Consider the following 113,418-nt stretch of genomic DNA (forward strand, 5'->3'; position numbering starts at 1 on the left):
CCGCCCGCGCCCGCACCGCCCGCGCCCGCACCGTTCGCGCCCGCGCCGCTCGCGCCCGCCTCTTCGCGCGCCGCCAACGTCTCGAGCGCCGCCCGCTCCAGCGCCGCGCGGTCTCCGCCCAGCCGGGTCACTTCGGCCTGGAGCTGCTCGCCCGACCAGAACGCGCCCTGCAGCACGAAGCGGTCCGGCAGCGCGTGGCGGCCGACGGTGAAGCCGTCGGCGACGGCGCGCCGGACCGTGTCGGGGTCCAATGGCGCGGTCGCGCGCAGGATCGCCTCGGCGGTGCCGCACGAGTCGAGCACGTCGCCCTCGCCGGCCGCGCCCGCTCCCACCGCGGCGGCCGCGTGGTCGTGGCCGCCGACGGCCAGCACCGCGCCGGAGAGCAGCGAAAGCAGGGTTTCTCGCGCTGTGCTCGCGAAAGTCGACGCTCGTTGCACGCGGCCCAGCGGCGTGCCCGCCGGGACGTGGGGCGGTGCCAAAGAGGGCGGTGCGCCGGCCCAGCACAGCGCCGGCGCCCACGCGCGGCCCGTGTGGAGGTCGTAGAAGCCGGTGCGCGAGGCCAGCGACGCCTCCGGGCGCACGTCGCCGCCGAGGCCGAGCACGATCCACTCGGCGACGTTGAACCAGCGCGTGCCGCGGGCCGCGTCGGGCCAGTTCCGGCGCATCCAGGCGTACTTGGCGAGCGTGCACATCGCGCTCGGCGGCTGGCCGGTGCGCGCCGAGAAATCCGGCAGCTCGGCAGCGATCTCCGCCGCTTCCTCCTCGCCGCGGGTGTCGTGCCAGGCGATCGACGGGACGACCGGCCGGAGCGCGTCGTCGGTCAGCACGCCGGTCTCGGCCATGCTCGCCACGCCGACGCCGACGACCCGCAGGTCCCCGAGCGCCGCCAGAGCCGCCGAGATCGCGGCGGCGAGCAGCTCGTCGGGGTCGAGCTCGGTGCCGCGCCAGGGCGTCGCCGCCCGGCCATGCGAGACCTCGGAACCCGTTGCGTCGACGACCGCCGCCTTGATGGCGGTGGTGCCGACGTCCAATCCGAGTAGCAACCTGTCGATTTCGCCGGCTCCCGTTTGTCGTAAGGGTATGAGCAAGCCATTCGAATTGCGCTGGGAGGGGGATCTGCCCGGCTCGCCGCTGCAGATCTGGGACGGGATCACCAAGCACGGGGCCGCGTGGATCTGGGACATCGACTACGAGCCGCGGGTCGGCGGGGCGGAGCGGGGACTGACCTCCAAAGGCGGCACCGTGACCGCCTGGGAGCCGCAGCGTCACTTCCGCACCGAGGCCCGCCGCGACGACGGCTGGCACAACGCCCTCGACTACACGCTGGACTGGACCCACCTCAGCTACGTCCACTCGACAGTGTTCGAGCCGCACGAATACGCGGTCCAGGCCGACGCGTGCATCCAGCACACCCGCTTCTACTACCACTCGCTCGGCGAGTATCTGCGGCACTTCGCGGGCCGCGCGCCGCACTATCTCGGGCTCGACGAGGTGCCCGGCTCGACCGCCGACGTCCTGCAGCGCCTCGGCGTCCCCGAGACCGCCGGACCCGGCGACCGGATCGCGCTCGGCACCATCGACTACCGCGACGGGACGATGGTGGGCATCCGCACCGAGACCGAGCTCGTGCGCGTCTACGGACGCGAGCCCTGGGGCTGGCCGGTCGGCGTCGGCGTGCACGCCTTCGACGGCGCGCCCGACGAGCGCGCCTGGCGTGAGAAGGTGGCGGCCTGATGCCTCAGTACGCGATCCTCATCTTCGAAGCCACGCCGGCGGCCGAGCTGCCGCCGGAGATCCTCGAGGCCCACGGCGCCGTGGACCGCGAGATGGTCGCCCGCGGCGGGAAGCTCCTCGCCGGCATGGCGCTGGACACCGACGACACGGCGACGTCGATCCGCGGCGACCTGCTGACCGACGGCCCATTCATCGAGACCAAGGAGGGCCTCGCGGGCGTGACGGTCATCGAAGCCCGCGACCTCGACCACGCCCTCGAGCTGGCGAAGCTCGTCCCGATCGTCGTGGGCGGGGTGGAGGTGCGACCGCTGATCGGCTTCCAGGTGCTCGACTGACCGCGATCGAACAAGCGGTCGCCGACGCGCATCGTCGCGAGTGGGCCTACGTGCTCGCGGCGACGGTGCGCGTCACGCGCGACCTCGACGCCGCCGAGGACGCGGTCCAGGACGCCTACGTGTCGGCGCTGCGCGCGTGGACGCGCGAGGGCGTGCCGGACAATCCCGGCGCGTGGCTGACGACCACCGCCCGCCGGACCGCGCTCAACGCCCTGACCCGCCGCCGCACGCTCCAGGCCAAGCTCCCACTACTGCTCGAGCCGGACGTGCCGCCGCCCGCGGAGAACGCCACGATCGGTGACGACCGCCTGCGGCTGATCTTCACGTGCTGTCACCCGGCGCTCGCCCGCGAGGCGCAGGTGGCGCTCACGCTGCGGCTCGTCTGCGGCGTCACGACGGCCGAGATCGCCCACGCGTTCCTGGTCGGCGAGCCGACGATGGCGGCGCGACTCACCCGCGCCAAGAAGAAGATCGCCGCGGCGGGAATCCCGTACGTCGTGCCGGACGACCTCGCGCCGCGGCTGGACACGGTCCTCGCCGTCGTGCACCTGCTCGCCACGACGGGCCACACCGCACCGTCGGGGGAGCACCTCGCCCGCACGGACCTCGCCGAGCGCGCGCTCGACCTCGCTCGGATGCTCCACGCGCTGCTGCCGAACGAGCGCGAGGCGGCGGGTCTGCTCGCGCTGCTCCTGCTGGTGCGGGCACGCGCGGCGACCCGCGGCGACGTCCTGGAGGACCAGGACCGCTCGCGCTGGGACCCGGCGCTGATCGCCGAGGCGGACGCGCTGATCGTCGCCGCGCTGAAGGCCGGCCCGCCCGGGCGCTTCACGCTCCAGGCCGCGATCGCGGGCGTGCACGCCGCGGCGCCGGCCTACGAGGACACCGACTGGCCGCAGCTCCTGACGCTCTACGACGTGCTCCTGCGCGTGTGGCCGTCCCCCGTGGTCGCCCTCAACCGCGCGGTCGTGCTCGCCGAGACCGACGGTCCCGAACCCGCGCTGGCCGCGCTCGACGCGATCGACGGCCTCAGCAGCTACCGCTACCTCTGGTCGACCAAGGCCGACCTCCTCCGCCGGCTCGGCCGCCACGAGGAAGCCGCCGACGCCTACCGCGAGGCCCTGCGCCTCACCGACAACGCCGCCGAGCGCGCCTTCCTCGAAGCCCGACTCGGCTGACTCAGCGCAGCAGCGCGCGCATGCGGGCCGGGTCGAAGCGACCCGCGACCGGGTGCTCGACGGCCGCCGACGCCGCGGCCACGCCCTCGCGGACCGCTTCCACGAGGGCGACGCCGCGTTCCAGCGCCGCCGCCAGGGCCGCGGTCAGCACGTCGCCCGCGCCGATCGGGTTGACGACGTGCACGCGGGGCGCTTCGATCCACACCGGCTCGCCGTCCCACGCCACCGCGGCACCCGCCGCCGCGGCGGTCACCACGGCCGCTTCGGCGCCGCGGCGCACGAGCTCAAGCGCCGCCCGCTCCGCCCGCGGCCGCGCGTCGGGGGCGGCGTCGACCGCCTCGTCCACCCGCCCGAACAGCACGCCCTCCGCCTCGCCGAGGTTCGGGACGACGACGTCGGGATATGCGCTCAAGCAGGCCGCCAACGCGCCGCCCGCGGCATCGACGACCGAGCGCCGGCCCGCATCGCGCGCCCGCGCGACCAACAGGCCGTAGCCGTCCTCCGGCGCGCCGGGCGGGAGCGAGCCTGAGCAGACCAGGACGCCGTGGTCGGCGAGGTCGTCGTCGACCACGGCCTCCAAAGCGACCCACCCGTCGCGCTCCAGGAACGGCCCGGGCTCGTTCAACACGGTCGCGCGCCCACCCGGCTCGAGCACGATCGCGGTCGAACGGATCTCGCCCGCCACGTCGATCCCCTGCAGCGTGATGCCTTCCTCGGCGATCATCGCCGCCGCCGCGCGGCCCGTGTAGCCCGGGATGAACCCGACGAGCGAGGCCGGCGCGCGCAGCAGCAGCGCCGCCCGCGCGACGTTCAACCCCTTCCCGCCCGGCGTGACGGCGACGTCCGAGACCCGCAACACCTCACCCGGGCGCAGCTCAGCGATCCGCGAGGTGCGGTCGATCGTCAGGTTTGGCCCGGCGATGATCACCCAGTCGACGCGTGCGGCAGATCGCCGCTGAGGATGACCTTGCCCGGCTCCTTGGCGTTCTTGCCGTCGAGCGTGACCACGATCGTGTCGTAGTCCGCGAACCACTGCGGGAACTTGTCGACGTCGGCGTTGCTCGGGCCGGCGGACGTCAGCTCGCCCTTCGTACCCACCGGATCCTTGACGTCGCCCAGCAGCTGCGCCCCGCCCGCGTTCTTGCGGAACCACAGCGAGTACGTCTCGCCGGCCGCGTTCGGGGCGACGTTGGTGGCCGCGATCGCGAAGCGCACCGTGCCGTCATTGGCCTCGAAGAGCCGCATCAGCCCGACGGCCTGCGAGCCGGCGGGCCCCTTGAGCAGGATGTCGTTGGCCGAGGAGGCGGTGGCGGTGGGCGGCGCGGTGGCGGTGGCGGTCGCGACGGGCTCGTCGGAGACCGCCGGCGGGTTGTCATCGTCGCGGGTGAAGACGAAGACCAGCACCGCGGCGATGAGCACGACGGCGGCGCCGATCAGGATCGCCCCTCCGAGGCGAGAGGAGGACCCGCCCCCGTCCGCAACCGGCTCGGCCGTGCGATCGGTCCCGTTGACCCGCGGCGGCTCCTCGTCGGGCGCGGTCGGCAACAACGGCACGTTCTCGCCGCCCGGGGCCGCGCGCAGTGGCTCGGCCACCGTCGCCGCCCACGTCTGCGCGGCCGGATCGGTCAGGAGCAGTGCGCGCGTGCGCGCCCCGTGCGCCTCAGACTGCTGCCCGAGCAACCAGTCGACGATCTCGCCCGCCCGCGCCGGCGCCGCCAGATCGGGGGCGAGGCCGCAGACGCCGGTGCGCGCGCGAGCGCGGATCGTCTCCTCGGGCATTCCGAGCAGCTCGGCCAGCTCGCCGTACGAGCGGCCCTGACGCAGGACCAGCTCCACGGCGGCGCGCTGGTCCGGCGCCAGCCGCTCGAATGCGGTTGCGCTGCTGCGCGACGACATCTTCCGGCCTAGGCTAGTGGAAGTGGCGGGATTGCTCGGCATACATCTGATCGCGGCGACCGAGGACGAGGTGCGCGCGAGCGTGCCCGTGACCGATTCGCTCTGCCAGCCGCTCGGGCTCGTCCACGGCGGCGTCTACGCGACGCTCGCCGACGCGCTCACCGCGAGCCACGGGCGCACCGTCTCCAACCAGACGAGCTTCCTGCGCCCGATCACGCAAGGGACCATCCACGCGACCGCCCGCCGTCGCCACAACGGCCGCACGACCGCGGTGTGGGAGGTCGACATCACCGACGACGAAGGCCGGCTCTGCGCCCTCGTGCGCACGACGGTCTACCCGGTGTCGTAGCCCGGGGCCTGACCCAGCCAGGCGTCCGCGAAGTCGCGCAGCTTTGGGTCGTCTGGCCCTGAGGCGATCAGGCGGCGCCGCCAGGCGAGTGCCTGGGTGCCCGCGCCCGGCCGCCGCGCGAGGATGACCGCCTGGCCCGCGCCGGACAGGAAGGGGTCGAACGGGCCGCCTTGCACGTCGCGCTGCAGCGCCACGAGCGCCGCCGGCGGCTTGGCCTCCTCGTACGTGATGATCACGTTGCCTGACTGCAGCGCGTCGAGAATCTGGTCGTCGCTGAGCTCAGTCTGGTCCTTGAGGACGTGCGCTTCGCGATGCTTGCCGGACGTCGGCGGCCGGTCGGCGGGCGAGGCGGGCGTTGCCGGCCCGGTGTTGACCCGCCCCGAGCCGTGGTCGGGCTCCAACGTACCGGGCCCGGCGGCCTCGTTGACCTGGCTGGAATCGCGCGAGGTGAGCACCGTGATCAGCCCGACGCACGCGGCGAGCGCGACGACCACGGTGCCGGCGACGATCAGGACGCGCTTCACGCGCGGGCCGGCGTCCGGCGCCGGCGGCGGGCGGGCGGGCCGAGGCCCGCCGCGCCGGCGAGCTCGGCGATCGCCGCGTCCACATCGGCGGCCAGCGCGTCGATGTCCGCCAGCGCGTCGTAGTCGCCGAGCAGCCCGAAGAAGATGTGCCCGTCGTAGGACATGATCGCGATCCCGAGCGCGGTGTTGAGGACCAGCGGGACCTTCGGGTAGAAGGCCTCCAGCCGGCGCCCCATCAGATACAGCGGCACCTGCGGACCCGGGACGTTGGTCACGGTGAGGTTGAAGAAGCGCTGGCGCGACTGCAGCCGCGCGGCCTGGTCGAGCACGGTGGGAGCGGCGGCGTCGGCGAGGCGGGTGATCGCCTGTGCGCCGACGGCCTGGCCGGACTCCTTCAACCCCTTCATCGCGCCGTGGACGAAGCGGAAGCGGTCCGCCGGGTTCTCGAGCCCCACGGGCAGCGGCGCGTACATCGCCGCGACCTGGTTGCCGAGCGCGCCGCGGTCGGCGTCGGCGCGAACCGAGATCGGCACCATCGCCTTCAGCTCAAGCCCCTCCGGGTCGCGCCCGTGGCGGAACAGATGCGCGCGCAGGGCGCCGGTGACGACCGTCAGGACGACGTCGTTGATCGTCCCGCCCAGCGCGTCCTTGATCGCCTTGAAGGTCGCCAGGTCGGCCGCGGCCCACGCGAACCGCCGGTGCGGGCCGATGCGCACGTTGAGCGGGCTCGGCGGCGCGCCGGAGAGCCCCGCGGCGGCCATCGCGGCCAGGCCGGCGACGGAGCGGCCCGCATCGACCCCCGCGCGGTCGGGATGCTCGAGGATCCCGCGCAGGAAGCCGAAGGGCGCTTTCGCGCGCTCCGCCACCGCGGACGCCAGCAGCTCGGCCCGCCCCGGGAGTGGCCGCGCGGCCCACGGCGGCGGCTCGTCCCGCTCCGGCGGGCTCGGATCGAGGTCGAAGAGCACCGTCATGATGTCCACGCCCGAGATCCCGTCCACCAGCGCGTGGTGGGTCTTGCAGATCAGCGCGAAGCGGTCGCCGGCGACCTCGTCGACGAGCCAGATCTCCCACAGCGGCTTCTCGCGGTCCAGTTGCTGCGAGAACACCCGCCCCGCCAGGGCCCGCAGCTCCTCCTCGCCCGCGGGCGCGGGGAGCGCGGTGTGGCGCACGTGGTAGCCCGCGTTGAAGTGCGGATCGTCCACCCACAGCGGCCGCGACGCACCGAGCGGTGGGAACGCGAGGCGCTGCCGGTAGCGCGGCACGAGGTGCAGGCCGCCGGCGATGCGGGCGACGAAGTCGTCGTAGTCCGGCGCGGGCCCTTCGAAGAGCAGGACGGAGCCCACGTGCATGTGTGCGCCGTCCTTCTCGAGGGCAAGGAAGGAGGCGTCCAGGCCGGTCAGCCGGTCGGGGTTCGACATCGGGCTCAGATTCTCTCACCTCGCCGATGTTTGAGAAACCTTCAACAGGGTGTATAACGCGGTTGTGGCTGTTGATCTGCGTGACCCTCAAACCTTCCGGTGCGCGTTCGATGAACACCACCGCGCCGTCTACACCGCGGCCTTCCGGATCGTCAATGACGCGTCGCAGGCCCAGGACATCGTCCAGGACGTGTTCCTGCGTCTCTGGCGCCGCCCCGGCTCGTTCGACGCCTCGCGCGGTGACCTCGGCACCTACCTGCGGCTGCTCGGGCGCTCGCGCGCGCTCGACGTATGGCGGGAGGGCCAGGTCCGCGGCCGCGCCGCGGACCGATTGAAGGTCGTGACCGGCTCCGAGGAGCCCCGGGTCGAGGATCACCCCGGCATCCTGGCCGAGCGCGACCACGACCGTGCCGAGGTCCGCGAGGCCCTCAGCAGGCTTCCTGAAGCGCAGCGCGAGGCGATCGTCCTCGCCTATTGGGGTGGTCTCACCGCTGATCAGATCGCCAGCCGCGCACACGTTCCGCTCGGAACTGCTAAGAGCCGGATCCGGCTCGGTTTGGCTCGCCTGCGGGAAGAATTCCCCGTCGCGGTGTAGAACCCGACGATCGTCGGGTCTTTGCGCTGACATCCGCGGGCGCTGGTAGCCTCGAACCTTCGTTCGGTCAAGCCGAGCCGCGAGTGCACGAGGTGCTCGCGGGTGGGGGATCCCTAGAAGTGCAAGCGCCCTCTGGAGAGAGGGGACGCGCGGGGATCGCTGTGACGCCCTGTAGGCAGACCTGGCCGGACGCGGAAATACAGGAGGATCGATGTCGCGATCCACGCTGCGCCGCGCTCTGCGCGCCGGCGCACTGTGCCTCACGGCTACGACCGCTGCGGCCGTCATCCCGGCCGCTGCCGACGCGAAGGTCGGCGTCAGCACCAAGCGCTTGAACATCCAGACCGGCAGCCGCGTGACCGTCAAGGGTCACGTCGATGCCCCGGGTGTAGCCAAACTGCAGGTCCAGCGGCGTGGCCGCTGGGTGACCCTCGACCGTGATCGCACCAACCGCTCCGGGCGTTTTGTCCTGCGCAAGCGGATCCGCGGCGCGATGAGCTCGCGTGCTCGTCTGCGCCTCAGCACCGGCGAGACCCGATTGCTCGGGCGCATGAACGTCTACCGCTCGGCGCTCGCGTCGTGGTACGGCCCAGGCCTGTTCGGCAACAAGCTGGGCTGCGGCGGAACGCTGCAGGCCGGCTCGGTGGGCGTGGCCAACAAGTCGCTGCCGTGCGGCACGAAGGTCACGTTCCGCCACAACGGGCGCGTCCTGCGCGTCCCGGTGATCGACCGCGGCCCCTATGTGGGTGGGCGCGAGTACGACCTCACCGCGGCGACCGCCCACAAGCTGGGCTTCAGTGGCCACGGGCCGATCCAGGTCACGAAGTAGCCCGATACGAACGTACGTGCGTCCGGAGCCACCCCTAATCTCAACGGGTGGCTCCGAAGCGCGTCATCGCCCACCTCGACTGCGACGCCTTCTACGCCACGGTCGAGCTGATCCGGCGCCCTGAGCTCAAGGGCAAGCCGGTGATCGTCGCCGGCTCCGGGCCGCGCTCGGTCGTCACCACCGCGTCCTACGAGGCGCGCAAGTTCGGCGTCGGCTCCGCGATGCCCGCCTCACAGGCGCGGCGGCTGTGCCCGACGGCGATCGTCATCCCGCCCGACTTCACCGCCTACCGCGAGAAGTCGCGCGAGGTGTGGGAGCTCGTGCGCGCCAAGCTCGACCGCCTGCAATCGATGGGGCTGGATGAGGCCTACGCGGACCTCACAGGCGTCGAGAAGCCCCTGCGCGTCCTGCGCGAGCTGATCGACGACGTCCACAAGCGCACCGGCATCCAGATCTCGGCCGGCGTCGGCCCCAACCGGCTGATCGCCAAGTGCTGCTCGGACCTCGGCAAGCCCGCCGGCTTCGTCGCGATGGGCCGCGAGGAGGCGTGCATCCGCTTCGCCACCGCACCCACGCGCCGTCTGCCCGGGATCGGGCCGAAGACCGCCGAGCGCCTGGCCGAGCTGGGCTACTCGACCGTCGCCCAGTTGCAAGAGGCCGACGAGAGCCAGCTCGCGGCCCGCTTCGGCGATCGAACCGCCCGCTACCTGAAGGCACGCGCGACCTTCCACGACGACTCGCCGGTCGAGACCGAGGGCGGCCCGGCCAAGTCCGTCTCCACCGAGCGCACCTTCGACGAGGACGTCGCCTCCACCGAGGAGCTCGAGACGATCCTGCGGACCTTGTCCAAGGAGCTCTGCGAGGGTCTGCAGGGCAAGTCCCGCCAGGGCCGCACCGTCGCGATCAAGGTTCGCCTCGCCGACTGGACGACGGTCACCCGCGCTCGCACGCTCCCGGACGCCACCAACGACACCGGGCTCGTCACCGAGACCGCGCTCGAGCTGCTGCGCGCCTACGCGCCCACCCAACCGGTGCGCCTGCTGGGCGTCCGGCTCGCGGCCTTCGACGACCTCGAGCCCGACAAACCACCGGCGCCCGCCGCGCCGGTGGGCCAACTGGCGTTCTCGCTCTAGTAGAGGGCTGAAGCGAGCTTCCGGCGCGCGTCACGCGCCAGGGGATCGGCCGGGCCGAGCTCGTCCAACACGCCCACGACGACCTTGCGCAACTCGTCCTTGCGCTCCGCGTCACCCGCGGCGATGGCCTCGATCAGCGCGTCGAGCGCCTTCTCGGTCTCACCCGCGTCGAGCGCGTCGAACGCCGCGAGCAGCGATGGGTCATCCGAGAGCCGCAGCCGTGTCGCGAGGCCGTCGGCCGCGAACGAGCTGGGCACGTTCGCCAGGAGCTCCAGCGCGCCTTCGCGGTCACCCGCGGCGGCGAGCGAGCGCGCCAGCGGGATCGCGGCGTCGGCGCGGCCCGGTTCGAGCTCCAGCGCGCGGCGCAGGTTGTCGTCCCCGCCCTCGGCGACGAGCGCGTCGGCCAGGGAGGGCACGATCCCGTCCAGGAACTGCTCGACCTGAGCCGGCGGCAGCGCGCCGATGAACTCGTCGACGACCTTGCCGTCCTTGAAGGCCTTCACGGCCGGGATCGACTGGATCGCGAAGGCCTGGGAAAGGCGCGGATTGGCGTCGGTGTCGACCTTGACGAGATCGACCTGGCCGTCGCGCTTGGCCACGGCCTTCTCGATCACGGGCCCGAGCGAGCGGCAGGGACCGCACCACTCGGCCCAGAAGTCGACGACCACGGGCTGCTCGAAGGAGCGCTGGATGACGTCGCGCTCAAAGGTCTCTTCAGTGGCGTCGATGGGCACAATGCGAGGATAGACCGCATGGAATTTCGGACCGATGCGGACGGTGTGACCCTCTCCGGCGAGGAGGCGGGGCAGGGAAGCCCGGTCGTGCTGCTGCACGGGCTGACCGCGACCCGGCGCTATGTGGTGATGGGCTCGCGGGCGCTGGAGCGCTCCGGCCACCGCGTCATCGCCTACGACGCCCGCGCCCACGGGCAGTCCGCTCCGGCCCGCGACCCCAAGGACTACGGCTACGAGCGTCTCGCCCAGGACCTCGAAGCGATCCTCGACGACCGCGGCATCGACCGCGCTGTGCTGGCCGGGGCCTCGATGGGCGCGCACACCCTGATCAAGTTCGCGCTCGACCACCCCGAGCGCGTCGCCGGCCTCGTCGTCATGACGCCCGCGTACGACCCCGAGGACCGCCGCCCCGACGCGATGGACCGCTGGGACCGCCTGTCCGACGGCCTGCGCAACGGCGGCGTCGAGGGCTTCGTCGCGGCCTACGGCACGCCGGACGTCCCCGAGAAGTGGCTGGAGACGATCGACCGCGTCCTGCACCAGCGGCTCGCCGCCCACGAGCACCCGGACGCGCTCGCCGACGCCCTGAAGGCGGTCCCGCGCTCGCGCCCCTTCGAGGACTGGAGCGAGCTGCACGCGATCGACGCCCCGACGGTGATCGTCGCCAGCCGCGACGAGGTCGATCCCGAGCACCCGTACGTCACCGGCGAGCGCTACGCGGCCGAGATCCCGGGCGCCACGCTGGTCTCCGAGGAGGAAGGCACCTCGCCGCTCGCGTGGCAGGGCGCCCAGGTGTCCAAGGTGATCAGCGAGGTGGCGGAAGCTGCGGCAACCGCGCCATGAGCAGCAGCGCGCACTCGACGACCAGCTCGCGGTCGTAGGACGTCGCGAACAGCCACTCGTCCGCTTCGCGCCGCGCCACGAAGCACACGCCGAAGCCGGGCCCGAGCGCGACCTCGGTCCACGTGTCCTCCAGGGCGCCCGGATCGAGCACGCCCACGAACCCCAGCGACTCGCGCAGCGCGTCGTAGCGCGTGGCCGTCGCGTGGACGGCGTCGGGCGCGGCGAGCAGCATCCCGGTCGGCCCGAGCGCGGACGCCTGGGCCGAGAGCATCGCGGCCGCCCGCTCGGCGAGGTCCAGCGGCCCGCGCGTCGGCCGTTTCCAGTTCGTCACCCGCTGGTACGGCAGCGGACCGGAGGGATCGCCGCCTGACCCGGCGAGCCGCAACGGACGCCCGGGCTTCGGCAGCGGGTTCGGGAGCGGGCCCGGCTCGCCGAGCATGAACCCCTGCCCGAGCGTCGCGCCCGCGGCGCGCGCCATCTCCAGCTGCGCCTCGGAGTCGATCCCCTCGGCGAGCACCGTCGCGTGGCGCCGCTCGGCCTCGGCGCCGACGGCGGTCACGACGCGCGCGACGTCCAGCGGGTCCCGCTCGCCCAGCAGCCGCAGGTCGAGCTTGATCACGTCGGGATAGAGGAGCGGCATCGTCGCCAGCGACCGTGAATCGCCGCCGACGTCGTCGAGCGAGACGCCCCAGCCGCGCGTCCGCAGCCGCGTCAAAGTGCGCAGGACCGCCTCCGGGCGCTCCGTCAAAGCACTCTCGGTGATCTCCATGATCAGCGTGGCGCCGCCGCTGGGGAGGTCCGGCAGGTCGATCTCCAGGGCGCCGGCATCGGCGTTGAGGAAGAGCGCGAACGGTGCTCCGAGGCCCGCGGCGCCCGCTTCGCGCAGCGCCGCCGAGCGGCACTCGCGGTCGACCTCGCTCAGCCGCCCCTCCTCGCGCGCGCGGGCGAACAACTCCTCCGGAGACGAGCCGTCGCGCGGGCGGGCGAGGGCCTCGTACCCGACGACGCATCCGTCCCTGAGATCGAAGATGGGCTGGAACGCTGCGACCACCGCTCCATCATCCACCTCGCGGACAGCCGAGCGAGACCCCGTCGGGCTGCTCACGTTGTGCATTCAAGCTCATCTGTGCCGAAAGATCGGGCAGACCTTTGGGCCAAGAACGACGAAGGCCCCCGCGGCGCGCCGCGGGGGCCTTTGCATATGGTCGGTGTCCGCGGCGCCAATCAGCGCGCCGCGGCGAACCTACTTGCCGACCTTGGCGACGACCACGCGGACGCGCTCGCCCGCGTCGACGGCGACCTTCAGCTTCGCCGTCTTGTGACCGAGCGTGACCGGCTTGGTGCACGGCTGCCAGTCGCTGCCGGCCGGAGCCGTCGGGCAGGCCCAGGCGCGGTAGCGGCCCGTCAGGCCCGCCGCCGGATTGACCGTGACCGTCGCCTGGCCGCCGTTCTTCGGCACGCTGGCCGTCGTCTTGGCCAGGACCTTGCCGCTGGCGTTCTTCAGCGACGTGGGGGAGGCGGCCGCCAGCACGGTGCCGGTGGTGGCCGACTTGACCGGGCCGAGGATGGCCGCGGCGTAGACCTGGGTGGTCCCGCCGGGGCCGACGCCCGTGACCGACGCCTTGATCTTGGCGCCCGCGTCACCCGTCACCAGGGTGTAGGTGCGGGTCGTGCCGCTCTGCAGCGAGGTGCAGGTGGTGGTGCAGCGCCAGAACGTCGTCGTGACCGTCTCCGACGTGCCGGCCCAGGTGCCGGTGGTGGCGGTGACCGTCTGGCCGACCGTCGCCGTGCCGCTGAGAACCGGGATCGGGCTGGCCGCCGGCGGCGCCGGCTTGACCTTGGCGGTGGCCGCGGACGTCGCCGTGACGGCGGCGTCCGGGTTGGTCGCGGTCACGCTGACCTTCAGCGTGGAGTCCACGTCGGCGGTGACCGGCTTGTACGTCGCCGCGACCGCACCCGCGATCGCCGCGCAGTTGTCGCTGGCGGCGTCGCAGCGCTGCCAGGCGTAGGCGTACGTCGTGTCGGCGGACGTCGTCCACGTGCCCTTGGTCGCCGTCATCGCGACGCCGACGACGCCGGTGCCCGTGATGGCGGGCAGGACGCTGTTGACCGGGTCGACGTTCTCGACGACGGCCGTCGCGGCCGACGTCGTGGAGCCGAGGCCCGTCGTGTTCGTGCCGTCCTGGCGGACCTTGATCGTGGAGCCCTCATCGGCCTTCACGAGCGTGTACGTGGCCGCCTTGGCGTTCGCGATGTCGACGCAGTTGTCGCCACCGGAGTCGCAGCGCTTCCACTGGTAGGCGAACGTCGTCGGGTAGTTGTTCCAGGTGCCCGGGACGGCCTTGAGCACCTGCTGGCGCTTGGTCGTGCCGGTGATGGTGAGCGCGGTCGCCGCGGAGGGCAGCGGCAGCGCGGCGATGGCGTCGGACGCCTCGGACTCGGCGGTCGCGGTCCGGCCCGGGGAGGTGGCGGCGACCGCGACGACGAGGGTCTTGCCGGTGTCGGCGACGACCGGGGTGTACGTCTTGGCGGTGGCGCCGGCGATGTTGACGCACGCGCTGCCGTCGGCCGCACAGCGCTTCCACTGATAACCGGTCTTGGTCAGCGGGACGCTCCATGTGCCCTCGCTGGCGGTCAGCACGTTCTTGACCATCGCGGTGCCGGTGATCGCCGGCACGGCCGAGTTGGTCAGCGCGCGGCCCGTGAGGACGTCGGTGACCGCGGAGGCCGCCGTGGTGGCGACCGCCTGGGTGTTGGTCGCGGTGACGCGCACGGCGATCCGCATGGCGACGTCGGCGGCGACCGTCGTGTACGTGGCGTTCGTGGCGGCGGCGATGGCGACGCAGCCGGCGGCGGCGGCGTTCGCCGCGGCGGCCGGGCAGCGGACCCACTGGTACTTGTAGGTGTGGGTCAGGTCGCCCGCCGAGGCCCAGGTGCCGGTGCTCGCCGAGAGCGACGAAGCGTCGGTCAGCGTGCCCGTGACCTCCGGGGCCACCGTGTTGGCGGGGGTGGAGAGGACCGGGCCGATCTCCTTGGAGTAGCCGGCGGCGGAGCCGTCCGTGTTGGTCGCGGTGACCTTGGAGCGGACCTTCGCGCCCGCGTCGGCGTTGGTGAGCGTGTAGGTGGCCGCGGTCGCGCCGGAGATGTCGGCGAAGCCGGAGCCGCTGTCGCGCTGCCACTGGTACGCGTACGTCGAGCCCGCGGGGGTCCACGTGCCCGTGGTGGTCGTGACGTTCAGGCCGGTCTTCAGCGTGCCGGAGGCGGCCGGGGCCGCGGTCTGGACCGGGAGGGCCGTGGTGACCGTCGCGGTCGCGGCCGAGTTGGCCGAGACGACGGCGTCGACGTTGGTCGCGGTGATCTTGACGCGGATGGTGGCGCCGAGATCGTCGCTGGTGAGCAGGTACGTGGCGGCCTTGGCGTTCGTGATGTCCTCGAAGCCGTCGCCCGTGTCGCGCTGCCACTGGTAGGCGTAGGTGTTGCCCGCGCCCGTCCACGTACCGACGCCCGCGGTCAGGGTCTTGGTGCGCTGCGTGACGCCTGCGACGGTCGGGAGGACCGTGTTGACCGGCTTGGCGTCGGCGACCTCGGCGGTCGCGACGGAGTTGGCGGAGGTGGCCCCGTCCGGGTTGGTCGCGGTGACCTTGACGCGCAGGGTGTTGCCCGTGTCGGCCGGGACGAGGAGGTAGCTGGACTTCGTGGCGCCGGTGATGTCGGCGAAGCCGGAGCCCTCGTCACGCTGCCACTGGTACGTGTAGGCGTTGCCCGGGCCGCTCCAGGTGCCGGCCGTGGTGGTCAGCGTGTTGGCGCGCTTGGCGACGCCGCCGATGACCGGCACGGCGGTGTTGGCCGGCATCGCCTTGGCGATCGGGCCGACTTCCTCCGACGGCGCCGTGGCGGTGCCGTCGACGTTGGTGGCCGTGACGTTGACGCGGATCTTCGCGCCCTCGTCGGCGAGCGCCAGCGTGTAGGTGACGGCGGTCGCGCCGGTGATGTTGGCGTAGCCCGAGCCGGCGTCCTTCTGCCACTGGTACTTATACGTGTTGCCGACGCCGGCCCACACGCCGGGGGCGGCCGTCAGCACGCTCGCGCGGGCCGCGGTGCCGGTCGGCGCCGGGACGGACGTGTTGACCGGCAGCGCCTTGGCGACGGTGTCCGTCGCGTCAGAGCTGGCGGTGGCGGTGCCGTCGACGTTGGTGGCGGTGACGTTGACGCGGAGCTTGGCGCCCTCGTCGGCGAGGGCCACGGCGTAGGTGGCGGCGGTCGCGCCCGTGATGTTGGCGAAGCCGGAGCCGGCGTCCTTCTGCCACTGGTACTTGTAGGTGTTGCCGGCGGCCGACCAGGTGCCGGTCGCGGCGGTCAGGATCGAGCCGCGGGCGGCCGTGCCCGTGACGGGCGGGGCGACGGAGTTCACCGGCGGGGCGGTGACGACCGTGTCGGTCGCGTTGGAGGCGGTGGCGACGCTGGAGCCGATGGCGTTCTTGGCCGTGACCATGACGCGCACCTTGCCGCCGACGTCGGCCGTGGCGACCGTGTAGGTCGCGGCCGTCGCGCCGGCGATGGCGACGTAGCCCGTGCCCTTGTCGCGCTGCCAGGCGTACGTGTAGGACGTGGGTGTATCGGTCCAGTTGCCCGTCGTGGTCGTCAGGACCTGGCCGCGGGCGGCCGTGCCGGTGACCGCGGGGGCCATCGTGGAGGTCGGGGCGACCGGCTTGATCGGCCCGACGGCGAGGGAGGTGCCGGTGACGGAGCCGTCCGCGTTGGACGCGGTGACCTTGACGCGCACCTTGAACGTGACGTCGGCCTGGGCCGCGACGTACGTGGAGTTCGTGGCGTCGTCGATGTCGGCGAAGCCCGAGCCCGTGTCGCGCTGCCACTGGTAGTCGAAGTCGGTCGGCGAGGCCGTGTAGCGGCCCGTGGACGCGGTCAGCGTCGCGCCACGGTTGACGACGCCGGTGATGGCCGGGTCGGCGAGCAGCTTCGGCTGCGGGTCGGGATCGACCATGGCGCCGACGGCGCGCGCTTCGACGACGTACTTGTTGACGAACGCCCAGCCGAGCGTCGCCCAACCGGCGTCGCCCCAGCCCGTGCCCCACTGGTTCTCGATGCGAAGGCCGGTCGCGTCATAGCCGAGGGCCGTGACGGCGTGGTAGCCCATGTTGGAGCCCGAGATGGCCGTGTAGAGGCCGTGGTTGGTCGTGTTGACGCTGTAGAAGTTCTGGTAGACCGGCATGGCGATGACGACGGGCTTGCCGTCGGCCAACGCCGCCTTGATCGAGTCCTGCGAGACCGTGCCCGAGTTGGGCGTGATCGTCAGGTTGTCGTAGCTCGTCAGCTTCCACTGCTGCGCGTTGGCCTTCTGCAGCGCGGTCGGCTGAGTCGCGAAGTTGTAGTTGCCCTGCGTGTAGTCCGACTGGACGTCCACGCCTTGGGTCTTGGCGATGTCCATGTGGGACGGCAGCGTCGTGCCGACGTTCTTGCCGCCCGTGGCCTGCGAGTAGGTGAACATCGGGGCGAGCGCGCCGCCGGCGATGCCCTGCTTGTTCATCCAGTAGCCCATCGCGCTGTAGTCGACGGCCCAGGCCGCGCAGGAGTTGACCTGGCCCTGGTCGCCCACCGGCATCGCGAAGGCTGTCAAGTCGACGCTGGCCGGAAGATCGACTGCACCCGCCTCGACGGCGTCCAGCGCCTTGGCCGAGGGGGCCGGCTGCGGAGTGACGATCAGACCAAGCCCATGCTCAGCATCCGCGCCCGCTGGGGTGACCGGAGCGACCGGCGAATCGAACGCCGGCGCGCTTGCCGGCAGGACGCCGACGACCAGCATCACGAGCAGGGCTAGGAGCCCTGTTCGTGCCTTCCCATTGGTTCGCCATCCATGGCGTGTCATCCGTGACCGATTCCTTTGTTTCGCGGAGTGCTTAGCTCACTCACTCATCGGCCGTGCAAACCCGTTCTTGTGTCGGCTAGACGCTTGTACGGGTCGGGCGGTCCGGGGCTCAACGGCAAACGACGTAGGATCGGCCCCGATGAGCGCCGGCTATAGCGGCACGCCGCTGCCCAAGAAGCTCGGGATCAAGCCCGAGAGCCGGGTCCTGCTGCTCAACGCGCCCGCGGATTTCGCGCTCGAGGGCGTCGCGGTCGTGCGCCGGGCGACCGGGCTCGCGGACGTGATCCTCTCCTTCCACACCGAGCGCCGCGACCTCGAGCGGCGGATCCCGGTGCTGCGGCAGCGGCTGGAGCAGAACGGGCGGCTCTGGATCGCGTGGCCGAAGAAGACCTCCAAGCTCCCCACCGACATCACCGAGAACGTCGTCCGCGAGATCGCCCTGGCCAACGCGCTGGTCGACAACAAGGTCGCGGCGATCTCGGAGATCTGGAGCGGGTTGCAATTGGTAATCAGGGTCAAGGACCGACTACCTTGACGTGATGGACCTGCCCGAAGACCAGCGCCTCAAGGACATTTCCCCCAAGGCGTACGAGCATCCCGCGGATCGTGCCGCGACCGCCGCGCTGCAACAGATCCCGATGATGGACACGGTCGTGCGCAGGTTGATCGAGTTCGGCGAGCGCTCGATCTTCCAGCAGCTGATGGCCGGCGCGGTCCGGCTCGGGGAGGACCAGATGCCGGACGTGTGGGCGTCGCACCGCGCGGCGCTGGCCCGGCTGGACATCGACTACATCCCGGATCTCTACATCTGGCAGATGCCGCTCACCAACGCGATGGCGATCGGCTCCAAGAAGCCGATCGTGGTGCTCAACTCGGGCACGGTGAACCTGATGGACGAGCACGAGCTGCGGACCGTGCTCGGCCACGAGGCGGGCCACATCCTGTCCGACCACGTGCTCTACCAGACCGCGCTCTACATCCTGCTGCAGCTCGGCGCCGGCCCGTTGTCGCGCCTGCCGTTCTTCGCCGGCCTGCCGCTGCTGGCGATCCGGCTCGCCCTGCTCGAGTGGTTCCGCGCGGCGGAGCTCAGCTGCGACCGCGCGGCGACGCTCGTCAACCGCAGCCCGATGACGACGTGCCAGACGATGATGGTCATCTCCGCCGGCGCCGCCTCGCGCAAGCTCAGCCTCGACGCGTTCGTCAAGCAGGCCAACGAGTACGTGGACTGGGAGCCCGGCTGGGACAAGCTGATGCGCTTCGGCCGCGAGCTCACGCTCACGCATCCCTACCCCGTGCGGCGCGTGCACGAGCTGATGACGTGGGTCCGCTCGGGCGACTACGACCGGATCATGGCCGGCGAGTACGTCAAGCGGGGCTCCAAGGCCGACGCCCGCCAGGAGGCCGGCGACGCCGCCGAGTTCTACGCCGACAAGTTCCGGACGATCTTCAAGGAGACCGGCGAAGGGTTCACCAAGGCCGGCGACAAGGCCGGCGACGCGGCCGACAAGCTGTCGGACTGGCTGAAGCAGAGGTAGTCGGCCGGGACCGGCTTGGAGAAGTGGTAGCCCTGCGCGACGTGGCAACCCAGGTCGCGCAGCGCGGCTGCCTGCTCGGCGCTCTCGACGCCCTCGCCCACGGCGATCACGCCCAGGGCGTGGGCCAGCTGGACGATCGCGGTGATGATCGCCCGCGCGTCGCGTGAGTCCAGCAGGCCGTCGACGAAGGACTTGTCGATCTTGATCACGTCGACGGGCAGCAGGTACTTCAGGTGCGAGAGCGAGGAGTAGCCGACGCCGAAGTCGTCGATCGCCAGCCGCACGCCGAGCGCCTTCAGGCCCTGGAGGATGCGGTGCGCGGCCTCGGGGTCCTCCATGATCGCGCTCTCGGTGATCTCCAGGCACAGCGCCGACGCCGGCAGGTCGTTGACGCGCAGCGCCCGCTCGACCACGCCCGCGAGCTCCGGGCTCGAGAGCTGGCGCGGCGACAGATTGACCGCCATCACGAAGTCGACCTGGCCTTCGGCGCGCCACTTCGCCGCCTGGCGGCAGGCCTCCTCGAGCACCCACTCGCCGATCGGGACGATCAGGCCGCTCTGCTCGGCGATCGGCACGAAGCGGGCGGGGGAGACCGCGCCGAGCTTCGGGTGCTGCCAGCGCAGCAAGGCCTCGACACCGAACATCTTGGTCGTGTCGGCGAGCATGACCTCCGGCTGGTAGGCGAGCGAGAGCTCGCCGCCGGCGAGCGCGTCGCGCAGCTCGGCCTCCATCTCGAGGCGCTCGACGGCGCGTGAGCGCACGCCGCGATCGAAGAACTCAAGCTGGGCCTTGCCGTGCTCCTTGGCCTGGTACATGGCCGCGTCGGCGTCGCGCAGCAGCTCCTCGGCGGTGACCTCGCCCTCGCCGCCGTCGGCGACGGCGATGCCGATGCTCGAGCTCAGGAACCGCTGGCGCCCGTCGAGCTCGAACGGGCGCTTGATCTCGGCGGCGACGCGGTCGGCGATCCGGCGCAGGTCGGAGAGGCTCATGATCCGCTCGAGCAGGATCACGAACTCGTCCCCGCCGAAGCGGGCGATCGTGTCGCCCGGCCGGACGGCTGACGTGAGCCGCTCGGCGGCGGCGACCAGCAGCTCGTCGCCGGCGCGGTGGCCGAGCGAGTCGTTGATGACCTTGAAGTCGTCGATGTCGGCGAACAGGACGGCCAGGCGGGTGTTGGACTCGCTGCGGCGCTCGAGCGCCTCGGCCAGCGTGCGGTCGAAGAGCGCGCGATTGGGCAGCCCGGTCAGCGGGTCGTGGTGCGCCTGATGATCGAGCCGTTCGGCGTCCTGCTTGCGGGCGGTGATGTCGACGCCCTGGGAGATGTAGTGGTCGGCGTTGGAGGCGACGTCGCGGATCAGCGAGTGGCGCCAGACGAACCAGCCGAGGCTGCCGTCCGCGCGGACGTAGCGCTGCTCCTGCTCCGGGCCGTCGGACTCGGGCGGCCAGCTCTCGCGCAGCGCCTGACGGTCGGCGACCGGCGCGTAGTCCCAGAAGGAGACCGCGCCGACGCCCGCGCGCTCGCGCAGCTCTTCGTTCGCCTGCAGGACCGTGCCGTCGGGCGCGACCAGCGCCATCGCCACCGGCGCGGCATCGAAGACGCGCCGGAAGCGCTCGTCGGAGTTCGCGGTCGCGGCGCGGGCGTTCTGGTTGGCCCGCCATGAGACGAGGTTGGTGGCCGCCAGCGCGGCGACGAACAGGCCGTGGATCGCCGCCCAGCGCCACGCGGCGCCGGACTGGTGGTCGAAGACGGCGCCGCTCTCCCAGAAGCTGATCACGCCGTGCTGCAGGACGACGAAGGCGATCGCCAGCAGGTACGCCCACCACTCCTCGTAGAGCGCCAGGGCGCCGACCATCACGAAGTAGTGGAAGTGCGCCTCGATCGTCCCGTGCGCGGACACGACGACCAGCGCCGAGCAGGAGAGCAGCGCCATCGCGCACATCGAGGACCGCCAGCCGCGCGACAGCCGGGGCGACAACGCGGCGAGGCCGAAGGCCGCCGGCCCGATGTCGAACGCCCAGGCCGCGGCGAGCGACCAGCCCTGGCTGACGGCGAACGCCGGCAGCACGACGAGATGCGCGGCGAGGACCAGCAGGAGCCCACGATGACGCGCCGCCCAGACCTCTGGAGGTAGGGCGCGGCCACGCGGTAGCCAGGCGGATATCCGGGACATCTCCCCCGGGTGTTCGGAGCCTGACCGAAAAACTTCAGTGCACCGCGCGAAGTGTGCGCCGCCGGGTGACGCCTTCGGCGATGATGCTGACGCGGTACAGCCCCGCCTTGGTGGGCCGGACCTTGGTCTCGAAGCGGCCGGCGCGCACCGCGATGCGCTTGCGCTGGACGGTCACCCAGCGGGTGCCAACTTGGCGCTCCAGGAGGCATTGCACCAGCGGTCCGGACGGGGCGACGGTGCCGCTGACGGCGAAGCTCGTGCCCGCCTTGGCGCGCCGCTTGTCGCTCGTCAGGGTCATGCTGGGCACGACCAGGACGCTGATCGGGGCGGACTCCAGCCGCCCCCGCGTCGCGTCGCCGGCGAACACCGCGCGGACCTTGCCGCTGGCGGGGAGTTGGGCGCTCGTCGCCCAGCTGCCGTCGAGCCCGCAGACGGTCGTCGTCACGGGTGACCACGCCGAGGCGCCAGTCAGATACTCGACGGTGAGCGTGGCGCCGGCGGGCGACGAGCCGTCGGCGAAGCGCAGCACGCCGGAGACGTTCGTCGGCTTGGCGCCCTTCTGGCTGGAGGCCTTGACGGTGATCGCCGAGACCGGGTGCGAGTACTTCGCGGCGCGGGCCCGCAGGTCCGGCAGCTGGGCGTAGAGCTGCTCGCCGGGGCAGGAGGTCTGGCAGCCGTCGCGGTGGCCGCTGACCCGGTCGAAGGCGACCAGCTGGCCGCTCGGGTAGCGGTTGCTCTCGCCGCCGCCGGACTCGAGCGTCACCTGCCCCGCGACGGGGACGCCGTGAAGCGAGAGCTTCCAGCCGATCAGCCGGGCGAGCGACTCCATCGCGGGCGCGTCGAGCGGGATGTTGGTGAACGTGCCGAGGCAGGCGATGCCGGTCGAGACGCTGTTCCAGCCCTGCGCCTGCGCGCCGATCACGGCGGCTTCGACACCGCCGGCACGGCCCTCGAAGACGACCCCGTAGCGGTCGACGAGGAAGTTGTAGCCGATGTCGTTCCAGCCGTTGGAATCGCGGTGATAGCGGGCGATTCCCAGGACGATCCCGGCCGATTCCTCCGGCGCGTAGTCGACCGCCGTGACCGTGTGATGGACGAACGCGGCCTGCACCGTGCCGTAGCTCGGAGCGGCGCGCGGCGGCACCTGATCCGCGCCCCAGTTCGCGCGCGGGACGATCGCGGGCGCACCGCCGGCCTGGGCGGCGCGGGCGTGCGCGGCGGGCGCGTGGGGGAGGGCGCGGACGAAGCGGACCTTCAGGCCCGCGACGCCTCCCCGGTGCCGGAGCTGCAGCTCGTCGGCGGTGCCGGTGAAGACGGGATCGGTGCCGTTGACGGTGCCGTGGCTGGCGGGCAGCGGCGTCCAGCGGGTCCAGCGGCCGCCGGCGGGGCGGGTGCGGATCTGGGCCTGGAAGTTCGCGGCTCTCGCCCAGCGCAAGCCGGCGAGATCGAAGCGGCGCGGGGCCTGCAGGACCGTCGTCGAGTGCCAGCGGGCGGTGCTCGCGTGGGCGAGCCCGTCGGGGAGCGCGAGCTCGAACACGGCGGAGTCGTGTGCGGCCGCGAGCGCGGGGGAGGGGACGCGCAGGGCTCCGAGTGCGGCGACGCCCGCGCCGAGACGAAGCGCCTGGCGGCGCGTGAGGCGATGAGGACCAACCATCAGCGTTCGGAACACAGCATGGCCGCGATCGGAGCGTCCGGGGTCGATGAAAGTGATCTTCCAGCCGGTAACAAAATGGGAATGAGTTTCAGTAAGCTTGCACGCCGATGTTTCGCCGCGCCGCCCTTTTCCTTGTCCTGCTGCCGATTGCCGCTGCCGGCTGCGGCGGTTCAGGCACCGGTGGCTCGGACGCGCCGACCGTCGTCGCGACGACCACCCAGCTCGCCGATTTCGCCCGCAACATCGCACCCGGGGTGAAGGTCACCTCGATCCTGTCGCCCAACACGGACCCGCACGAGTACGAGGTGCGCCCGGACGACGTCAAGGCGCTCGCGTCCGCGGACATCGTGCTGCGCTCCGGCGGCGAGGTCGACGCGTGGCTCGGCGGGGCGCTGGACGCCGCGGGCGTCAAGGAGCAGGACGTCGTCGACGTGGGTCGCGCCGCCGGTCTGGAGGGCGGTGATCCGCACTGGTGGCAGGACCCGGTGCGCGCCGAGCGGGCCGCGGTCGCGATCGGCCATGCCTTCGCCGCCGCGGGCTTGCCGGATCGCTCGGCGGCGTACGTCGCGCGGCTGCGGCGGCTCGACGCGGGCGTGCGCGCGTGCCTGGACCGCGTGCCGGCGGCGGAGCGCAAGCTCGTCACCTCCCACGACGCGCTCGGCTACTACGCCCGCCGCTACGGGATCACGGTCATCGGCGCGGTGATCCCGGCGCTGACGACGGCCGCGCAGCCCTCGGCGGGCGATGTGACGAAGCTCGTCGACACGATCAAGCGCGAGGGCGTCAAGACGATCTTCGCCGAGAGCTCGGTCAACCCGAAGGTCGAAGAGGCGATCGCCCGCGAGACCGGCGCGAAGCTCGGGCCGGCGCTGTGGGCGGACTCGCTCGGGCCGAAGGACTCCGACGGCGCGACGTACATCGCCTCGATCGCCGCCAACACCCGCGCGCTCGTGCAGGGCTTCACCGGCGGCGCGGTCGTCTGCCCTGTCGATGCCTGACTTCGCTGCGCCCTACATCCAGCGCGGGATCGCGGAGATCCTGCTGCTGGCCGTGATCGCCGGTGTCCTGGGGACGTGGGTGGTGCTCCGGCGGCTGCCGTTCTACACGCACGCGATCGGCACCGCGACCTTCCCGGGGCTGGTCGTGGCGGGGCCGTGGGGCGTTCCCGCGCAGCTGACCGCGCTGGTGTGCGCGGTGGGGTTCGGGGGCGTGCTCGAGCGCATTCAGCGGACGCGGCGGGTGGACCCGGACGCGGCGATCGGGCTGCTGCTGGTGGCGGCGCTCGCCATCGGCGTCGTCCTGGCGAGCGACGTCTACCACTCGGGCGCGGGCGTGGACCGGTTGCTCTTCGGCTCGCTGATCGCCTTGAGCCCGGCGGACCTCTGGCTGACCGCGGCGGCGGCCGTCGGCGTGCTGGCGTGTGACGCGGCGCTGCGCCGTTCCTGGCTGGCAAGCGGCTTCGACGCCGACGGCGCGCGGGCGGGAGGGGTGCGCGTGGCCACCGCCGATCGCGCCCTGCTGCTCGCCGTGGCGGTCGCGGTCGTCGTGGCCTTGGACGCCGTCGGCGCGCTGCTCGTGACGGTCGTGTTGACGGTTCCGGCGGCCACGATCCGGCTCTTCGAGCCCGCCTTGCGCACGCAGCAGCTGCTGACCTTCGCCCTGGCAGCCGTCGAAGGCCTCGCCGCGATCTGGGTCGCGGACGCGTTCAACGTCGGTCCTGGCCCGGCCATGGCCGTCCTCGGCGCGCTCGTCTACGCCCTCGCCGCGCTCACGCCACAACATAAATGGGGTCTGACCCCATTTAGGAAGGTCGAGGGTTGAAGTCGAGGGTTGTCACCCGCGAGCTGCGCGGTGGGTACGTGCGCGGCGCCGACGTGCTCGGCGGCGTGGATTTCTCGGTCGCCGCGGGGGAGATCGCCGCGGTGCTCGGGCCCAACGGCGGCGGCAAGACGACGCTGTTCCGCGCGCTGCTGGGCGAGCTGCCGTTCCGGACCGGCGAGGTCACGCTGGCCGGGCGGCCGGCGTACGTCCCGCAGACCGAGGGCGCGCGGCTGGACTTCCCGGTCAGCGCCCACGACGTGGCGCTGATGGGCGCCTACGGGCGCACGCCCTGGTTCAAGCGGGTGGGGCGCGACGACCGGGCGCGGGCGGACGCGGCGCTCGAGCGGGTCGGTCTCGCCGATCGCGCCCACGCGCGGTTCGGGACGCTCTCCGGTGGGCAGCGCCAGCGGGTGCTGATCGCGCGAGCCCTCGTGCAGGACGCGCCGGTCCTGCTGCTCGACGAGCCGCTGTCGGGCGTTGACCGGCCGAGCGCCGCGCAGATCGAGCGCGTCTTCGCCGAGCTGCGGGCGGAAGGGCGGGCGCTGCTGGTCGCCACCCACGACGTCGCGCAGGCACGCGCCTGGCCGCTCGTGCTCTGCCTCAACCACGGCCAGGTCGCGTTCGGCCCGCCTGAGGAGACGCTGACCACCGACGTCCTGCGCCGCACCTACGGCGACGAGCTCGTGATCCTCGACGGCGCCGGCCAGGCCGTCACGGTCGCGTGCCATCACCAGCACGAGCACTGATGCTCTCCAGCGGGATCATGCAGCGCGCGTTCCTCGAGGCGATCGTCCTCGGGCTGGCCTGCGGGCCGCTGGGCGTGTGGATCCTGCTGCTGCGGCGCGCGTACGCGGCCGAGTCGCTCTCGCACGCGATGCTGCCCGGGCTCGTGCTCGCGGCGCTCGCCGGGGTGCCGCTGATCCTCGGCGCGGCGGGCGGCGTGCTCGTCGCGGCGGGCGGGATCGCGCTCGTGGCGCGCGACGCGCGGGCCGGAGGAGACGTCGGCGTGGCGGTCGTCGTCTCCGGGCTGTTCGGCCTCGGCGGCATCCTCGCGCTCTCGCCCGAGACGCCGCCACGGCTCGGAGAGCTGCTCTTCGGCGACCTGCTCGGGATCACCAACGGCGACCTCGTCGCCGCCGCGGCGCTGTCGATCGGCGTCCTGATCGCGCTCGCGGCCGCTTACCGCGCGCTGACGGCGACCGCGTTCGCGCGTGGCAGCGCGCAGGCGCTCGGGATCCGGCCCGCGCGGGCCGACCTCGCGCTGCTCGCGGTGCTGGCCGTGACGACCGTCGCCGCCGTGCAGGGGCTCGGGAACCTGCTGCTGGTCGCGCTGGTGCTCGCGCCCGCCGCGGCGGCGCTGAACCTCGCGCAGCGGCTCCCCTCGATCCTCGCGCTCTCGGCCGCGCTGGCCGTGGTGGCGGGCATCGCCGGGTTGATCATCTCCTACGAGCTCGAGATCGCGGCGGGCGCAAGTATCGCTCTCTGCGCCGTGGCACTTTCTTCTCTCGGCCTCTTGAAACCAAAGTTAGGCGTGCCATAATTTGATCCGTGGCCACCCGTGAAACCGAATTCTCCAGCGCCGTAGAGGATTACGCGAAGGCGATCTACGCGCTGCAGGAAGGCGAAGAACCGGTTGGCATCACGGCGATCGCGCACCGCGTCAGCGTCACGCCCGCCTCGGCGAGCGGCATGGTGCGCAAGCTCGACGAGCTCGGCCTCGTCACCCACGAGCGCTACCGCGGCGTGCGCCTGACCGAGACCGGCACCCGCCTGGCGCTGCAGATGATCCGGCACCACCGGCTGCTGGAGCTCTACCTGGCCGAGTCGCTGGGCGTGCCGTGGGACCGCGTGCACCAGGAGGCGGAAGTGCTCGAGCACGTCCTCTCCAAGGAGCTCGAGGCGCTGATCGCCGCCAAGCTCGGCAACCCGACGCACGACCCGCACGGCGACCCGATTCCGGACGCCGACCTCGTCCTCCCGGTGGAGCGGACGGCCTGTCTCTCCACGCTGGAGCCGGGCGAGGAGGCGACGGTCGTGCGGATCTCCGACGCTGAGCCGGAGATGCTGCGCTATCTCGCGGCGCGCGAGATCGTCCCCGGCACCCACCTGCGCGTCATCGACAAGCAGCCGTTCGGCGGCCCGTTGTTCGTCGAGGTCGCGGGCGCCACGCACGCGCTCGGCGGCCAGCTCGCCACCTCGATGCGGGTGCGGACGTCGTGAACCCGCCCACGGTCCTCGAAGCCGCGGCCGCGGCGACGTCCGACGGCGCGCCGATCGCGATCTCGCCGCTGCGCGCGCTGCGCTCCCGCGGCAAGGTCCGCGGGGTCGTCGGCATGCTCGGCCCGGCGTTCGTCGCCGCCGTCGCCTACATCGACCCGGGCAACTTCGCGACGAACATCGCCGGCGGCGCCAAGTACGGCTACATGCTGCTGTGGGTCATCGTCGCCGCGAACCTGATGGCGATGCTCGTGCAGTACCTGTCGGCCAAGACCGGCATCGCCACGGGCAAGAACCTGCCGGAGCTCTGCCGCGAGCACTTCCCCAAGCCCGTCACCTTCGGGCTCTGGCTGCAGGCCGAGGCGATCGCCATCGCCACCGACCTCGCCGAGTTCGTCGGCGCCGCGATCGCCCTCAATCTCCTCTTCGGCGTCCCGCCGTTCGTCGCCGGCCTGATGACCGCGGTCGTCGCGTTCGCGATCCTCGAGCTGCAGACCCGCGGGCACCGCAAGTTCGAGATCGCGATCACGGGCTTCCTGGCGATCGTCTTCCTCGGCTTCATGTACGACCTGCTGCAGGTCGGCGTCGACACGCGCGAATTCGCCAAGGGGCTGATCCCCACCTTCCAGGGCACGGACAGCATCCTGCTGGCGGTCGGCATCCTCGGCGCGACCGTGATGCCCCACGTCGTCTACCTGCATTCGGCGCTGACCTCGCGCCGCATCAAGCCCGAGAGCACGTCCGAGAAGCGCGAGCTGCTGAATTTCGAGCGCCTGGACGTCTTCCTCGCGATGGGCCTCGCCGGGATCATCAACATCTCGATGCTGGTCGTCGCCGCGCAGCTCTTCCACAACTCCGGTCTGACCGACGTGGACTCGATCGAGGGCGCGCACCTCGGCTTCACCACGCTGCTCGGCGGCGGCGCGGCGCTGGCCTTCGCGGTCGCGCTGCTCGCCTCAGGGCTGAGCAGCTCAAGCGTCGGCACGTTCGCCGGCCAGGTCGTGATGCAGGGCTTCATCAACCGCCGCATCCCGCTCTTCGCCCGCCGCGCGGTCACGATGGCGCCGTCGCTGGTCATCCTCGCGATCGGCGTCAACCCGAGCACCACGCTGGTCATCTCGCAGGTCGTGCTCAGCTTCGGCATCCCGTTCGCGCTCGTGCCGATGGTGCTGCTCACGCGCCGGGTGGACATCATGGGCGCGCTGGTCAACCGCCGGCTCACGACCGTCGTCGCGGGCATCGTCGCGTTCTTGATCATCTGCCTCAACGGCTTCCTGCTCTACGACACGTTCCTCGGATAAGGCGTGTTTGGGTCCTAGGCCCTATTGACGGGCCGTGAGCGTTCGGCGATGCTCCGCGCGGGATGGACTCGAGTTCGCGCAGGGTGCAGGCGGAGCGCAATCGGAACCGGTTGCCGCCACGACGGAAGGCGTATCGCTGGACGCGCAGGATCGCGGGGCTGATCGCGACGCTCGCGTTCATCGGCGTCGGTGTGGCGATCGCGTCGATGGTGATGCCCGACAAGGACTCCACGTCCGCCGCCGCGGCCACCCCGACGGCGACGCCCGCCAAGCACGCGACCAAGAAGAAGGCCGCGGCCAAGAAGAAGCCGGCCAAGCCCAAGGGGCCGACCAAGGCGGAGCGCGAGGCGCTCAAGGCGGCCATCGCCGTCGTGCGCCAGAAGGGCTACACGACGCTCAAGCCGAGCGATTACCACTACAAGTCGACCTTCCGGGTCCTGATCGGGCGGCCGGTGGGCGACTCCGGTGGCGGTTCGCGCGCCTTCTTCTTCATCAAGGACCAGTTCCTGGGCAACGACGCGCTGAACCCGAGCACGAAGCTCAGCGTCAGCAAGGCGCAGAAGATGACCGTCACGCTCACCTACGGCGTGTACGCGCCCGGCGACACGCCCGGCTCCCCGAGCCAGAAGAAGCGCGTGCGCTTCCGGCTGGAGGGCACGGCGATCCACGCCCTCGACACGATCCCGCTCGACAGCGCACGATTCCAGCGCCCCAAGGGCTGACCTCCATTAGGCTCTCCCCGTAGGAGAGACCGAGGAGGACCCGCATGGAGCCGTCGTACGCATCCGGGACGTCGTCAACGCCGCTGTTGGGCGACACCATCGGTGACAACCTCGACCGCACGATCGCCCGGTTCCCGGAGCGCGAGGCGCTCGTCTCGGTCCACCAGGACCTCCGCTACACGTACTCGCAGTTCGGGGAAGCGGTCGATCGCACCGCGCGCGCGTTCCTCGCCGCGGGGATCGAGGCCGGCGACCGCGTCGGCATCTGGAGCCCCAACTGCGCCGAGTGGGCGCTCGTGCAGTACGCGACCGCCAAGGCCGGGATCATCCTCGTCAACATCAATCCGGCCTACCGGACGTCCGAGCTCGAGTACGTCCTGCGCCAGTCCGGGTGCCGGATGCTCGTCGCCGCGACCACGTTCAAGACATCTGATTACGTACAGATGGTCGGCGCGGTGCGCGACAACATCATCGGGCTCGAGCAGGTGGTGTTCATCGGGCGCGACTGGGAGGAGTTCATCGCCCGCGGCGAGCGCTCCTCGGCCGAGGAGCTGCGCGCGCGCCAGGCCGCGACCCAGTTCGACGACCCGATCAACATCCAGTACACGAGCGGCACCACGGGCTTCCCGAAGGGCGCGACGCTCAGCCACCACAACATCCTCAACAACGGCTACTTCGTCGGCCGCGGCTGCCGGTACTCCGAGGCGGACCGGGTCTGCATCCCGGTGCCCTACTACCACTGCTTCGGCATGGTCATGGGCAACCTCGCGTGCACGTCGCACGGCGCCTGCATGGTGATCCCGGCGGGGGCGTTCGACCCGGTCGCCACGCTGCAGGCCGTCCAGGACGAGCAGTGCACGAGCCTCTATGGCGTGCCGACGATGTTCATCGCCGAGCTCGAGCACCCCGAGTTCGGCGAGTTCGACCTCACCAGCCTGCGCACCGGGATCATGGCCGGCTCGCCGTGCCCGATCGAGACGATGCGCCGCGTGGTCTCTGAGATGCACATGGAGGAGGTCACGATCTGTTACGGCATGACCGAGACCTCGCCCGTGTCGACGCAGACGGCCGCCGACGACCCGCTGGACAAGCGGGTGGGGACGGTCGGCCGCGTGCACCCGCACCTCGAGTCCAAGGTCGTGGACCCCGAGACCGGCGCGATCGTGGCGCGCGGCGAGCCGGGTGAGCTGTGCACGCGCGGCTACAGCGTGATGCTCGGATACTGGGAGGAGCCGGAGAAGACCGCGGACGCGATCGACCGCGCCCGCTGGATGCACACCGGCGACCTCGCGCAGATGGACGAGGAGGGCTACCTGAAGATCGTCGGGCGCATCAAGGACATGGTCATCCGCGGCGGTGAGAACGTGTACCCGCGCGAGATCGAGGAGTTCCTGATGGGCCATCCGGACATCGCCGACGTGCAGGTCGTGGGCGTGCCGGATCCGCGCTACGGCGAAGAGCTGATGGCGTGGATCGTCACGCGCCGCGGCGCCGAGCTCGACCGCGACGCGGTCGCGGAGTTCTGCAAGGGCAAGATCGCCCACTACAAGGTCCCCCGCTACGTTGAAGTGGTGAGCGAGTTCCCGATGACCGTGACCGGCAAGGTCCAGAAGTACAAGCTGCGCGAGCTGGCGATCGAGGAACTGGGTCTCGCGGAAGTGGAGACGGCCTAGCTTGTGCGGCCGGTACACGCTGTCGACGGTCGACGGCCCCGAGATCGCGCAGCGCTTCGGCCTCATCTCACCGCCTGACGAAGAGACGCTCGGGCGCTTCAACGTGTGCCCGACGGAGACGATCGCCACCGTCCTGCAACCCAATGCGGCCGCCTCGGTGGCGTGGGGGCTGCGGCCGTTCCGCGGCCAGAAGTTCACGCCGATCAACGTGCGCTCGGAGACCGCCGCGCAGCGCTTCAAGTGGCTGATGACGGGCGGACGCTGCCTCGTGCTGGCCGACGGCTGGTACGAGTGGATGAAGCAGGAGCGCAAAGGCGCGCCGCGGCTGCCCTTCCGCTACACGGTCGACGGCGGCGTCCCGTTCGCCTTCGCCGGCCTGTATGACGGCACCGGCGCGGCGATCCTGACGACGACGGCGAACGAGATCTGCGCGCCCGTCCACGATCGGATGCCGGTCGTGCTCGAGGGGCCGGAGGCCGAGGCGGCGTGGCTGAGTTCCGACGTCGGCGCTGGAGAAGCGCTGGAGTTCCTCGTGCCGCTCGACAGTGCGCGGGTGTCGGTAGCACCCGCCAATCCCGCTGTCAATAAGGCGGGTGTCGAAGGCGCGGAGCTGCTGACACCCCCGGAAGCGCCTCTCACACCGCCTTCAGACTCGCTGTTCTGAAAGGGTCCATAGATGGACGTCGGGCTCGTCGCCCTCGCGGTCGGTGCATTGCTGACCGCGGGCATCGGTGCCTCGCTGCTCGCGGGGCGTCTTCGCCTGCCCGGCCTCGTCCTCGTGCTCATCCTCGGCATGGTCCTCGGGTCCGACGGCCTGCAGTGGATCAACTTCGGCGAGAAGCCCGAGGATTACGACGTCGCGCAGAACGCCGCGATCATGGCGCTCGCGCTGATCCTGTACGAGGGCGGCCTTTCCAGCGGCTGGGCGGAGATCAAGCCGGTCATCCGCGTCTCGGTCCTGCTCGCGACGGTCGGGACCGCTTTGACCGCCGGGATCACCGCCGTCGCCGCGGCGCTGCTCTTCACTGAGCTGAGCAACCTCGAGGCGCTGATCCTCGGCTCGACGGTGGCCGCGACCGACGCCGCCGCCGTGTTCGCCGTCCTGCGTGGCTCGACGCTGCGGCGCAAGCTCGCGCGCACGCTCGAGGGCGAATCGGGCGTCAACGACCCGATCGCCGTGTTGCTCGTGCTGGCGTCGATCGACGCCATCAACCACCCCGATTTCGGGCTGCTGGACGCGCTCTGGCTCGGCGTCAGCGAGCTCGCCGTGGGTGCGGCCGTGGGCCTGGCGATCGGCGGCTTTGGCGTGTGGGTGCTGCAGCGCGTGACGCTTCCGTCGGCCGGTCTGTATCCGGTCGCTTCCGTCGCCTTCGCGGCGATGGCGTACGGCGGCGCGGACACGCTGGGCGGCACGGGCTTTCTCGCCGTCTTTCTCGCGGGTCTCGTGATCGGCAGCGCGACCTCGCCCGCCCGGCGCACGATCATCACGTTCCACGAGGGCCTCGCGTGGGTCGCGCAGCTCGCGCTCTTCTTGCTGCTCGGGCTGCTCGTGAACCCGGGCGACCTGATCTCGATCATCCCCGAGGGCGCCGCGATCGCCATCGTCACCGCGGTCTTCGCGCGGCCGCTGGCGTCCGTGATCGTCGCCTACGGCTTCACGCTTCCCGAGCGGCTGATGCTCGGGTGGGCGGGGCTGCGGGGTGCGACCCCGATCGTGTTCGCGACGTTTCCCGTGACCGAGGACATCCCCCACGGCGAGTTGATCTTCCAGGTCGCCTTCTTCGTCGTGCTGTTCTCGACGATCCTCCAGGGTCTGACGATCGAGCCGGTCGCCCGCTGGCTCGGCGTGACCTCCGACGAGGCCGCGATCCCGGCGCCCCTGGTCGAGCCGGTGCTGCTGAACCGCTTGGGCGCCGAGACGATGCAGTTCCCGGTGCGCCCGGACGACGCGATCGCCGGTCACCCCGTCCGCGAGCTGGGCCTCCCGCGCGAAGCGCTGCTGAACGTGATCGTCCGCGGCGAGCGCGCGATCCCACCCCGCGGCTCGACGGTCATCCAGGTCGGCGATCAGCTGCACGTGCTCGTGCGCCAGGAGGTCGCGGTCGAGTTCCGGGAGCTGATGCGGCGCTGGCGCAAAGGCCCCATCGGCCTCGAGGAACGCCCGCGGCGCCGTCCGCGTTCGCGCCCTTCGGTCACGTCGATCCGGCCGTGGCAGCCCGACGACGGCGACCCCCAGCGCCCGAAGACGCTCGCCGGCAACGAGGTGGTCGAGCAGCTCCGCACACGCCGCGACGAGCCCGGCGCCCTCGTCCTGCTCGAGGACGGCCGCTACGGCGTCTCCGGCCCGCTGATGGCGGTCGGCCCGTCCGGCGAGCTGCAGGCCTTCGCCCGGCGGCGCCTGGCCAATGCGACGTCGCCGGGCGAGCGGGCGTGGTGGCAGGAGGTCGTGGGCGCGCTGGCGCGCTAGAAGGGCCTCGATCGTCAGCGCGTGTCGAGAACGGGCGGTCGGCTCCGACTTATGGGCACCGGCGGCCATCGGGGCCGCCAAACGCGAGAGGAAGCGCGAACGATGACCAAGGTGACCGCCCAGATGTCGGTGTCCCTCGACGGCTTCTACACCGGGCCGCGGGACACGCGGGACCCCAAGGACATGAGCGGCTGGATGGGGGGCCCCGAGGCGCCCGGCTTCTTCCGGGTCACCCGCTGGGCCGTCGACGCCATGGCGTGGCGCGAGCGGCAGGGCTTCGCCGGCGGCGAGCGGTCGATCGACTCGGAGATCATCGGGGAGACGTTCGCGGCGGCCGGTGCCTATGTCATGGGGCGGCGCATGTTCGACGCCGGCGAGGTCCCCTGGGGCGAGGAGCCGCCGTTCCGGGCCCCGGTGTTCGTCGTCACCCACCGCTCCCGGGCCCTGCTGGAACGCCGGGGTGGCACCTCCTTCACCTTTGTCACCGAAGGACTCGAGCGGGCCGTCGAGCTGGCCCGCGACGCCGCCGGTGGCAAGGACGTGGCGGTGTCCGGCGGCGGGGAGCTCCTGCGCCAGGTGCTGACCGCCGGGCTGCTCGACGAGCTCGAGGTGCACATCGCCCCGGTGCTGCTGGGCGACGGCCAGCGCCTGTTCGACCCCAGCCTCGGCCTCGGCGCCGACGACGGCATCGAGCTGGTCCCGACCCGGGTCGTCGAGGCGCCCGGGGTCACCCACATTCGCTACACCGTCACCGGGCGGTCGAAGCTGGTGCTGGACGATCGCGGCGCCGGCGGCGAGCTGGTCGGACCGGCGCAGTCAGAGCGGTGAGAGGAGCGAGCTGTGAAGTACATGCTGCTGATCTACGGCAACGAGGAAGCGTTCAGCTCGGTGGGTGAGGAGGCCTTCGCCGAGATCCTGCGCGCGACCGATGCCCTCAACCAGGAGCTGTTCGAGTCGGGTGAGCTGGTCGGCGCCTATGGCGTGGCCGACCAGGTGAACGCGAAGCTGGTCCGGGTCGCCGACGGGACGCCGGTGGTGACCGACGGCCCCTTCGCCGAGGCCAAGGAGTATCTGGGCAGCTTCACGATCCTCGATTGCGACAGCCTGGAACGGGCCCTGGAGATCGCGGCTCGCAACCCGTCGGCGCGCTACTGGGGTGTCGAGGTCCGGCCACTCATGCACGAGGCCGACGTCGCGCCGTGAGCGACTGGCGGGCCGTCCGGCGCCTGGTCCCGGAGGTGCGCCGAGCGGCGGCCCGGCGCACCACCAGTGAACCCGAGCGGCGCCACCTCCTGACCCGTGCCGCGCGGCTAGGCGACGGCGAGCGTGCGCGCGACCGGGCGCGAGCCGTAACACGTGAGCGCGGCCGTGAGGCCGACGAAGAGGAGGCCCGCGATCAGGGTCGCGTAGCCGATCGTCGCGATCAGCGGGACCTTGGCGCCGGCGCTGACGGCGGCGGAGACGCCGCGTGAGCCGTCGGCGTTCATCACCACGATCGACCACTGGCCGGATTGGACGTTCCAGTGCAGGGCGTGGGCGCCGGTCGCGGCCCAGAAGCTCTGGAGCGCGGGCGGGCCGGGCTTGCGGGTGCCGTGGTACTGGGCGTAGGTGGCCTCAAACGGCGCGTAGTCGATGTCGGAGACCTCGCTGAAGGAGGTGCCGCTCAGCCAGGCCTTCACGTCGGACGTGGGGGCGATGCCGACGAACAGCGGCTTGCCGCCCTTGGCCATGGTCTGGAGGCGCAGCTCGCCGTAGCGGTCGGCCTCCAGGAGGAAGCCGGGTGAGCCCGCGCCGACTTCGAGGTTCGGCGTCGTGATGGCGTACTCGGCGGAGTCGAAGCGCTGGCTGCCGGTGGAGAGGTAGCCGTCGGCGTCCTTGTAGTGGCCGTTGGCCCACAGCAGCAGGCCGCCGGCGAGGAAGAGCGCGAACGCGATGAGACCGGTTACAGCCGCGCCCACAAGGGCGGCGGCTCCGGTGCGGTCGCGTCCGTTGATCATGCCTCCAGCGTCGCGTGGCGGCGGGCGAGCAAGTAGGGAGGCAACCGGTCAGGCAAAGGTAGGGTTGCCCGCCCATCGGGCCTAACCCCTCAGGTGAGTTCGACCACGCGCGCGCCGTTGACGTAGACGACCCGCGTCTCGCCGATGCGGTGCAGGAGGCTGCCGGGCGTGGGGTGGACGTGCCCGTGCAGGAGCCAGCGCGGCTGGTGCTTGAGCACCCACGGGCGCAGCGCCTCGAAGCCGATGTGGGCCGGATCGTCCGGGTCGTCGTTGACGCCCCGGGGCGGGCAATGGCACAGCAGCACGTCCGCCGCGGGTAGTTTGCGCATCAGCTTCTTGGCTTCGCGCTGCGTGTAGGACGGCCCGACCTTCGAGGTGCCGGAGCGGCGATAGGACACGCAGCCCTCGAACCCGCTGAACGACACCCCGTTGTCGAGATCGATCCGGTTGATGTGCACGTTGTCGATCCCGAACCAGGTCATGTACGGCTCGTCGTCGTGATTGCCGTAGACGCCGAGCTTGGGCAACGCGACCTTGTCGAGCGTCTCCAGCCAGCTCGGCTGGAGGTCGCCGAGGCAGACGACCGCCTCCACATCACATTGGGAGGCGAGCTTCGCGACATCGGCATGGAAGGGCCGATCCGCCAGGGCCAGGACCCGCATCAGAGCAATGTCTACCCGATCCTCGCGGCAGAATGTTCTGATGGACCCCTACGCCGTGCTCGGAGTGCGCCCCGGCGCCGCGGAGCAGGAGATCACCGCGGCCTACCGCGAGGCGGCCAAGCGCTGGCATCCGGACCGCTCGCCCGGGGAGGACGCGGCCGCGCGGATGGCGGAGATCAACGCCGCCTACGACCTCGTACGCGCCACGGCGCAGCACGGGCTCCAAGGCCCATGGAACCCCGGCGCGCCCACACCGCGGACCCGCGCCGCCACGCGCTCCGCCGGCAAGGGCGGGTGGCTGATCCCGCCGCTGCGGCTCGCGCTCGGCCCGGAGCTGCTGGACACGCTCAACCCCGACGAGGACGTCAAGCTCGTCACGCCGACCTCGACCTGGGCCAGCCCGCGGGCGATCCTCGCCGTCACCGAGCGCCGGCTGCTGTGGCTGCTCGACGACGCGCCGGTGGCGCGCGTGCACTCGCTGCCCTTTCGCAACGTGGCCGAGATCTCGCACAAGGTCCGCCGCAAGCACGCCACGCTGATGGTCCGCACGATCGCGGGGCGGCGCCATGTCTTCCACGATCTCCGCCCGCATACAGCGGCCAGTATCGAACGGCACGTTCAGCAACGACCGTTGAGCTAGCTACCGTTGGAGGGTGCGCGCAGTCGATCCCGTGGCCAACGTCGAGCTCCGCAAGAACTCGCAGGGCCACGACATCGTGGTGTTCGCCTTCCCGTACCGGGCCGACATCGTGGACGCCGTCCGCTCGATTCCCGGCCGCAAGTTCGACTGGCAGGCGAAGGAGTGGTCCGCCCCGCGTGCGGACGCCACCGCCGCCTACGTCCAGGGCGTCATCGAACGCTTCCCCGAGCTCGAGGTCGCCCTGGAGGTCGAGGAGTGGCTCTCGCGCGCGGTCAAGGGCTGGGTCGGGCGCGTCACCGCCGCACGGCGCGACGGTGCGGGCTGGTTCGTGCTCGACGGCATCGCGGGTGACCTGCCGGAGGAGCTCGCGAGCGTCGCCGAGCAGCGCGGGGAGCGGCGCTGGCTGCCGTTCACCGAGGAGGTCGCCAACACGCTGCTCGACATGGCGGGCGCCCGGATGGACCCGCGCGCGCTGCGCTGCGCCACTCGCCTGCAGGTCGGCCTCACGCCCGCCCCGGCGACGCTGACGCTGGTCGAGAGCTACGGCGAGGCGCGCTTCAAGCTCGAGGTCAACTGGGACCCGGACACCGCCGGCGCCTTCGTCGAGCTGCCCGCCGCCGAGGCGCACGGCCGGACGCTCCCGATCGACCCGTACCTGCTGGAGCCGCTGGAGCACTTCATCCGCGTCCACCAGATCGACGTCGGCAACAACGCGCAGGAGGCGCTGGACCGGCTGCGGATCGAGCACGACAAGGCGATCGGCGCGGTCCGGAGCTCGCGCTCCGCCGACGCGGACCGGCTGGAGTGCGAGGACCGGCTCGGCGGAGAGCTGCGCCCGTTCCAGCGCGCGGGCGTGGCGTACGCGCTGAAGTCGCGGCGGCTGTTCATCGCCGACGAGCAGGGCCTGGGCAAGACCATCGAGGCGCTCGCCACGCTGGAGGAGGACGACGCCTACCCGGCGGTCGTCATCTGCCCGGCCAGCCTCAAGCTCAACTGGCAGCGCGAGATCCAGCACTGGCTGCCGCACCGCACGCAGCACGTCGTCGTCGGCACCGGCAAGGCGATCCCGCGCGCGGACATCACGGTGCTCAACTACGAGATCGTCCACGCCCACCGCGAGCGCCTGGCGATCTCCAAGCCCAAGGCGCTGATCCTCGACGAGTCCCACTACGTCAAGAACCCGCAGGCCAAGCGCACCCGGGCGGTCCGGCGGCTCGCCGAGCAGCTCCCCGAGGGCGCGCTGAAGATCTGCCTGACCGGCACGCCGGTGATGAACCACCCGGATGAGCTGATCGCCCAGCTGCGCATCCTCGGCCGCCTGGAGGAGTTCGGCTCCGGGGCGCGCTTCAAGCGCCGCTTCCAGGGCGCCGGCGCGGAGGAGCGCATCCACTGGCACCTGCGCCGCACCTGCTTCGTGCGGCGCCTGAAGAAGGACGTGCTGCCGCAGCTGCCCGAGAAGCGCCAGGTCGTCGTCCCGGTCGCGCTGGAGAACGAGAAGGAATACCGGCTCGCCGAGCGCGACGTCATCGCCTGGCTGCAGGAGCAGCCGCTCGAGCTCTCAGAGCTCGAAGGGAAGGTCCAGGCGACGCTGCGGGCGGAACGGCTCGCGCAGCTCAACGTGCTGCGCCGTCTCGCCGCCCGCGGCAAGCTCGGCGCGATGCTCGGCTGGATCGACGACTTCCTCGCCTCCGAGGAGCCGCTCGTGGTCTTCGCCGGCCACCGCGAGATCCAGGAGCTGGTCGTGCAGCGGTTCCCGGAGGCCGTCCACGTCGTCGGCGCCGACAAGGCCGAGGAGCGCGACCGCGCGGTTCAGGCCTTCCAGGAGCCCGACGGTCCGCAGCTGATCGTCTGCTCCACCCGCGTCGCCGGCCAGGGGATCACGCTCACCCGCGCGTCCAACGTCGCGTTCCTGGACCTCGAGTGGAGCCCGGCGATGCACGACCAGGCCGAGGACCGCACACACCGGATCGGCCAGCGCGACGCCGTGACCGCGTGGTACCTGCTCGCCGCCGGCTCGATCGACGAACAGATGGCCGAGGTGCTCGCCCGCAAGCGCGGCATCATCGGCGCCGTCACCGACGGCCGCAGCGACGAGTCCGAGGCCGTCCTGCAGTCGGTCGTGAAGGCCCTGCGCGGCAAGCCGCTGCGCCGCCTGCGCGCCGTGGCCTAGTAACGGGAGACGCGCAGGCCGGTCACGGTCGCGTCGTGGCCGGCGATCTCCACCCGCACGTGCCGGCCGGCGAAGCGGCTGAGGCTCGCGGTCGCGCCCTTTGGCCCGTTCGTCCGGCCCGAGAACCGCGCCACGGTCTTGCCCCCGACGAGGACCCGCAGCGACGCGTCGCGCTTCACCCCCCGATACTTGAAGGAGAGGCTGAAGTTGGTCGCGCCGGTCAGGGCGATCGCCGGCGAGCGCTTCGGCGGCCGGGCGGCGGCGTAGATCGTGGTCAGCGGCGCGTTGCCGCAGTACTGCAGGAGCTTGCCGATCGCCGCGTACGGGCAGGCGGCGTCCTCCAGCAGCATCAGCGCGGCCTCGCGGTTGCGCGCGGTCTCGCGGTGGATCACCTCGTCCGGGGGATAGAAGCCGGGAGAGCGGCCGTCGACCGGGTACATCTCGAACGTGAAGGCGAAGACGCCGTTGGCGCCCCAGAGCCAGTCGTCGATCGCGCCGTCGGTGATGTAGAGGTCGCTCGACTGCTCGGCCGTGTAGCCGTTGGTGCGCGCCATGCTGGTGCCGAGCGCCTCGAACGTGTCGTGCTGGTCGCGCGTCATCCCCTTGGTGACGTCGGCGCGGGTGTGGCCGAACGGCCAGAGGATCAGCTCGCTGAAGGAGTGCCAGTCGATCGAGGCGCGGATCTGCTGTACGCCGTCGACGACGCGGCTGAGGACGAAGTCGCGCACCGCCTGCGTCTCGGGCGCCGAGAACGCGGACGGGCCGCGGTAGGTCTCGAGCGAGGCGATCCCGCTCGACCCGCCGCAGCAGCCCCACTTGAAGCCGTAGTTGCGGTTGAGGTCGGTGCCGACGGCGTCGGTGCCGGCGTTGGGCTGGCGGTTCTTGCGCCAGGAGCGGTAGGTGCCGGTGGCGATGTCGTACTCGCTGCCGTCGGGGTTGACATCGGGGATGATCCAGATCTCGCGCGAGTCGACGATGCCCTTGATCCGCGGGTCCGTCGCGTACTTGCCGGTCAGCTCGTCGATCAGGTACAGCGCCATCTCGACCGTGATGTGCTCGCGGGCGTGCTGGCCGGCGGTGAACAGGACCTCGGGCTCGCCCTCGTCGACGGCGACGTTGTCGGAGATCTTGATCGCCCACAGCTCGCGGCCCTCGTAGCTCGTGCCGATCGTCGTGCGCGAGATCAGGTCCGGGTGCGCGGCGATCGTCGCGTCGATCTGGGCGCGCGTCTCGGCGTCGTTGTGGTAGCCGGAGTCGGCGGCGGGGAAGTCGGCCGCCGCGGGCGCCGCGCTCACGAGGAGCGCGGCACAGGCCGCGGCGACGGCGAGTGAGCGGATCAGTTGCGGGTCACTTTGAGATCGTCGACAGCGGCTTCGACGAGGCTAGCGGTCGCCGCGTCGGCAGCTTCCACTCGAATGCGGATCGTCTGCCCAGCCCACCCATTCAGGCTTGCCGTGGCGGCCGCCCACGCGCCGTTGCGGTTCACCGCGGAGCCGAGCTGCTGGAAGACGGTCGACGTCGTCGCGCCGACGACGCTGACCCGCAGGTAGTCGGCGGAGGTCGCATTGGAGCCGTGCGCGAGATACCAGTTGAAGCCCAGCGTGTAGTTGGACCCGCCCGTGAGGGTGATCGGCGGCGAGAGCGCGGTCGTGGTGCCGCCGTCGACGTCGTTGGCACCGGCGTCGGCTCCCGCGCTCGCCCCGGTCACCAGGTCACGCGTGCCGCTGGTGGTCGTGCCGAGCTGCTTCGCGCCGCTTGAGGTCGTCGCCGCCGGGTCGCCGATCTCGAAGCGGCCGGTCGTGGCGGCGTGGGTGAACGTCCAGCCGGTGGCGCTCTCGAAGGTGTCGTCGAAGAGCGTGACCGGCGCGGGGCCGCCGCAGTGCTGCGCCTGCTTGCCGATCACCTCGTACGGGCAGTCGGACGCGTCGAGCAGTTGCAGGACCGCGTCACGGTTGCGGGTCGTCTGGGCGACGATCGACTCGTCGGGCGGGTAGAAGCCCGGGCTCGAGGTGCGCGGGTACATCTCGAACGTGTAGCTGAAGATGTGGTGCTGGGCCCAGAGCCAGTCGTCGATCGAGCCGTCCGTGATGTAGAGGTCGCTCGCCTGCTCGGGCGTGTAGCCGTTGGAGGCGGCCATGCTGCGGCCGAGCGTGGCGAACGTCGCCTGGTCGTCGACGGTCAGCCCGGGCGCGGTGTCGGCGGTCGTGTAGCCGTAGGGCCACAGCACCAGCTCGGAATACGTGTGGAAGTCGATGTTGGTCTTGATCTGCTGGACGCCGCCGACGACGCGGGAGTTGACGAAGTCGCGCACCCGCACGGTCTCGGGCGCGCTGAACGGCGCGGCGCCGCGGTAGGTCTCGGAGGAGAACGTGCCGCTGGAGCCGCCGCAGCAGCCCCAGTTGAATCCCCAGTTGCGGTTGAGGTCGGTGCCGACGGCGGTCGAGCCCGCGTTGGGCTGGCGGTTCTTGCGCCACGAGCGGTAGCTGCCGCTCGCCACGTCGTACTCGCTGCCGTCCGGGTTCATGTTCGGCACGATCCAGATCTCGCGCGTGTTGACCAAGGTGCGCACGCGGGAGTCCGGGTCCTCCGCGAGCAGGTGGGTGAGGTAGAGCGCCATCTCGATCGTCAGGTGCTCGCGGGCGTGCTGGCCGGCGGTGAACAGGACCTCGGGCTCGTTCTCGTCGGTGCCGACGTTGTCGGAGATCTTGATCGCGGTCAGGGCGCGGCCCTGGTAGGAGTTCCCGATCGGCTGGACGCTCACGAGGTCCGGGTGGGCGGCGGCGATCGAGCTGATCTCCGCGGTCATCTCCGCGTAGTTGTGGTAGCCGGCGTCGGCGCTCGGGAAGTCGGAGGCACGGGCGCCCGCGGTCACCTTGAACCCCGCGCGGCGCAGCGCCCGCAGGTCCGACCGGGAGGCGGTGACCGTCACCGACGTCCGGTCGACCTGGACGATCGCCGCGCCTGTCCGCGCGACCGCCGAGCGCTGGCCCTGCGTACGCACATTCTCGACGCGGTAGCTCGATCCTGCGGCGGCGGCGGGCGCCGCGGCGATCAGGGAGACGAGGGTTGCGGCGACGGCGACGCGACGTGAGAGGCGCATGATTCCCGAGCCTCCCGCGACCGGCGGGGCGCTGTCAACCCCACGGTCAGCGCCAGGCCGCTGAGCACGACGGCGGCGCCGATCAGCTCCGCTCCGGACGGCACTTCGTTCAGCGCGATCCAGGCCGCGGCGATCCCGACCACCGGCACGAGCAGCGTGAACGGCGCGACGGTGCTCGCCGGGTGCTTGCCCAGCAGCCACGCCCAGGCGCCGAAGCCCACCAGCGTCGACAGGACGACGACGTAGAGCAGCGCGAGGATGCCGGTGGCGTTGATCGAGACGGGGTCGCCGCGCTCGGTCAGCAGCGACAGTGACAGCAGAGGGAGCGGCGGGACGAGGCTCGACCACACCAGCAGGCCGAGCGGGTTCGGCGACTGCGCCTTGCGCGTCGCGACGTTGCCGAAGCCCCACGATGCCGCGGCGCCGATCGTCAGCGCGAGCGCGCCGAGCGGGACCGCCGACGCGCGGCCCGCGGCGATGATGCCGATCCCGGCCAGCGCGAGCGCCCCGCCCGCGAGCTGCGCCTTCTTCGGCCGCTCCTTCAGCAGCAGGACGGCGAGCCCGACCGTGAAGGCGGCCTGCAGCTGGAGCACGAGGCTGGCGAGCCCGGCCGGCATGCCCTTCTCGATCCCGAGGAAGAGCAGCCCGAACTGGCCGGCGGAGAGGAAGACGCCGACGGCGATCACGTACCTGACCGGCACGCCGGGGCGCGGCGCGAAGGGGAGGGCGAGCGCGACGAGGCAGAAGCGCAGGGCGGCGAACAGCAGCGGCGGGAAGTGATCGAGGCCGACGTGGATGACCACGAAGTTGACGCCCCACACGACGGCGACGGCGAGAGCGAGGAGGACATGGCGGCGGGGCATGCCGCCAACGGTGACGGCGATGACTCCCAAGAGCGATTGGACTTTGTGGATGTAACCCGTAAGATCGACTACATGGTCGACCTGCGGAGATTGCGAGCGCTGCGGGCCGTCGCCGACCACGGCACGCTGGCCGCGGCCGCGGACACGCTCCATCTGACGCCTTCCGCGGTGTCGCAGCAGCTGTCCGCGCTGGAGCGCGACATCGGGCACGCGCTGCTGGAGCCTTCGGGTCGCAGCGTGCGGTTGACGCCCGCCGCGTATGTGCTGCTCGGCCACGCCGACGCGCTGTTCGCGCAGCTGGAGAAGCTCGAAGGTGACCTGGCCGCCCAGGACTCGGCGCCACGGGGCGAGGTGCGGATCGGCGGGTTCCCGACGGCGCTGGCGGGCCTGCTCGCCCCGGCCGCGCGGCCGCTGCGCGCCGTCGCGCCCGCCGTCACGCTGCGGATTCGCGAGGCCGAGACCCCCGAGGCGGTCGCGCTGCTGGTCGCCCGTGACGTCGACATGATCCTCGGCATGGAGTGCTCGTCGGCGCCGGGTCGCGACGACACCCGCTTCCACCGCGAGGACCTGCTCGGCGACATCCTCGACGCGGTGGTCGCGACCGATCACCCGCTCGCGGGTCGAGCCCGTATCGACCTCGCCGATCTCGCGGGGGAGTGGTGGGTGGCGCCGCCGGTCGGCTGGTCGTGCGACGAGGTCTTCCAGGCCGGCTGCCGGGCCGCGGGCTTCAGCCCGAAGGTCGCCCACCGGGCGGGTGACTGGCAGGCGGTGATGGGGCTCGTCGCCGGCGGTCTCGGCATCTCCCTCGTACCGCGGCTCGCCCATACCGCGCCGCCTGCGGGCGTCGTGATCGTCCCGCTCGTGGGCGTGCCGCCGAAGCGCCACGTCTTCATGGCCTGCCGCGCCGGAGCGGAGTCCTCGCCCGCCATTCGCGCGGTGCTCGACGCGATCGCCAACAGCGCCCGCCGGCAATCCCCGCTAGTAAGAGCCGCTTGAACGCGATTATTTTCGATCTCGACGGGGTCCTGGTGGACTCCGAGCAGGCGTGGGACCAGGCTCGCAAGGACGTCGTCGACGCCCACGGCGGCGCGTGGAAGGACTCCGCCACCCGCGACATGCTGGGCATGAGCTCCAAGGAGTGGCCCGTCTACGTCGTCGAGCAGCTCGGCGCCCAGCTCACGCCCGACGAGGTCAACGCGGCCGTGGTCGAGGCGATGCTGGCGGGCTACAAGGAGCACCTGCCGCTGCTCCCCGGCGCCAAGGAGGCCGTCGAGCGGCTCGCGCAGACCCACACGCTCGGCCTCGCGTCGTCGTCGAATCGTCCCGTGATCGATGTCGTCCTGCAGACCATGGGCGTGACGCACCGCTTCGCCGCGACGGTCTCCTCCGAGGAGGTCGGCCGCGGCAAACCCGCTCCCGACGTCTACCTGGAGGCGATGCGCCGGCTCGGGATCACCGAAGGCGCCGCGATCGAGGACTCCGAGAACGGCATCAAGTCCGCCCACGCCGCGGGGCTGCGCGTCATCGCGATCCCCAACCCGCACTTCCCGCCCGCCGAGGACGCCCTCGCGCTGGCCGACGAGATCCTCCCGAACCTCGACGCGCTGCGGTTCGAGGACGCCTAAGCGGCCGCGAACGCGCTGTCGCGCGTGGTGTGCAGCGAGAAGCGCGAAGCGGTGCCGGTGATCTCCAGCAGGCGCCGGACGGGACCTTCGGGCGCGACGACGTGCAGGCGCTTGCCCGAGACCTCGAGCTGCTGGGCGGCGCGCAGGATCGTGCCGAGGGCTGAGGAGTCGATGAAGTCCACCCCCATCAGGTCGAGAACGACCGCATCCTGCGGGCCGGCGGCGGACATCGCGAAGATCGCGCTCATTTCAGAGGTGGCGGCGAGATCGAGCTCACCGCCGGCGACGATCAGGTGACTGCCGTCGACGGGGTCGTGGTCGAGGGTGAACATGAGGCGCACGCTACCTCAGCTTCGGGCCTTCATGCCGCGGATAAGTCGCGGCGCGTGCAGAACGAACAGCGGAAGTTCCCGCCGCGAGCGGTTGAGGGCGTCCAGGAGCGCGGCGGCCGCGTCGCCGCCGTGGATCGGCTTGCCGTGGCCGACGAGCAGGTGCTCCGGCAGGAAGGGCTTCAGGCGCGTGGGCGGGAGCAGGCGGCGCAGGAAGTGGGTGCCCGCCGGGCCGTTGCCGACCGCGTAGTGGGTGGCGGTGCCGATCGACTCGGCGACGACCAGCCCGTTCGTCTCCGGCCACCACAGCGCGCGTTCCTTCCACGGCCCGAGATCGAGGTCGATCACGCTGAACGGCGTGTCCGGCAGCACGTCCGGGAGGACGTGGTGCGGGATGTTCAGCCGCTGCGCGATCGCGGCGCCGTCGCGCGGGTGGGCCACGAACAGCTGCAGGACGCCCGCGGGCTCGCCCAGCGCCGCGGCGCGCTCCATCGCCTCCGGCGCGTCGACGGGATCCACGAACCAGACGCGGCCGTCGTGCACCAGTGCGTGCGAGGCGCGCAGCAGCGGATCGTCGACCACCCACGTGAGGCCGAGCGGGTGTTCGGCTAGCTCCCCTAGACGCATAAGTCGTCCGCTCTACCCTTCTTCGTGCGTGAAGTAGCCAGCCACCGCACCTGATTGAACCATCCGGCAATTCGGCCGGGCGTGCGGTGGCGTGGTGTTGCTCGTCTTGCGACCCGCTTCTGCACGCCCGCGCGCCCGGTTCTCCACCACGAGAGGACCACCATGTTGAAGGGCACCGATCTCACCAAGGCCCACGACGGGGCGCCGTTGTTCGGCGGCATCTCGCTCACCCTCGAGGACGGCGCGCGCGCCGCGCTCGTCGGCGTCAATGGCGTCGGCAAGACCACGCTCATCCGCCTGCTGGCGGGTGCCGATCGTCCTGATCGCGGCGCGGTCATCCTCGGCGCCGGCGACCGCGTCGGCTACCTGCCGCAGGACGTGCTCGACCCGCAGGCCACGATCGACGACCTGCTCAAACGCGCGCTCGGCGAAGTCTGGGAGGTGAGGCTGCGACTCGACGCGCTCGAGCGCGATCTGACCGACCTCGACGCGTACGGCGAGGCGCAGGCGCGCTTCGAGGCGCTCGGCGGGTGGGCGCTGGAGGCGCGGCTGGACGAGGCGCGCCGCCGGCTGGGCATCGAGCACCTCGACCGCGGCTCGCTCCTGGGCCACGTCTCCGGCGGCGAGGCCGCCCGCTGCCTGCTGGCCGCGGTCCTGCTCGGCGAGCCGACGGTGCTCCTGCTCGACGAGCCGACCAACCACCTCGACGCCGACGGCCGCGCCTGGCTGGCCGAGTGGCTGGCCGGCTTCACCGGCACGCTGCTGACCGTCAGCCACGATCGTGCCTTCCTCGACGCCACCGTCGATCGCGTGCTCGAGCTCTCGGCGAACGGGCTCGAGACCTATGAGGGCGGCTACACCACCTACAAGGAGGAGCGCGAGCGGCGTCGCGAGCGGCTCGCGCTGCAGGTCGAGGCGCAGGACAAGCGCCGCCGGCGCCTCCAGGACGACATCGCGATGACCTCGCGCCAGGCGGGGTACGCGGAGCGTCAGGCCGACGGCATGGGCGCGGCGAAGCCACATCTGAAGCGGATGGCGGCCAAGGTGGCGAAGAAGTCCAAGGTCCGTGAGGGGCGGCTGCGGCGCGAGATGGCCTCCGAGGACTGGCTGCGGATGCCGCGCGACCCGTCGGCGTTCAAGGTCGCGCTCCCGGAGGCGGAGACCGGGCGCCGGCTCGTCGCCGCGGTGCGCGACGTGGCGGTCGACGGCGTTTTCAGCGGCGCCGACTTCACGCTGCACGGCGGGGAGCGGGTGGCGCTGATCGGCCCTAACGGCGCCGGCAAGAGCACGCTGCTGCACCTGCTCAGCGGCGCGCTGGCGCCCGATCGCGGCGAGGTCGACGTCCGCGGCACGGTTCGCCTGCTGCCGCAGACCCCGGCGCGGCTGGACGGCTCACGCCCGCTCCTGGAGTGGTTTCGCGAGCAGACCCGGCTGCCCGAGGACGAGGCGCGCACGCTGCTCGCCCACTACCGGCTCGGCGCGGAGGCGATCGCCCGCCCGCTCGGCCGCCTCTCGCCGGGGGAGCGCGCCCGTGTGCACGTCGCCGGGATGGTCGCCGCCGGTGCGGACCTGATCCTCCTGGACGAGCCGACCAACCACCTCGACTTCGAGACGCTCGAGATCATCGAGGCGGCGCTGCGCGCCTATCGCGGGACGCTCGTGGTGGCATCGCACGACCGCGCGCTGCACGAAGCGATCGACTGCGATCGGGTGATCGAGATCAAGGACGGGGGTATCGCGGCCTGATCGCGGGGTGGGTCGGGCGCAATACCGGCGCGCTCGGGATCGAGGCGGCGCCCGCCCAATGCGTGGGCGTTACGTGTCGGTCCGCAGACCGGCCTGGGCGAGGTCACCCGCCGCGAGACCGAACGCCTCCGCGATCAACTCGTAGGAGCGGCGACGGGCATCGTGGTCATAGGTGATCGTGACCACGATCACCTCCTCCGCGCCGTACTCGGCGGCCGCCTCCTCGATGCCTGAACGGACCTGAGCCGCGGTCCCGACGATCGTTCGCCGCCGCATCGCGACGCCGGCCTCCTCGGACGCGAGGAAGCGCTGCGCGGTCTCGGGCGGCGGCACCGCGATCAGGCGGCCCCGGCGCAGCATCGTGAACGCCATCCGGCTGCTCGTGGCGAGCTTGACGGCCTCTTCCTCGGTGTCCGCGGCGAGCGCCCAGACGGCGACCACGGTCTTCGGCGCGTCGAGGCGGACGCCGTCCGCGAAGCCGCGCCGGTAGAGGTCGGCGATCTCGGCGCCGCCGGAGTTGATGAAGTCGGCGAACGCGTACGGCAGGCCGAGCTCGCCCGCCCAGACGGCGCTCTGCGGCGAGGAGCCGAGCAGCCACGGCTCCGGGGTCTCCGGCCGGCCGGGGAGGACCTTGGCCAGCCGCGCGAGCGGGCTCGAGATCGGGATCTTGCCCTCGTAGTAGGCGAGCAGCTCCGCGAGCTGCTCGGGGAAGTCGTCGGGCATCGCCTTGGTGCGGTCGCGCTGGAGCGCGTGGGTGGTCATCGGGTCGGTGCCGGCCGCGCGCCCGAGGCCGAGGTCGATCCGGCCGGGATAGAGGCCGGCGAGCACGCTGAAGGTCTCGGCGACCTTGAAGGGCGAGTAGTGCGGGAGCATCACGCCGCCGCTGCCGACGCGGATCCGCTCGGTCGCGGACGCGATCGGCCCGATCAGCGCCTCTGGGCTCGGGCCGGCGAGCATCGGCCCGCCGTGGTGCTCGGCCACCCAGTAGCGGTGATAGCCGAGGGCGTCGGTCAACTGCGCCAGGTCGATCGTGTTGCGCAGCGCCTGCGACCCGGTCATCCCCTCCGAGATCGGCGACTGGTCCAGCACACTGAGTCTGAGCGCCATCCTTCGAGGATAGGCTCCGGCCATGGGAGCGAGAGAGCTGCGCACGCTGTGCGAGGGCGGGTCCTACTTCGAAGGTCCCCGCTGGCACGACGGTCGCTGGTGGGTGTCGGACTTCTACCGGCACGGCGTGTTCGCGTTGGATCCGGACGGTCGCGAGGAGCTGGTGCTCGAGGTCGCGGGCCAGCCGTCCGGCCTCGGCTGGATGCCCGACGGGTCGCTGCTGGTGGTGTCGATGCTCGACCACACGCTGCTGCGGCGCGCGCCGGACGGGACGGTGACCGTCCACGCCGACCTGACCGAGCACTGCGGCGGGCATTTGAACGACATGACCGTCGACGAGCTCGGCCGGGCATACGTGGGCAACTTCGGGTTCGACCTGATGACGTTCGCCGACCCGGCGGGGACGGGTCTGGTGCGGGTCGATCCGGACGGCTCCGCCCACGTCGTCGCGGACGACCTCTGGTTTCCCAACGGCACGGTCCTCGACGGCGACACGCTGATCGTGGCCGAGACCTTCGCCGGCCGCCTGACCGCGTTCTCGATCGCCGCCGACGGCGCTTTGGGTGACCGCCGCGTGTGGGGCCAGATCGCGCCGACGGTCACCCCGGGCACGATCGAGGAGATGCTGCCCAACCTCGGCTTCGCCCCGGACGGCTGCTGCATGGACGCCGAGGGCCACATCTGGGCGGCGGACGGGCTCGGCGGGCCGCCATGCCGGATCGCTCCCGGCGGCGAGATCGTCGACGAGCTCCCGCTGCCCGACGGCCTCGGCGCGTTTGCCTGCATGCTCGGCGGGGAGGATGGGCGCACGTTGCTGCTCTGCGCCGCACCCGACTTCATCGAGGCCAACCGCAAGGACACGCGCGAGGCCGTCCTGTTGACCACCACCGTCGACGTCCCTCACGGAGGCCGCCCATGATCACGCTCGTGCGCGCACTGGAACTGATCGCCGCCGGGTGCGAGGAAGCGGCGCGGCAGGACCTGGCGATGGCGTTCGCCGTGGTCGACGACGGCGGCCATCTCGTCGCGCTGCAGCGGATGGACGGCGCGCCGTGGATCGCGCCCGAGGTCGCGCTGGGCAAGGCCTGGACGGCCGCCGCCTACCGCGCACCGAGCGCCGCGCAGGGCGAGAAGATGCAGTCGCTGCACGCGTTCAGCGCCGCGATCTCCGCCGCGACGAACGGGCGCTACACGCCGCAGATCGGCGGGCTGCCGGTGGTGGACGAGAGCGGCGCGGTCATCGGCGCGATGGGCGCGAGCGGTGGAACGGGCCAGCAGGACGAGGACGCGGTGCGGGTGGCTTTGGGCGGCTAGGTGCCTGAACGTCAACTGCGCCGGATGGGGGAGGGGGAGTGGCGCACGCTCCGGGACTGACTCGCGCCGTCCGCCGCTCGGCTCGGCTCTGTTGCCTCGAAGTGCCGTGCCGGGATACCGACAGTTACGGGCCACGGAGAGAGAAAGTGTGCGTCGAGCGCCCGTCTCTCGGTCGCCGTGGTCGACCGTGCGCGTTCGCGGGTCAGTGCGCGGGTTTCGATCAGGTTCGCACTGTTCGAGTTGGCGCGTTGGTGGGGGTGCGGCACGAGAGCGTCCTGACAGGAAGCTCTCGTTACACACCCCCCGGTCGCAAGCCGGTCCGGCGGGGTGATCGGCGTGCGTGAGAACGCACCCGGCGCAGTTGACTTTCGGCCCTCTAGACGCCCTTCTGGCGAGCCGCGAACAGCCGCGCCTTGATCAGGTAACGCTGCCCGGCCTTCAGGGTCTTCGTGCGCTTGCCGGCCTTCACGGAGACCTTGCCCTTCTTGACCTGTGTGAGCGTTCCGGAACAGGTGTCGCTGACGACCCACGTGGCCTTCTGCCCCTTGATCGCGCCCTTCGCGGCGACCGTCCGGAAAACGCCCTTGGTCGTGGTCACGGACAGCGTGCGCACGACGCCCTTCTTCGGCGGCGTGCGTCCGGGCGCGCACGCGCGGGCGGCGCCGGCGGGCGTCTGCAGCAGCAGGTCGGTGGCGGCCGCGGCCCGGTCCTGCCGGATCTTGAAGATGCCGGCGGCGAGCTTCGCGCTGCCGGTGCTCGTGCCGCGCGCATTGGCCGCGGCGGCGACGGTCAAGGAGCCCGCGCGGGCATCGACCACGCTTCCGACCGGCAGTGACGCGGCGCCCTTGAGCGCGACGAACCCGTTCGCGCCGGGCAGCTTCACCAGCAGCTCGCCGGAGGCCGCGGCCGCCTGCACGCGCTTGCCGGCGATCGGCGGGAGGTTCCCGGCGGGCAGCGTGTCTTCGGAGTCGGGGATCCCGTCGCCGTCGCTGTCGAGCACCGGCGTGGCGGTGGGAACCGGCGGAGGCTCGGGCGTCGGCGTGGGCGTCGGCGGTGGCGTGGGGATCGCCGGCAACGCGGCGACCTCCGCGGCGCTGAGCGAGCTGGTGAAGACCATGACCTGATCGATGTCACGCGGAAACGCCGTGTTCTCGATGCACTCGCCGCCGAAGAGCTTGCCGGCGTAGTTGCCGATCGCGAAGTTGTTCGTGCCGGGAAGGTCGTAGACGATCGGACCGGAAGCGGGTGTGCCGTCGCCGACCTGCACGCCGTCGACATAGAGGCGGACCTTCGCCTGGTCGTACGTGCCGGCGACCATGTGCCACGCGCCGTCCCAGATCGTCTGGGGTCCGGGCGGGGACACGACCGCCGCGGTTCCGTTCCAGATGTAGAAGCGCACCCCGGGAGCGTCGGCCGAACCGCCCGTGTAGAGCGCGTACGACGAGTAGCTGCAGTTGCCCGCGCCGCCCTGGGAGAGGATCGTCTTGACCGTGCCGACCGGTGTCGGCGAACGGACCCACGCGGCGACGGAGATCGTCGGCGGCTGCAGCATCGAGCTGGAGTTGACGATGAATCCGTCGGTCACGTCGCCGAACCGGAAGGCGGAACCGAACTTCCCGTCGGGAATGCCCTCCGGCGAGCCGAACGGCCTCGCGTCGTTGCCGAAGCCGGAGCTGTCGGCGCCGGAGCCGTCGAGCTCATAGCGCGCCGCGAGCCGTTGCGCCTGCGCCGCGGGCGTCGCGGCGAGCATGGCGAGCGCGACGAGGGCGGCGGCCGTCCAACGGAACATCCGGACGCGAGTATCTCCGCGCCACCCGCGCACCGCAACCGCGAGGGGTGCCGCCGGCGCGGCACCCCTCGGGCGAGCGCTTATGCCCCGATGGGGCGGCTCACGCGGTCCTCGCTCGCGACGACCCTGAGCTCGTGGACGACACGCTCGGTCGTGGCCTCATGAAGGATGAGGCCGACGGTCGCGAGCAGGGCGGCCGCGGCGGCGGTCGCGAACGCGACCCACTCGAGGGTGGAGCCGTCGAAGACGATCGCTTGGACGATGCTCCAGACGCCGAGGATCGCGAGGATCAGGTCCAGTGTCCGCTGCGGCCCGGCGGGCTGCGACAGCGAGGCGGCGGCCAGGGCGATCATCCCGATCCCGCCGACGATGAACAGCCACTCCACGGTTCCCATCGCCCACACCTGGGTGGAGATGAGCAGGAAGCCCGCGAGGATCAACAGGGCCAGCCGCGAGATGAAGTCAGTGCGCATTGCCGCGCTCCTTCCATCGAGTCCCGCCCCGGGGCCGGCGTGAGAGGCGTCGCTGCGGAGCGGGCGTTGTGATTGCCTGTGCAAACAACAACGTAGCCCGATTCTATGAGCTGGGGATGGACGGGCTTCTACGCTGAACTGACCATGGACGGCATCGACCCCGACCGCCTGGCCGAGGCGCTACGCGTCCTGGCCGAGGCCGAGCAGCTTCCCTTCGACCACCCCGACAACGTGGCGGTCCGGCGGGCGACTGGCAAGGTGTTCAAGGCGGTCAAGAAGCAGCGGCGGCACGAGCGGCGCCAGTTCGTCAAGGCCAACGACGAAGCGGTGGACGCCGCGACGGCGACCGCGGCGCCGGGGCGCATCGACGACGAGACGCGCGGGATCCATCTTCGTCCGAGCGTCAACGGCGAGCGCGCCGGCACGCTGCTGCGCCCGCGCGCGTGTTACATCTGCAAGCAGCGCTACGTCGAGGTCGACGCCTTCTACCACCAGCTCTGCCCCGCCTGTGCGGAGCTCAACCACTCGCGGCGCGACGCGCGCACCGACCTGACCGGCAAGCGCGCGCTGCTGACGGGCGGGCGGGCGAAGATCGGCATGTACATCGCGCTGCGGCTGCTGCGCGACGGCGCACACACCACGATCACGACGCGCTTCCCCAATGACGCCGCCCGTCGCTTCAGCGCGATGGAGGACAGCGCGGACTGGCTGCACCGGCTGCGGATCGTCGGCATCGACCTGCGCGACCCCGGCCAGGTGATCGCCCTGACCGACGAGGTCGCCGGGCAGGGCCCGCTCGACATCCTGATCAACAACGCGGCCCAGACCGTGCGCCGGTCGCCCGAGTCCTACGCGCACCTGGTCGCCAACGACCGCATCCCCTTGCCGGCCGGGCCGCTGCCCGAGGTGATCACCCTCGCGCGCGCCAACGGCCACGGGAACCTGCTGCCGACCGGCAACGCCCACTGGGCGCCCACGCCGCAGGCGCTCAGCGCATTGGCGCAGACCGCCGGCTCGGCCTCGCCGGAGCGGATCGCCGCCGGCATGGCGATCGACGCCGGCGGCCTGGTGCCCGACCTGCACCCGCACAACAGCTGGAGCCAGTTCGTCAACGAGGTCGACCCGGTCGAGCTGCTCGAGGTCCAGCTCTGCAACCAGACCGCGCCGTTCATCCTCATCAGCCGCCTGCGGGCGGCGCTGGCGGCGTCGAGCGCGCGCCGCAAGTACATCGTCAACGTGTCGGCGATGGAGGGCCAGTTCGGCCGCGCCTACAAGGGTCCGGGCCACCCGCACACGAACATGTCCAAGGCCGCGCTGAACATGCTGACCAAGACCAGCGCGACCGAGCTGCTCGCCGCCGACCGCATCCTGATGACCGCCGTCGACACGGGCTGGATCACCGACGAGCGCCCGCACCCGCAGAAGATGCGGCTCGCCGAGGAAGGCTTCCACGCGCCGCTGGACCTCGTCGACGGCGCCGCGCGCGTGTATGACCCGATCGTGCGCGGCGAAGCGGGCGAGGACGTCCTCGGGGTGTTCCTGAAGGACTACTCACCCGCACCCTGGTGAAGCTCAGGCGCTGCGGCGGCGCAACGTGACGGCGCCGAGCGCGAGGGCGGCGGCGGCGCAAGCGGCCACCACGAGCAGGTCGAGGCCGGCGGAGTGCTCGGTCATGGCCTCGACGGCGTAGGTCATCGGGAGCGCGTTCGAGATCGCCCGCAGTGCGCCGGCCATCTCGTCGCGGGGCGCGATCAGGCCGCACAGCAGGATCTGCGGCAGCACGAACGCGGGGAGGAACTGGACCGCCTGGAACTCGGTCTTGGCGAAGGCGGAGACGAGCAGGCCGAGCGCCATGCCGAGCACGGCGTCGGCGATCGCCAGCAGCAGCACGAGGGCGACGGAGCCGCCGGGGTCGAGCCCGAGGACGCCGAGCGCGAGCCCGCTGGCCAGCGCGGCCTGCGCCAACGCGGCGACGCCGAACGCCAGCGCGTAGCCGACCAGCAGGTCGCCCTTGCCGACCGGCGTGGTGAGCAGGCGCTCGAGCGTCCCGCTCGTGCGCTCGCGCAGCATCGCCACCGAGGTGACGAGGAACATCGTGATGAACGGGAAGATCCCGAGCAGCTGCAGGCCGATGCGGTCGAACGTCTCCGGCTGCTTCGCGAACACCCAGTACAGGAGCGTCATCAGCAGGCAGGGGACGAACAGCAGCAGCGCGATCGTGCGCGGGTCGCCGCGCAGCTGGCCGAGGACGCGGCGCGCCGTCGCGAGGGTGGCCGTGGCGGTCATGCCGCCACCGCGAGCGGCTCGATCATCCGCAGAAAGGCGGTCTCGAGGTCGCGGGCGCGCGTGCGCGCGAGGAGGTTTGACGGCGTGTCGTCGGCGAGCAGCCCGCCGTCGCGCATCAGCAGCAGCCGGTCGCAGCGCTCGGCCTCGTCCATGACGTGGCTGGAGACGAGCAGGGTGGTGCCCGCGGCGGCGAGGTCGTGGAAGAGGTTCCAGAGATCGCGGCGCAGCACGGGGTCGAGGCCGACCGTCGGTTCGTCGAGCACCAGCAGCTCGGGCTCCGAGAGCAGCGCGCAGGCGAGCGAGACGCGGCCGCGCTGGCCGCCGGAGAGGGTGCCGACGACGTCGCGGCGGCGGTCGGCGAGGCCCACGGCCTCGAGCGCATCGTCCTCGCGCCACGCGGGCACGCCCAGCACGGCGGCGAAGTAGCGCAGGTTGGCGGCGACGCTCAGGTCGCTGTAGACCGACGGCGCCTGGGTGACGTAGGCGACGCGCGAGCGCAGGCCCGGGGAGCCGGCGGGCTCGCCGAGGACCGTGACGCTTCCCGCGGCGAGCCGCTGGACGCCGACGATCGAGCGGATCAGCGTCGTCTTGCCGCACCCGCTGGAGCCGAGCAGGCCGCAGATGGTGCCGCGTTCAATGGAGAAGTCGAAGCCGTCGAGGACGGCCCGGCCTCCGCGCTGGACGCGGAGGCCGGTGACGTGGATGGCGGGGGAGAGCATGTGACGAGTCTCCCGTCACGCGGGCACCCCGACTTCAGGGCGATGCCCCTAGCTCGCACCCTCAATCGACACCGGCTCGATCCCGCCGGCGGGCGCGAAGCCGAGGACCTGGCCGTAGAAGGCGAGCTCGGCCTCGGCGGCGCGCTTGAGCGTCGACGCCTTGCGGAAGCCGTGCTGCTCGCCCTCGAACGCGATGTAGGTGAACGGCACGTGGTTGGCGCGCAGTGCGGCGACGATGACGTCGGACTGCGAGGGCGGGACGACGGCGTCCTCGAGGCCCTGGAGGATGATCACCGGCGCGCGGATCCGGTCGGCGAAGTTCACGGGTGAGCGCTCGCGCCACAGCGCCTCGGCCTCCGGCCACGGGCCGACCAGCCAGTCGTTGTAGCGGGACTCGAACTTGTGCGTGCTGTCGACGAAGCCGAGCAGGTCGGACACGCCGTAGTAGTCGGCGCCCGCGGCGAACACGTCGGGGTGAAACGCCAGCGCGCACAGGACGGTCCACCCGCCCGCGCTGCCGCCGGTGATCGTCATTCGCGCGCGATCGACCTCGCCCGCGTCGGCCAGGGCGAGCGCGGCGTTGACCGCGTCGTCGACGTCGACGACGCCCCACTGCCCGTGCAGCCGGTCGCGGTACTCGCGCCCGTAGCCGGTGCTGCCGCCGTAGTTGACGTCCACGACCGCGAACCCGCGCGAGGTGAAGAACTGCAGCTCGCGCGAGAGGCGGGCGGTGACGTGGGCGGTCGGACCGCCGTGGATGCGCACCATCAGCGGCGGCAGCTCCCCCGCCGGCGCCCTGTGGTCCGGGTTGTGCGGCGGGAAGTAGAGCGCGTGCGCGGTCTTGCCGCCCGTCGTCGGGTACTCGAGCGGGCGCGGGACCGACACGTAGCGCGGGTCGACACCCGCGTCCGTCTCGCCGGCGAGGATCTCGGTCTCGCCGGTCGCCAGGTCGGCGGCCACGACGCAGGCCTCGCGGGTGGGTGAGGCGCCGGCGAAGATCGCGCGCGTCCCGTCGGTGGTCAGGTCGACGATCCGGGTGAACTCGAGGTCGAGGTACCGGAGCGCTCCGGGCGCGTCGATCACCGCGAGCCTGTCGCTGCCGTCGCTGAACACCGTGCAGACGATCCGGCCGTCCGGCAGGAACGCGTACCAGGACTCGTCGAAGACCCACAATGGGCCGCCGACCTCCGCCTCGACCGCGGTGACGGGCTCGTAGTCGCCGCGGTAGAGGTTCCACCAGCCGGTGCGATCCGAGCTGAAGTGCAGGACGCCGTCCGGCGACCACTCGGGCTGGACGATCGCCTCCGCCGGGCCGCCGGCGACCAGGCGCTCGCCCGTGAGCGCACCGTCTCGGAAGTGCGCGGTCCACAGCTCCGAGCCCTCCCACGGCATCCGCGGGTGGTCCCAGGTCAGCCACGCCAATTGGGCTCCGGACGGGGAGATGCGCGGCGCCGCGTAGAAGTCGTGCCCCGCCGCGATCACCCGCGGTTGCACCCTGCCGTCCGTGGGAAAGGTGACGAGCTCGTTGACGTGCTCGGGCCTGGCGACCCGCTCGCGCACGCAGATGACGGACTCGCCGACGATCGTGAGGTCCGCGTAACGCAGCCCGAACGGCACATCCGGCTCGGGGGTGATCGGCTGCGGGATGCCGCCCGGGTCGACGCGATAGACGCGCTGGTCGGCGTCGTTGCAGAAGTACACGGTGTCGCCGTCGACGGTGTACGCGCCGCCGCCGTACTCGTGCACGCGGGTGCGGGCCGAGAAGCCCGCGGGGATGACGTCGACCGGCGCGGCGGCGCCCCGGCGCCGGACGAGCGCGTCGCGTCCATCCTCGGCCGGGCGCGACTCCGACCAGTAGACGTCATCGCCCACCACCTTCACCAGCGAGTACGTCCAGCCGCTGTCCTCGGCCACCGCGCGGCCGTCGATCGGAGAGCTCCAGGTCCCGTAAGGCGCTTCCATAGGGACGCACCGTAAGGGGTCGCGACCGGGGTTGTAGGCATCGTTGCCCACGCAACCGGCTCCATTCGCCCGATGTAAGGGGGTCGTGCGGAGGCCAGAGTGAGTGGCGTGTCCCCGCCCCTCGCCGGCGCCGCCGGAAAGCTCTCCCCGCGTTCCGGCGGCGCGCGGCGCGATACTGCTCGTATGGCTTCACGGGTGACGAGCGCGACCTTCGTCGGACGGACCGAGGAGCTCGGTGAGCTCCGCGGCGCCCTGAGCGAGGCCGTCGGCGGCCGTCCGTCGCTGGCCTTCGTGGCCGGCGAGTCGGGCGTCGGCAAGACCCGGCTGCTGTCGGAGCTCGAGCGCTCGGCCCGGGCGGACGGCATCCGCGTGATCGGCGGAGACTGCGTCGAGCTGGGGGAGGGCGAACTGCCCTACGCGCCGATCGTCGGCGCGCTGCGCCCGCTCGCGCGCTCCGGCCACCCGGCGTTCAAGGAGCTCTCCGACGCCGCCCGCTGCGCGCTGGCCCAGATCCTCCCCGGCCTGGGCGAGACCCGCGGCGACGACGAGGCAACCGCGCAGGCGCGGCTGTTCGACGGCCTGCTCGAGCTGCTGGAGCTGCTCGCCGGCGAGGACGGCCTGATGATCACGATCGAGGACCTGCACTGGGCCGACCGCTCGACCCGCGCGTTCCTCGTCTACCTCGCGAGCTCGTTGTGCCGCGAGCGGGTGCTCGTCGTCACGACCTACCGCCCGGACGAGCTGCACCGCCGCCACCCGCTGCGCCCGCTGCTGGCCGAGCTCGAGCGCGATGCCCGCCACCGCCGCGTCGAGCTGCTCCCGCTCACGCGCGACGAGCTCAGCCTCCAGCTCAATGACATCCTCGGCGCCGCGCCCACCGACGATCTGCTCTCGCGCCTGTTCGCCCGCAGCGAGGGCAACCCGCTGTTCGCCGAGGAGCTGCTGGCCGCGGGCACCGACGGCCGCGGGTCGCTCCCGCCGACCTTGCGCGACGCGCTGATGCTGCGGATCGAGCGGCTCTCCGCCGACTCGCAGGAGACGCTGCGAGTCCTCGCCGCCGGTCGCCGGCTGACCCACGACATCCTCTCCGACGCCTCCGGGATCGACTCGCGGGCGCTGCGCGACGCGTTGCGGGAAGCCGTCGCCGCGCAGCTCGTCGTCACCGACGAGGAAGGCCGCTACATGTTCCGCCACGCGCTGCTGCGCGAGGTGGTCGTCGACGACCTGCTGCCCGGTGAGCGGGCGGACATGCACCTGGCGCTCGCGCGGGCGCTGGAGCGGCGGGCCGAGGGCCTGCCCGCCCACGGCGGCGCGCACCTGGCGGCAGGCATCGCCCACCACTACTTCGCCTCCGGCGATCAACCCAAGGCGCTGCTGGCGTCCGTCCGCGCCGCCGAGGCCGCCGAGGCCGTCCACGCCAACGGCGAGGCCGCCGCGCTCTATTCACGCGCGCTGCAGCTGTGGGACCGCGTGGCGGGCGCCGAGGAGCTGGCCGGGCGCGACCATGTCAGCCTGCTGCGCGCCGCCGCGCACGCCACCAGCAAGGAGCACGAGCCCGCTCGCGCCGAGTCCTACCTGCGCGCCGCGCTGCACGAGCTCGGGGACTCCGACCCCGTGCGCACCGCCGACCTGCTCGAGCACATGGCCCGCAACCAGTTCAACCAAGGCCGCTCCGCCGACGCCGCCGAGACGCGCCGCGAGGCGCTCGAGCTGCTCAGCGAGGAGCCGAGCAAGGTCCGCGCGGTGCTGCTCGCCAGCGTCGCCAAGGAGCTCATGCTCGAGTCCCGCCACGACGAGGCGGTCGAGGCCGCGCAGGAGGCCATGGCCGTGGCCCGCGCCGTGGGCGACGAGGTCGCCGAGCTGCGGGCGATGGACGGCATGGGCGTGTCGCTGTTCGGCCTCGCACGCTACGAGGAGGGCGAGAAGGTGCTGCGCGAGGCGCTCTCGCGCATGCCCGAGCGCGGCCTCGTCCACCACCTGTACTCGCACGTCAACCTCGCCGACGCGCTGTTCAGCTCCGGCCGCTTGGCCGAGGCGCGCGAGGTGGTCGAAGAGGGCGACCGGCTCGCCGCCGAGAAGGGCGCGCCGCGGCGCTGGCTGATGATGCTGCGCTCCGAGCTCGCGTTCGAGGCGGGGGACTGGTGCGCGGCCGAGGAGGCGCTCCCGTCACCCGGCCGGCCCGCGATGGGCACGACCTTCATCAACGACGCGCTGCGGCGGATCGAGCTGGCGCTCGGGCGCGGCGACCATGACGAGGCGCGCCGGCTGCTCGACGAGGCGCGCGACGTGGCCGCCGACACGCGCGAGCCGCAGTGGATCGGTCCGCTCGGCTCGTTGCGCGCGGAGCTCGAACGCCGGGCCGGCGACCTCGAAGCGGCTCGCGGAGCGATCGACGACGCGCTCGACCGGCTCGACTTCTGCTCGCAGGACGTCGCGCGGATGGCGCGCGTGGCCGCCACGGGCGTGCGCGTCGAGGCCGACGCCGCGGTGCGTGCACGCGATCTGGGTGAGGACCCGTCCTTCGCCGTCGGCAGCGCCGCCGCGCTGATCGCGCGCGTCGAGGCGTGCGCGGAGGGCGACCGGCCGGTCGAAGCCGCGTTTCTCACGAGCGCGCGAGCCGAAGAGGCGCGCGCGCAGGGCGCCGACGACCCGGACCTGTGGTCCGCCGCGGTCGGCGCGTGGCAGGCGCTCGGCCGTCCCTACCGCGCGGCGCAGGCGCTGCGCCGCAAGGCCGAGGCGCAGCTCGCTCGGGGCGATCGCGAGATCGCCGCCGCCAGTGCCGCGCAAGCGCTCAGCGCCGCGCAGGCGATCGGCGCGGAGTGGCTGGCGTCGGAGATCGAGGGGTTCGCCCTGCGAGCGCGGTTGCGGTTGGAGCCCGACGAGTCTTCGCCGGCACCCGCGCTACCCGCCACGGATGCCGGCGAAGACCCGTTCGGGCTCACACCGCGTGAACGCCAGGTCCTCTCCCTCCTCGCGGATGGGCGAACCAACCGGGAAATCGGCCAGGCGCTCTATATGGCGGAGAAGACCGCGAGCGTCCATGTCTCGCGGATCCTCTCCAAGCTGGACGTGCGCTCACGGACCGAGGCCGCGGCGCTGGCCCATCGAGTGGGCCTGGTCTAGACGTACAGGCGCTGGATCGCGCCCAGGGCCTTCGCCGTTCCCCTCGTCCCCACGAAGATCGAGAACAGCGTGGCGGTGATGAGTGGTTCCCTCATGCTGCGCAGTATGCGGGGTGTGGAGGTTCCTCCACAGTGGCCCGCGGTCCAGGATTCCTGGAACCCATTCGACACCGGGTATAGGGAATATCGTGCCGCCCATGGCGAGCACGCACTACTGCCCCACGGACCGCGTGCACTACACGTGGGACACCGGCAATGAACCGCTTCTGACCGTCGCGGACGGCGACACCGTGGTCTTCGAGACCCGCGACGTGTTCGACGACCAGCTCGGCCCGGACTCCGACACGAGCGCGCTCGCGGGCGTGGACTGGGAGCGCGTGTACCCGCTCGCCGGGCCGGTCTACGTCGAGGGGGCCGAGCCGGGCGACACGCTCGCCGTCGAGCTCGTCGACCTGCACACCAAGGGCTGGGGCTGGACCGCGATCCTGCCCGGGTTCGGGCTGCTGAGCGAGGACTTCAGCGAGCCCTACCTGCGCATCTTCGACCTCTCGCGCGGCGACATGACGCAGTTCCGCGAGGACATCTCGATCCCGCTGACGCCGTTCATGGGCACGATGGGCGTCTGTCCCGCGGGCGCGGCCGCGCAGTCGATCATGCCGCCCGGGACGTTCGGCGGGAACATGGACACGCGCCAGCTCGTGAAGGGCACGACGCTCTTCCTCCCGGTCCAGGTCGAGGGCGCGCTGTTCTCCACCGGCGACGCCCACGCCTGCCAGGGCGACGGCGAGATCTGCGTCACCGGCCTCGAAGCGCCGATGTACGCCGTCATGCGCTTCCATGTCCAGAAGGGCCGCACCATCCCGGCGCCGCAGTACCGCACGGCGCCGGGTCCACTGACCCCCGCGGTGAATTACGGCGCGTTCTACGGCACCACGGGCGTCGGCGGCGACCTCTACGCGGCGGCGCAGGACGCGACGCGGGCGATGATCGCCCATCTCGGCGAGACGTACGGCCTCTCGCGCGAGGACGCGTACGTGCTCTGCAGCCTCGTCGTCGACCTGAAGATCTCGGAGATCGTCGACGCGGGCCAGTACATCGTCTCCGCGGTGCTGCCCGAGTCGATCTTCCTCGGCGTCTAGAGCGCGGCCTGCAGGACCCGCTTGGCGATCGGGGCGGCCGAGGCGCCGCCCTGACCCGCCCCCGGCAGCATGACGGCGACCGCGACCCGCGGCTTGTTCGCCGGCGCGAACGCCACGAACCAGGCGGTCGTGTTCTTGGCGTTCTGGGCGATGTCGGCGGTTGAGACGAGCTCAGCGGTCCCGGTCTTGCCCGCGACCGTGACGCCGGGGATGGCCGCGGCGGCGCCGGTGCCGCCCTGGACGACGGCGATCATCATGTCGCGCACCTGCGCGGCGACCTTGGCGCTGACCGCGCGCTTGCGCGGCGGGCGCGAACCGGTCACCCACGGCTTGATACGGACGCCGCCGTTGGCGATCGTGGCGCCGACGGAGGCCATGCCGAGCGGCGTGGCGAGGTCCTTGTTCTGGCCGATCGCGCTCGCGCCGACCGCGAGCGAGTCCTTCAGGTCGGCGGCCTTGGGGATCGAGTTGGGCTTGGCCGCGGGCAGCGACGGCGTTTCGTTGAAGCCGAAGCGCTCCGCGGCGGCGACCAGCTTCTTCGCCCCCAGCTTCGCGCCGATCGGGCCGAAGACCGAGTTGCAGGAGTGGGCGAAGGAGGATGTGAGGCTGCCGCCGCACTCCTCGTCGCTGGCGTTGCGGAGCTTGACGCCGGACAGGGTCGCGTACTGACGGACGGGATAGGAGCTCGAGAGCTTGGCCACGCCGTCCTGCAGCGCCGCGGCGGCGGTGATGATCTTGAAGCTCGAGCCGGGCGGCTGGGGCGCCGAGACGGCAAGGCCGGCCAGCGCCAGCACCGAGCCGTCGCTCGGCTTGATCACCGCGATGCCGCCGAGCTTCGATCCGAGCGCGTTCTGGGCGGTGCGGGTCAGCGCCAACTTGATCGTGGTGTGGATCGAGCGGCCCGTGCGGCCGTCGATCTTCGCGATCGTGCGGTCGCCGAACTTCAAGGACGAGCTCCGGCGTCCGCCGAGGCGGTCGTCGTAGATCCGCTCCAGGCCGGTCGGCTTGTTCCCGGCGGTGCCCGAGATCGACGCGCCCAGCGGATCGGAGTTGAGCAACTGGCCGCCGGCGGCGTAGATCACGCCGCGCCGCGGGGCGGCCCCGCTGCGACGGCGGACTTCTTCGCCCTTGCGCAGCCCCGGCATCACCATTTCCGGCGTCCACGCCACCCGCGCGATGTCGTTCGCCTGCGTCGCGTGGAAGGTCAACGTGCCCTTCAACGAACCGAAGTCCTTGGTCTTGACCGTCACCGGGACCTTCACGATCCCGCCGCTGAGCAGCGGTCCGATCGTCCCGAGCGTGATTTTCTCCACGCCCGCCGCCTTGTTGGCGCGCCGGTAGTCGGCGACGAACGAGATCTGCGGGTTCAGGCGCCGGCTCGAGACGTCCAGCAGGTCGTACATCGTCTTGTAGTCGTTCTTCACCCACGCCGCCGTGAACTTCTCGACGGCCTCGTGGCGGTGATCCTTGTGGAGCTGGCTCGAGATCAGCGCGTACGCGCCATAGATGACCGCGGCCGCCACCACGAGCACGACGACGATGACCGAGAGCGACGGGCCCTGGCCGCCGCCGCCACGCGAACGGCGCCGCCGCCGGCTGGCCCTGGGCGGGGAGAGGAACAACGAACCGGCCCGGGGCGAGTACCCGAGCGATCCTGTCCGACGTCGTCGCCTGCGGGCCACCACGTGTGGTTCTAGCGGGTGGACCGGATCCCTTACCCTCGATCTCAGCATGAGTACGGCCGCTTACGCCGACTATGAGGCGCTCGTCGAGCCCCATCGCCGCGAACTGCACGCCCATTGCTACCGGATGCTCGGCTCGGTCCAGGACGCCGAGGACGCCCTGCAGGACGCGTTGCTGCGGGCGTGGAAGGCGCTCGATCGCTTCGAGGGCCGCAGCTCCACCCGCTCCTGGCTGTACCGGATCGCGACCAACACGTGTCTGGACGCGATCGCCCGGCGCCCGAAGCGCGTGCTCCCGATCGACTACGACGACGCACCGGCGGGGGAGACGATGTGGCTTGAGCCGTGTCCCGACGCGCTCGCCGAGGGCTACGAGCAGCGCGAGAGCATCGAGCTGGCGTTCATCGCCGCCCTGCAGCATCTGCCGGCCAACCAGCGCGCGGTGCTGATCCTGCGCGAGGTGCTCAACTTCAGCGCCAAGGAGGTGGCGGGGATGCTCGACACGACGCCCGCCTCGGTCAACAGCGCGATGCAGCGCGCGCGGGTGTCGGTCGACGAGCGGCTGCCGGAGCGCTCGCAGCAGCAGACGCTGGCCACGCTCGACGACGACGAGATCCGCGCCCTGGTCGAGCGCTACATGGAGGCCTGGGACCGCGGCGACGTCGACGCGGTGGTCGAGATGCTCGCGGAGGAGGCGACGTTCTCGATGCCGCCCAACGCGCAGTGGTATCGCGGCCGCGAGGCGATCCGCACGTTCCTCCCGACCGGCCCGCTGTCGATCCCGCGGATCTTCGTCCCCACGCGCGCGAACGGGCAGCTCGCCTTCGGGACCTACAAGCTGATCGACGGCGAGTGGGTCGCCAACGCCATCCACGTGATCACGATCGACGGAAAGCGCGAGATCACCGACGCGGTGGCGTTCCTGGACGCGTCGCTGTTCGCGCGCTTCGGGCTTCCCCTAACGCCGACCTAAAAGCGTGCAGGTCCGACTGACGGAGTACGTACCATACGTCGCATGAGGCGAGTAGCCCCGACCGTCGCTCCGTAGACCCGGCACGCTCGCCGGGAGGGCGGCGGCTCCACACCCCTTCCGATGACGATCCAGGAGCCACAGATGGCCATCTCGCCCCCCGCGCCGCGTGCCGGCGCCCCGCTTTCCCGCCGCCTCGCGGACACGCAGTCCTCGCCCGTGCGCGAGCTGCTGGAGACCGCGATGCAGCCCCACATCATCAGCCTCGCCGGCGGCCTTCCGGCGCCGGACACGTTCGACGTGCCCGGCCTGCGCGCCGCCTTCGACGAGGTGCTCAGCGGGCCCGACGCGATCCGCTCGCTGCAGTACTCGCTGACCGAGGGCGATCCCGCCCTGCGCGAGCAGTTGGCCGCGTTCATGGCCAAGAGCGGGATCGAGGCGACCGGGCACGACATCCTGGTCACGACCGGCTCCCAGCAGGCGCTCGGGCTGATCGCGTCCGCGTTGTGCGATCCCGGCGACACGATCCTGGTCGAGGATCCGACCTACCTCGCGGCGCTGCAGACCTTCCAGCTCGCCGACGTCAACGCGGTGCCGATCCCCGGTGACGACGACGGGCCCGATCCGGAGGCCTTGATCGAGGTCGCTCGCCGGACGGGTGCCAAGGCGGCCTACCTGATCCCGACGTTCCAGAACCCGACCGGCCGCACGATGCCGTTAGCGCGCCGCGCCGCGCTCGCCGAGGCCGCGGCCACCGCCGGCCTGTGGCTGATCGAGGACGACCCGTACAGCGCGCTGCGCCTGGACGGCGAGCCGGTCGACCTGCTGGCCGCGCAGCCCGCCGCGCGCGACCGCACGATCGTCATCCAGACGCTCTCCAAGGTCCTCTCGCCCGGCCTGCGCATCGGCTACCTGCGCGCGCCCAAGGCCCTACGCGGCCCGCTCGCCGTCGCCAAGCAGGCGGCGGACCTGCACACGAGCACGGTCGCGCAGCTGGCCGCCGAGCGCTGGCTGGCGAGCCACGACCTGAGCGAGCACATCGCCGGGCTCGCCGCGCACTACCGCCCGCGGCGCGACGCGCTCCTGGCCGCACTCGGCGAGCACCTCCCGGAGGGCTCGAGCATGACCTCGCCCGAGGGCGGCCTGTTCGTGTGGGTGACGCTGCCCGACGGCCACGACGCCGAAGAGATCCTCCCGCGCGCCCTGGCCAACGGCGTCGCGTTCGTCCCGGGCAAATACTTCTACGCGGGTGAGCCGGTCAAGGAGACCCTGCGCGTCTCCTTCGCCACCGCCACGCCCGCCGAGCTGGCGGAAGGCGCCGCGCGACTGGGAGCCGCCATCATCGGCTGAATGGAACTACGCGAACTCGGGGCCGGCGGCCCGCAGGTCTCCGTCGTCGGCATGGGCACGTGGCAGACGCTGGACGTGCCCGACGGGCGCGACGACGTCGTCGGCGCCGCCCTTGACGCCGGCTCCACGTTCGTGGATTCCTCGCCGATGTACGGCGAAGCTGAGCGCACGCTCGCGCAGGGCCTCGGAGCAAGGCGCGACGAGGCGTTCGTCGCCACCAAGCTCTGGACGCCCGACGATGCCGAGGCGCGGCGCCAGGCCAATCGCGCGATCGACTTCTACGGCGGCCGCGTCGACCTCTACCAGGTGCACAACCTCGTCGCCCTGCGCCAGCGACTCGACCTCCTCGAGCTGCTGCGCGACGACGGCAAGGTCGGCCAGATCGGCGCCACCCACTACAGCCCGTCGGCCTTCGGCGAGCTGGAGAGCGTGATGCGCAGCGGCCGGATCACGGCGATCCAGATCCCCTACAACCCGCACGAGCGCGAGGTCGAGAAGCGCATCCTCCCGCTCGCCGAGCAACTCGGCCTCGGCGTGATCGTGATGCGCCCGCTCGGCGCCGGCCGGCTGGTCGCCAACGCGCCGAAGGCCCAGGACCTCGAACCGCTGGGGGTCGAGACCTGGGCCCAGGCACTGCTGAAGTACGTCCTCTCGGACCCGAGGATCACCGTGGCGATCCCCGCGTCCTCGAAGGCGCACCGCGTCACTGAGAACGCCAAAGCCGGCGAGCCGCCCTGGTTCGGAGCGGACGAGCGAGCGCTCGTCGAGCGACTCGCCGGCTAGTGACGGCTTAGCTCACGGTGTCGTGGTCGACAGCGTGAAGGTCAGCGTCTTGCTGTAGGCGCCCGTGCGCAGGGCGTCGTTGGCCGCGATGTTCTGGCGGAAGCCGAACGTCAGCGCGTCGTTGCTCACCGGACCGGTGTAGGCCAGCAGCGCCAGCGGGCCGGTGCCGAGCGGCGCGAACACCGTGCTCGGGTTGGCCGCGTTGGTCGCGCGGACCTGCAGCGCCTGCGGCAGCGAGAACGCGCCGTTGACCAGGTGCCCGGTCGCGTTCGCGCTCGGATCGGCGACCGAGACGGCAGCGTCGCCGGCGGTCGAGATGACGTTCGCGGCGATCGTGCTCGAGTACACGCCCGCGACGCCCGGGATGAACGCGCCGAGGTTGGCGTTCGGGGTGCCCAGAGCGAGCGAGAGCGTCGCCGGGACGGTGCCGCCGGCGGGCTGCTCGGCGCTGACGGCCGAGACGCCGTTGAGCAGCAGCGCGAGGCCGCGGTCACGGCCGGTGCCGACGGGCGACTGCGCGTTGGAGTCCCAGCCCGGGATGCCGACGGCGGCCACGTTGGTGTGGGTGCCGGAGATGTCGCCCAGCCCGGCCACGTTCCAGCCGGCCTGGTCGCCCCAGCGGAAGCCGCCGCCGCCCATGAGCAGCTGGCCCTTGCCCGTGATCGCGCCGACGTTGACGTTCGCCGGGCTCGGGTTGCCGTAGACGACGTACGCCGCGCCGATCGACTCCTGCGGGCCGACGCTGTTGGGGGCCGGAGCCTGCGTGGGCCCGGACGGGCGGTCCACGCCCGGGGCGCCCAGCAGGACGTCGCCGATGTTGTCGCCGTTGAGGTCGGGCGAGACCGCCACCGACCAGCCGGCGCCGTCCTGCGTCTTGCCGCCGTCGATGCGGAAGTCGCCGGGGCGCAGCGACGCGAGCGTGATGTCGCTCGCCAGGGCGCCGCCCTTGATCACGTACGCGGAACCGGACATGAGCGAGCCGCCCTGGCCGTGGAACGGCACGCCGATGACGAGCTCGGGCTTCTTGTCGCCGGTGACGTCGCCGGCGGAGAGCGACCAGCCGGACTGGTCCTCCGCGTCGCCGTCGATGCGGTAGCCGTCGGCGCCGAGCGCGCCGAGCGCCACGGCAGTGCCGTTCGCCTTGCCCTTCACGACGTACGTGGCGCCGGAGTAGTTGTTGGCCCAGATCGCGGAGACCGCGACATCGTCCATGCCGTCGCCGGTGAAGTCGCCCGCGGCGACCGCCCAGCCGGCCTTGGAGTCGCCGGCGGCGCCGTTCATCCGGAAGCCGCCGGTGCCGAGGTTGGCGAGGTCGACGTCGGTCGGGGTGGCCTTGCCGAACACGACGTAGGCCGCGCCCGCGTCGCCCTCGCAGACCTTCGGCAGCCCGCCGTTGCGGCAGGCGGTGCCGATCGCGCCGAGCACGAAGTCGCGGCGGCCGTCGCCGTTGACGTCGCCCGAGGCCACGGAGTAGCCCGCGCGGTCGCCTTCCCCGGCGCCGTCGATGCGGAAGCCCTGCGTGTCCGTCGCGAGGTCGATCTCGGTCGTCGCGGCGCGGCCGTAGACCACGCGCGCGCCACCGGCGTTCGTCTTGGCCGGCGTGCCCGGGTCGGCCCACGGGGTGCCGATCAGCAGGTCGTCCTTGCCGTCGGCGTTGACGTCGCCGACGCCGGTCAGCGACCAGCCGGCGTGGTCGTTGGCGACCGCGCCCTCGATGCGGACGCCGCCCGAGCCCAGGGCGGCGAGGTCGACGGACGCGCCCTGCGACGCCTTGCCGTAGACCACGTAGATCGCGCCCGCCTGGGCGCGCGTCGGGCCGTCGGCACCGAGCATCCACATGCCGAGCGCGACGTCCCGGATGCCGTCGCCATTGAAGTCGCCGGCCGCGGCGATCTTGTCGCCGACCTTGGCGGCCGCGGGGAGATTGCCGATGCGGACGTTGGATTCCGTCAGGAGGTCCACCGAGCCACCCTTGTTGAGCGGGCCGGCTAGGGCCTGGGGTGCGATCGCCGCGCACAGCGCAGCAGTCACACCGGCGCACGCCAGCGTACGCCGTCTTCTCGTATTCAGCACTGCGTAATCCCTCTCTTGGGCCGATCCACGAATCAATCAGCCCGTCCCCGCACCCATCATCACCGCGTCTACTACGCTGCGTCGGAGGTTTGGCCGTTCGGGGGAACCCGAACGGTCGGGTTGTGCGTACGCGCGCGCCGAAGCCGTTAGGTTCGCTGGCCTGTGAGCACCGCCCGTCCCGTCGAGCTCGCATCCATTTCACATCGGATGAGGAAGAGATCGTGCGGAAGACCGTTGCGGTGCTCGCCCTCGGCCTGCTGAGCGTTGCGCCAGCCCAGGCCGTTGCGGCGGACCCTGACACCACTGCGTTGAGAAACGCGGTCACGCGAGCCGAAGTCCTGCGCTACGAACAGCGCCTGAACGCCATCGGCCTGTCGAATGAGAACAATCGCCTGACGGCGTCCCAGGGCAACTTCGAGTCGGTGAACTACGTCATCGGCGAGCTGCGCAAGATCGGGTACAACCCGACGCTCGTTCCCTACGCCAACACGTCGTCCCCGAACGCGTGGTCGGAGCGGACCCCGTCGACCCTCGAGGTCGTCACGTCGCCCAACCAGACGACGCTGCCCAACGGCAAGACGTTCGTCAACGGGACCGCGGCGACGAGCGACTTCGCGCAGATGACCTGGAGCCAGAGCGCGGACATCACCGCGCAGGTGATCCCGGCCGCGCGGATCCAGATCCCGCCGCCCGCGACCGCCGACACCGTGCGCAGCGGGTGCTCGATGAGCGACTTCCCGGCCGCGGTGAAGGACAACCTCGTGCTCGTCCAGCGCGGCGGCTGCACCGAGCTCGTGAAGGCGATCAACGCCCGCGCCAACGGCGCCAAGGGCCTGATCATCATGAACGAGGGCCAAACCGGCCGTACCGCATCCGCGCGTTACGTCTCCCAGACCTACCCGGGCACGGTCGGCCTGGGCGTCACCTACGCGCTCGGCCAGCAGCTCTACGAGGCCGCGCAGACCGGCCCGGTCACGCTGCGTTTCAAGTCCGACAACAACCTCACGCTGCGGATCGACTACGACATCAGCGCCGAGACTCCCGGCGGCGATCCGACCCGCGTGCTCCAGGTCGGCGCCCACATCGACGGCGTCGCGGCCGGCCCGGGCATCAACGACGACGGCACCGGCACGGCGATGAACCTGACCATCGCCAGCCAGATCATGAAGCTCGGCATCACGCCCAAGTACAAGATCCGCTTCGGCTGGTTCTCGGGTGAGGAGCAGGGCCTGTTCGGCTCGACGTTCTTCGTCAACCAGCTCAACTCGCTGCAGACGACCCAGACGCTGGCGATGCTCGACTACGACATGATCGCGTCGACCAACTGGATCCCGTTCATGTACGTCCCGAACGACGTGACGGAGCCGACGCTCCCGGCCGCTCAGCGGGCCGCGGAGGCGACGCTGAGCAAGACGCACATCGACTACCTCAACTCAAAGCTCAACGTCAAGCAGGTCGACTACCCGTTCGACAACCGGTCCGACTACGCCCAGTGGCGGCGCCCGTCGGCGACCCGCGGCGTGCCCGCGACCGGCTTCTACACCGGCGCCGAGGGCATCAAGACCGCGGCCCAGGTGGCCGACAACGCTGCGTCGACCGCCGGGACCGGCGGCCAGGCCGGCATCCAGGCCGACCCGTGCTACCACGAGTGGTGCGACACGGTGTTCAACCTGAGCCAGTACGGCCTGGACGAGTTCACCGACGTGCTCGCCCACAGCATCCTCTCGTTCGCCGGCGTCGGAGCCGACGCGGTCGAGATGCCGATCCGCACCGACAACTAACCTAAACGCCACATAAGGGGTCTGGCCCCTTATGTGGGCTTTAGGTCAGCAGCAGCAGCCCGAGGTCGTTCGCCCGGCGAACGGCCTCGGCGCGGTTGCGGACGCCGAGCTTGCGGAAGATCGAGGAGGCGTGCTGCTTGACGGTGTTCGGGGAGAGCCCGAGGTCGGCCGCGATCGCGGGGTTGGTCGCCCCGGTCGCGAAGGCCGCCAGGACCTCGTGCTCACGTGGGGAGACGACCACCGGGAGGCCGGCGCCCTCCGGCGCCACCGCTTCGCGCGGCTGGGCGGGTCGACACCCACGGGCGACGGCGTCGGCGACGCGCTCGCTCGTCCACCACTGGCGGATCGCGCCGGTCGCCCCCGCGTCGCGCAACTCGGCGGGGGAGTCCGCCTCGTCGTCGCGGACGAGCAGGGTGCGCACGCCGCGTGCGCTCAACGTGCGGCTCACGTCCTTGCCGGCGACGAGCGCGATGTCGGGCGCGATCCGCTCGACGGCATCCAGCGCACTCTCCGCGTCGCGCGCGCCACTGCACGCGCTGACCCACGCGCGACCGTGCAGAGCGAGCAGCAGGCCGGTGCGGCGGACGTCGTCCGGGTCGGCGACCAGCACGCTCACCCGCACACCGGCGGGTGCGCCCGACGTCTCCTGCTCCGCGCGGTGATCGGCGAGCACGCCGAGACGCCGCGCCGCGTGGACCGCGGCGGCACGGTTGGGCGCGCCGAGCTTGTCGTAGAGCTCGAGCATGTGGTGCTTGATCGTCCCGGGGGCGAGGTAGAGCGACGCGCCGATCTCGGCGTTGGTCAGTCCCGCGCTGACCAGGCGCAGGATCTCGCGCTCACGCGGGATGAAGCGCACCGCGCCGGCGGGGGAGGGGTCCGGCTCGCAGGCGCCGCCCGCGGCGAGTTCGCGGACCGCTTCGAGCAGCGCGCGGGCCGGGCGGTCCTTGGCGATCACGCCGCGCGCGCCCACCTGGCGGGCGGTGCGCATCGGGACGAGGTCCCAGCGCGAGGTCAGCAGCGCGGTGTTCGGCACGAACGCGCTGAGGCGCTCGCACGTCTGCAGCCCGCACTCGGCGCCGAGGTCGACATCGACCAGCGCGACGTCGAACGCGATCGACCGCGCGAGCAGCAGCGCCTCGTCGGCGCTGCGCGCGCAGGCGCAGCGCTCGACCCATGGCACGCGGCTCAGCAGCCAGCGCAGTCCGCTGCGCAGCACCTCGTGATCGTCGACGACCAGGACCCGCAGCGGCCGCGTCGTTGCGGCGCCGCGGACCGACGGCCGTGCGTCCGCGCCCTCCGCGACCAGCACTCAGACCCTCCTCGCTCCACTGACTGGGTCATTCCTAACCCGTTCACATGCTGAGCGCCAAGTGAGAAGTCGCGGAGAACTCTCAACGGCAACTATGGCGCGTAGTCGACGGTGAGCACATCAATCGCGTTCTCCAGGCGCCCGCGCAGCAGCTGCAGGTGGCGTTCGTCCGCGCTGACGGCGAGCTCGAGCCGCGGGTGCGCGTACGTCATCGCGAGGACCTGCGCGCCGCGGCGCTGGCAGATGCCGAGGACCCGCAGCAGGACGCCGGGGGCGTCGGAGACGTCGAGCGCCAGCCGGGTGACGGACGAGGGGGCGATGCCGGGGGGAAGGAGCAGCATGTGGGGACCTTTCTCGTCCCCGAACCGATCGCCACGCGCGTACCCGCCGCTTGACGTCCCTCAGGGACGACAAAGGCCCGCGGTGTTCACCGCGGGCCTAGCGAATAATGATGGCGATGCACATGGAGGCGCGCGTCACGAACGTGGTGGCGGCGGACTCCATGCGCATCACTCTACACGGCGAGCTTGAAGCGGCCAACCACGCTGTCGAGGCGTTCGGCGGTGGCGGCGAGTTCTTGGGCGGAGGCGGCGATCTCTTGGGTGGAGGCGCTGGTTTGCTCGGTGCTGGCCGAGACCTGCTCGGCGGAGGCTGAGGACTGCTCGGCGACGGCGGCGACTTCGGTGATGTCGTGTTCGGCGCGTTGGGCTTCGGCGCTGATCTGGTGCACGGCGGTGGCGATGTCGTTGACGCGGCCGGTGACGTCGGCGACGGCGATGCCGATGGCCTCGAACGCCTCGCGGGTCTGCTCGACCGTCGCAACACCGTCGGCAGTGCGTTGATTGCCTTCTTCGACGACGATGACGACGTTCTGGGTCTCGGCCTGGATCTCTTCGATGAGTTTGCTGATCTGGCCGGCGGCGCTCTGGGACTCCTCGGCGAGCTTGCGCACTTCTTCGGCGACGACGGTGAAGCCGCGGCCTTGTTCGCCGGCGCGGGCGGCTTCGATGGCGGCGTTCAGCGCGAGCAGGTTGGTTTGTTCGGCGATGCCGGTGATGGTGTCGACGATGCCGCCAATCTGTTCGCTCTTGGTGGCGAGGCCGAGCATGGCGGTGCCGACCTGGGCGCTTGAGCGTTCGACTTCGCGGATCGCGTCGGTCGCTTGGGCGGCGGCGTGGACGCCTTCTTGGGCGACTTCGCGGGCCTGCTCGGCGGCTTCGGCGGTGGCGGTCGCGGTCTGGGCGGAGGCGCCGGCGGCGCGTGCGGCTTCCTGGACGGCTTGGCGGGTGGATTCGACCATCCGGACCTGGCGCTCGGCGCCTTGGGCGACGTCGCTGACGGCGGAGGCGATCTCACCGACGGCGCGGCCGGCCTCCTCGCTGGTGGAGGCCATCTCCTGCGAGGCGGAGGCGACGGTGCCGGCGCCTTCGGCGACCTCGGCCATCGCGCTGCTGAGCTCGGCGCGCATCGTGTTGTAGGCCTCGATGGAGTGCTTGGCCTTGCCCAGCATCTGATTGAACGTGCTCGAGAGACGGCCCAGCTCATCGGTGGCGGGGTTCTCGACCGGCGTGGTGACCGGCGTGAGGGGTTGGGTCAGGTCACCCGTGGCGACCGCATCCAGACCGGCGGCGAGGCCGGTCAGGCAGTGCTCGTCGAGGCTCGTCATCCGGACGCTGAGCGCCTTCACGGGGCGGGTGACCGAGCGCACGATCCACAGCGCGATCCCGATCGCGGCGGCGATCGCGAGCAGCGAGATGACGATGATGAAGCGGGTGCCGGAGGTCGCGGTCGCCTCGGCTTCCTTCACGGCGACGGCCGCCATGTCCGAGGACGCGGCGATCAGCTTGTCGCCGGCGGCCTCGAAGTCGGTGTCGGTCTTGAGCAGCTCGTCCGTGAAGATCGCGCGCGACGCGTCGCGCTCCTCGGCGTTGGCGAGGGTCTCCTTGCGCGAGTTCTCGACCGCGCGCTTCTGCTCGTCGACGAACCGGTCGCGCGACGCGGCGTACGTGGCGAACTCGTCGCCCGCGGCGGTGCCCGTCAGCAGCTTCGCGAGCGTCGCGCTGTCGGCCTGGTTCTTGGCCCAGTTGACCTTCAGCTCGGCGACGATCTTGTCCTCGGCGGCGAGGTCGCCGTCGTAGACGTAGAGATGCTGCGAGACGAGGCTCAGGTTGTCCTTGGCCCGCTGCTGCATCGCGCCGAGCAGCTCGGCGGAGCGCAGGTGCCGGTTGGCGAGGTTCTCGGAGTCGTCGCGTACCCCGCCCATCGAGTGCACGCCGGTGAAGGCAACGAGCGCCAGCATCAGGCAGAGTGCACCGAAGGCGCCTCCAAGCCTTGCGGCGAGCGGGAGATTGCGAATGGAGGTCATGCTCCAGGAGTCGGCGCAATGACGAGTCTGATGAAGGTTCTGGGAAGTTTTGCCACGGAATGGGAGTTTCTTGAGCGCAATCGGAATCGTCGGAGCTGGAACCGCGGGCCTGGCCGCCGCGGCGCTCTATGCGCGCGCCGGGCATGACGTACAGGTGCTCGAACGGGCGCCGAATCCTGGCCCAGTGGGCGCGGGTCTGCTGCTGCAGCCGACCGGGATCGGCGTGCTGCGGCGGCTGGGCGTTTTGGACGAGGTGGCCGCTGGCGCCGCCCGGGTCTCCGAGGTGGTCGGGACGACCGTCGGCGGCCGCCGCTTCATGGACCTCGCCTATGCGGGGCTGGGGGAGGAGGTGCACGGGCTCGGCGTCCACCGCGGAGCGCTGTTCACCGCGCTCCGCGGGGCGGCGGCGCGCGCGGGCGCGGCACTGTTGCCGGGCGTGGAGATCGTCCGCCGGCAGGACCGCACGCTGATCGACGCCGGCGGGGCGCGCTACGGCCCGTATGACCGGATCGTCGGTGCCGACGGCGCCCGCTCGGCCATGCGCCGCTTCCTGCCCGTCCGCGCGCGCATCCACGACCACCGCTGGGGCGCGCTGTGGGGGATCTTCCCGGACGCGGCCGGGAGCTTCGACGGCCGCCTGGACCAGTACTTCGACGGCGCGAGCCGGATGGTCGGCTTCCTCCCGACCGGCGCCGGCGCGGTGTCGATCTTCTGGTCGGTGCGCCTGGACCGCATCGACGCGGTGCGTACAGCGGGCGTGGGCGCGTTCCGCGCCGACCTGCTGTCGCTGGCGCCGGTCGCCGAACCCGTGCTGGGCGGGCTGACGTCGATGGAGCAGTTGATGCCGGCGTCCTATCGGCAGGTCTCCCTGCCGGCGTGGCATGACGGGACGCTGGTGCTGGTGGGCGACGCCGCGCACGCCCTGAGCCCGCAGCTCGGCCAGGGCGCGAACCTGGCGCTGATGGACGCGGCGGCCCTGGTGGACGCGGAGTCGCTGGACGCGTTCGAGGCGGCGCGGCGGGCCCAGGCGCGCTTCTACGGCTTCGGTGCGCGGGCGCTCAACGTCGTCTTCCAAAACGACCTCGACCTGGCCGCATGGCCACGGGACCGGTTGATGGGTCCCGTGTCACGCATGCCGTGGGTCAGGCGACGCGCCCTCGAAGTGCTCGCGGGAATCGCAGCTGGCCCGTTTGCGAGCATCAAGACGTAAAAATGTTGCTCCTACCTACTTCTTCGTCCACGTCACCGGCTGCAGCGGAAGGCTGAGCACCGCCTGCCAGGTCAGCGCGTCCGTCGTCCCGGTGACCGGCAGGTTGCGCGCGGTCTGGAAGTTGCGCAGCGCCGTGTCGGTCGCGGCGTCGAAGGTGCTCGAGACCGTCACCGCGGGGTCGAAGGACGCGAGGTGCTGCTGCAGCCAGACGACCTGATCGCCCTTGTTGCCCTTGACCAGCGCCGGCCAGCCCGGGTCCGGCGGCGGCGCGGGCACCGGCTCCACCGGCAGGCCGAGCACGCCCCACTCGGCGTCGCCCGTGGCCTGCCAGGACCACCAGGACAGCCCGCCGCTGCCGTAGGCCGCCCACAGCGAGCGGAAGCGCGCGATGTCCTCGGCGGGCGGGTTGTCGTAGGTCTGCCCGAGCGGGGCGATCGGCGTGCCGTAGATGCGGTTCGCCGCGAGCGTGTGGGCGGAGACGGCGTCGACGGTCCCGCCGATGTCCTTCCAGTAGACCTGCGGCAGGTTGACCTGGGCGGCGCCCGGGGCGAGGAAGACCGAATACGGCAGCCGCGGGTGGTAGTCGACGTACGGGAAGGACGTCAGGCCGATCGGGTAGCCCGGGCCGAGCGCGGCCCGCAGCGCGGCGATGTACTGCTGGGCGGCGGCGTACTTGCCCTCGTACTGCGACTCGGCGTCGATCACGAGGCAGTCGGCGCCGGCGGCGACGGCGTCCACGCCCAGTGCCGCCTCGCCGGCCGGGTCGTTGCCGTAGACGAACTGCCAGGCGCAGGCGCGCAGGCCGTTGGCGTGCAGCCCCTGGACGAGGCCCGCATTGAACTGGTCCCAGCGGCTCGACGCGCCGTCGGAGCTCTTGATGAACACCGTCGACATCTGCGCGGCGTGAGCGCGCGCCGCGATCGCGGCGACGTCGCCGCCCTCGGTGCGCGGGAGCTCCCAGATCCACATGCCGTTGCCCTGGAACGGGGCGGGGAGCGCCCCCGGCGCCGTCGGCGCGTTCGGGGTGACGGCGGGCGGAGCGGTCACCGTGATCTTCTTCACGTTGGAGCGGCGCCCGGCCCGGTCTGAGACCGTGACGTTCACGCTGCCGGCCCCCGTCCCTGGCGGGACCCGGGCGACGTAGCCGACCCGCGAGTGGTCGAGCTTGGTGGCGAGCGCTCCGCGCGACCAGCGGAAGGACACGCGCATCCCCTTCGTCAGTCGCTTGCCCGAGAGCTGGAGCTGGCGCCCGATCGTGACCTTGATCTGCGACTTGCACGTCGCCGTGGTCGCGGGCACGCACCGGATGCGGGTCAATTCCGGTGCCTTGTGGCGGGCCGCGCTTGCGGGCGCGGGGGCGGCGAGCGCGAGCAGAGCCGCGGCCGCGGGGAGTGTCCGGCGTGCCTTCACCACTGGCTGCCAACAGGCTAGGCGGTCGGAAGTTCCGGACCTACCACTACGCTTCACGCGAATGTCATGGCGCCGGAACCGCACGGAACGGCCGCCGCGAGTGGGCGCCGCCGTGCTGGCGAAAGCCTTCGCGGGGGTACTCACCGTCTTCATCGCGACGACCGCGGGCGTCGCCGGGGCCGGCTACCTGCAGATCCAGCCCCCCGCCGTGCCCAAGGGCGCGCCGCCCGCTCCGCCGCCGCTGGACGACATCCCCGAGGAGAAGCTCCCGGACGTCGAGCCCGGCGGCCCGCGGACGCTGCTGATCCTGGGCTCCGACCGTCGCGCCAAGACCTCCACCGACGCGAAGCTCTATGGGCAGGCCGAGCAGCCGCACTCGGACACGATCGTGCTCGTCCGCCTCGATCCCAAGCGCAACCGGATCGCGGTCATGTCGCTCCCGCGCGACCTCGCGGTGACGATCCCCGGCTACACGGACAACACGAAGATCAACCAGGCCTACGACGAGGGCGGCCCGGCGCTGACGCTGGACACGGTGAAGCTGCTGTTCTCCAACGCGACCGGGCACGAGATGACGATCAACAGCGTCATCGACGTCAACTTCAACGGCTTCCAGCGGGCGGTCAACTACATCAAGGGCGTCTACGTCGACGTCGACCAGCACTACAACAACCCCGAGGGCACCGGGTTCGCGGCGATCGACATCCAGCCGGGCTACCAGCGGCTCGTCGGCTCCGACGCCCTCGCCTACGTCCGCTACCGCCACACGGACTCCGACCTCTTCCGCAACGCGCGCCAGCAGGAGTTCCTGCGCCAGGCGGCGTCCCAGCCCGCGGTCGACAAGCTCAAGAACCTCAGCTCGGCCGAGAACTTCCTCGGCACGATGCGCAGCTACTTCCGCTTCGACAAGAAGTTCCTCTCGCGGCGCAACCTCGCCGGGATGATCAAGACCGCGGTCTACCTGGCGATCCACCACGCGCCGGTGAACCAGATCTCGCTCGCGGCCGGGATCACCGAGGCCCAGGACGCCAAGACCGACACGCGGCTGTATCTCTCCAACGAGACGCTGCAGAAGGCCTACGACCAGTTCATGACCGGCGAGGGCACGGTCAACCCGAAGCGCACGACCAAGGCCAAGAAGGACAAGAAGGCGACGAAGGCCTCGGCCACGGCCGGCCTGGAGAACGCGCGCCGGCTGGGTGAGGACATGGCGGTGCTCGCCGCGCCGCGGCTGAAGAACCTGCCGTTCTACTTCCCGGAGTACCGGACCCTCGGTTCCCGCTACGCCAACGACACGCCGCGCGTCTACTCGCTGCGCGACGAGCAGGGCACGCTCCAGCGCGCCTACCGGATCGTCATCTCGACCGGCGCCCCCGGCGAGTACTACGGCGTCCAGGGGATGACCTGGAAGACCCCGCCGCTGCTCGACAGCCCGGACCGCGTGCGGGTCATCAATGGCCGCCGGCTGCTGCTCTTCTACGACGGCAGCAAGCTGCGCCAGGTCGCCTGGAAGACCCCGCGCGGGGTCTATTACGTGACGAACACGCTCGACCGCAAGCTCTCGAACTCGAAGATGCTCGCGATCGCCGCTTCGCTACGCCGCCTGAATAGCTAGGTCCCCGTTCCGCGGCCACGACGGATTCCGGCGGGCCCCGCCCGCCGCTGCCGGGCGGCGGCCGCCGCCACCGGACAACCAGTACGACCGCGGCGGCCGCCGCGGGCAGCGGCGACCGGTGATCTGGCCGGCGATCCGCCGTGGCCGCCTCACGGGGACCAGCGCGACTCTCGCGCGCCGCGTGGGTTGGGAGCCTCGATGCGCTCTCTCGTCGCCGCGCTCGCGGCTGCCCTGATCCTCGCCGCTCCCTCCGTCGCCACCGCCGCCTGCCCCGGCGCCGATCCCTGCCCGTACTCGACCGCCGGCGTCATCGGCCAGCGCGCCGAGGGCGTGCTGCGCTTCCCGCAGGCCAGCGCCGTCGGCCCGGACGGATCGGTCTATGTGGGCGACCAACTCTCGCACACGGTCCAGGTCTTCAGCCCGGACGGCACCTTCCTGCGTGAGATCGGCGTCGCCGGCTCCGGCCCGGGCCAGCTGTCCGCGGTGGGCGGCGTCGCGGTCGCCGCCGACGGCTCGGTCTACGTGGTCGACGGGGCGGACCGGATCGATCGTTTCGCCGCCGACGGCTCACTGCTGAACTCGTGGGGCTCGAGCGGGAGCGCGCCCGGGCAGTTCCACTTCGGCGCGGGCGGCGGGAACGACTCCGGCGCGGGCGGCGGGATCGCGATCGGGCCCGACGGCTCGGTCTACGTCGCGGACACGCGCAACGACCGGATCCAGCGCTTCGCGGCGGACGGGACGTCGCCGGTCGTGATCGTCGCACCCGGCCGGCTCTCGCGGCCCCAGGGCCTGACCGTCTCCGGCTCGCGGCTGATCGTCGCCGACGACGTCCACCATCGCCTGGCGATCTTCAACACCGGCGGGACGTTCATCACCACGGTGGGCACGGGGGAGGGCAACCAGCCGGGGCAGCTGCAGAACCCGTATGACGTCGCCGCCGACCCCTCCGGCCGCCTGTACGTCGCCGACAACTCCAACCACCGCGTCGTGCGCTACGGGCCGGCGCCCGGCTACACGTACCGCGCCCGCTGGGGCGCCTTCGGCTCCGGGCCCGGCCAGCTGCAGTTCCCGCGCGGGATCTCGGTGGACGCCACGGGGCGGACCTTCGTAGCCGACCCGGGCGGCAACCGGATCGACGTCTTCGACGTCGGCGGCACCTCGCTCGGGTCCTTCGGCTCGTCCGGGCGCGCCGCGGGGCAGTTCATCCAGCCGATGGGCACCGCCGCGGACGCCGGCGGGACGCGCGCGGTCGCCGACTCGATCAATGGGCGGATCGTGCTGCTGAACCCGGACGGGAGCGTCGCCGCGATGTTCGGCGCGCCGGCGCCCGGCCCGACGCTGCTGCCGGACCCGGTGGGCGTCGCGTTCGACTCCTCGGGCCTGCTCTACGTGGTCGACCAGGACCGCTCGCGGGTGCTGGTGTTCGACCGCGCGGGCAAGATCATCCGCACGATCGGCTCGCGCGGGACCGGCCCGGGCAAGCTCCTCTCGCCGTCGGCGCTGGCGGTCTCGCCGGGCGGGACGGTCTACGTCGCCGACACCGGCAACGGCCGGATCGTGCGCTTCTCGGCGCTCGGCACCCACCTCGGCTCCTTCGGGCAGTTCCGGGCGATCCGCGGGATCGCCGTCTCCCCCGACGGCTCGCGGGTCTACGGCGCGGACGCGGCGACCAACAAGATCACGGTCTCGACCGCCACCGGCGGCGACGTCGCCGAGATGGGCGGGACCGGATCGAAACTCGGCCAGCTGCGCTCGCCTGCCGGGGTCGCCACCGACGCGGCCGGGAACCTCTGGGTCGCCGACCGCGGCAACGACCGCGTGCAGGAGTTCACCCCGGACGGCACGCCGGTGACGGCGTTCGGCGAGCGCGGCATCGGCGCCGGGCAGTTCATCCAGCCGGTCGGCATCGCCGTCGACTGCCGCGGCGTGGTCACCGTCGGCGACTCCGACAACAACCGCGTCCAGCAGTTCCAGGCGGCGACCGCAGGCGCCTGCGCGCCGCTGCCGGCCGTCCAGAACCCGCCGGACCCGATCCTCTACAACCAGCCCGCGCCGCCGCCGCCGGAGCTGACGGTCAACCCGACGCGGACCACGAACCTCTTCGGGATCCGCCAGTTCCCGCTGCGCGTGAACTGCGACCTGCCCTGCAAGGTGGCCGTGGTCGTCAAGCTCGCCCCGCGCGCCGGGAAGAAGCGCCCGTCGGTCTCGCTGAGCTTCGCGCCGCAGTCGTTGCCGGCGGGCAAGACGGTCACCGTGCGCCCGCGGCTGAGCGCCGCCGGGGTGCGGACGCTGCGCAAGGCCATGGGATCGCGGCGGGCGCTGGTCGCCAACGTCCGGGTGACGGCCACGACGACCGACAGCGCGCCAACTGTGGTCACGAGGCGGGTGAACGTGACCGGCTGACCCTCACGGCGTCCGCCACGGGTGGTAGTAATGCGCTCAATGGTGCGCCGTCTGACCCTTTTCTTCGCCCTGTTCCTGATCACGGGCGGGGTCGCCCGGGCGGCGGAGCCGCCGAATCAGAACGATCCCTGCGCGAAGGCGGGCCGCGACACCTGCGGCACGACCGGCCAGGGCTCCTACCGGACCTACCGGTACGGCCCGCGCTGGTTCGGCGACTATCGCGGCGCGATCGACGGGGTGACCGGCGGGACGTTCTGCATCGATCTGCGGTTCTGGTACCCGTCGAAGACCTTCGGCTACGAGCAGCGTTCGGCCGCGGGACTGAAGAACAAGGCGGGCAAGGCGGTCTCGGCGAGCAACCTGCGCAAGATGAACCGCGCGCTGTGGCGCTACGGGCGCTCCAACGACGCCACGCAGCAGGCGGCGGTGATGATCTACGTCCACCAGTTGATGGGTGACGGCGCGCCGGGCGAGGCCGATCCGAAGGCGCTCTCCGCTCCGAGCCAGGCGATCTACGCGAAGGTCGTCAGCGACGCCGAGCGCTTCGCCGGGCCCTACAAGGTCAAGGCGACGCTGCCGGACAAACTCGTGGCCGGCCAGGAGGCGCAGCTGACCGTCGAGGTGCTGACCTCCAGCGGGCGGCGGGTGCCCAACGTGGACGTCGATCTCAAGGCGACCGGGGCGAGCGGGGTGCCGGATTCGGTGAGCACCGGGGACGGCGGCGTCGCCAAGGCGACGATCACCGGCACCGATCCGGGCAACGGCATCGACCTCGACGCGACGGCGGCCTCGCTGCCTGACGTGACCCCGGCGCTGTTCGCGCCGACCAAGGGCCAGTCGGCGCGCAACGCGCAGCGGCTCGTCCAGGCGGCGATCGCCAAGCCGGCGGTCAAGCTCCAGGCGCCCGTCCGCGCCCAGCCGAAGCTCGCGACGCAGATCAGCGCGCAGACCGCGGCGCCGGGCGCCTCGATCACCGACACCGTGAACGTCAGCGGGCTCGGCGGCCAGAGCGCGACCGTCCAGGCCGCGCTGTACGGCCCGTACTCCGCGCGCGACCAGATCAAGTGCACCGACGCGCCGATCTGGACGGGCACGATCGCGGTCGCCGCCGACGGCGACTACGTCACCGCGCCCGTCAAGCTCGACACGGCCGGGTACTACACCTACCGCGAGGCGATCGCCGAGAGCGACACGATCGCCGGGGTCGAGACGGCGTGTGCGGAAGCATCGGAGACGACGATCATCCGCGGTGTGCCGACGGTCACGACGCAGGTCAGCGCCCAGGAGACCGCACCCGGCGCCCAGATCTCCGACTCCGCCGTCGTCTCCGGCCTCGGGAAGCTCAGCGCGACCGTGAACGTCGAGCTGTGGGGCCCGTTCCCCACCCGCGACGCGATCAAGTGCGAGGGCACGCCGTTCTGGACGGGCTCCTTCCCGGCCAACGGCGACGGGACCTACACGACCGCGCCGGTCGCGCTGACCGCCGCAGGCTATTACACCTACCGGGAAGGGATCGCCGGCACCGAGGCCTACGACGCCATCACCACGGCGTGCGGCGAGGCGTCGGAGACGACGCTGGCCAAGGCCGCGCCGCAGGTGACGACGAAGGTCTCGGACACCGCGGTCCGCCCCGACGGGCAGATCTCCGACACGCTCGTGGTGACCGGGCTGGGCAAGACCCCCGCCACGGTCGAGGTCGCGCTCTACGGCCCGTACGCATCACGCGCGGACATCGACTGCGCGGGCGCGCCGTACTGGAAGGGGACGGTGAACGTCACGGGCGACGGCACCTACACGACCGAGAAGGCGACGGTCCAGCGGGTCGGGTTCTACGTGTTCCGGGAGAAGATCGCCGCGACCGAGACGATCGCCGCGCACGAGGCGGACTGTCAGGTTGAGGCGGAGACCTCGCTCGGCGCGCCCGCGATCCTCGGCGGCCGCGGCGACACGGTCGCCTACGTGTCGCAGGGCAGCGGCGGCCCGTCGCGGGTCAAGCTCGCCCGGCTCGGGATCGACGCGCAGGTCTCGGCGATCGGGATCGACATGAAGTCCGGCGCCCTCGGCATCCCCGACAACATCAAGCGCGTCGGCTGGTGGCGCGACGGCGCGACGCCCGGCGACGACGCCGGCACGGCGCTGCTGGCCGGCCACGTCGACAGCGCCAAGGCCGGCGCGGGCGCGTTCTACGCGCTCAAGAGCGCCCGGCGCGGCGACACGGTCACCGTGACCCAGGGCGCTAAGACCCTCAAGTACCGGGTCACGACGATCAAGATCATGCGCAAGGCGGCGCTGCCGACCGACATCTACACCCGCGCGGGCTCGCCGAAGCTCGTGCTCGTGACGTGCGGCGGCCCGTTCGACGCAAAGACCGGCCACTACCGGGACAACGTCGTGGTGACCGCCGTCCCGGCGTAGTCGATGCGGCCCGCGCTTAGCGGGTCAGGTTCAGCAGCGAGATGAAGATGTTGATGATCGAGACGAAGATGCCCGTCGCCAGCCAGACGACGTCGTCCTCGGTCGCGTGCTTGCGCATGTAGTTGAAGTACACGAGGATCAGCGCCGCCGAGACGGCGAGGATCACGAGCGAGATCACCGGCGAGAGCGCGCCGAGGCCGCCGACGAAGATCCCGATGATCGAGATCACGACGGCGACGAGCACGATCATCGACAGCGGGCGGGCCCAGCCGGATACGTCCTTGCTCCAGGCGAAGCCGGCCGCGCCCATGCCGACGACGGTCAGCGCGGTCAGGCTGACGGCGGTCGTCAGGCCACTCGGGTCGACCGTCGCGTACGCGTTGATGGTCGGGCCGAGACCGAACCCGATCAGCGTGGCGAGCGCCGCCAGCCAGCCGATCCCGAGCGGGCCGTAGCGCAGCGGCTTGATGAAGTTCTGCGCGATCAGCATGCCGAGGCCGGCGAACGACAGGACCTGCGCGGTCCCGGGGCTCAGATCACGACCGAGGACCGTCCCGAGCGCGCACAACCCGATCGCGGCGCCGACGAGGAACAGGACCTGGCCCATGATCATCGCCGAACTACGGGCGCGCGTGGCGGATGAGGCCTCCATGAATGACATGGATTGAACGATAGGGCGGGAAGCGAAAGCGCGGTTCAATTGCTCACCCGCCCGTGACATCTCTCCTGATGAAGTGGGTGAAGGCCCAGGCCAGGCACGGGATCCCGAAGATCGCGCTGACCCAGGCGGCGCGCACCACCGGGGCCCAGTCGATCGGGTCGCGCAGCAGGCCCTGCCACGCGTTGAACTGCTCGGGCAGCAGGTACGGGCGCAGGAAGTCGAGCGCCGTGACGATCGCCAGCAGCTGCATGATCAGCGAGAGCATCAGCGTGGCCACGACCGCCGCGGCGCTGTTGCGGGTGACCGTGGAGAGCAGGATCGCCAGCGAGGCGACCGCCATCGTCGGCAGGAAGTACGCGAGCGTGGTCGCGCCCAGCAGCAGCAGCGAGCGCTCGACGCTGATCTTGTTGCCCGAGAGCGACACCAGCGGGTCGAAGCCCCAGATGATCCCGCCGATGATCAGGCCGACGCCGACGAACAGCACCAGCGCGGCGAACGCATACGTGAACGCGGCGAGCACCTTGGCGACGAAGATCTGCCAGCGGTCCACGGACCGCGTGAGGATCGTCTTCAGCGTCCCGTTGCCGTCCTCGGTGGCCACGATGTCGCCGGCCACCAGCGCGGTGATCAGCGGGAAGAACCAGAACGCGCCGAAGAACAGGCCCACCAGCGGGATCGCGAGGCCGGACTCGCGCACGTAGTCGCCGAACGGGATGCCCTCGGGCCCGCCGCTGTCGGCCAGCAGCGAGGCGATGAAGATCAGCGGGACGAGCACCGCGCAGCCGAAGCCGATGTACGTGCGCTTCTGCGCGAGCAGCTTGCGCAGCTCCCACGCGTACACGGTGCGCACGCCCGGGCGGTGCGCGAGCACCGGCGCGGCGATCGCGCTCGCGGCGACGGCGCCCGCCTCGCGGGGCCGCGGGGCGTCGGTGGCGTGCGCGGTCATGCGGCCTCCAGCGCGGGCTCGGGGGTTCCCTCGGTCATCCGGAAGAACAATTCCTCCAGTGTGGCCGTGCGGGGCACGAGGGCGAGGAGCCCGATGCCCTTCTGCGCCAGCTCGAGCGTGAGCGCGGCGACGGCGCGCTCGTCACCGGCGAACTCGATCCCGCGCGTCGTCGTGGCGACGTTCGTGATCCCGAACCAGCGGTGCGCGATCGCCGCGGCGGCCTCGTCGTCAGTCGTGCGCAGGTCGTAGCGGCCCGCCGTGGAGGCGATCAGCTCGTCCAGCGCGCCCTCGTAGACCACCTGTCCGCGGGTGACGATCGCGACGCGGTCGCAGAGATCCTCGACCTCGTCCATCAGGTGCGAGGACAGGAGCACCGTGAGCCCGTCCTCGGCCAGCCGGTGCACCAACACGCGCATGTCGCGCATGCCGGCGGGGTCCAGGCCGGTCGTTGGCTCGTCGAGCAGCAGCAGCCGCGGATCGCGCAACAGCGCCCCGGCGATGCCGAGGCGCTGCTTCATGCCGTGGGAGTACCCCTTGACCTTGTCGTGTGAGCGTTTGGCGAGGTCGACGGTGTGCAACGCGTCGTCGATCCGCTCGGGCGCGTCGCCGCCGTCGAGGGCGGCGACGAGCTCGAGGTTCCTTCGCCCGCTCAGGTACGGGTAGAAGCGCGGCGCCTCGACGAAGCCGGCGACGCCGTCGAGGGCGCGTGCGCCCTCGACCAGCGGGTCGCGCCCGAACAGCTTGGCGGTGCCCTCGTCGGGCCGGATCAGCCCGAGCAGCATCCGCAGCGACGTCGTCTTCCCGGCGCCGTTGGGCCCGAGGTAGCCGTAGACGTCTCCGGTCCTAACCGTCAGGTCGACGTGGTCGACCGCGGTCACCGGCCCGTAGCGCTTGACGAGGCCGCGCGCCTCGATCGCCTGGCTCACTTCAGGCCCCGGGCCGCGTTCTCGGCCGCGACCGGCGGGACCGAGCCGGCGACGATGTAGGTGACGCCGCCGGAGTCGAACGTGAGGAGCGTGCCGAGCGCGGTCGCGATCTCCTGCCCGGTGTCGCCGTCGATGTTGACCTGCGGGAGCTTGATCCCGTCGCGGCCGCCGCCGCCGAGCAGCGGCTTCTGGCCGGACGGATCGGCCTTGCGCTGGAAGACGGCGATCGCGCCGAAGCCCTGGCCGTAGGTCGCGAGCGCGCCCTTGGAGTCGCCGAACTTGACCAGGCTGACCGACTTGCGCGGGAGGCCGGCCAGCGTGTCGGGCGCGGCGAGCGCGAAGTCGAGCTGCTTCTGGACGTCGGTCACGCCGGTCACGTGCACGGGGCGGCCGTGCTGGTCGACGCCGGTCGGCGGGTTGAGCTCGGTCACCTTGGACCCGGCGGGCGGGGTCGTGTTGAGCTGGCTCGCCGAGATCGGGCCGTAGGAGACGTCGGTCGCCTTCAGTTCGAGGACCGGCTTCGTGGAGCCCTGGGCGTAGATCGCGGCGCGCAGCGGCACCCCGCGGGCGGCGTCCCAGGCGAGCTCGGCGGCACCGAGCAGCCCGCCGTCGTCCTTGGGGGCGATGCGCACGGTGTAGCTCGGCCGGTTGCCGGTGGTGGTCGGGGTGGCGCCGGAGAGCTGCCACATCTCACCGAGCTTGGCCAGGCCCTTCTGGACGTCGGCCAGCGTGGCCGGCTTGTCGGGAGCCGCCGGCTTCGCGGTGTCGTCCTGGGGGAGGGTGCCCGTGAACGCGGACTTCGACGTCGCGTCGTAGAAGAGGAACTTCTTGCCGTCGGAGACGAGCTGCGCGTCGCCGTTGGTGGACTGCAGCTCGAGGCGCAGGGCCCCGTTCTGGCCCAGCCAGAGACGCCCGGTGGCGCCCGTCAGCGTGGGGGAGGCGGTGTCGCGGGGGAGCGAGCCGCTGGGGAGGAGGTTGTTGGTGAACTCGATCCGGGCGGTGACGCCTTGGACGTCAGGAGCGTTGACGGCGTCGAGGACGGCCTGGTCGAGGGCCTTGGGAGCGGGCTTCTGCGCGCCGGTGAGGGCGGCTTGGGCAATGCCGGCTCCGGCGACCACAGCCACCAGCACGGCGACGAAGGCCAGCAGGCGGGGGAGGGATGCGGTGCGGAGTCTTCTCATCGTCAGGGAGTTGTACGGGCGGACCTTGAGAGTTCTTTGACAGCGAGTGTGAACTTCGAGCCGTCGACCGTGACCCGGCCGCCGTGGCGCTCGGCGATCGCCTTGACGATGGCGAGGCCGAGACCGGAGCCTTCGCCTTGCGCGCCGGCCCCGCGGGCGAAACGCTCGAAGACCGGCTCGCCCGGCGCCGGGCCAGGGCCCTCGTCCTCGACGCGGATGAACGCCTCACCGTCCTCGCCGCCGACGGTGATCGTGACCTTGCCGCTGCCGTGCTTGCGCGCGTTGCGGACGAGGTTCTCGACGGCGCGCTCGAGCGCGGGACGCTCGACCGACGCCCACACCTCGCGCTCGACGATCACCTCGTCGGCGCCCACCGCCAGCTCCGAGAGCGCGACCGGCTCACCGTGCGCGGGCGCCGCGGCGTCCTCGCGCGCGAGCGCCAGCAGGTCGTCGAGCAGTTCCGAGAGCCGCTCGGCGCCGGCCTCGATGTCGGCCAGGACGGCCGGGTCGGCGCCGTGGCGGGCGATGTAGGCGGCGTTGCCGCGCAGGGCGGTGAGCGGCGTGCGCAGCTCGTGGCTGGCGTCGCCGACGAAGCGGTGCTCGGCCTCGCGGGCGCGCTCCAGCGAGGCGAGCATCGCGTTGAGCGTGCCGGCCAGCTCGGCGACCTCGTCGTGGGTGCGGGCTTCGGGTAGGCGCTCGGCGACGTCGCCGGAGCGGGCGATGTCACGCGCGCCGGAGGACAGCGTCGTCAGCGGCCGTAGCGCGCGGCGGGTGAGCAGCGTGGCGAGCGCCGCCGCGACGAGGGCGGCGACCAGGGCGCAGAGCGCGACGAGCCGGCGGGTGTGGTTCAGCGTCTGCTCGATGTCCGCCAGCGAGCCCGCGACGATCACCGCCCCGCCGGAGGCCTCGCCCTGCCCGAGCTCGCCCAGCGGAGCGGCGTAGACGCGCAGGGCGTCGGGGCCGAGGGATGAGTCGGCGAAGCTCGCCTGGCGGTCCTTGAGCGCCCGGTTTCCGGCCGCGCCGGCGTCGATCACCCGCCCGCCGAGCCCGCTGGAGCGCACGACGATCCGGCCGGACTTGTCGACCACCTGCACGAAGAGCGTGCTCCCGGCCAGGCTGCCCTCGAGCGCGCCCGGAGCCGTCAGCTGGCCCGGCGCGGTCGCGTTGAGCCGCGCCACGTCGGCCGCGCGCCGCACCAGCGTGTCCTCGAGCGTGCCCTTGAGCTCGTTCTCGAGGAACTTCGGCACCGCGATCACCAGCAGCGCCACGGCGAGCACGATCGCCGCCGCCGCGGCTACGGCCACGCGGCGTCTAAGCGTCACTCGCGGTCGAGCCGGAAGCCGATGCCGCGCACGGTGTGGATCAGCGGCGGCTCGCCGAGCTTGCGGCGCAGGTAGGCGACGTAGCGGTCGACGGCGTTCATCGTCACCTCGCCCTCGCCGCCCCACACCTCCTCGAGCGCGAGCTCGCGGGTGACGACGCCGCGGGCGTTGCGCAGCAGCAGCGCGAGCAACTCGGCCTCGCGGCGGGTCAGCTCGAGGTCGGCGCCGCGGCGGCGGGCGGTGCCGGTGTCCAGCTCGAGCGTCAGGTCGGCGAACGCCAGCTGCTCGACGGCCGCGGGGGCGTTGCGGCGCAGCATCGCCCGCACCCGCGCCGACAGCTCGTCGACGTCGAAGGGCTTGACCAGGTAGTCGTCGGCGCCCGCGTCCAGGCCGGCCACGCGCTCGTGGACGGCGTCGCGGGCCGTCAGGAGCAGGATCGGCACGCGCAGGCCCTTCGCGCGCAGCCGGCGCGTGACGGCGAGCCCGTCCATCCCCGGCATGCTCACGTCGAGCACGATCGCGTCGGGCACGCTGCGCTCGACCGCGGCCAGCGCCGAGCCGCCGTCCGCGGCGGCGACGACGTCGTAGCCCTCGGCCGTGAGCGTCCGCTCGAGCATCCGCAGGATCGGCGCGTCGTCGTCGACGAGGAGGAGCGCGGCTTCGGCCATTGGTCGAGTGTGGCAAGAACCGTGGAGAAGGTCCGTCACAAATCGCGCGCCATCAGAGTCCTCTCAAAGATGGGACGTAGAACTCGACCTGGATGACCGGCTTGCGCGAAATAGAGACACTGATCGGCGGTGCGGACATGCCCGTCGCGTTCGACCGTGCCGGTGAGCCGCGCCGTGTTCCACACGTGGTCGACCGCAGCGCCTACCGCGTGGTGCGTGACACGCTGGCCGGCGCCCGCAAGGCGACCGGCGCGACCGTCGCCATCGAGTACATGCCCGGCGCGCTGGCCGTGCAGGTCGACCACGACGGCTGCGGCGCGGAGCTCGAGGAGATCGCGGATCTGGCCGCCGCGCTCGGAGGCGGGCTCACGGCCGGCCGGGCGCACGGACGCTTCCGGGTGCGGGCGTGGCTTCCGACCGAAGCCCAGCCGCTGTATCCCGCAGGGCTGCTCGCAACGCATTGAGCGCGGGCCGCTGCGCGCTGCCGCGGCGGATCGCGGCGAAGACCGTGCGGGTCAGGCCGGCCTCGGCGACGTCGCGCGTGACGACCGCCGGCTCGCGCTCCGGGCCCACGAGATCGGGCAGCAGCGTGACCGCCTGCCCGCCGGCGACCAGCGCGAGCAGCATCAGCAGATCGTTGGAGCGGTGCCGGATATCCGGCTCGAAGCCACCGAACGTCCGGCAGGCGCGGATCGTCAGCTCCGCGAACGCGCTGTCGTCCTTGCCGGTGGCCCACGGCTCGTCGCGCAGCGCCTTCATCGACACAGGTCCGTGCTCGCGTGCGAGCGGGTGGTCGGCGGGCAGCACGATGTAGAAGCGCTCCTCGAGCAGCGGCTCGAGGTCGAGGCGGTCGTCGGGCGGGCGCGGGAGGAACGGGTACTGGTCGGCGAGGACCATGTCGAGCGTGCCCAGGGCGAGGCTCGGCAGCGAGGTCTCGGGCTCCGCGTCGGTCACCTCGACCCGCAGCGCCGGGTGCGCGGCGCGCAGCGCGCGCAGCGCGGGCGCGAGGAGATAGAGGCCCGCGGACTGGATCGCGGCGACCCGCACGGTGCCCGTGATCTGCTCCGCCGTGGCCTGCAGTTCGGCTTCGGCCTCTTCCATGCACGCGAGCAGCACGTCGGTGTGGGCGACGAGGCCCTGCGCCGCGGCGGTCAGCCGCACGTTGCGCCCGACGCGCTCCAGCAGCGGCACGCCCGCCTCCTTCTCGAGCAGCGCGAGCTGCTGCGACACCGCGGACGGGCTGTAGTCGAGCGCCAGCGCCACGGCGCCGATCGTCCCGCGGGCGTTGAGCTCACGCAGCAGGCGGAGCCGGCGGAGGTCGAGCATCGTGAAGCAAAGATGCACGATTTCCTTCAGAACTTCCAGTGGATACGGATGATCGGCGCTGCTGAGATGCCCGCATGCAGCAGCGCACTGGAGCCCTCCTCGTCCTCGCCTCAGCCGTGGCGTTTGGCGTCATGCCGGTCTTCGGCAAGCTCGCGTTCTCCGCGGGCGTCGGCGTCGCCACCCTCCTGTTCGTGCGCTTCGCCATTGCCACCCCGGTCCTCTGGACGGCCGTGGCGGTGCGCCGCGCGCTGCCGCGGACCGACCGCGGCGTGCTGCTGCGGGCGTTCGGCCTCGGCGCCGTCGGCTACGCGATGCAGGCGGGTCTGTACTTCCTCGCCCTGCAGCGAATGGACGCCTCCGTGCTCTCCCTCGTCCTCTACAGCTACCCGGCGCTGGTGACGGGGGCGGCGATCCTCCTCGGGCGCGAGCCGGCCAACCGGCGGCGTCTCGTCGCCCTCGTCACCGCGTCGGGCGGGCTCGTCCTCGTGCTGGCGGGTGCGGGAGCCGGGAGCCTCGACCTCGCGGGCATGGCGCTGGGCGTCGGCGCCGCGCTCACCTACACGACCTACATCCTCGTCTCCGACGGCGTGACCGGCGACCTCGAAGCGCTGCCGCTGGCCGCGCTGGTGTCGACCGGCGCCTGCGTCTCGCTCGGCGTCGTCGCGGCCGCCACCGGCTCGCTCGACTTCGGGTTCGCGGCCGAAGGCTGGCTGTGGCTCGCCCTCGCCGCCCTGGTGTCGACGGTCGGCGCCGTCGTGCTGTTCTTCAGCGGGATGAGCCGGGTCGGCCCCTCCACGGCCGCGATCCTCTCGACGCTCGAGCCGCCCGTCACGGTCGCGCTGGTGTTCGTCACGTTCGGCGACGCGCTCGGCGTCGTCCAGATCCTCGGCGCGCTGGCCGTACTCGGCGCCGCCGTCATCGTCAACCTCCCGGCGCGCTCGGCGGCGGTGACCGTGAGCGCATGACCCGCTGAAATGTGGGTAATCGCTCCATCATGCTCAAGGTCACCGCCGCAGCCGCTCTGTCCACGCTGCTGATCGCCGCGGCGCCCGCCGAGGCGAAGACGTTCCGAGGCAAGACCAACCAGGGCCGGACGGCGTCGCTGGTCACGGGCGCCGACGGCGTCCCGACCCGCGTGCGCGTCTCCTGGCGCGCGCCCTGTAAGCGCGCGGGGTACCGCGCCACCGGCGGGACGAAGTTCGCCGCGCCGTTCACCGCGGTCAGCGCCGACCTCGTCCAGGACACGGGCAAGAGCTACCGCGTCACCATCAAGGGCGGCCTGCGCGGGCGGATCAGCACCGATCTCGTCGTCAAGCGCGACGGGGAGCGCTGGGTGGGGACGCTCGGCGTGCGCGAGCTGTTCGCCAGGCACGGAAAGGTGGTCGACGTCTGCCAGGTGAAGAAGGTCCGCTTCGTGCTGGGGTAGCCTGACGGGTGTGGCCAGCCTGGTCTCCGTGAACGTCGGAACGCCGCGGCAGATCTCCACCCGGCGCGGGCAGGCGATGCTCTCCGCGATCGTCAAGGAGCCGGTGCTGGGCCGCGTCCGTGTTGCGGGCGTGAACCTCGCGGGTGACGACCAGGCCGACCGGTCCGTGCACGGCGGCCCGGACAAGGCCGTCTACGCGTACGCGCGCGAGGACATCGACTGGTGGGAGGAGATCTCCGGCGCCGAGCTGCCCAACGGCGTGTTCGGCGAGAACCTCACCACGCTCGGGGTCGACGTCAGCGGGTCGATCATCGGCGAGCGCTGGGCGCTGGGGAGCGTCGTGCTCGAGGTCTGCCAGCCACGGCTGCCCTGCTCCAAGCTGGGGATCCGCTTCGGCGACCTGCGGATGGTCAAGGCCTTTGCAAAGGCCAGCCGGCCGGGCGCCTACATGCGGATCATCCAGGAGGGCGATCTCGGCGTGGGGGACGAGGTCACGATCGTCTCGCGTCCCGACCACGGGATCACGCTCGCGATGACGGCCGACGCGGTGCTCAAGGATCCGGCGCTGGTGCCCAAGGTCCTGCTCGCGCCGCAGCTCTCGATCGAGCTGCGGCAGGAGCTCAGTCAGGCCGCGTAGCGCTTCGCCGCGGCGACCGCGAGCTGGTCGGCACGGTCGTTGAGCGCCTTGTGCTCGTTGCCGGCGCCGGTCTCGTGCCCGCGCACCCAGTGCCAGCGCACGCTGCCGAGCCGGTTGACCTCGGCCTCCAGCGCCATGATCAGGTCCTGGTTCTTGACCGGGGAGCCGGAGGCCGTCTTCCAGCCCTTCTTCTTCCAGCCGGGCAGCCAGACCGTCATCGAGTTGAGCATCAGCTGCGAGTCGGTGACCACGGTGACGTCGGCGCCGTCGGGCAGCGAGCGCAGGCCGTTGAGCGCCGCGCTGAGCTCCATCCGGTTGTTGGTCGTCTGCGGCTCGCCGCCGGAGTGCTCGACGGGCTCGCCGCCGTCGGCGGGAATGACGATCGCCGCCCACCCTCCGGGGCCGGGGTTCCCGCTGCAGGCGCCGTCGGTCCAGATCAGCGCCTCTCCGGGGCGCTGCTCGACGGGGGCTTCCTTGATGGCGGGACGGCGGCGTTTCGGGGCAGGCATCGATCCGCGATGCTAGCCAAGGGTGGGGACAGCCTCAGTACGAAACGCCATCGCGCCCCAGCGTGAAGCGTCCCCCGAGGCACGATGGTTGACACCATGGGAAACAGCTACATGGAAGAGCACGACGAACCCCGTTCAGAGATCGACTGGCGCCTCGCCCGTACGATGCAGCTCAGCTTCTCCGGGCTGATCGTCTTCGTGATGGTCGTGATCTGGATCGCGACCGGGTTCGGCGATTATTTCTGGCCGATCTGGGTCTGGTTCGGGTTGACGGTCCCGATCGCGCTGCAGTACGCGATTCGAAGGGCCAGCAAGGGGCCGCGCCAGTGGCGCGCGCTCAACACCCACGCCAGCCTCGCCTGTCTCGCGGGCGGCATCCTCACGTTCGTCTGGGCGCTGACCGGGTTCGGCTTCTGGCTGTTCTGGCCGCTCTTCGGCATGGCGGCAGCGCTCGGCCTGCACGCGTTGAGCACCGTCTGGTGGCGCGCCCTGCATCCGGCGCGCGAGCGGGAGCTGACCGAGCGCGTCGACGTGCTGACCCGCACCCGCCGCGGCGCCCTGGACGCCCAAGCCGCCGAGCTGCGCCGGATCGAGCGCGACCTGCACGACGGCGCGCAGGCCCGGCTCGTCGCGCTATCCATGCAGCTCGGCCGCGCGGAGGATCGCCTGGACGATCATCCGGAGGCCGCCGAGCTGGTCCGCAACGCCCGCGTCGAGGCGTCCAACGCCATCAAGGAGCTGCGCGACCTCGCCCGCGGCATCGCCCCGCCGGTCCTCGCCGATCGCGGCCTGCCCGCCGCCGTCGTCTCGCTGGGCGAGCGCTCCGCGCTGCCGGTCACGGTCAAGGCCAAGCTCGACCGCCGCCTTTCGCCCGTCGTCGAGTCCGCCGCCTACTTCGTCGTCGCCGAGTCGCTCACCAACGCCGCCAAGTACGCGCAGGGCGCCGAGGCGCGGGTCAGCCTGTTCGAGGAGAGCGGGCGCCTGGTCGTCGAGATCGACGACGACGGCCCCGGTGGCGCCGATCCCCACGGCAACGGCCTTTCGGGCCTGCGCAGCCGCGTCGAGGCGCTCGATGGCATCCTGGTCGTCCGAAGCAATCCAGGAGAAGGAACGACCGTGCACGCCGAACTTCCGTGCGAGTAGTCATCGCAGAAGACCAAGCACTGCTGCGCGAAGGGATCGTCGCGCTGCTGAAGGACAAGGGGATCGATGTCGTCGCGCAGGCGGAGGACGTCCCGGGCCTGCACCGGATCCTGGCCGGCCACAAGCCGGACTTGGCGATCGTCGACGTCCGCCTGCCGCCGACGTTCACCGACGAGGGCATCCGCGCCGCGCTCGAGGCGCGCGCGAAGTACCCGGGCCTGGGCGTGCTGATCCTCTCCGCCTACGTCGAGCCGGTCTACACCGCCGAGCTGCTCGACTCAGGGGAAGGCGGGATCGGTTACCTGCTCAAGGAGCGGGTGGGGGACGTGAAGGCGTTCGTCGCCGCCGTCGAGAGCGTCGCCCGCGGTGGGACGGCGCTCGATCGCGAGGTCGTGAGCGAGCTGGTCCGGCGAAGAGACCCGGACGGCAAGGACTCCGCGCTCGGCGCGCTCACCCCGCGAGAAAAGGAGGTCCTCGGCCTGATGGCCGAGGGCCGGACCAACACCGCGATCGCCCGGGCCCTGGTCGTCACGCCGGGCGCGGTCGAGAAGCACATCTCCAACATCTTCAGCAAGCTGGACCTGCCCGCCACGGACGAAGACCACCGGCGGGTTTTGGCCGTTCTGGCCTTCCTCCGCCAAGACTAGGGGGCTGTCCCCAGCATCAAGACTCCCGAGGGCTCCATAGGCACGGAGGCCTCGGGAAGCGAGCATTGAGGCATGCTCGCTCCCGCCCTGGATCGCACGGCCCGCGACGCGGCCTACCTCGCCCTCGCCCTGGTCACCAGCGTGATCGCGTTCGGCGTCTGGGTCGCCGCGCTCACGCTCTCCCTGACGTTCGCGATCCTGATCGTCGGCATCCCGGTGATCATCGGCTCGGCCTACGCGCTGCGCTGGACGGCCGAGCTGGACCGCCAGAACGCCGCCCTCGTCTTCGGCCGGCCGGTCCGCGGCCACTACCGCTCGCACGGCGGCCACTCGCTCGGCGCGCGCGTGCTGAACACCGTCCGCGACCCGCAGGTCTGGCGCGATCTCGCGTGGCTGATCACGCACTCGGTCGTCGGCTTCGCCTTCGGCGTGCTGGCGTTCTCGCTGGTGGCGAGCGTCGTCGGCCTGGCCGCGCTGCCGCTCTGGTACTGGTCGGTGCCCGACGGCATCCAGTTCGGCCTCTGGAACACCCACACGCTGCCCGTGGCGATCGCGACCGCGTTCCTCGCCATCCCGCTGGCCTGGGTGACCGTGTGGCTGATGCGCGGGATGGCGAAGCTGCACGCCTCGCTGGCCGTCGAGCTGCTCGGGCGTTACTAGGGCCGTTCGCCGATGCTCGCGACGTGGCCGAACTGGAGATAGGTGTGGACCTCGCCGGGCTCAGACCACTCGAGCAACTCGCTGGTGTCGGGCGAGAAGATCACCCGCACCGTCGCCCGGCCCGTCGGGATGTCGACGCCGCGACCCTCGCGGCCGCGGTGGTCCTTCACCGACTCCAGTGGCGTGGAGCCCTCGTACTCGGTCAGCACCGTGATCATCGCGGCCCGCTGCTGGGACGTCGCGTTGGCGTCGGTCAGCAGGACGAGGAGGTCCCGGAGCACGTCGTACTTGACGCCCGAGGACAGCGGGTCCCAGGAGCCGCCCGGGGTCCAGCGGCCGTCCTTGTGCGCCTGAAGCAGCAGCGTGCCGAGCTGCTCCGGGTCGGTCGGGAGCTGGTCGAGCGGGACCTTGTACAGCGCGCCGTCGCCGTAGAGGTTGGGCATGCCGCCCGGAGCCTCGAGCGTGCGCCCGGCGAGGACGGTCTTCGGATCCGGCTTGGCGACGGATGCGGCGTTCCGCAGCGCGGCGAGCGCCTCGGGGGAGAGCTGCGCCGGGTTGCGATCGATCTCCTTCCGGATGGCGGCGGGGAGCGGGGGAGCCTTGTGCTCCGGCGGGATCGTGCCCGACACGACCTTCGCCTCCGGCGAGACCCGGCGGCCCATCCAGTCGCTCGAGACCCAGCTCTCCTCGCTGCGCTCGACCGTGTAGCCGTCGCCGTCGCGCAGCTCGACCTCCCGGACGTAGCGGTAGCCGGTCCAGGCGCCGGGGCTGGGCTGATCGGCGGCGAGCGCGGCGCTGGTCGTCAAGATCGAGTGGGCGGTGCGCGGCGCCTTCGGGTCGCTCGGGAGCGCCGCGAGCGTGGCGGTCACGGCCACCGCCGCGAACGCCGTGGCGCCCGCGATCTTGATCCGGCGGCGCTTGGTGCGCCGGTCGGCGCGGGCGAGCAGCGCGCGGATCTCGGCGTCGCCGGGCTCCTGCGGCGCGAGCGGTGCCAGCAGTTCATCGATCATCGGACGTCTCCAGGGTCTCGCGCAGCGCGTCGCGGCCGCGACTGAGCAGCGAGCGGACGGTCGCGGGGCGGCACCCGAGCGCGCGGGCGATTGCGTCGTCGGGCAGGTCGTGGACATAACGCAGCGTCAGGGCGGCGCGCTGGCGTGGGGGAAGGGGGGCGAGGAGCGCGAGGGCGTGGGCGGTGCTGCCGCGCTCCTCGGCGGGGAAGTCGTGCTGCTCGGTCAGCTCGACGGTGCGGCGGCGCGAGCGTTTGCGGGTCTCGTCGATCGCCTTGCGCACGGCGACCTTGTGCAGCCACGCGTCGAGCTTGGCGGGATCGCGGAGGGAGCGGGCGCGCTGGACGGCGACGATCGCCACCTCCTGCGCGACGTCCTCGGCGGCCGCGTGGTCACCGAGCACGCCGAGCGCGGTCGACCGGGCGACGGCGAGCGCACGGGCGGCGAGATCGGTCCGCGAGTCCGTGGCCCGGACGGCCAAGAGCGGCGCGGCGATCACGCGTGGGTGGGCGGGTTGGGCATGGTCTTTAGACGCCACGAGCGGCCTTCGATGTTGCGCGGGCTTCACATGCTGATGCCGAACCGGTCGGATCGGTCCAGTAGTTTCCCCCGTATGAAGGCAGGGATGGCACGGCGGGGCGTGCTGACAGGGATCGTCGCGTTCGCGGCGATGACGGCGCCGGCACAGGCAACGATCCGGCAGGGCACGGCAAGTGACCCGACCGGAGACGCGACGGGTGGTGCGGGGTACGACATCACTTCCGTCTTCGCGAGATCCGACGACGCCGCCGGGGGCGTGGGAGTCGCGATCCAGACGGTGGCCCCGCTGCCCTCGGGCGCGTGGTACGTCGGGGCGGTGGGAACGCGCAACGGCGCGCTCTGTGACGCGCCGATCGTGGTCTTCATCGCCCAGCCGTCGACCGGCAAAGTGCTCTGGTCGCGTGACGGCGGGACCGGCCACACCGGCGGACTGACCGTCGACGGCACGACCGCCGTGATCACCGCGACCGGCGATCCGTCGTTGAACGTGCCGCTGAACTGCGCGCTGGGCTACACCGCGACCCAGGCGGACCTGGACACCGCGCGCGACCGCAACGACACGCTGCTGGACCTGGCCGAGCAGGCCCCGCCCGCGGCGACCCCGACGCCCACCGCCTCGCCGGCGCCGACCGTCGCTCCACCCGCGCCGCCGCCCGCACCCACGAAGGCGACCACACCGCCGGTCGCGGTCCCGAAGTCCGCCAAGCTCACGATCTCGCTCGACGGCGCGCCGGCGACGATCAAGCGCAACAAGACCATGACGTTGCGGCTGAAGCTCGCCAACGACGGCTCCAAGAAATCGAGCGCGGTCACCCTGTCGTTCGGCAAGGCGCGCGGCCTGTCAGGCGTGAGCAAGGCCAAGAAGCTCTCCGCCTTCAAGCCGGCCCAGAAGCGCACCTACAAGCTCAAGGTGAAGCTGACCAAGGCGGCGCGGGCGTCCACGACCCTGAAGGTGACCGCCAAGGCCGGGAAGCTGAAGGCGTCGAGCGCGCTGGTGCTGCGGATCGGCACGGCGAAGCAGGCCGTGCCGCAGCCGCGGCCTGAGGTCAAGAAGAGCCCGATCGCCGGCACGTTCTGGTGGCGCAACGTCAGCCACGTCGACTACGCGTGGGACAACCGGGCGCTGTACTTCGTCGACGGCGGCGCGGTCTACAGCGGGTTCCCCAAGGGCGGCCTGCCGGCCACGTGCACGACGCCGGTGGCCGAGCCCGACGACGAGGTCGACACGCGTGAGGGCTGCCTGCCGTACACCTTCGACGAGAAGACCGGCGCGGTCACGATCGGCGACAAGGCGGGCACGTTCGCCAACGGCCGGCTCACGATCGACGGCAATGCCTACACGCCGCTGGTGATCCCGCCGGCGGGGACGCGGCTGACGATCAACGAGCAGAAGCACGCGAGCTTCCAGGGCTACTGCGGGTTCATCACCGGCTGCACCACCTCGCAGGAGTACCTCACGCTCACGCCCGACGGGCAGTTCGTGCTGAGTCGCTCGACGCTCTCGACGATCGGCGACCCCGGAGTCGGCCCGTATACGGCCGCCGGGAGCTATCCGCCCGATCAGCACGGCACCTACGACGTCCAGCCCGGGGGCAAGATCGTGCTCAGCTTCGCCGACGGCACCGTCAGGGCCGAGACGTTCGCCTACGACACCAAGGACGGTGCCGCGAGCCCGATGGGGGAGGGCGTGTTCATCGGCGAGGACAACTACGACCCGGAGCCGACATGATCCGCCGCGCCCTGGCGACGGCGATCGTCGCCTTCACCGCCTTGACGGCGCCCGCGCAGGCGACCGTCCACCACGGCACCGGCGCCGATCCGGCCGGGGATTCGACCGCGTCGAACGTCGACATCGTCGAGGCGGGCGCGCAGACCGACGACGCGGCGGGCACGGTCGCGGTCGCGCTGCGGTTCGCCGCGACACCCGCGTCCAACGCGTACTACGCCGCCGTCGTCGGGACCAACGGGAGCAGCGGCTGCGGCGCGCCGTACGTGGTCATCGCCGGGACGCCGGGATCGCACCTTGCGAACTTCCAGCGCGACGGCGGCAACGTCACGCCGGCCTCGATCGCGGTCGACGGGACGACGGTGGTGCTCGGGGCGAGCGATCCGGCCCAGCTCCTCGTGCCGTTCGATTGCCTCTACGGCGCGGTCAAGACGAGCTCGGCGCAGGCCGCGCCGATCGCCGACGACACCGCGACGATCGCGCTCGCCGCGGACGCGCCGCCCGTCGCGACGCCGACGGCCACGCCCGTGCCCACGGCGGCTCCGCCCGCGCCGACTCCCGTTCCCGGCCCGACGACGGCGACCGCCCCGCCGGTCGCGGTGCCCAAGACGGCCAAGCTGACCGTGTCGCTCGACGGCGCGCCCTCGACGATCAAGCGCAACCACACCTTCACGATCAAGCTCAAGCTCGCCAACGACGGGTTGAAGAAGTCGAGCAAGGTGACCGTGTCCTTCGCCAAGGCGCGAGGCCTCTCGGGCGTGAGCAAGGCCAAGAAGCTCCCAGCGCTCAAGCCGGCGCAGAAGCGGACCCTCAAGCTGAGGGTCAAGCTCACCAAGAGCGCGCGCGTCTCGACCACCCTCAAGGTCAACGTGAGGTCCGGGAAGCTGAAGACGTCCAGCTCGCTGCTGCTGCGGATCGGCAAGGCCAAGAAGATCGCCGCCGGCGGCCCGAAGCCCGGACCGGAGACCAAGAAGAGCCCGATCGTCGGCACGTTCTGGTGGCGCAACGTCAACCACGTCGACTACGCCTGGGACAACCGCGCGCTGTACTTCGTCGACGGCGGGGCCGTCTACAGCGGATTCCCCGCGGGCGGGCTGCCGGCGACGTGCGGAACGCCGCCGGCCAAGCCCGCCGATGAGATCGACGAGCGCGACGGCTGCCTCCCGTACACCTTCGACGCGTCGTCGGGGACGGTCACGATCGGCGACAAGACGGGGACGTTCAAGGACGGCAAGCTGACGATCGACGGCAACGAGTACTTCCCGCTGATCCCCGCCGTGCCTGGCACGCGCTTCACGATCAACGATCACCAGCACACGGGGTTCAGCGGCATGTGCGGCCTGATCACGGGTTGCGTGATCACCGAGAAGTACCTCTCGCTGCTGCCCGACGGCCAGTTCGTGCTGAGCAAGAGCACCACGGCGTCGGTCGGCGACCCGGGCACCGGGCCCTACACCGTCGCCGGCAGCTTCCCGCCCGATCAGCACGGCACCTACGAGGTGCAGGCGGGCGGGAAGATCGCGCTCACGTACGCCGACGGATCCGTGAAGGTCGAGACGTTCGCGGTCGACACGAAGAACGGCGTGCCCGACCCGAACGGCGAGGGCGTCTTCATCGGCGAGGACAACTTCTACCCCGACCCGACGCCCTAAATTTCAGGATCGCAGCGATTTGGGCGTGTTTCTTGCGCCCATTTCACCACTGGAGTGATCTCCGACCCACCCACACGGAGGAGATCCATGTCTGCTCGCTTGAAGGCGGTACTCCCGCTTACCCTGTCCATCGGCGTGCTCGCGTTCCTCGCGTCGGAGCTTGCGCTGAACTTCACCTTCCACTGGGTGACGGTCCAAGACGGGGTCTTCGGAAAGTACGGGCTACCGCAGAACCTGCACCTCGTGCTGCCTGCGCTGTTCGTCTCTTGGGGCCTGTTCTTCATGCTCGGCGCCGACACCGCTGCACTGGGCAAGACGATCACGGCGGCGTTCACCGGAGCGCTGTTCGCCGGGATCGCGATGTTCTTCGGTCCGATGTTCGCCGACTCCCCCGACTTCTGGGGCCTGGCGCTGTGGATCGGGATCACCGCGGCGGGCCTGATCGTCCTCTCGACCGTCGTCGAGGACGATCGCTTCGCCCCGGCACCCGCGTTCGCCTGCTATGCGTCGGTGTTCTTCTGGTGGATCGCCACCGGGCTGGACAACTTCGTGCCCGGCGGCAAGGGCGCTCACACGGTCGACGCCGTGACGGCCGCGATCACGAACAAGCCGCTGGCCGCGGGCACCGGCGCGTTCGGTGGCCTGATCTCGATGTCCTGGATCGCCGTGGTGGTCAGCATCTTCGTGTCGCTCGTGGTCGGCAGCCTGTTCGGCCTGCTGTCCGTCAAGCTCGCCGGCGCGCTCGGCAAGGTGGGCGCGAGGAGCACCAGCGAGCCCAATATCGCCGCTCCGGCCTAGGTTTCGCTCAGGGCGCGCAGGTGCCGGAGGAGCCGGCGCTGCGCGCCCGTGTCCAGCCGCTCGAGGATGGCGGTCGGGCGCAACTTCGTTTCCTCCCCAGGTGAGCCGAGGGTGGCGAACAGCTGCCCGACCGTCATGCCGGCGCTGAGATCTTCAGCGCCGAGCAGGCGGGCCTGCTCGAGCACGCGGGTCAGGTCGTCGCTCGCGGGCGGCCGCAGCGCGTTCACCCGCGCCGGGCTCGCCACCGCCTGGATTTCGCGCGCGGCGGCATAGGGGCGGCGCGCCTGGAGCCCCGCCTCGAGCAGGAAGCGGCTCGCGGTGGCGCCGGACGAGGTGATCGAGAGCTGGTCTCGCGCGCGCGTGAACGCGACGTACGCGAGGCGCCGCTCGGCCTCCTCGCCTTCACCCGCCTCGATCTCGGCCTCCGTGACGTCCAGCGCCATCGCGTGGGGGAGTTGCCCCTCGTCGCCGCCGAAGAGCTCGACGCGCGGCCACTGGCGCCCCTTCGCACCGTGGATCGTCGCCAGCTCGATGCCGCGTTCGTCGTCGCGGACCGCCCGCAGCGCGTCGGTTCGCTGCGTCAGCAGCGCGCCGTAGGCGGCCACGCTCATCCCGGCGGCCTCGGCCTCGGCCTGCTCGAGGACTTCCAGCTCGATCTGCTCGGTCCCGCCGGCGTCGTGCTCTTCGAAGTAGGCGTCGAGGCCGCCGGAGGACCGCAGATAGCGCAGGAAGCGGCGGGCGTCGGTCATACCGGCCAGCGCGTCCAGGACACGGCCGGCCTGGTCGAGCTTCGGGCGCTGCCGCTCGTCGGCGGCGAGCCCGGCGAACGCCTCCGTGAACGTGAACCCGGCCTGCAGCTGGTCGGCGACCGCCTGCCCGCTCTCGAAGGGGAGACCGCGGTTGGGACGCCGGCAGACGAGCGTGACGTCGTCGGCGCGCGCGTCGGCGGGAGCGCCGCAGAGCCGCACGTAGGCCTCGATCGCCTCGCGGGCGTCGTCGGCCTCGAACACGCCGGGCGGCGCGCTGATCGCGACGTTCTGCGCCGCGCAGGCGAGGGCGACGGTGCGCAGGAGGTTGGTCGTGCGGGCGAGCACGACGATCTCGCCGCGGCGCGAGCGCGCGAGCCGCCGCGCGACCGCGGCCGCGCCGGCCGGCGCCGATTCAGGCTCGTGCAGCTCGATCGCGCTCTCCGCGCCGCGGCCGGGATCGGGTTCGATGGTCTTGCCGAACCGCACGTGGTTGTGGCCGATCAGGCGGCGGGACGCCTCGACGATCTCCGGCGGGCAGCGGTAGTTGTGCGCCAGCGCGACGCGGTACAGACCGGGATAGGCGAGATCGAGGTCGAGCGTCCGGCGCACGCTCGCGCGGCGGAAGCCGTAGAGCGTCTGGTCGTCGTCGCCGACGCAGAACAGCTCGTCCTCCGGCGCCGCGAGCATGCGGACGAGCAGCTCCTGCGCCGGCTCGATGTCCTGGTACTCGTCGACCAGCACGTGCGAGAACCGGGCCTGCCAGCGGGCGCGCACGGCGGCGTCCTCACGCAGCGCGCGGACGGCGAGCATGACCATGTCGTCGAAGTCATTGACGCCGCGCTCCGCCTGGGAGCGCTCGTAGAGGGCGTAGATGCGGGCGAGCGTCTCGCCGTCCGCGAACGCGCGGGTGTGGCGCGCCGCGAACTCCGCGGGGGTGGCGAGCAGCGTGAGCTTGATGTCGCTCACGCGTGCGCGCGCGACGGCGACGTCGACCCAGGTGCCCGTCTCGCGCGCGGCGAGCGAGCACAGCCGCTTGAACTGGTTCGCCGACGGCGAGCCCGGATCTCCCGGCCGGCCCAGGCCCTCCTCGCGCAGGAGCCACCGGCCGAGGCTGTGGAACGTCCGCGCCCGGACGGCACGCACACCGGCCCCGGCCAGCCGTGCCTGCAGCTCGGTGCTCGCCGCGCGGTTGAACGTCGTGGCGAGGATCCGCTCGGTCCGAACGCCGCGGCGCAGGAGCTCGCGCACCCGCTCGATCAGCACCGTGGTCTTGCCGCTCCCGGCGGGAGCGATGATCTGGACGGTGCCGGCGCGCGCGCCGACCGCCCGCCGCTGCTCGGGGTCCAGCGGGGAGACCGGTGACGGTTCGCCGCCGGCGTCGTTCTCGACGGGGCGCCAGATCCGGGCGGCCGCGTTCAGCGCTCGCTCGAGCGTGTACGGATACGCGAATTCCGGGTCGATGAAGCGCTTGGGATCGAGCTGCGAGAGCCGCTGCTCGCACTCGACCAGCAGCCGCAGTCCGTGCCGCCACGCGGGCTCGAGCACGTATCCATAAAACCCCCGCAGCTCGGCGAGCGTGTCCAGCCGGACGCCGAGCACGGCCAGCGCATCGAGGCCCGCGACGCGGTTCAACCACGGCTGCGCGGGGTTCGCCAGCGATCCGCCTCGCGAACCGCGGCGGGCCAGCTCGCGCAGCAGGCGGTCGAACTCGACCACCTCGTACCCCTCGGGTTGGGCGTCGGTCGTCCAGACGAGGGGAGGGAGCGCGGCACTCGGCACCCACCTGACGCTAGCCGCCTCCGTCCTCGTCGGCGGGGTCGGTCTTCTCGGGTTCGCCCGACTTGGCCTTTTCCTCCGCCTCGGTCGCATCAGGCTCGGCCGGCTTGGCTTCCTGCGCCGCTTCGGTCGCTTCGGTCGCTTCGGGCTCGGCCGTCTGCGTCGGCTCCGGCGTCGCGTCGGCCTGCGTGGCGTCAGGCTCGGCGGCGGCCTTCAAGTCGGCCAGCTTCGCCTTGATCTGCCCGGCGAGGTCGGTGAGGCGCGTGTCGAGCGCCGCGATCGCGTCCTGGGCCTCCTGCTGGGCATCCGCCGCCTGCTGGCTCGCGTCGTCGGTGCCCTGGCCGGCGTCGGCGGCTTTCTGGCGCAGCGCGTCGGCGCTCGCCTGGCCGTCCGCGATCGCCTGGTCGAGGCGATCGGACGTGTCGTTGACCGCGGCGGTGAGCTCGTCGACCTGCTGAGACAGGTCGTCGCTGGTGTCGGCGACCTGCTCGGTCTGGACGTCGGCCTGTTGGTTGGCGTCGTCGAGGTCCTGCCGCAACCCGATGGCCCAGATCCCGAGGCCGACGGCGACCACGAGCAGCACCGCCGATAGCCCGATCCAGACCCACGGCTTGCCGGGCTTCGGCGGCGACGATGACAGTTCCGGCGGCTCGGTTGCGGTCATGCCCGCAACCCTCGCCAGGGTGAGGGTGAGCGAGCCTCGCCCGCGGCGGATGGCGTGGGCGAGCGCTGACCGACGCGGCGTTTGTCAGCGCCGTTGTCCTGTGCCCTCCTCACGAAGCGGGATCCACGGCGGCAGGTCGTAGTACACGTCCTCCTTCAGCGTGAGGTGCCACGTGAGCTGTTTGCCGGAGGCGGACCGCCGAGACTCGCTGACCTTCAGTTGCGGCTTACCGAGATGCTCGGCGCCGCTTCCTCGCCCTCTGAAGGGCTTCGCCTTCCACTTGGCGCTCATGAACGTGACGATCTGGAGCACGTCTTGAACATTGAGATGCTCTCCATTCCGCACGCCGGTGTGGTCCGTGACCTCCCAGTTGTCGAGTGACCGTTGGATGTCGCCGAGATGGGCGGGGAGGTCGGCGACCACGGGTGGGGCGTCCGCGGGATCCACTCCGTCCGGGCCCTCGTGTGGTTTCAGCGTGCCGACCACAAAGGTCTGGCCCTTGTTCTTCTTGGGCGGTTTGCCGCCCTGCGTGGCCGGTCCGGCGGTCGCCGTCGCGCCCTTGAGCCGGGCCCGCTTCTCGGCGAGCGTCTCTTGAACCGGGGTCGCCGGCGCTGCCTGCTGCGCGGCAGCTTGGGGGCGCTCCTTCGGGTTCTTCCATTCCTCCGCCGCAGTGATCAGCGCGTTGATGCTCTTGTTGAGCCCGGCGAAGGTTTCGAACGCGTCGACGTGCGCTTGCCACTCGCCTTTTTGCCGGAATTCCTCGAAGATCGCGCCGTCGTCCACGAAATTCTGGAAGTACAGCGTTCTGAGCGCCTTGAGCTCACTCGCGTGGTCTTTCTTTTCCTTGTCGCTGAGGCGCTGAAGCCGCCGGTGTTGCAGGGCCGTCGCGACGGCGTGGTTGCCCGCGCTGCGCTGAAGCTGGAGCACCGCCGCGACGTTCGCGGACGGTGTGGCCGGCGCGGGTCGGGCGAACGGCTCGGCCGATCGCTCCTCATGGTCCCTAGGGTTTTGCACCTTCAATGCCCGCTAATCAACGTTATGTCAACTTCTGACGAAGGAATGCGGTACGCCGCTTGGACGACGGGTACCCGACGATCGGGGTGATGTTGGCCGCCGGGTCACTGGCGAACTCGCGCGCTCGGGCTACATTGCGCGCCATGACGACGAGCACCCGCCGCCAATGGACCGACGAGACGATTCGCGAAGAGCTCCTGCCGATCGCCACTGAACTTGGACGCTTTCCCCGCCGCAGTGAACTGACCGAGCGCGGCATCGGCGCGCTATGGAGCGCGATGGGCCGCCGCGGCGGCGTCGACGCGTGGCGCGAGATCGTCGCGCAGGCGCTGGCGGTACCGGCGCCCGCGCCGGCCGAGGCTCCGGCCGCCGCCGTGACGTTCGCCGGCCCGTCCGAGGAGGAAGTCCGCATCGCGGCGTATTTCATGTTCCAGAACGGGCACCCGGGCGGCCCGGAGTCGCACTGGCACGCCGCCCAGCGCGAACTCGCCCACGCCTGACGCGCGTCCGAGGCCGGCGAGGAAGCTCGCCCGGCTCGGGGACGGCGTCGCGCGCGAGCCGGCTGCGGCCTCTAGCCGGCGCTGTCGCCAATCCTCCTTGCCGACAGTTACCGTCTCGACCCGTGCGCGCCGCCCTCACCGTCCTGTTCTTCCTGATCCTCGCAGCGCCCGCCGCCGCGTGGATCCCCAACGACCCCGGAACCAGCGGTACGCCGGGCGGCTGGCAGGCCGACCAGTGGAACTTCATGCCGGGTACGGGCGTCGACGCGCCGCGGGCGTGGGACAACCTGATCGCCGCCGGCCGGCCGGGCGGCAAGGGCGTGAAGATCGCCGTGCTGGACTCGGGCGTCTCCTATGCGCGCTCGCCCGACCTGTCCTCGATCCGCTTCGCGCGCGGCCGCGACTTCTGCTCACGCATGGGCACCGGCGCGGCCTCGTGTGCGGGTGAGGACAACACGCCCGAGGACGACTACGGCCACGGCACGCACGTCGCCAGCACGATCGCCGAGTCCACGAACAACGGCAAGGGCCTGACCGGCCTCGCGTACGGCGCCACGATCATCCCGGTCAAGGTGCTCAACCAGTTCGGCGACGGCGACGAGGACTCGATCGCCAAGGGCCTGCGCTACGCCGCCGACCAGGGCGCGCAGGTGATCAACATGAGCTTCGAGTTCGGCTCCTCGATCACCGCGGCCTCGGAGATCCCGCGGATCGCCGCGGCGGTCAAGTACGCGCAGCGCAAGGGCGCGCTGATCGTGGGCGCGTCGGGCAACATCGCCTTCGATCGCGTGTCCTACCCCGCCGCGCTGAAGGGCATCGTCTCGGTCGGCGCGGTGACCGAGCACGGCTGCCTGGCGGTCTACTCCGACACCGGCGCAGACCTCGATCTCGTCGCCCCCGGCGGCGGCGACGACGCGGCGCTGCCCGACCAGCCCAACTGCCTCCCGGACGAGACGCTGCGCCCGATCCTCCAGCTCGCGTTCACGCGCAAGAACAAGGTCTTCCGCTACACGCGCAGCTACGTCGGCACGAGCATGGCCGCGCCGCACGTCTCCGCCACGGCGGCGCTGATCATCGCCTCCGGCGTGCTCGGCCCGAAGCCCACGGCGAAGGCGCTCGAGGACCGGCTGAAGGCCACCGCGCGCGACCTCGGCGCCCCCGGTCCCGACCCGCAATACGGCTTCGGGATGGTCGACGCGGGCGCCGCCACCGCAAAGTCCGGGGTGGCTCCCTGATTGTCCCCGTCGCCGACGTCCGCGATCTTGACCTCCATGAGCGTCGAGATCGTGGTGCCCGAGACGACCGAGGAACTGGACCAGGTGCGCGCCCTGATCCGCACGTTCGTCGCGTGGCATCGTGCGCGCCACGAAACCGACCGCGACCTGATCGACCGCTACTTCGACGCCGCCGAGTTCGAGCGCGAGCTCGCCGGGCTGCCCGGCAAGTACGGCCCGCCGGGCGGGCAGTTGCTGCTGGCCAAGCGCGACGGTGAGGCGGCGGGCTGCGTCGCCCTGCGCGCGCTCGCCCCCGGTATCTGCGAGATGAAGCGGATGTACGTCGACGAGCGCTTCCGCGGCCAGGGCGTCGGGGCGGCGCTCAGCGAGCGCGTGCTGGCCGAGGCGCGAACGCTCGGCTACCGCGCGATGCAACTCGATACCAGCATCCGCCAGGCCAAGGCCCTGGGCCTCTACCGCCGCATGGGCTTCACCGAGATCGAGCCCTACTACGACGTCGCCGACGAGCTCCGCGGCTGGCTCGTCTTCATGCAGCTCGAGCTGAACTAGCCGGCGGCGGCGAGCACGTCGGCGACGGCGATCGGCGCCAGGCCGACGTGCGGCGCGCTCAGCTCCGCGACGATCTCGACGAGCCCGTAGGCGCCGTCAACGGGCTTGGAATGTGCGACCGCCTCACCCGCGGCGCATGAGCCGGCCGACGGCGCTCATCAGCTCGTCGGCCTGATCGCCCGTGTCGTCCGGGCCGTGACCCTCCCCCAGGAGGCAGTGCCGCGCGTGGCCGTCCAGCAGGCCCAGGGCGACCTTGTCCAGCGCCGCCTGGATGGCGGAGATCTGGGTCAGGACGTCGATGCAGTAGCGGTCCTCGTCGACCATGCGCGAGACGCCGCGGACCTGGCCCTCGATGCGGGCCAGGCGCTTATTGAGCTGTTCCTTGGAGGCGGTGTAGCCGCGGGTCTCGGCCATACCGTTCAGTGTACAACTACCCCCGAGGGGTATCCACTCAGACGGTGATCCGCTCTTCCTCGTGCAGGAGGAAGCCGGCGGCGTCCAGGACCTTGCGGTCGCGGAGGCGGGTCAGCCGCTCCTGCGCTTCGACGTCGGTCTCCCAGGCGGCCACCGCGGCGGTGTCCTCCATCCCGCTCAGCCCGTGCTCCTCCGGCTCGTCATAGGCCTGACGCAGCCACGCGAGATCGTCGGAGATACGGCGCGGGCGCTCGGCGCGAGCGGCCCCCGGTTCCCACGGATTGTCGCCGGCGCGGCGCTCGGGAACGCCCTGCGGGCGGGTCAGGGCGACGGTCAGGGCGCCCATCCAGTCGGGGCGTGAGGTGACGAGCTCCAGTACGGCCATGGCGGAATTCTTACCCTTTTTCGAGGTGTCTATGGCAGATTCCCGTTGAGGGCATCGACATAGCGTTGCGCGGAGCGCTGGACGATGCCCTTGCCGTCGCGGGGAATGACCGTACCCCACCAGGCGCCATAGATCCGTTCGAACGCGAACGGTTCGAGCGCCGCTTCGATCGACCGGATCTCGGATTCTCCCAGCGGGATGAAGTTCGGAAAGCTGTACATGAACGAGACCCAGGCCCGGTCCGGGATGACCTGGACGATGTCGCCGGCCAGCAGGTCCCCGGCGCGGTGGAGCACGGTCCCGCCCGCGAAGTGCCCGCCGCAGCGGATCAGCGTCAGCCCGTCGCCGAGGTCGTGCGTCTCACCCGACCAGAACCGCAGCTTGGGGTCCTCGCGCATCGCCCACGCGCGGTCGTCGGAATGCAGCCACACCGGGCAATCGAAGCGGTGCGCCCACTCGACCATCGTCGAGTAGTAGTGCGGGTGCGAGATCGCGATCGCGTGCAGCCCGCCGCGCGAGTCGATCTCGCGCTCGGTCTCGTCGTCGAGCAGCGACACGCAGTCCCAGAGGACGTTGCCGTCGCTGTGCGGCACGAGCAGCGCCCGCTGCCCGATCGCGAACCTCGGTTCGGTCCCGATGCCGACGAGCGCGCCCTCGTCGCGGATCGCGTTCTTATGTCCCGTCCGCAGGGCCTCCAGTGAGGTCCACTGCTGGCCTTCCACGGGGACGTACTGGCGCGGGTCCTCGCAGATCGGGCAGTCGTCGCGCGGCGAGGAGTACTGCACGCCGCACGTCACACAGATCGGTAGCGACACGCCACCATCGTGTCACGGTGAAGACGTGAGCCGCCAGTTCGTCGAGGCCAATTTCTTCCTGCTCGCCTTCCAGGGGCTGCTCGTCGCGCTCACCGGCGCCGGCATCCCGCCGTGGCTGGACCGGCTCAAGAGCCGCGGCTGGGCGCTGCTGTTGCCGGTCTCGATCGCGGGCGTCGTCGGCGGGATCGCGGTCTTCCCCCAACTGGCCGACGGCCTCACGTGGGTCGCGTTCCTGCTGGTGCCGCCGGGAGCGATGCTCGCGCTCGGCTGGGCGCTGCACGGCGCACGCCCGTGGTTCGCGATCATCGGCGCCGCGCTCTTCGTCTTCGCGTGGGTGAAGACCGGCACGCTCGCGGGCGATGCGGCCGCGGCGCTGTGCACCGCGCTGAGCGCGGCCACGCTCGGGCGGGTGCTGGCCGGGATCGTGCCCGTCCTCTACCTCAAGCTCGGCATCGTCGCCTTCGCGGTGCTCGACGCGATCCTCGTCTTCGGCAACCAGCTGCAGGCGCCGAACGCGGTCCTGAACGCCGCCGTCCCCGCCGCCGGCCTGCCGCAGCTGCAATACCTCGAGCTGCACTACGCGTCGATGGGTTATGGAGACGTGTTCGTCGCCGGCGTCCTCGGCGCCGTGCTGGCGACCGAGCGGCGCAAGCAGTGGCCGGTCGGCCTGCTCGTCTTCGTCCTCGCCGAGCTCTGGGACCTGCTCTTCCTGCTGGACTCGATCAATACGCTCCCGGCGACCGTGCCCATCGCTCTAGCCCTGATCGCCGTGGAGCTCAAACCGTGGCTCACCCGCCGCCGCCCTGGCATCTCTTCGGCGAGCTGATCATCGTCCCGGCGCTCGTGCGCCCACGGGCGCTCGGCGGCGTGCTGCTGGCCAACTACACGTCGGGGACGCTCGTCTACCGCGAGCTGATCGTGTTCTCGCACGCGACCCGCCGCGGGATGGTCGTCAGCCACATCTACGTCGACGACGAGCAGTCGCTCAGCGGCGGGCACGACATCTGGGGCCTGCCGAAGGAGCTCGCGGAGTTCGAGTACACGCCCACGCGCTTCGTCGCCCGCCAGAACGGCGCGACGCTGCTGGAAGCGGGCATCCGGCGCCGCCCCGGGACGCTGCCGCTGCTGATCCCGGCGCCGATCGTCAGCCGTGCCGGGGCGACGCTGGGCTTCGCCCGCATCAAGGCCGCGCCCGCGCTGGTCACGCTCGACGTCCCGCCGGCGAGCCCCTTCGCCGCGCTCGGCCTCAGCGGCACGCGCCCCGCGCTCGCGGGTGACGACATGTCGCTCACGATGCCCGCTCCACGCCCCTGACTAAGGTCTTGCGCAGACCATGCGCCACAACCTTCGCCCGCTCTTCGACCGTGTCGTCGTCAAGGAACTCGAACCGGACCGCATTCGCCAGTCCGGTCTCCTCGTCCCCGCCGGGACCCATGAACCGCCGCCGCAGCACGGGATCGTGCTCGCCGTCGGCCCGGGCCTGGACTGGTGGGAACAGGCGGGCATCGCGATGCCGGTCCAGCCCGGCGACCACGTCGTCTTCCCCGCGTCGGCGGGCGCGTGGGTGGAGGTCGACGAGGAGCGCCTGCTCGTCTGCCGCGTCGGCGAGTTGCTCGGCGTGCTCGAGACCGAAGCGGAGACCGTCAAGACGTGAGACAGCTCGCGGACGGGCTCTGGTTCTGGACCGCGCGCCATCCGGAGTGGCATCCGCGGTCGGAGTTCGGCGCGCAGGTGGGCTGCTATCTGGCCCATGAGGGCGGGCGGACGATCCTGATCGACCCGCTGCTGGGCGACGCGGACCTCGACCCGCTGATCGACGGCGACGTGGTGGTCGCGATCACCCTCCCGTACCACGTGCGCGACGCCGCTGTGGCCGTGGAACGCTGGGGCGGCGTCGTCAGCGGCCACCCCGACATCGCGGGACGGCTGCCGGACGGCACGCCGTTCGATCCCGACGCGGGTCTCGCCTGGCACCCGCTCAAGCGCGGAAAGGAGCGCCCGCTCGAGCTGCCCGGCCTGCGCGCCCTCGCGTTCGGGGACCGGATCGTCGGCGTCGACGGCGGGCTGCGCTACTGGTCGATGAACCCGATCACCCCCGCGCGCATCGATTTCTTCCGCCGCCGGACCTCGAAGGAGCTCGCCCACCTGCTCGAGATCGACTTCGACCGCGCGCTCGTCACCCACGGCGAACCGGTCATGAAAGACGCCCGCGCGGCGCTCGAGAACGCATTGGCCGCCGACCCCTGGTATCACCGCCCGTCATGAGCGATCACGTCTACAAGTCGGTGGAGATCACCGGCTCATCGCCGGAGGGCATCCAGAAGGCGATCGACAACGCGCTGGACAAGGCGGGCGAGACCCTGCGAAACCTCGACTGGTTCGAGGTGGTCAACATTCGCGGCGCCCTTCAGGAGAACGTGCGCCACTACCAGGTGACGCTCAAGATCGGGTTCCGGCTCGAATAGACGAGAGGCGCCCCGCCAGGGCAGGGCGCCTCTCGCACCGCACTTCCTAGGCCCGCGAAGCCCGGGCACGCCGGGCATGCCGGCGGGCGTTGCTGCGCGACGCCGTCGCCGAGGTCGAGTCGACGTCGGCGTGGTGGTGGATTCCGACGTCGACCCCGGGAGTCCACGAAGAGTTCGCTGGGAATCGAAGGCCTGGCGAGACGCTCGTGTCTCTAGTGTCCTGTGGGTGACTGAGCCCAACGCGTTCACGGGAGCGGCGCTCGACCGGGCGGGCGACTCCCGCCGCCGCGATCCGTCCTGGGTCGCCGAGCAGCAGGCGCATCCCGCGGCGCGCGCCGTCGTCGCCGGAGACCGCGGTCTGCGAGTCGTGGACGGGCGGCTCGAGCTCGTCCCGCTCACCGACCTCAACGGTGCGTATCCGTACTTGCTCGGTCTGGATGGCCGGGGCCCGCTCTTTGCCGTCGACGAGGACCCGCTGCGCGAAGGGCGCGTGCCGATGGTCGGCTCCGGGGGCGTCCGTGGCGAGCCGCCCACAGGTGCCGGCGGCGATCGCCTCTCGCTGCGCCAGGCCGCCGCGCGGCTCTCGCAGGCCGAAGGCGGCCTCGCCGCCTACACCGCGGCGCTCTTGAACTGGCACCGCCGGCACCGGTTCTGCTCGGCCTGTGGTCATCAGAGCGACATCGTCGAGGCGGGCCTGACCCGCCACTGCCCCAACTGCGGCACCGAGCACCACCCGCGCACCGACCCCGTCGTGATCATGCTCGTCACCGACGGCGCCGACCGGCTGCTGCTCGGCCGCCAGGCGAGCTGGCCGGACGGGCGCTACAGCGCGCTTGCCGGGTTCGTCGAGCCGGGAGAGGGCTTGGAGGAGGCCGTGGCGCGCGAGGTGCGCGAGGAGGCAGGCGTGATCGTCGCGCGGCCGCGCTACGTCGATTCCCAGCCGTGGCCGTTCCCGGCGTCGTTGATGCTCGGCTTCTCGGCGCCGTATGAGAGTGGCGAGGCGCGCATCCAGGACGACGAGCTCCAGGACGTGCGCTGGTTCGAGCGCGCCGAGATCCAGCGCGCCGCCGCGGCGCCCGACGACGAGGACTGGGGCACCCCCGGCGATCCCGGCGGTCCGCTCCGGCTTCCCCCGAGTCTGGCGATCGCCCGGCGGCTGATCGACAGGTGGCTAACGGAGTGAGGTTGCAGACACCGCTTGCCTGGCTTACGCTTGCAAAGAAGTGAGCCTTGAGGGGTGGATCTTCATGGTTGGCCTCCGCGTCTTCGACGTCGGAGCACTTGTCGTGTGGCTGGTGTGGTTCTTCCGCCTGCGTGACGACAACGACGACGACGGCGACGATTTCCGCCGCGGCAAGGGCGACGGCAACGAGCCCGAAGAGCCTTCGTGCGGCCCCGGCGGCCTCCGGCTGCCGCTCCCGGAGTCCCAGCCCTGGCACTCGCGCCGGCGCGATCACGGCGGCGACCGCCGCGGCACTCCCCTCCCCACGCGTCGCACCGCGCCGCACCGCGCACCGGTCCGGACGCGGCATCGTTAGCCGCCCGCCGCGCGGGTAGGAGCCGGGGGTGTTCGAGCATCGCGAGTACGCGCGCGAGCGCATCGCCCAGTTCGCCGCGCGCCTTCCCGTCTTCGGGACGCCGGTGCCGTTGTCGCTCTCGTTGTCGGGCCCGGTTGAGCGGGGCGAGTTCGCCCGTGCATACCGGCCGGCCGAGCTGGGCGCGCGGCTCGGGCCGCTCTTCGCCACGTACTGGCTCAGAGCCTCAGGGACGGTGCCGTCAGGGGCGCACCTGTTCCTCGACTTCGGCGGCGAGGCGACACTGTGGGTTGACGGGCAGCCGGCCGAGTCGCTGAGCTCCGGGCCGCGGCAGGCGCGCATGTCGGTTCCGGTGCCGTCCGGCGAGCGGGTGTTCGAGCTCGAACTGGCGTGCAACGACGCGTTCGGGTACGGCGAGTCCGGCCAGGGGCTGGCCGCCCGCTTCGAGCTGCGGCGCTGCGACGTCGCGCCGGTCGACGCGGACGCCTGGCGCACGTTCCACGACGTGACGTTTCTGCTCGCGCTGGAGGACGTGGCCGAGCCCGAGTGGGCGGGTGAGCTGCTCGCGCAGCTGCACGCCTTCACGGTCGACGGTGACCGCGAGCGCCTGGACCGCCTGCTCGCCCGCGGCTCGAACGCGATCCACCACACCTCGGCGATCGGCCACGCCCACCTCGACACCGCCTGGCTGTGGCCGCTCGAGGAGACCTACCGCAAGCTGATCCGGACGACCACCGCACAGCTGCGGCTGCTCGACGACTACCCGGCGCACGTCTTCGCGCACTCGCAGGCGCAGCACTACGCGTGGCTGCGCGATCGTGAGCCGGCACTGTTCGCGCGGGTGAAGGCGGCGATCGCCGCCGGCCGCTGGATCCCGGTCGGCGGGACTTGGGTCGAACCCGATTGCAACCTGCCGTCCGGCGAGTCGCTCGCCCGCCAGTTCCTCTACGGCCAGCGCTTCTTCGAGCGCGAGCTCGGCCGCCACTGCACGGAGTTCTGGAACCCCGACGTCTTCGGCTACACCGCGCAGCTCCCGCAGCTGATGCGCGAGGCAGGCATCACGCGCTTCCTGACGCAGAAGCTCTCGTGGAACCGCTTCACGCAACCCGAGCACCACACGTTCATCTGGCAGGGCTTGGACGGATCGGAGGTCCTGACCCACTTCCCGCCCGCCGACACGTACAACGCCGAGGCGACGGTGGAGGAGCTGCACCGCGAATCGGCGGTCTACAGGGACCACGGCCGCTCGCGCCACTCGCTGCTGGTCTTCGGCCACGGCGACGGCGGCGGCGGGCCGACCGCCGACATGCTCGAGCGGCTGGCGCGGGCGCGCGACATCCACGGCCTGCCGCGGACCGTGGTCCGGTCGCCGGTCGAGTTCTTCGCCGATCTCGAGGCCGATGCGGACGACCTGCGGACCGTCGTCGGCGAGCTCTACTTCGAGCTGCACCGCGGCACCTACACGTCGCAGGCGCAGCTCAAGCGGGGCAACC

General features: G+C 71.7%; 105 protein-coding genes and 1 pseudogene (1 of these 106 only partly in view). 61 read left to right on the top strand and 45 right to left on the bottom strand.

Going from position 1 to position 113,418, the window contains the following annotated elements; genetic code table 11:
* Positions 1–1,031, bottom strand: a 1,031-nt coding sequence (locus tag OM076_RS26760) for an FGGY family carbohydrate kinase (protein ID WP_270043170.1), incomplete at its 3' end; no start/stop codon positions are given.
* A gap of 49 nt (positions 1,032–1,080) precedes the next feature.
* Between OM076_RS26760 and OM076_RS26765 the strand changes: the two genes are divergently transcribed.
* The 3 genes from OM076_RS26765 to OM076_RS26775 are packed head-to-tail and all read left to right on the top strand — an operon-like array spanning position 1,081 to position 3,247.
* A complete protein-coding gene (locus OM076_RS26765) occupies positions 1,081–1,734 on the top strand; it encodes a hypothetical protein (protein WP_270043171.1) in 654 nt (217 codons plus the stop codon).
* Complete coding sequence (locus OM076_RS26770; protein WP_270043172.1) at positions 1,734–2,069, top strand: YciI family protein; 336 nt, start codon at positions 1,734–1,736, stop codon at positions 2,067–2,069. Before OM076_RS26765 ends, OM076_RS26770 begins: the two co-directional genes overlap by 1 nt.
* 50 nt (positions 2,070–2,119) lie before the next feature.
* The gene (locus tag OM076_RS26775; protein ID WP_270043173.1) at positions 2,120–3,247 is read left to right on the top strand and encodes an RNA polymerase sigma factor; all 1,128 of its coding nucleotides are present in this window, start codon (positions 2,120–2,122) and stop codon (positions 3,245–3,247) included.
* Between the two features lies 1 nt (position 3,248).
* Here the strand turns inward: OM076_RS26775 and OM076_RS26780 are convergent, their stop codons facing one another.
* Together OM076_RS26780 and OM076_RS26785 are read right to left on the bottom strand one after the other, a co-directional pair.
* Positions 3,249–4,175, bottom strand: a complete 927-nt coding sequence (locus OM076_RS26780; protein WP_270043174.1) for a 1-phosphofructokinase family hexose kinase — start codon at positions 4,173–4,175, stop codon at positions 3,249–3,251.
* Positions 4,172–5,143, bottom strand: coding sequence for a sigma factor-like helix-turn-helix DNA-binding protein (locus tag OM076_RS26785; protein ID WP_270043175.1), 972 nt, complete (start codon positions 5,141–5,143; stop codon positions 4,172–4,174). The genes OM076_RS26780 and OM076_RS26785 overlap by 4 nt, the downstream gene beginning before the upstream one ends.
* 22 nt (positions 5,144–5,165) lie before the next feature.
* Between OM076_RS26785 and OM076_RS26790 the strand changes: the two genes are divergently transcribed.
* Complete coding sequence (locus OM076_RS26790) at positions 5,166–5,492, top strand: PaaI family thioesterase (RefSeq protein ID WP_270043176.1); 327 nt, start codon at positions 5,166–5,168, stop codon at positions 5,490–5,492.
* Here OM076_RS26790 and OM076_RS26795 read toward each other — a convergent pair.
* Both OM076_RS26795 and OM076_RS26800 read right to left on the bottom strand, forming a co-directional pair.
* Complete coding sequence (locus OM076_RS26795) at positions 5,477–6,016, bottom strand: DUF3105 domain-containing protein (protein WP_270043177.1); 540 nt, start codon at positions 6,014–6,016, stop codon at positions 5,477–5,479. The two genes, OM076_RS26790 and OM076_RS26795, sit on opposite strands and share 16 nt — an antisense overlap.
* Positions 6,013–7,434: a WS/DGAT/MGAT family O-acyltransferase gene (locus tag OM076_RS26800; protein WP_270043178.1), complete on the bottom strand. Its 1,422-nt coding sequence runs from the start codon at positions 7,432–7,434 to the stop codon at positions 6,013–6,015. The genes OM076_RS26795 and OM076_RS26800 overlap by 4 nt, the downstream gene beginning before the upstream one ends.
* A gap of 49 nt (positions 7,435–7,483) precedes the next feature.
* On the opposite strand from OM076_RS26800, the gene OM076_RS26805 reads away from it, so the two are divergent.
* The 3 genes from OM076_RS26805 to dinB all read left to right on the top strand — a co-directional run bounded on the left by OM076_RS26805 (position 7,484) and on the right by dinB (position 9,991).
* A complete protein-coding gene (locus tag OM076_RS26805; RefSeq protein ID WP_270043179.1) occupies positions 7,484–8,029 on the top strand; it encodes a sigma-70 family RNA polymerase sigma factor in 546 nt (181 codons plus the stop codon).
* A gap of 211 nt (positions 8,030–8,240) precedes the next feature.
* Complete coding sequence (locus OM076_RS26810) at positions 8,241–8,858, top strand: septal ring lytic transglycosylase RlpA family protein (RefSeq protein ID WP_270043180.1); 618 nt, start codon at positions 8,241–8,243, stop codon at positions 8,856–8,858.
* Positions 8,859–8,905: 47 nt separating this feature from the next.
* Positions 8,906–9,991, top strand: a complete 1,086-nt coding sequence (gene dinB, locus OM076_RS26815) for a DNA polymerase IV (protein ID WP_270043181.1) — start codon at positions 8,906–8,908, stop codon at positions 9,989–9,991.
* Here dinB and trxA read toward each other — a convergent pair.
* A complete protein-coding gene (gene trxA, locus OM076_RS26820) occupies positions 9,988–10,725 on the bottom strand; it encodes a thioredoxin (RefSeq protein WP_270043182.1) in 738 nt (245 codons plus the stop codon). The genes dinB and trxA overlap by 4 nt on opposite strands.
* Before the next feature lie 18 nt (positions 10,726–10,743).
* Here trxA and OM076_RS26825 point away from each other — a divergent pair, with 18 nt between their 5' ends.
* The gene (locus OM076_RS26825; protein WP_270043183.1) at positions 10,744–11,568 is read left to right on the top strand and encodes an alpha/beta fold hydrolase; all 825 of its coding nucleotides are present in this window, start codon (positions 10,744–10,746) and stop codon (positions 11,566–11,568) included.
* Here the strand turns inward: OM076_RS26825 and OM076_RS26830 are convergent.
* Together OM076_RS26830 and OM076_RS26835 are read right to left on the bottom strand one after the other, a co-directional pair.
* Positions 11,531–12,682 carry an EAL domain-containing protein gene (locus OM076_RS26830; protein ID WP_270043184.1) on the bottom strand — a complete coding sequence of 384 codons (1,152 nt, stop codon included), beginning with the start codon at positions 12,680–12,682 and terminating at the stop codon, positions 11,531–11,533. The two genes, OM076_RS26825 and OM076_RS26830, sit on opposite strands and share 38 nt — an antisense overlap.
* 129 nt (positions 12,683–12,811) lie before the next feature.
* Complete coding sequence (locus OM076_RS26835) at positions 12,812–17,389, bottom strand: C1 family peptidase (RefSeq protein WP_270043185.1); 4,578 nt, start codon at positions 17,387–17,389, stop codon at positions 12,812–12,814.
* A 202-nt stretch (positions 17,390–17,591) separates the two neighbouring features.
* On the opposite strand from OM076_RS26835, the gene OM076_RS26840 reads away from it, so the two are divergent.
* Entirely contained in the window at positions 17,592–17,987 is a 396-nt protein-coding gene (locus OM076_RS26840) for a DUF3052 domain-containing protein (RefSeq protein ID WP_270043186.1), read from the top strand.
* A 4-nt stretch (positions 17,988–17,991) separates the two neighbouring features.
* Positions 17,992–18,987: a M48 family metallopeptidase gene (locus tag OM076_RS26845; RefSeq protein ID WP_270043187.1), complete on the top strand. Its 996-nt coding sequence runs from the start codon at positions 17,992–17,994 to the stop codon at positions 18,985–18,987.
* On the opposite strand, the gene OM076_RS26850 is transcribed toward OM076_RS26845, so the two are convergent.
* Complete coding sequence (locus OM076_RS26850) at positions 18,873–21,053, bottom strand: putative bifunctional diguanylate cyclase/phosphodiesterase (RefSeq protein ID WP_270043188.1); 2,181 nt, start codon at positions 21,051–21,053, stop codon at positions 18,873–18,875. The two genes, OM076_RS26845 and OM076_RS26850, sit on opposite strands and share 115 nt — an antisense overlap.
* Positions 21,054–21,192: 139 nt before the next feature.
* The gene (locus tag OM076_RS26855) at positions 21,193–22,812 is read right to left on the bottom strand and encodes an N-acetylmuramoyl-L-alanine amidase (protein ID WP_270043189.1); all 1,620 of its coding nucleotides are present in this window, start codon (positions 22,810–22,812) and stop codon (positions 21,193–21,195) included.
* Between the two features lie 107 nt (positions 22,813–22,919).
* On the opposite strand from OM076_RS26855, the gene OM076_RS26860 reads away from it, so the two are divergent.
* The 12 genes from OM076_RS26860 (at position 22,920) to OM076_RS26915 (ending at position 34,216) form a co-directional block, all read left to right on the top strand.
* A complete protein-coding gene (locus tag OM076_RS26860) occupies positions 22,920–23,810 on the top strand; it encodes a metal ABC transporter substrate-binding protein (protein ID WP_270043190.1) in 891 nt (296 codons plus the stop codon).
* Positions 23,803–24,633, top strand: coding sequence for a metal ABC transporter permease (locus OM076_RS26865; protein ID WP_270043191.1), 831 nt, complete (start codon positions 23,803–23,805; stop codon positions 24,631–24,633). The genes OM076_RS26860 and OM076_RS26865 overlap by 8 nt, the downstream gene beginning before the upstream one ends.
* Positions 24,630–25,379: a metal ABC transporter ATP-binding protein gene (locus OM076_RS26870; RefSeq protein WP_270043192.1), complete on the top strand. Its 750-nt coding sequence runs from the start codon at positions 24,630–24,632 to the stop codon at positions 25,377–25,379. Before OM076_RS26865 ends, OM076_RS26870 begins: the two co-directional genes overlap by 4 nt.
* Positions 25,379–26,173, top strand: coding sequence for a metal ABC transporter permease (locus tag OM076_RS26875; RefSeq protein ID WP_270043193.1), 795 nt, complete (start codon positions 25,379–25,381; stop codon positions 26,171–26,173). The genes OM076_RS26870 and OM076_RS26875 overlap by 1 nt, the downstream gene beginning before the upstream one ends.
* An 8-nt stretch (positions 26,174–26,181) precedes the next feature.
* Entirely contained in the window at positions 26,182–26,853 is a 672-nt protein-coding gene (locus OM076_RS46335; RefSeq protein WP_270043194.1) for a metal-dependent transcriptional regulator, read from the top strand.
* The gene (locus OM076_RS26885) at positions 26,850–28,151 is read left to right on the top strand and encodes an Nramp family divalent metal transporter (RefSeq protein WP_270043195.1); all 1,302 of its coding nucleotides are present in this window, start codon (positions 26,850–26,852) and stop codon (positions 28,149–28,151) included. The genes OM076_RS46335 and OM076_RS26885 overlap by 4 nt, the downstream gene beginning before the upstream one ends.
* A 110-nt stretch (positions 28,152–28,261) precedes the next feature.
* Positions 28,262–28,873, top strand: coding sequence for an LppP/LprE family lipoprotein (locus tag OM076_RS26890; protein ID WP_270043196.1), 612 nt, complete (start codon positions 28,262–28,264; stop codon positions 28,871–28,873).
* 44 nt (positions 28,874–28,917) lie between these two features.
* A complete protein-coding gene (locus tag OM076_RS26895) occupies positions 28,918–30,546 on the top strand; it encodes an AMP-binding protein (protein WP_270043197.1) in 1,629 nt (542 codons plus the stop codon).
* Between the two features lies 1 nt (position 30,547).
* Positions 30,548–31,210 carry an SOS response-associated peptidase gene (locus OM076_RS26900; protein WP_270043198.1) on the top strand — a complete coding sequence of 221 codons (663 nt, stop codon included), beginning with the start codon at positions 30,548–30,550 and terminating at the stop codon, positions 31,208–31,210.
* A 12-nt stretch (positions 31,211–31,222) separates the two neighbouring features.
* Positions 31,223–33,013, top strand: a complete 1,791-nt coding sequence (locus OM076_RS26905; protein WP_270043199.1) for a potassium/proton antiporter — start codon at positions 31,223–31,225, stop codon at positions 33,011–33,013.
* Between the two features lie 102 nt (positions 33,014–33,115).
* On the top strand, positions 33,116–33,841 hold the full coding sequence (locus OM076_RS26910; protein ID WP_270043200.1) for a dihydrofolate reductase family protein: 726 nt from the start codon (positions 33,116–33,118) through the stop codon (positions 33,839–33,841).
* A gap of 12 nt (positions 33,842–33,853) precedes the next feature.
* Positions 33,854–34,216: a YciI family protein gene (locus OM076_RS26915; RefSeq protein WP_372518083.1), complete on the top strand. Its 363-nt coding sequence runs from the start codon at positions 33,854–33,856 to the stop codon at positions 34,214–34,216.
* Between the two features lie 107 nt (positions 34,217–34,323).
* Here the strand turns inward: OM076_RS26915 and OM076_RS26920 are convergent, their stop codons facing one another.
* Both OM076_RS26920 and OM076_RS26925 read right to left on the bottom strand, forming a co-directional pair.
* The gene (locus OM076_RS26920; protein ID WP_270043201.1) at positions 34,324–35,010 is read right to left on the bottom strand and encodes a hypothetical protein; all 687 of its coding nucleotides are present in this window, start codon (positions 35,008–35,010) and stop codon (positions 34,324–34,326) included.
* An 89-nt stretch (positions 35,011–35,099) separates the two neighbouring features.
* Positions 35,100–35,672, bottom strand: a complete 573-nt coding sequence (locus OM076_RS26925) for a metallophosphoesterase family protein (RefSeq protein ID WP_270043202.1) — start codon at positions 35,670–35,672, stop codon at positions 35,100–35,102.
* A gap of 40 nt (positions 35,673–35,712) precedes the next feature.
* Here OM076_RS26925 and OM076_RS26930 point away from each other — a divergent pair, with 40 nt between their 5' ends.
* Together OM076_RS26930 and OM076_RS26935 are read left to right on the top strand one after the other, a co-directional pair.
* Positions 35,713–36,312 (top strand): J domain-containing protein, encoded by a 600-nt coding sequence (locus OM076_RS26930; RefSeq protein WP_270043203.1) that lies wholly within the window; start codon positions 35,713–35,715, stop codon positions 36,310–36,312.
* Between the two features lie 13 nt (positions 36,313–36,325).
* Positions 36,326–38,482 carry a DEAD/DEAH box helicase gene (locus OM076_RS26935; RefSeq protein WP_270043204.1) on the top strand — a complete coding sequence of 719 codons (2,157 nt, stop codon included), beginning with the start codon at positions 36,326–36,328 and terminating at the stop codon, positions 38,480–38,482.
* A 260-nt stretch (positions 38,483–38,742) separates the two neighbouring features.
* Here the strand turns inward: OM076_RS26935 and OM076_RS26940 are convergent.
* From OM076_RS26940 to OM076_RS26950, 3 genes and pseudogenes are all read right to left on the bottom strand, one after another.
* Positions 38,743–39,753: pseudogene (locus OM076_RS26940) on the bottom strand (M14 family metallopeptidase); the annotation flags it as partial.
* Between the two features lie 65 nt (positions 39,754–39,818).
* Positions 39,819–41,582, bottom strand: a complete 1,764-nt coding sequence (locus tag OM076_RS26945) for a M14 family metallopeptidase (RefSeq protein ID WP_270043206.1) — start codon at positions 41,580–41,582, stop codon at positions 39,819–39,821.
* Complete coding sequence (locus OM076_RS26950; RefSeq protein WP_270043207.1) at positions 41,534–42,445, bottom strand: EamA family transporter; 912 nt, start codon at positions 42,443–42,445, stop codon at positions 41,534–41,536. The genes OM076_RS26945 and OM076_RS26950 overlap by 49 nt, the downstream gene beginning before the upstream one ends.
* 45 nt (positions 42,446–42,490) lie before the next feature.
* Here OM076_RS26950 and OM076_RS26955 point away from each other — a divergent pair, with 45 nt between their 5' ends.
* Both OM076_RS26955 and OM076_RS26960 read left to right on the top strand, forming a co-directional pair.
* A complete protein-coding gene (locus OM076_RS26955) occupies positions 42,491–43,441 on the top strand; it encodes a LysR family transcriptional regulator (protein ID WP_270043208.1) in 951 nt (316 codons plus the stop codon).
* The gene (locus OM076_RS26960; protein ID WP_270043209.1) at positions 43,438–44,070 is read left to right on the top strand and encodes an HAD family hydrolase; all 633 of its coding nucleotides are present in this window, start codon (positions 43,438–43,440) and stop codon (positions 44,068–44,070) included. The genes OM076_RS26955 and OM076_RS26960 overlap by 4 nt, the downstream gene beginning before the upstream one ends.
* On the opposite strand, the gene OM076_RS26965 is transcribed toward OM076_RS26960, so the two are convergent.
* Both OM076_RS26965 and OM076_RS26970 read right to left on the bottom strand, forming a co-directional pair.
* A complete protein-coding gene (locus OM076_RS26965) occupies positions 44,067–44,402 on the bottom strand; it encodes an STAS domain-containing protein (protein ID WP_270043210.1) in 336 nt (111 codons plus the stop codon). The two genes, OM076_RS26960 and OM076_RS26965, sit on opposite strands and share 4 nt — an antisense overlap.
* A gap of 15 nt (positions 44,403–44,417) precedes the next feature.
* Positions 44,418–45,026 carry a hypothetical protein gene (locus tag OM076_RS26970; RefSeq protein WP_270043211.1) on the bottom strand — a complete coding sequence of 203 codons (609 nt, stop codon included), beginning with the start codon at positions 45,024–45,026 and terminating at the stop codon, positions 44,418–44,420.
* A 162-nt stretch (positions 45,027–45,188) separates the two neighbouring features.
* Here OM076_RS26970 and OM076_RS26975 point away from each other — a divergent pair, with 162 nt between their 5' ends.
* Entirely contained in the window at positions 45,189–46,772 is a 1,584-nt protein-coding gene (locus tag OM076_RS26975; RefSeq protein WP_270043212.1) for an ABC-F family ATP-binding cassette domain-containing protein, read from the top strand.
* A 69-nt stretch (positions 46,773–46,841) separates the two neighbouring features.
* Here the strand turns inward: OM076_RS26975 and OM076_RS26980 are convergent, their stop codons facing one another.
* Complete coding sequence (locus tag OM076_RS26980; protein WP_270043213.1) at positions 46,842–47,879, bottom strand: LLM class flavin-dependent oxidoreductase; 1,038 nt, start codon at positions 47,877–47,879, stop codon at positions 46,842–46,844.
* A gap of 22 nt (positions 47,880–47,901) precedes the next feature.
* On the opposite strand from OM076_RS26980, the gene OM076_RS26985 reads away from it, so the two are divergent.
* Both OM076_RS26985 and OM076_RS26990 read left to right on the top strand, forming a co-directional pair.
* Positions 47,902–48,798, top strand: a complete 897-nt coding sequence (locus OM076_RS26985) for an SMP-30/gluconolactonase/LRE family protein (RefSeq protein WP_270043214.1) — start codon at positions 47,902–47,904, stop codon at positions 48,796–48,798.
* Between the two features lie 8 nt (positions 48,799–48,806).
* Positions 48,807–49,193, top strand: coding sequence for a GlcG/HbpS family heme-binding protein (locus OM076_RS26990; protein WP_270043215.1), 387 nt, complete (start codon positions 48,807–48,809; stop codon positions 49,191–49,193).
* 376 nt (positions 49,194–49,569) lie between these two features.
* Here the strand turns inward: OM076_RS26990 and OM076_RS26995 are convergent, their stop codons facing one another.
* Positions 49,570–50,982, bottom strand: a complete 1,413-nt coding sequence (locus OM076_RS26995) for a LamG domain-containing protein (protein ID WP_270043216.1) — start codon at positions 50,980–50,982, stop codon at positions 49,570–49,572.
* Between the two features lie 80 nt (positions 50,983–51,062).
* Positions 51,063–51,455: a hypothetical protein gene (locus tag OM076_RS27000; RefSeq protein ID WP_270043217.1), complete on the bottom strand. Its 393-nt coding sequence runs from the start codon at positions 51,453–51,455 to the stop codon at positions 51,063–51,065.
* Between the two features lie 144 nt (positions 51,456–51,599).
* Here OM076_RS27000 and OM076_RS27005 point away from each other — a divergent pair, with 144 nt between their 5' ends.
* Positions 51,600–53,024, top strand: a complete 1,425-nt coding sequence (locus tag OM076_RS27005; protein WP_270043218.1) for an SDR family NAD(P)-dependent oxidoreductase — start codon at positions 51,600–51,602, stop codon at positions 53,022–53,024.
* Between the two features lie 3 nt (positions 53,025–53,027).
* Here the strand turns inward: OM076_RS27005 and OM076_RS27010 are convergent, their stop codons facing one another.
* The 3 genes from OM076_RS27010 to OM076_RS27020 are packed head-to-tail and all read right to left on the bottom strand — an operon-like array spanning position 53,028 to position 56,422.
* Positions 53,028–53,741, bottom strand: coding sequence for an ABC transporter permease (locus OM076_RS27010; RefSeq protein WP_270043219.1), 714 nt, complete (start codon positions 53,739–53,741; stop codon positions 53,028–53,030).
* A complete protein-coding gene (locus OM076_RS27015; RefSeq protein WP_270043220.1) occupies positions 53,738–54,460 on the bottom strand; it encodes an ABC transporter ATP-binding protein in 723 nt (240 codons plus the stop codon). The genes OM076_RS27010 and OM076_RS27015 overlap by 4 nt, the downstream gene beginning before the upstream one ends.
* 48 nt (positions 54,461–54,508) lie before the next feature.
* A complete protein-coding gene (locus tag OM076_RS27020) occupies positions 54,509–56,422 on the bottom strand; it encodes a S9 family peptidase (RefSeq protein ID WP_270043221.1) in 1,914 nt (637 codons plus the stop codon).
* Between the two features lie 183 nt (positions 56,423–56,605).
* Between OM076_RS27020 and OM076_RS27025 the strand changes: the two genes are divergently transcribed.
* Both OM076_RS27025 and OM076_RS27030 read left to right on the top strand, forming a co-directional pair.
* On the top strand, positions 56,606–59,545 hold the full coding sequence (locus tag OM076_RS27025) for a helix-turn-helix transcriptional regulator (protein ID WP_270043222.1): 2,940 nt from the start codon (positions 56,606–56,608) through the stop codon (positions 59,543–59,545).
* 196 nt (positions 59,546–59,741) lie between these two features.
* The gene (locus tag OM076_RS27030; protein WP_270043223.1) at positions 59,742–60,683 is read left to right on the top strand and encodes an acetamidase/formamidase family protein; all 942 of its coding nucleotides are present in this window, start codon (positions 59,742–59,744) and stop codon (positions 60,681–60,683) included.
* Here OM076_RS27030 and OM076_RS27035 read toward each other — a convergent pair.
* On the bottom strand, positions 60,680–62,305 hold the full coding sequence (locus tag OM076_RS27035) for a penicillin-binding transpeptidase domain-containing protein (RefSeq protein WP_270043224.1): 1,626 nt from the start codon (positions 62,303–62,305) through the stop codon (positions 60,680–60,682). The two genes, OM076_RS27030 and OM076_RS27035, sit on opposite strands and share 4 nt — an antisense overlap.
* Before the next feature lie 109 nt (positions 62,306–62,414).
* Here OM076_RS27035 and OM076_RS27040 point away from each other — a divergent pair, with 109 nt between their 5' ends.
* The 3 genes from OM076_RS27040 to OM076_RS27050 all read left to right on the top strand — a co-directional run bounded on the left by OM076_RS27040 (position 62,415) and on the right by OM076_RS27050 (position 65,468).
* Positions 62,415–63,338 carry a sigma-70 family RNA polymerase sigma factor gene (locus tag OM076_RS27040; RefSeq protein WP_270043225.1) on the top strand — a complete coding sequence of 308 codons (924 nt, stop codon included), beginning with the start codon at positions 62,415–62,417 and terminating at the stop codon, positions 63,336–63,338.
* Positions 63,339–63,479: 141 nt separating this feature from the next.
* Positions 63,480–64,685 (top strand): aminotransferase-like domain-containing protein, encoded by a 1,206-nt coding sequence (locus OM076_RS27045; protein ID WP_270043226.1) that lies wholly within the window; start codon positions 63,480–63,482, stop codon positions 64,683–64,685.
* The gene (locus tag OM076_RS27050; protein WP_270043227.1) at positions 64,686–65,468 is read left to right on the top strand and encodes an aldo/keto reductase; all 783 of its coding nucleotides are present in this window, start codon (positions 64,686–64,688) and stop codon (positions 65,466–65,468) included.
* A 12-nt stretch (positions 65,469–65,480) separates the two neighbouring features.
* Here the strand turns inward: OM076_RS27050 and OM076_RS27055 are convergent, their stop codons facing one another.
* Positions 65,481–67,430, bottom strand: a complete 1,950-nt coding sequence (locus tag OM076_RS27055; RefSeq protein WP_270043228.1) for an integrin alpha — start codon at positions 67,428–67,430, stop codon at positions 65,481–65,483.
* A gap of 332 nt (positions 67,431–67,762) precedes the next feature.
* On the opposite strand from OM076_RS27055, the gene OM076_RS27060 reads away from it, so the two are divergent.
* The gene (locus tag OM076_RS27060) at positions 67,763–69,322 is read left to right on the top strand and encodes a M28 family peptidase (RefSeq protein ID WP_270043229.1); all 1,560 of its coding nucleotides are present in this window, start codon (positions 67,763–67,765) and stop codon (positions 69,320–69,322) included.
* A 40-nt stretch (positions 69,323–69,362) separates the two neighbouring features.
* On the opposite strand, the gene OM076_RS27065 is transcribed toward OM076_RS27060, so the two are convergent.
* The 3 genes from OM076_RS27065 to OM076_RS27075 form a co-directional block, all read right to left on the bottom strand.
* On the bottom strand, positions 69,363–70,631 hold the full coding sequence (locus OM076_RS27065; RefSeq protein ID WP_270043230.1) for a response regulator transcription factor: 1,269 nt from the start codon (positions 70,629–70,631) through the stop codon (positions 69,363–69,365).
* Between the two features lie 92 nt (positions 70,632–70,723).
* On the bottom strand, positions 70,724–70,972 hold the full coding sequence (locus OM076_RS27070) for an ACT domain-containing protein (RefSeq protein WP_270043231.1): 249 nt from the start codon (positions 70,970–70,972) through the stop codon (positions 70,724–70,726).
* A 173-nt stretch (positions 70,973–71,145) separates the two neighbouring features.
* A complete protein-coding gene (locus tag OM076_RS27075; protein WP_270043232.1) occupies positions 71,146–72,996 on the bottom strand; it encodes a methyl-accepting chemotaxis protein in 1,851 nt (616 codons plus the stop codon).
* A gap of 70 nt (positions 72,997–73,066) precedes the next feature.
* Between OM076_RS27075 and OM076_RS27080 the strand changes: the two genes are divergently transcribed.
* Complete coding sequence (locus OM076_RS27080) at positions 73,067–74,206, top strand: FAD-dependent oxidoreductase (protein ID WP_270043233.1); 1,140 nt, start codon at positions 73,067–73,069, stop codon at positions 74,204–74,206.
* 15 nt (positions 74,207–74,221) lie between these two features.
* Here the strand turns inward: OM076_RS27080 and OM076_RS46340 are convergent, their stop codons facing one another.
* Positions 74,222–75,619 carry a peptidoglycan-binding domain-containing protein gene (locus OM076_RS46340; protein WP_270043234.1) on the bottom strand — a complete coding sequence of 466 codons (1,398 nt, stop codon included), beginning with the start codon at positions 75,617–75,619 and terminating at the stop codon, positions 74,222–74,224.
* A gap of 58 nt (positions 75,620–75,677) precedes the next feature.
* Here OM076_RS46340 and OM076_RS27090 point away from each other — a divergent pair, with 58 nt between their 5' ends.
* The 3 genes from OM076_RS27090 (at position 75,678) to OM076_RS27100 (ending at position 82,049) form a co-directional block, all read left to right on the top strand.
* A complete protein-coding gene (locus OM076_RS27090) occupies positions 75,678–77,231 on the top strand; it encodes an LCP family protein (RefSeq protein WP_270043235.1) in 1,554 nt (517 codons plus the stop codon).
* Positions 77,232–77,429: 198 nt separating this feature from the next.
* Positions 77,430–79,634 carry an NHL repeat-containing protein gene (locus OM076_RS27095; protein ID WP_270043236.1) on the top strand — a complete coding sequence of 735 codons (2,205 nt, stop codon included), beginning with the start codon at positions 77,430–77,432 and terminating at the stop codon, positions 79,632–79,634.
* A 39-nt stretch (positions 79,635–79,673) separates the two neighbouring features.
* Positions 79,674–82,049, top strand: a complete 2,376-nt coding sequence (locus OM076_RS27100) for a sortase domain-containing protein (protein ID WP_270043237.1) — start codon at positions 79,674–79,676, stop codon at positions 82,047–82,049.
* Between the two features lie 16 nt (positions 82,050–82,065).
* Here the strand turns inward: OM076_RS27100 and OM076_RS27105 are convergent, their stop codons facing one another.
* The 6 genes from OM076_RS27105 to OM076_RS27130 are packed head-to-tail and all read right to left on the bottom strand — an operon-like array spanning position 82,066 to position 87,753.
* Positions 82,066–82,710, bottom strand: a complete 645-nt coding sequence (locus OM076_RS27105; RefSeq protein WP_270043238.1) for a Bax inhibitor-1/YccA family protein — start codon at positions 82,708–82,710, stop codon at positions 82,066–82,068.
* A gap of 43 nt (positions 82,711–82,753) precedes the next feature.
* A complete protein-coding gene (locus OM076_RS27110) occupies positions 82,754–83,656 on the bottom strand; it encodes an ABC transporter permease (RefSeq protein WP_270043239.1) in 903 nt (300 codons plus the stop codon).
* Positions 83,653–84,582 carry an ABC transporter ATP-binding protein gene (locus tag OM076_RS27115; RefSeq protein WP_270043240.1) on the bottom strand — a complete coding sequence of 310 codons (930 nt, stop codon included), beginning with the start codon at positions 84,580–84,582 and terminating at the stop codon, positions 83,653–83,655. The genes OM076_RS27110 and OM076_RS27115 overlap by 4 nt, the downstream gene beginning before the upstream one ends.
* A complete protein-coding gene (locus OM076_RS27120; protein ID WP_270043241.1) occupies positions 84,579–85,763 on the bottom strand; it encodes a LolA family protein in 1,185 nt (394 codons plus the stop codon). Before OM076_RS27120 ends, OM076_RS27115 begins: the two co-directional genes overlap by 4 nt.
* Positions 85,764–85,765: 2 nt before the next feature.
* The gene (locus OM076_RS27125; protein ID WP_270043242.1) at positions 85,766–87,067 is read right to left on the bottom strand and encodes a sensor histidine kinase; all 1,302 of its coding nucleotides are present in this window, start codon (positions 87,065–87,067) and stop codon (positions 85,766–85,768) included.
* Positions 87,068–87,081: 14 nt separating this feature from the next.
* Entirely contained in the window at positions 87,082–87,753 is a 672-nt protein-coding gene (locus OM076_RS27130; protein ID WP_270043243.1) for a response regulator transcription factor, read from the bottom strand.
* A 92-nt stretch (positions 87,754–87,845) separates the two neighbouring features.
* Between OM076_RS27130 and OM076_RS27135 the strand changes: the two genes are divergently transcribed.
* Positions 87,846–88,217 carry a sensor histidine kinase gene (locus tag OM076_RS27135; protein ID WP_270043244.1) on the top strand — a complete coding sequence of 124 codons (372 nt, stop codon included), beginning with the start codon at positions 87,846–87,848 and terminating at the stop codon, positions 88,215–88,217.
* On the opposite strand, the gene OM076_RS27140 is transcribed toward OM076_RS27135, so the two are convergent.
* Complete coding sequence (locus tag OM076_RS27140; protein WP_270043245.1) at positions 88,120–89,079, bottom strand: LysR family transcriptional regulator; 960 nt, start codon at positions 89,077–89,079, stop codon at positions 88,120–88,122. The two genes, OM076_RS27135 and OM076_RS27140, sit on opposite strands and share 98 nt — an antisense overlap.
* 74 nt (positions 89,080–89,153) lie before the next feature.
* Here OM076_RS27140 and OM076_RS27145 point away from each other — a divergent pair, with 74 nt between their 5' ends.
* From OM076_RS27145 to OM076_RS27155, 3 genes are read left to right on the top strand one after another with little or no spacing between them, the layout of a single operon-like run.
* A complete protein-coding gene (locus tag OM076_RS27145; protein ID WP_270043246.1) occupies positions 89,154–90,044 on the top strand; it encodes a DMT family transporter in 891 nt (296 codons plus the stop codon).
* Between the two features lie 29 nt (positions 90,045–90,073).
* A complete protein-coding gene (locus OM076_RS27150) occupies positions 90,074–90,505 on the top strand; it encodes a hypothetical protein (protein WP_270043247.1) in 432 nt (143 codons plus the stop codon).
* A 10-nt stretch (positions 90,506–90,515) separates the two neighbouring features.
* Positions 90,516–91,142 carry an MOSC domain-containing protein gene (locus OM076_RS27155; protein WP_270043248.1) on the top strand — a complete coding sequence of 209 codons (627 nt, stop codon included), beginning with the start codon at positions 90,516–90,518 and terminating at the stop codon, positions 91,140–91,142.
* Here OM076_RS27155 and OM076_RS27160 read toward each other — a convergent pair.
* On the bottom strand, positions 91,130–91,651 hold the full coding sequence (locus OM076_RS27160; protein WP_270043249.1) for a ribonuclease H family protein: 522 nt from the start codon (positions 91,649–91,651) through the stop codon (positions 91,130–91,132). The two genes, OM076_RS27155 and OM076_RS27160, sit on opposite strands and share 13 nt — an antisense overlap.
* Before the next feature lie 96 nt (positions 91,652–91,747).
* On the opposite strand from OM076_RS27160, the gene OM076_RS27165 reads away from it, so the two are divergent.
* From OM076_RS27165 to OM076_RS27175, 3 genes are all read left to right on the top strand, one after another.
* Positions 91,748–92,794 carry a sensor histidine kinase gene (locus OM076_RS27165; RefSeq protein ID WP_270043250.1) on the top strand — a complete coding sequence of 349 codons (1,047 nt, stop codon included), beginning with the start codon at positions 91,748–91,750 and terminating at the stop codon, positions 92,792–92,794.
* Positions 92,785–93,441: a response regulator gene (locus tag OM076_RS27170; protein ID WP_270043251.1), complete on the top strand. Its 657-nt coding sequence runs from the start codon at positions 92,785–92,787 to the stop codon at positions 93,439–93,441. Before OM076_RS27165 ends, OM076_RS27170 begins: the two co-directional genes overlap by 10 nt.
* A gap of 72 nt (positions 93,442–93,513) precedes the next feature.
* Positions 93,514–94,101 carry a sensor domain-containing protein gene (locus OM076_RS27175; RefSeq protein ID WP_270043252.1) on the top strand — a complete coding sequence of 196 codons (588 nt, stop codon included), beginning with the start codon at positions 93,514–93,516 and terminating at the stop codon, positions 94,099–94,101.
* Here OM076_RS27175 and OM076_RS27180 read toward each other — a convergent pair.
* Both OM076_RS27180 and OM076_RS27185 read right to left on the bottom strand, forming a co-directional pair.
* Entirely contained in the window at positions 94,098–95,111 is a 1,014-nt protein-coding gene (locus tag OM076_RS27180) for a hypothetical protein (protein WP_270043253.1), read from the bottom strand. The genes OM076_RS27175 and OM076_RS27180 overlap by 4 nt on opposite strands.
* Positions 95,101–95,646, bottom strand: a complete 546-nt coding sequence (locus tag OM076_RS27185; RefSeq protein WP_270043254.1) for an RNA polymerase sigma factor — start codon at positions 95,644–95,646, stop codon at positions 95,101–95,103. Before OM076_RS27185 ends, OM076_RS27180 begins: the two co-directional genes overlap by 11 nt.
* Before the next feature lie 75 nt (positions 95,647–95,721).
* On the opposite strand from OM076_RS27185, the gene OM076_RS27190 reads away from it, so the two are divergent.
* The 3 genes from OM076_RS27190 to OM076_RS27200 all read left to right on the top strand — a co-directional run bounded on the left by OM076_RS27190 (position 95,722) and on the right by OM076_RS27200 (position 99,824).
* Positions 95,722–97,377 carry a hypothetical protein gene (locus OM076_RS27190; protein WP_270043255.1) on the top strand — a complete coding sequence of 552 codons (1,656 nt, stop codon included), beginning with the start codon at positions 95,722–95,724 and terminating at the stop codon, positions 97,375–97,377.
* Complete coding sequence (locus OM076_RS27195; protein WP_270043256.1) at positions 97,374–99,026, top strand: hypothetical protein; 1,653 nt, start codon at positions 97,374–97,376, stop codon at positions 99,024–99,026. Before OM076_RS27190 ends, OM076_RS27195 begins: the two co-directional genes overlap by 4 nt.
* Positions 99,027–99,113: 87 nt before the next feature.
* The gene (locus OM076_RS27200) at positions 99,114–99,824 is read left to right on the top strand and encodes a hypothetical protein (protein ID WP_270043257.1); all 711 of its coding nucleotides are present in this window, start codon (positions 99,114–99,116) and stop codon (positions 99,822–99,824) included.
* Here OM076_RS27200 and OM076_RS27205 read toward each other — a convergent pair.
* The 3 genes from OM076_RS27205 to OM076_RS27215 form a co-directional block, all read right to left on the bottom strand.
* The gene (locus tag OM076_RS27205; RefSeq protein WP_270043258.1) at positions 99,821–102,352 is read right to left on the bottom strand and encodes an ATP-dependent helicase; all 2,532 of its coding nucleotides are present in this window, start codon (positions 102,350–102,352) and stop codon (positions 99,821–99,823) included. The two genes, OM076_RS27200 and OM076_RS27205, sit on opposite strands and share 4 nt — an antisense overlap.
* Before the next feature lie 10 nt (positions 102,353–102,362).
* On the bottom strand, positions 102,363–103,013 hold the full coding sequence (locus OM076_RS27210) for a hypothetical protein (protein WP_270043259.1): 651 nt from the start codon (positions 103,011–103,013) through the stop codon (positions 102,363–102,365).
* An 84-nt stretch (positions 103,014–103,097) separates the two neighbouring features.
* Complete coding sequence (locus tag OM076_RS27215) at positions 103,098–103,940, bottom strand: hypothetical protein (RefSeq protein WP_270043260.1); 843 nt, start codon at positions 103,938–103,940, stop codon at positions 103,098–103,100.
* 230 nt (positions 103,941–104,170) lie between these two features.
* On the opposite strand from OM076_RS27215, the gene OM076_RS27220 reads away from it, so the two are divergent.
* The 3 genes from OM076_RS27220 to OM076_RS27230 all read left to right on the top strand — a co-directional run bounded on the left by OM076_RS27220 (position 104,171) and on the right by OM076_RS27230 (position 106,311).
* The gene (locus OM076_RS27220) at positions 104,171–104,527 is read left to right on the top strand and encodes a DUF2934 domain-containing protein (RefSeq protein ID WP_270043261.1); all 357 of its coding nucleotides are present in this window, start codon (positions 104,171–104,173) and stop codon (positions 104,525–104,527) included.
* Between the two features lie 122 nt (positions 104,528–104,649).
* Complete coding sequence (locus OM076_RS27225; RefSeq protein ID WP_270043262.1) at positions 104,650–105,762, top strand: S8 family serine peptidase; 1,113 nt, start codon at positions 104,650–104,652, stop codon at positions 105,760–105,762.
* 36 nt (positions 105,763–105,798) lie between these two features.
* Entirely contained in the window at positions 105,799–106,311 is a 513-nt protein-coding gene (locus OM076_RS27230; protein WP_270043263.1) for a GNAT family N-acetyltransferase, read from the top strand.
* A gap of 123 nt (positions 106,312–106,434) precedes the next feature.
* Here OM076_RS27230 and OM076_RS27235 read toward each other — a convergent pair whose 3' ends face one another.
* Genes OM076_RS27235 through OM076_RS27245 form a run of 3 tightly spaced genes read right to left on the bottom strand, consistent with a single transcriptional unit; the run spans position 106,435 to position 107,925 of the window.
* A complete protein-coding gene (locus OM076_RS27235; protein WP_270043264.1) occupies positions 106,435–106,725 on the bottom strand; it encodes a metal-sensitive transcriptional regulator in 291 nt (96 codons plus the stop codon).
* Between the two features lie 37 nt (positions 106,726–106,762).
* On the bottom strand, positions 106,763–107,110 hold the full coding sequence (locus OM076_RS27240) for a hypothetical protein (protein WP_270043265.1): 348 nt from the start codon (positions 107,108–107,110) through the stop codon (positions 106,763–106,765).
* Between the two features lie 29 nt (positions 107,111–107,139).
* Entirely contained in the window at positions 107,140–107,925 is a 786-nt protein-coding gene (locus tag OM076_RS27245) for an MBL fold metallo-hydrolase (protein ID WP_270043266.1), read from the bottom strand.
* A 25-nt stretch (positions 107,926–107,950) separates the two neighbouring features.
* Here OM076_RS27245 and OM076_RS27250 point away from each other — a divergent pair, with 25 nt between their 5' ends.
* From OM076_RS27250 to OM076_RS27285, 8 genes are all read left to right on the top strand, one after another.
* Complete coding sequence (locus OM076_RS27250) at positions 107,951–108,751, top strand: hypothetical protein (RefSeq protein WP_270043267.1); 801 nt, start codon at positions 107,951–107,953, stop codon at positions 108,749–108,751.
* Entirely contained in the window at positions 108,709–109,239 is a 531-nt protein-coding gene (locus tag OM076_RS27255; protein WP_270043268.1) for an acetoacetate decarboxylase family protein, read from the top strand. The genes OM076_RS27250 and OM076_RS27255 overlap by 43 nt, the downstream gene beginning before the upstream one ends.
* A gap of 19 nt (positions 109,240–109,258) precedes the next feature.
* Positions 109,259–109,579, top strand: a complete 321-nt coding sequence (locus OM076_RS27260; RefSeq protein ID WP_270043269.1) for a co-chaperone GroES — start codon at positions 109,259–109,261, stop codon at positions 109,577–109,579.
* A complete protein-coding gene (locus OM076_RS27265) occupies positions 109,576–110,190 on the top strand; it encodes an MBL fold metallo-hydrolase (protein ID WP_270043270.1) in 615 nt (204 codons plus the stop codon). Before OM076_RS27260 ends, OM076_RS27265 begins: the two co-directional genes overlap by 4 nt.
* A complete protein-coding gene (locus tag OM076_RS27270; protein ID WP_270043271.1) occupies positions 110,187–110,390 on the top strand; it encodes a dodecin in 204 nt (67 codons plus the stop codon). The genes OM076_RS27265 and OM076_RS27270 overlap by 4 nt, the downstream gene beginning before the upstream one ends.
* A gap of 226 nt (positions 110,391–110,616) precedes the next feature.
* On the top strand, positions 110,617–111,573 hold the full coding sequence (gene nudC / locus OM076_RS27275) for an NAD(+) diphosphatase (protein ID WP_270043272.1): 957 nt from the start codon (positions 110,617–110,619) through the stop codon (positions 111,571–111,573).
* 64 nt (positions 111,574–111,637) lie between these two features.
* Positions 111,638–111,928, top strand: coding sequence for a hypothetical protein (locus tag OM076_RS27280; RefSeq protein WP_270043273.1), 291 nt, complete (start codon positions 111,638–111,640; stop codon positions 111,926–111,928).
* A 28-nt stretch (positions 111,929–111,956) separates the two neighbouring features.
* Positions 111,957–113,418, top strand: partial view of an alpha-mannosidase gene (locus OM076_RS27285; protein WP_270043274.1) — the 5' portion only. It continues 1,421 nt past the right edge of the window; 1,462 of the gene's 2,883 nt are visible here — the first part of the coding sequence; the start codon lies at positions 111,957–111,959; its stop codon lies beyond the right edge, outside the window.

The organism is Solirubrobacter ginsenosidimutans (genome assembly GCF_027587205.1).

Bases quoted from the DNA above. Each gene is read 5' to 3' on its own strand.
- OM076_RS26765 (WP_270043171.1), top strand. From the start codon at position 1,081: ATGAGCAAGCCATTCGAATTGCGCTGGGAGGGGGATCTGCCCGGCTCG.
- OM076_RS26770 (WP_270043172.1), top strand. From the start codon at position 1,734: ATGCCTCAGTACGCGATCCTCATCTTCGAAGCCACGCCGGCGGCCGAG.
- OM076_RS26785 (WP_270043175.1), bottom strand. From the start codon at position 5,143: ATGTCGTCGCGCAGCAGCGCAACCGCATTCGAGCGGCTGGCGCCGGAC.
- OM076_RS26800 (WP_270043178.1), bottom strand. From the start codon at position 7,434: ATGTCGAACCCCGACCGGCTGACCGGCCTGGACGCCTCCTTCCTTGCC.
- OM076_RS26810 (WP_270043180.1), top strand. From the start codon at position 8,241: ATGTCGCGATCCACGCTGCGCCGCGCTCTGCGCGCCGGCGCACTGTGC.
- OM076_RS26825 (WP_270043183.1), top strand. From the start codon at position 10,744: ATGGAATTTCGGACCGATGCGGACGGTGTGACCCTCTCCGGCGAGGAG.
- OM076_RS26830 (WP_270043184.1), bottom strand. From the start codon at position 12,682: ATGCACAACGTGAGCAGCCCGACGGGGTCTCGCTCGGCTGTCCGCGAG.
- OM076_RS26835 (WP_270043185.1), bottom strand. From the start codon at position 17,389: ATGCTGGTCGTCGGCGTCCTGCCGGCAAGCGCGCCGGCGTTCGATTCG.
- OM076_RS26840 (WP_270043186.1), top strand. From the start codon at position 17,592: ATGAGCGCCGGCTATAGCGGCACGCCGCTGCCCAAGAAGCTCGGGATC.
- OM076_RS26845 (WP_270043187.1), top strand. From the start codon at position 17,992: ATGGACCTGCCCGAAGACCAGCGCCTCAAGGACATTTCCCCCAAGGCG.
- OM076_RS26855 (WP_270043189.1), bottom strand. From the start codon at position 22,812: ATGGTTGGTCCTCATCGCCTCACGCGCCGCCAGGCGCTTCGTCTCGGC.
- OM076_RS26860 (WP_270043190.1), top strand. From the start codon at position 22,920: ATGTTTCGCCGCGCCGCCCTTTTCCTTGTCCTGCTGCCGATTGCCGCT.
- OM076_RS26865 (WP_270043191.1), top strand. From the start codon at position 23,803: ATGCCTGACTTCGCTGCGCCCTACATCCAGCGCGGGATCGCGGAGATC.
- OM076_RS26875 (WP_270043193.1), top strand. From the start codon at position 25,379: ATGCTCTCCAGCGGGATCATGCAGCGCGCGTTCCTCGAGGCGATCGTC.
- OM076_RS26895 (WP_270043197.1), top strand. From the start codon at position 28,918: ATGGAGCCGTCGTACGCATCCGGGACGTCGTCAACGCCGCTGTTGGGC.
- OM076_RS26905 (WP_270043199.1), top strand. From the start codon at position 31,223: ATGGACGTCGGGCTCGTCGCCCTCGCGGTCGGTGCATTGCTGACCGCG.
- OM076_RS26910 (WP_270043200.1), top strand. From the start codon at position 33,116: ATGACCAAGGTGACCGCCCAGATGTCGGTGTCCCTCGACGGCTTCTAC.
- OM076_RS26920 (WP_270043201.1), bottom strand. From the start codon at position 35,010: ATGATCAACGGACGCGACCGCACCGGAGCCGCCGCCCTTGTGGGCGCG.
- OM076_RS26925 (WP_270043202.1), bottom strand. From the start codon at position 35,672: ATGCGGGTCCTGGCCCTGGCGGATCGGCCCTTCCATGCCGATGTCGCG.
- OM076_RS26930 (WP_270043203.1), top strand. From the start codon at position 35,713: ATGGACCCCTACGCCGTGCTCGGAGTGCGCCCCGGCGCCGCGGAGCAG.
- OM076_RS26945 (WP_270043206.1), bottom strand. From the start codon at position 41,582: ATGCGCCTCTCACGTCGCGTCGCCGTCGCCGCAACCCTCGTCTCCCTG.
- OM076_RS26950 (WP_270043207.1), bottom strand. From the start codon at position 42,445: ATGCCCCGCCGCCATGTCCTCCTCGCTCTCGCCGTCGCCGTCGTGTGG.
- OM076_RS26965 (WP_270043210.1), bottom strand. From the start codon at position 44,402: ATGTTCACCCTCGACCACGACCCCGTCGACGGCAGTCACCTGATCGTC.
- OM076_RS26970 (WP_270043211.1), bottom strand. From the start codon at position 45,026: ATGCGTCTAGGGGAGCTAGCCGAACACCCGCTCGGCCTCACGTGGGTG.
- OM076_RS26975 (WP_270043212.1), top strand. From the start codon at position 45,189: ATGTTGAAGGGCACCGATCTCACCAAGGCCCACGACGGGGCGCCGTTG.
- OM076_RS26980 (WP_270043213.1), bottom strand. From the start codon at position 47,879: ATGGCGCTCAGACTCAGTGTGCTGGACCAGTCGCCGATCTCGGAGGGG.
- OM076_RS26985 (WP_270043214.1), top strand. From the start codon at position 47,902: ATGGGAGCGAGAGAGCTGCGCACGCTGTGCGAGGGCGGGTCCTACTTC.
- OM076_RS26995 (WP_270043216.1), bottom strand. From the start codon at position 50,982: ATGTTCCGTTGGACGGCCGCCGCCCTCGTCGCGCTCGCCATGCTCGCC.
- OM076_RS27000 (WP_270043217.1), bottom strand. From the start codon at position 51,455: ATGCGCACTGACTTCATCTCGCGGCTGGCCCTGTTGATCCTCGCGGGC.
- OM076_RS27005 (WP_270043218.1), top strand. From the start codon at position 51,600: ATGGACGGCATCGACCCCGACCGCCTGGCCGAGGCGCTACGCGTCCTG.
- OM076_RS27010 (WP_270043219.1), bottom strand. From the start codon at position 53,741: ATGACCGCCACGGCCACCCTCGCGACGGCGCGCCGCGTCCTCGGCCAG.
- OM076_RS27015 (WP_270043220.1), bottom strand. From the start codon at position 54,460: ATGCTCTCCCCCGCCATCCACGTCACCGGCCTCCGCGTCCAGCGCGGA.
- OM076_RS27020 (WP_270043221.1), bottom strand. From the start codon at position 56,422: ATGGAAGCGCCTTACGGGACCTGGAGCTCTCCGATCGACGGCCGCGCG.
- OM076_RS27025 (WP_270043222.1), top strand. From the start codon at position 56,606: ATGGCTTCACGGGTGACGAGCGCGACCTTCGTCGGACGGACCGAGGAG.
- OM076_RS27030 (WP_270043223.1), top strand. From the start codon at position 59,742: ATGGCGAGCACGCACTACTGCCCCACGGACCGCGTGCACTACACGTGG.
- OM076_RS27040 (WP_270043225.1), top strand. From the start codon at position 62,415: ATGAGTACGGCCGCTTACGCCGACTATGAGGCGCTCGTCGAGCCCCAT.
- OM076_RS27045 (WP_270043226.1), top strand. From the start codon at position 63,480: ATGGCCATCTCGCCCCCCGCGCCGCGTGCCGGCGCCCCGCTTTCCCGC.
- OM076_RS27050 (WP_270043227.1), top strand. From the start codon at position 64,686: ATGGAACTACGCGAACTCGGGGCCGGCGGCCCGCAGGTCTCCGTCGTC.
- OM076_RS27070 (WP_270043231.1), bottom strand. From the start codon at position 70,972: ATGCTGCTCCTTCCCCCCGGCATCGCCCCCTCGTCCGTCACCCGGCTG.
- OM076_RS27075 (WP_270043232.1), bottom strand. From the start codon at position 72,996: ATGACCTCCATTCGCAATCTCCCGCTCGCCGCAAGGCTTGGAGGCGCC.
- OM076_RS27090 (WP_270043235.1), top strand. From the start codon at position 75,678: ATGTCATGGCGCCGGAACCGCACGGAACGGCCGCCGCGAGTGGGCGCC.
- OM076_RS27095 (WP_270043236.1), top strand. From the start codon at position 77,430: ATGCGCTCTCTCGTCGCCGCGCTCGCGGCTGCCCTGATCCTCGCCGCT.
- OM076_RS27100 (WP_270043237.1), top strand. From the start codon at position 79,674: ATGGTGCGCCGTCTGACCCTTTTCTTCGCCCTGTTCCTGATCACGGGC.
- OM076_RS27105 (WP_270043238.1), bottom strand. From the start codon at position 82,710: ATGTCATTCATGGAGGCCTCATCCGCCACGCGCGCCCGTAGTTCGGCG.
- OM076_RS27110 (WP_270043239.1), bottom strand. From the start codon at position 83,656: ATGACCGCGCACGCCACCGACGCCCCGCGGCCCCGCGAGGCGGGCGCC.
- OM076_RS27120 (WP_270043241.1), bottom strand. From the start codon at position 85,763: ATGAGAAGACTCCGCACCGCATCCCTCCCCCGCCTGCTGGCCTTCGTC.
- OM076_RS27130 (WP_270043243.1), bottom strand. From the start codon at position 87,753: ATGGCCGAAGCCGCGCTCCTCCTCGTCGACGACGACGCGCCGATCCTG.
- OM076_RS27135 (WP_270043244.1), top strand. From the start codon at position 87,846: ATGACCGGCTTGCGCGAAATAGAGACACTGATCGGCGGTGCGGACATG.
- OM076_RS27140 (WP_270043245.1), bottom strand. From the start codon at position 89,079: ATGCTCGACCTCCGCCGGCTCCGCCTGCTGCGTGAGCTCAACGCCCGC.
- OM076_RS27145 (WP_270043246.1), top strand. From the start codon at position 89,154: ATGCAGCAGCGCACTGGAGCCCTCCTCGTCCTCGCCTCAGCCGTGGCG.
- OM076_RS27150 (WP_270043247.1), top strand. From the start codon at position 90,074: ATGCTCAAGGTCACCGCCGCAGCCGCTCTGTCCACGCTGCTGATCGCC.
- OM076_RS27160 (WP_270043249.1), bottom strand. From the start codon at position 91,651: ATGCCTGCCCCGAAACGCCGCCGTCCCGCCATCAAGGAAGCCCCCGTC.
- OM076_RS27165 (WP_270043250.1), top strand. From the start codon at position 91,748: ATGGGAAACAGCTACATGGAAGAGCACGACGAACCCCGTTCAGAGATC.
- OM076_RS27175 (WP_270043252.1), top strand. From the start codon at position 93,514: ATGCTCGCTCCCGCCCTGGATCGCACGGCCCGCGACGCGGCCTACCTC.
- OM076_RS27180 (WP_270043253.1), bottom strand. From the start codon at position 95,111: ATGATCGATGAACTGCTGGCACCGCTCGCGCCGCAGGAGCCCGGCGAC.
- OM076_RS27190 (WP_270043255.1), top strand. From the start codon at position 95,722: ATGAAGGCAGGGATGGCACGGCGGGGCGTGCTGACAGGGATCGTCGCG.
- OM076_RS27195 (WP_270043256.1), top strand. From the start codon at position 97,374: ATGATCCGCCGCGCCCTGGCGACGGCGATCGTCGCCTTCACCGCCTTG.
- OM076_RS27200 (WP_270043257.1), top strand. From the start codon at position 99,114: ATGTCTGCTCGCTTGAAGGCGGTACTCCCGCTTACCCTGTCCATCGGC.
- OM076_RS27210 (WP_270043259.1), bottom strand. From the start codon at position 103,013: ATGACCGCAACCGAGCCGCCGGAACTGTCATCGTCGCCGCCGAAGCCC.
- OM076_RS27220 (WP_270043261.1), top strand. From the start codon at position 104,171: ATGACGACGAGCACCCGCCGCCAATGGACCGACGAGACGATTCGCGAA.
- OM076_RS27230 (WP_270043263.1), top strand. From the start codon at position 105,799: ATGAGCGTCGAGATCGTGGTGCCCGAGACGACCGAGGAACTGGACCAG.
- OM076_RS27235 (WP_270043264.1), bottom strand. From the start codon at position 106,725: ATGGCCGAGACCCGCGGCTACACCGCCTCCAAGGAACAGCTCAATAAG.
- OM076_RS27240 (WP_270043265.1), bottom strand. From the start codon at position 107,110: ATGGCCGTACTGGAGCTCGTCACCTCACGCCCCGACTGGATGGGCGCC.
- OM076_RS27260 (WP_270043269.1), top strand. From the start codon at position 109,259: ATGCGCCACAACCTTCGCCCGCTCTTCGACCGTGTCGTCGTCAAGGAA.
- OM076_RS27270 (WP_270043271.1), top strand. From the start codon at position 110,187: ATGAGCGATCACGTCTACAAGTCGGTGGAGATCACCGGCTCATCGCCG.
- OM076_RS27280 (WP_270043273.1), top strand. From the start codon at position 111,638: ATGGTTGGCCTCCGCGTCTTCGACGTCGGAGCACTTGTCGTGTGGCTG.